This is a genomic window from Halomonas sp. LMYGS-3, from assembly GCF_059509875.1.
In genome coordinates this window covers 168,341-261,839 of sequence record NZ_JCAKFQ010000005.1, presented here as the reverse complement: position 1 = coordinate 261,839, position 93,499 = coordinate 168,341, and the positions used below count along the sequence as shown (strand labels likewise).

At 68.0% G+C, this 93,499-nt stretch carries 89 protein-coding genes and 1 tRNA gene (1 of these 90 only partly in view); 47 read left to right on the top strand and 43 right to left on the bottom strand.

What is annotated here, in order from left to right:
• Positions 1-427 precede the first annotated feature (427 nt).
• Positions 428-622 carry a hypothetical protein gene (locus AC5W54_RS07255; RefSeq protein ID WP_495961395.1) on the top strand — a complete coding sequence of 65 codons (195 nt, stop codon included), beginning with the start codon at positions 428-430 and terminating at the stop codon, positions 620-622.
• A gap of 77 nt (positions 623-699) precedes the next feature.
• Here AC5W54_RS07255 and AC5W54_RS07250 read toward each other — a convergent pair whose 3' ends face one another.
• On the bottom strand, positions 700-1,509 hold the full coding sequence (locus tag AC5W54_RS07250) for a Tim44 domain-containing protein (protein WP_495961394.1): 810 nt from the start codon (positions 1,507-1,509) through the stop codon (positions 700-702).
• A 106-nt stretch (positions 1,510-1,615) separates the two neighbouring features.
• Here AC5W54_RS07250 and AC5W54_RS07245 point away from each other — a divergent pair, with 106 nt between their 5' ends.
• Positions 1,616-2,191 carry an isochorismatase family protein gene (locus tag AC5W54_RS07245; protein WP_495961393.1) on the top strand — a complete coding sequence of 192 codons (576 nt, stop codon included), beginning with the start codon at positions 1,616-1,618 and terminating at the stop codon, positions 2,189-2,191.
• 14 nt (positions 2,192-2,205) lie between these two features.
• Here AC5W54_RS07245 and yaaA read toward each other — a convergent pair whose 3' ends face one another.
• Both yaaA and AC5W54_RS07235 read right to left on the bottom strand, forming a co-directional pair.
• Positions 2,206-2,985 (bottom strand): peroxide stress protein YaaA, encoded by a 780-nt coding sequence (gene yaaA / locus AC5W54_RS07240; protein WP_495961392.1) that lies wholly within the window; start codon positions 2,983-2,985, stop codon positions 2,206-2,208.
• Positions 2,986-3,098: 113 nt separating this feature from the next.
• Positions 3,099-4,130, bottom strand: coding sequence for an NADP(H)-dependent aldo-keto reductase (locus tag AC5W54_RS07235; protein ID WP_495961391.1), 1,032 nt, complete (start codon positions 4,128-4,130; stop codon positions 3,099-3,101).
• Between the two features lie 241 nt (positions 4,131-4,371).
• Here AC5W54_RS07235 and AC5W54_RS07230 point away from each other — a divergent pair, with 241 nt between their 5' ends.
• Positions 4,372-4,887 (top strand): tetratricopeptide repeat protein, encoded by a 516-nt coding sequence (locus tag AC5W54_RS07230; RefSeq protein ID WP_495961390.1) that lies wholly within the window; start codon positions 4,372-4,374, stop codon positions 4,885-4,887.
• A gap of 65 nt (positions 4,888-4,952) precedes the next feature.
• Positions 4,953-5,453, top strand: a complete 501-nt coding sequence (locus AC5W54_RS07225) for a hypothetical protein (RefSeq protein ID WP_495961389.1) — start codon at positions 4,953-4,955, stop codon at positions 5,451-5,453.
• An 11-nt stretch (positions 5,454-5,464) separates the two neighbouring features.
• Here the strand turns inward: AC5W54_RS07225 and AC5W54_RS07220 are convergent, their stop codons facing one another.
• The 9 genes from AC5W54_RS07220 to AC5W54_RS07180 form a co-directional block, all read right to left on the bottom strand.
• Positions 5,465-6,436 carry an NAD(P)H-quinone oxidoreductase gene (locus AC5W54_RS07220; RefSeq protein WP_495961388.1) on the bottom strand — a complete coding sequence of 324 codons (972 nt, stop codon included), beginning with the start codon at positions 6,434-6,436 and terminating at the stop codon, positions 5,465-5,467.
• Positions 6,437-6,468: 32 nt separating this feature from the next.
• Positions 6,469-7,023 (bottom strand): LOG family protein, encoded by a 555-nt coding sequence (locus tag AC5W54_RS07215; protein WP_495961387.1) that lies wholly within the window; start codon positions 7,021-7,023, stop codon positions 6,469-6,471.
• Between the two features lie 136 nt (positions 7,024-7,159).
• Positions 7,160-7,285 (bottom strand): hypothetical protein, encoded by a 126-nt coding sequence (locus tag AC5W54_RS07210; RefSeq protein WP_495961386.1) that lies wholly within the window; start codon positions 7,283-7,285, stop codon positions 7,160-7,162.
• 54 nt (positions 7,286-7,339) lie between these two features.
• Positions 7,340-7,861, bottom strand: a complete 522-nt coding sequence (locus AC5W54_RS07205) for a DUF501 domain-containing protein (protein ID WP_495961385.1) — start codon at positions 7,859-7,861, stop codon at positions 7,340-7,342.
• Complete coding sequence (locus AC5W54_RS07200) at positions 7,833-8,159, bottom strand: hypothetical protein (protein WP_495961384.1); 327 nt, start codon at positions 8,157-8,159, stop codon at positions 7,833-7,835. The genes AC5W54_RS07205 and AC5W54_RS07200 overlap by 29 nt, the downstream gene beginning before the upstream one ends.
• 85 nt (positions 8,160-8,244) lie before the next feature.
• Entirely contained in the window at positions 8,245-8,715 is a 471-nt protein-coding gene (ybaK, locus tag AC5W54_RS07195) for a Cys-tRNA(Pro) deacylase (RefSeq protein ID WP_495961383.1), read from the bottom strand.
• Complete coding sequence (locus AC5W54_RS07190; protein ID WP_495961382.1) at positions 8,712-9,119, bottom strand: acyl-CoA thioesterase; 408 nt, start codon at positions 9,117-9,119, stop codon at positions 8,712-8,714. The genes ybaK and AC5W54_RS07190 overlap by 4 nt, the downstream gene beginning before the upstream one ends.
• 68 nt (positions 9,120-9,187) lie before the next feature.
• Entirely contained in the window at positions 9,188-10,000 is an 813-nt protein-coding gene (locus tag AC5W54_RS07185) for a hypothetical protein (RefSeq protein ID WP_495961381.1), read from the bottom strand.
• A gap of 58 nt (positions 10,001-10,058) precedes the next feature.
• Positions 10,059-10,493 (bottom strand): hypothetical protein, encoded by a 435-nt coding sequence (locus AC5W54_RS07180; RefSeq protein WP_495961402.1) that lies wholly within the window; start codon positions 10,491-10,493, stop codon positions 10,059-10,061.
• A 71-nt stretch (positions 10,494-10,564) separates the two neighbouring features.
• On the opposite strand from AC5W54_RS07180, the gene AC5W54_RS07175 reads away from it, so the two are divergent.
• On the top strand, positions 10,565-11,758 hold the full coding sequence (locus AC5W54_RS07175) for a MalY/PatB family protein (protein WP_495961380.1): 1,194 nt from the start codon (positions 10,565-10,567) through the stop codon (positions 11,756-11,758).
• On the opposite strand, the gene AC5W54_RS07170 is transcribed toward AC5W54_RS07175, so the two are convergent.
• The gene (locus tag AC5W54_RS07170; RefSeq protein ID WP_495961379.1) at positions 11,752-12,687 is read right to left on the bottom strand and encodes a tetratricopeptide repeat protein; all 936 of its coding nucleotides are present in this window, start codon (positions 12,685-12,687) and stop codon (positions 11,752-11,754) included. The two genes, AC5W54_RS07175 and AC5W54_RS07170, sit on opposite strands and share 7 nt — an antisense overlap.
• A gap of 81 nt (positions 12,688-12,768) precedes the next feature.
• Here AC5W54_RS07170 and AC5W54_RS07165 point away from each other — a divergent pair, with 81 nt between their 5' ends.
• Positions 12,769-13,539 (top strand): DUF3750 domain-containing protein, encoded by a 771-nt coding sequence (locus AC5W54_RS07165; protein ID WP_495961378.1) that lies wholly within the window; start codon positions 12,769-12,771, stop codon positions 13,537-13,539.
• A 330-nt stretch (positions 13,540-13,869) separates the two neighbouring features.
• On the opposite strand, the gene AC5W54_RS07160 is transcribed toward AC5W54_RS07165, so the two are convergent.
• Positions 13,870-13,946 (bottom strand) — tRNA-Met (locus AC5W54_RS07160).
• A 193-nt stretch (positions 13,947-14,139) separates the two neighbouring features.
• Here AC5W54_RS07160 and phbB point away from each other — a divergent pair.
• Complete coding sequence (gene phbB, locus AC5W54_RS07155; RefSeq protein ID WP_495961377.1) at positions 14,140-14,886, top strand: acetoacetyl-CoA reductase; 747 nt, start codon at positions 14,140-14,142, stop codon at positions 14,884-14,886.
• A gap of 123 nt (positions 14,887-15,009) precedes the next feature.
• On the opposite strand, the gene AC5W54_RS07150 is transcribed toward phbB, so the two are convergent.
• A complete protein-coding gene (locus tag AC5W54_RS07150) occupies positions 15,010-17,781 on the bottom strand; it encodes a DUF349 domain-containing protein (protein ID WP_495961376.1) in 2,772 nt (923 codons plus the stop codon).
• Between the two features lie 260 nt (positions 17,782-18,041).
• Here AC5W54_RS07150 and minC point away from each other — a divergent pair, with 260 nt between their 5' ends.
• From minC to sbcB, 4 genes are all read left to right on the top strand, one after another.
• Positions 18,042-18,785 (top strand): septum site-determining protein MinC, encoded by a 744-nt coding sequence (minC, locus tag AC5W54_RS07145; protein ID WP_495961375.1) that lies wholly within the window; start codon positions 18,042-18,044, stop codon positions 18,783-18,785.
• Positions 18,786-18,864: 79 nt separating this feature from the next.
• Positions 18,865-19,683 carry a septum site-determining protein MinD gene (gene minD / locus AC5W54_RS07140; RefSeq protein ID WP_495961374.1) on the top strand — a complete coding sequence of 273 codons (819 nt, stop codon included), beginning with the start codon at positions 18,865-18,867 and terminating at the stop codon, positions 19,681-19,683.
• A complete protein-coding gene (gene minE, locus AC5W54_RS07135) occupies positions 19,680-19,931 on the top strand; it encodes a cell division topological specificity factor MinE (RefSeq protein WP_102588074.1) in 252 nt (83 codons plus the stop codon). Before minD ends, minE begins: the two co-directional genes overlap by 4 nt.
• A gap of 76 nt (positions 19,932-20,007) precedes the next feature.
• Positions 20,008-21,498 carry an exodeoxyribonuclease I gene (gene sbcB, locus AC5W54_RS07130; RefSeq protein WP_495961373.1) on the top strand — a complete coding sequence of 497 codons (1,491 nt, stop codon included), beginning with the start codon at positions 20,008-20,010 and terminating at the stop codon, positions 21,496-21,498.
• An 81-nt stretch (positions 21,499-21,579) separates the two neighbouring features.
• On the opposite strand, the gene AC5W54_RS07125 is transcribed toward sbcB, so the two are convergent.
• Positions 21,580-24,474, bottom strand: a complete 2,895-nt coding sequence (locus tag AC5W54_RS07125) for an insulinase family protein (RefSeq protein ID WP_495961372.1) — start codon at positions 24,472-24,474, stop codon at positions 21,580-21,582.
• Between the two features lie 9 nt (positions 24,475-24,483).
• Positions 24,484-25,161, bottom strand: a complete 678-nt coding sequence (locus AC5W54_RS07120) for an SOS response-associated peptidase (protein ID WP_495961371.1) — start codon at positions 25,159-25,161, stop codon at positions 24,484-24,486.
• Positions 25,162-25,344: 183 nt separating this feature from the next.
• Between AC5W54_RS07120 and AC5W54_RS07115 the strand changes: the two genes are divergently transcribed.
• Together AC5W54_RS07115 and AC5W54_RS07110 are read left to right on the top strand one after the other, a co-directional pair.
• Positions 25,345-25,962 (top strand): TetR/AcrR family transcriptional regulator, encoded by a 618-nt coding sequence (locus AC5W54_RS07115; RefSeq protein WP_495961370.1) that lies wholly within the window; start codon positions 25,345-25,347, stop codon positions 25,960-25,962.
• A 53-nt stretch (positions 25,963-26,015) separates the two neighbouring features.
• Entirely contained in the window at positions 26,016-26,681 is a 666-nt protein-coding gene (locus tag AC5W54_RS07110; protein WP_495961369.1) for a 1-acyl-sn-glycerol-3-phosphate acyltransferase, read from the top strand.
• A gap of 27 nt (positions 26,682-26,708) precedes the next feature.
• Here the strand turns inward: AC5W54_RS07110 and AC5W54_RS07105 are convergent, their stop codons facing one another.
• On the bottom strand, positions 26,709-27,992 hold the full coding sequence (locus AC5W54_RS07105) for an HlyC/CorC family transporter (protein WP_495961368.1): 1,284 nt from the start codon (positions 27,990-27,992) through the stop codon (positions 26,709-26,711).
• An 81-nt stretch (positions 27,993-28,073) separates the two neighbouring features.
• Positions 28,074-28,874 (bottom strand): cytochrome C assembly family protein, encoded by an 801-nt coding sequence (locus AC5W54_RS07100; RefSeq protein ID WP_495961367.1) that lies wholly within the window; start codon positions 28,872-28,874, stop codon positions 28,074-28,076.
• Between the two features lie 180 nt (positions 28,875-29,054).
• Here AC5W54_RS07100 and ffh point away from each other — a divergent pair, with 180 nt between their 5' ends.
• The 10 genes from ffh to AC5W54_RS07050 all read left to right on the top strand — a co-directional run bounded on the left by ffh (position 29,055) and on the right by AC5W54_RS07050 (position 39,755).
• A complete protein-coding gene (gene ffh / locus AC5W54_RS07095; protein WP_495961366.1) occupies positions 29,055-30,455 on the top strand; it encodes a signal recognition particle protein in 1,401 nt (466 codons plus the stop codon).
• 253 nt (positions 30,456-30,708) lie between these two features.
• Entirely contained in the window at positions 30,709-30,957 is a 249-nt protein-coding gene (rpsP, locus tag AC5W54_RS07090) for a 30S ribosomal protein S16 (RefSeq protein WP_495961365.1), read from the top strand.
• A gap of 43 nt (positions 30,958-31,000) precedes the next feature.
• On the top strand, positions 31,001-31,549 hold the full coding sequence (gene rimM, locus AC5W54_RS07085; RefSeq protein WP_495961364.1) for a ribosome maturation factor RimM: 549 nt from the start codon (positions 31,001-31,003) through the stop codon (positions 31,547-31,549).
• A 47-nt stretch (positions 31,550-31,596) separates the two neighbouring features.
• Positions 31,597-32,358: a tRNA (guanosine(37)-N1)-methyltransferase TrmD gene (gene trmD / locus AC5W54_RS07080; protein WP_495961363.1), complete on the top strand. Its 762-nt coding sequence runs from the start codon at positions 31,597-31,599 to the stop codon at positions 32,356-32,358.
• Between the two features lie 159 nt (positions 32,359-32,517).
• Positions 32,518-32,874: a 50S ribosomal protein L19 gene (rplS, locus tag AC5W54_RS07075; RefSeq protein WP_023005502.1), complete on the top strand. Its 357-nt coding sequence runs from the start codon at positions 32,518-32,520 to the stop codon at positions 32,872-32,874.
• Between the two features lie 111 nt (positions 32,875-32,985).
• On the top strand, positions 32,986-33,888 hold the full coding sequence (xerD, locus tag AC5W54_RS07070; RefSeq protein ID WP_495961362.1) for a site-specific tyrosine recombinase XerD: 903 nt from the start codon (positions 32,986-32,988) through the stop codon (positions 33,886-33,888).
• Between the two features lie 3 nt (positions 33,889-33,891).
• The gene (locus tag AC5W54_RS07065) at positions 33,892-34,632 is read left to right on the top strand and encodes a DsbC family protein (protein WP_495961361.1); all 741 of its coding nucleotides are present in this window, start codon (positions 33,892-33,894) and stop codon (positions 34,630-34,632) included.
• 91 nt (positions 34,633-34,723) lie between these two features.
• Positions 34,724-36,040 carry a homoserine dehydrogenase gene (locus AC5W54_RS07060; RefSeq protein WP_495961360.1) on the top strand — a complete coding sequence of 439 codons (1,317 nt, stop codon included), beginning with the start codon at positions 34,724-34,726 and terminating at the stop codon, positions 36,038-36,040.
• A 241-nt stretch (positions 36,041-36,281) separates the two neighbouring features.
• The gene (gene thrC, locus AC5W54_RS07055) at positions 36,282-37,670 is read left to right on the top strand and encodes a threonine synthase (RefSeq protein WP_495961359.1); all 1,389 of its coding nucleotides are present in this window, start codon (positions 36,282-36,284) and stop codon (positions 37,668-37,670) included.
• A gap of 291 nt (positions 37,671-37,961) precedes the next feature.
• Positions 37,962-39,755, top strand: a complete 1,794-nt coding sequence (locus tag AC5W54_RS07050) for a single-stranded-DNA-specific exonuclease RecJ (RefSeq protein ID WP_495961401.1) — start codon at positions 37,962-37,964, stop codon at positions 39,753-39,755.
• 55 nt (positions 39,756-39,810) lie between these two features.
• On the opposite strand, the gene AC5W54_RS07045 is transcribed toward AC5W54_RS07050, so the two are convergent.
• A complete protein-coding gene (locus tag AC5W54_RS07045) occupies positions 39,811-40,230 on the bottom strand; it encodes a VOC family protein (RefSeq protein ID WP_495961358.1) in 420 nt (139 codons plus the stop codon).
• 369 nt (positions 40,231-40,599) lie between these two features.
• Here AC5W54_RS07045 and AC5W54_RS07040 point away from each other — a divergent pair, with 369 nt between their 5' ends.
• From AC5W54_RS07040 to rimI, 8 genes are all read left to right on the top strand, one after another.
• Positions 40,600-41,940: an OmpP1/FadL family transporter gene (locus AC5W54_RS07040; protein WP_495961357.1), complete on the top strand. Its 1,341-nt coding sequence runs from the start codon at positions 40,600-40,602 to the stop codon at positions 41,938-41,940.
• Positions 41,941-42,159: 219 nt separating this feature from the next.
• Positions 42,160-43,258, top strand: a protein-coding gene (prfB, locus tag AC5W54_RS07035; protein ID WP_495961356.1) for a peptide chain release factor 2 whose coding sequence is annotated in 2 segments (ribosomal slippage) — positions 42,160-42,234 and positions 42,236-43,258 — 1,098 coding nt in all. Because the reading frame shifts where the segments join, the coding sequence is not laid out codon by codon here.
• A 91-nt stretch (positions 43,259-43,349) separates the two neighbouring features.
• The gene (gene lysS / locus AC5W54_RS07030) at positions 43,350-44,903 is read left to right on the top strand and encodes a lysine--tRNA ligase (RefSeq protein WP_495961355.1); all 1,554 of its coding nucleotides are present in this window, start codon (positions 43,350-43,352) and stop codon (positions 44,901-44,903) included.
• A gap of 60 nt (positions 44,904-44,963) precedes the next feature.
• Positions 44,964-45,350 carry a hypothetical protein gene (locus AC5W54_RS07025; protein WP_495961354.1) on the top strand — a complete coding sequence of 129 codons (387 nt, stop codon included), beginning with the start codon at positions 44,964-44,966 and terminating at the stop codon, positions 45,348-45,350.
• Positions 45,351-45,419: 69 nt separating this feature from the next.
• A complete protein-coding gene (locus AC5W54_RS07020; protein ID WP_495961353.1) occupies positions 45,420-46,844 on the top strand; it encodes an MFS transporter in 1,425 nt (474 codons plus the stop codon).
• Between the two features lie 41 nt (positions 46,845-46,885).
• Positions 46,886-47,197 carry a BolA family protein gene (locus AC5W54_RS07015; RefSeq protein ID WP_495961352.1) on the top strand — a complete coding sequence of 104 codons (312 nt, stop codon included), beginning with the start codon at positions 46,886-46,888 and terminating at the stop codon, positions 47,195-47,197.
• Complete coding sequence (locus AC5W54_RS07010) at positions 47,194-48,048, top strand: hypothetical protein (protein WP_495961351.1); 855 nt, start codon at positions 47,194-47,196, stop codon at positions 48,046-48,048. The genes AC5W54_RS07015 and AC5W54_RS07010 overlap by 4 nt, the downstream gene beginning before the upstream one ends.
• Positions 48,026-48,481, top strand: a complete 456-nt coding sequence (gene rimI, locus AC5W54_RS07005; protein WP_495961350.1) for a ribosomal protein S18-alanine N-acetyltransferase — start codon at positions 48,026-48,028, stop codon at positions 48,479-48,481. The genes AC5W54_RS07010 and rimI overlap by 23 nt, the downstream gene beginning before the upstream one ends.
• Before the next feature lie 10 nt (positions 48,482-48,491).
• On the opposite strand, the gene AC5W54_RS07000 is transcribed toward rimI, so the two are convergent.
• Together AC5W54_RS07000 and rsmD are read right to left on the bottom strand one after the other, a co-directional pair.
• Complete coding sequence (locus AC5W54_RS07000; protein WP_495961349.1) at positions 48,492-48,680, bottom strand: cell division protein ZapB; 189 nt, start codon at positions 48,678-48,680, stop codon at positions 48,492-48,494.
• 112 nt (positions 48,681-48,792) lie between these two features.
• Positions 48,793-49,446 (bottom strand): 16S rRNA (guanine(966)-N(2))-methyltransferase RsmD, encoded by a 654-nt coding sequence (gene rsmD / locus AC5W54_RS06995; protein ID WP_495961348.1) that lies wholly within the window; start codon positions 49,444-49,446, stop codon positions 48,793-48,795.
• Between the two features lie 90 nt (positions 49,447-49,536).
• On the opposite strand from rsmD, the gene ftsY reads away from it, so the two are divergent.
• The 4 genes from ftsY to rpoH all read left to right on the top strand — a co-directional run bounded on the left by ftsY (position 49,537) and on the right by rpoH (position 53,577).
• A complete protein-coding gene (ftsY, locus tag AC5W54_RS06990; protein ID WP_495961347.1) occupies positions 49,537-50,817 on the top strand; it encodes a signal recognition particle-docking protein FtsY in 1,281 nt (426 codons plus the stop codon).
• The gene (ftsE, locus tag AC5W54_RS06985) at positions 50,814-51,482 is read left to right on the top strand and encodes a cell division ATP-binding protein FtsE (protein WP_495961346.1); all 669 of its coding nucleotides are present in this window, start codon (positions 50,814-50,816) and stop codon (positions 51,480-51,482) included. Before ftsY ends, ftsE begins: the two co-directional genes overlap by 4 nt.
• Positions 51,479-52,456: a permease-like cell division protein FtsX gene (gene ftsX, locus AC5W54_RS06980; RefSeq protein WP_495961345.1), complete on the top strand. Its 978-nt coding sequence runs from the start codon at positions 51,479-51,481 to the stop codon at positions 52,454-52,456. Before ftsE ends, ftsX begins: the two co-directional genes overlap by 4 nt.
• Before the next feature lie 254 nt (positions 52,457-52,710).
• Positions 52,711-53,577 carry an RNA polymerase sigma factor RpoH gene (gene rpoH, locus AC5W54_RS06975; protein ID WP_495961344.1) on the top strand — a complete coding sequence of 289 codons (867 nt, stop codon included), beginning with the start codon at positions 52,711-52,713 and terminating at the stop codon, positions 53,575-53,577.
• A gap of 67 nt (positions 53,578-53,644) precedes the next feature.
• Here rpoH and slmA read toward each other — a convergent pair whose 3' ends face one another.
• The 5 genes from slmA to coaBC all read right to left on the bottom strand — a co-directional run bounded on the left by slmA (position 53,645) and on the right by coaBC (position 58,562).
• Positions 53,645-54,262 carry a nucleoid occlusion factor SlmA gene (gene slmA, locus AC5W54_RS06970; protein ID WP_495961343.1) on the bottom strand — a complete coding sequence of 206 codons (618 nt, stop codon included), beginning with the start codon at positions 54,260-54,262 and terminating at the stop codon, positions 53,645-53,647.
• Between the two features lie 80 nt (positions 54,263-54,342).
• Positions 54,343-55,260 carry an acetylglutamate kinase gene (gene argB / locus AC5W54_RS06965; protein ID WP_495961342.1) on the bottom strand — a complete coding sequence of 306 codons (918 nt, stop codon included), beginning with the start codon at positions 55,258-55,260 and terminating at the stop codon, positions 54,343-54,345.
• A gap of 69 nt (positions 55,261-55,329) precedes the next feature.
• Positions 55,330-56,727 carry a phosphomannomutase/phosphoglucomutase gene (locus AC5W54_RS06960; protein ID WP_495961341.1) on the bottom strand — a complete coding sequence of 466 codons (1,398 nt, stop codon included), beginning with the start codon at positions 56,725-56,727 and terminating at the stop codon, positions 55,330-55,332.
• Positions 56,728-56,758: 31 nt separating this feature from the next.
• Complete coding sequence (dut, locus tag AC5W54_RS06955) at positions 56,759-57,229, bottom strand: dUTP diphosphatase (RefSeq protein ID WP_495961340.1); 471 nt, start codon at positions 57,227-57,229, stop codon at positions 56,759-56,761.
• 25 nt (positions 57,230-57,254) lie between these two features.
• Positions 57,255-58,562 carry a bifunctional phosphopantothenoylcysteine decarboxylase/phosphopantothenate--cysteine ligase CoaBC gene (gene coaBC / locus AC5W54_RS06950; RefSeq protein ID WP_495961339.1) on the bottom strand — a complete coding sequence of 436 codons (1,308 nt, stop codon included), beginning with the start codon at positions 58,560-58,562 and terminating at the stop codon, positions 57,255-57,257.
• 133 nt (positions 58,563-58,695) lie between these two features.
• On the opposite strand from coaBC, the gene radC reads away from it, so the two are divergent.
• From radC to AC5W54_RS06900, 10 genes are all read left to right on the top strand, one after another.
• The gene (gene radC, locus AC5W54_RS06945; RefSeq protein WP_495961338.1) at positions 58,696-59,370 is read left to right on the top strand and encodes a RadC family protein; all 675 of its coding nucleotides are present in this window, start codon (positions 58,696-58,698) and stop codon (positions 59,368-59,370) included.
• A gap of 155 nt (positions 59,371-59,525) precedes the next feature.
• On the top strand, positions 59,526-59,762 hold the full coding sequence (gene rpmB / locus AC5W54_RS06940) for a 50S ribosomal protein L28 (RefSeq protein ID WP_110282923.1): 237 nt from the start codon (positions 59,526-59,528) through the stop codon (positions 59,760-59,762).
• A 43-nt stretch (positions 59,763-59,805) separates the two neighbouring features.
• Positions 59,806-59,961 (top strand): 50S ribosomal protein L33, encoded by a 156-nt coding sequence (gene rpmG / locus AC5W54_RS06935; protein ID WP_102630031.1) that lies wholly within the window; start codon positions 59,806-59,808, stop codon positions 59,959-59,961.
• Between the two features lie 111 nt (positions 59,962-60,072).
• On the top strand, positions 60,073-60,921 hold the full coding sequence (gene mutM, locus AC5W54_RS06930; protein WP_495961337.1) for a bifunctional DNA-formamidopyrimidine glycosylase/DNA-(apurinic or apyrimidinic site) lyase: 849 nt from the start codon (positions 60,073-60,075) through the stop codon (positions 60,919-60,921).
• Positions 60,922-60,957: 36 nt separating this feature from the next.
• Complete coding sequence (locus AC5W54_RS06925) at positions 60,958-62,151, top strand: class I SAM-dependent rRNA methyltransferase (RefSeq protein WP_495961336.1); 1,194 nt, start codon at positions 60,958-60,960, stop codon at positions 62,149-62,151.
• Positions 62,152-62,163: 12 nt separating this feature from the next.
• Positions 62,164-62,487, top strand: coding sequence for a putative signal transducing protein (locus AC5W54_RS06920; protein ID WP_495961335.1), 324 nt, complete (start codon positions 62,164-62,166; stop codon positions 62,485-62,487).
• 196 nt (positions 62,488-62,683) lie between these two features.
• A complete protein-coding gene (ald, locus tag AC5W54_RS06915; RefSeq protein WP_495961334.1) occupies positions 62,684-63,799 on the top strand; it encodes an alanine dehydrogenase in 1,116 nt (371 codons plus the stop codon).
• 238 nt (positions 63,800-64,037) lie between these two features.
• Positions 64,038-65,051, top strand: coding sequence for a tryptophan--tRNA ligase (locus AC5W54_RS06910; RefSeq protein WP_495961333.1), 1,014 nt, complete (start codon positions 64,038-64,040; stop codon positions 65,049-65,051).
• Positions 65,052-65,227: 176 nt separating this feature from the next.
• Positions 65,228-66,436: a YeeE/YedE family protein gene (locus tag AC5W54_RS06905; protein ID WP_495961332.1), complete on the top strand. Its 1,209-nt coding sequence runs from the start codon at positions 65,228-65,230 to the stop codon at positions 66,434-66,436.
• 137 nt (positions 66,437-66,573) lie between these two features.
• A complete protein-coding gene (locus AC5W54_RS06900) occupies positions 66,574-68,253 on the top strand; it encodes an NAD-dependent malic enzyme (RefSeq protein ID WP_495961331.1) in 1,680 nt (559 codons plus the stop codon).
• 66 nt (positions 68,254-68,319) lie between these two features.
• On the opposite strand, the gene acnA is transcribed toward AC5W54_RS06900, so the two are convergent.
• Entirely contained in the window at positions 68,320-71,064 is a 2,745-nt protein-coding gene (gene acnA / locus AC5W54_RS06895; protein ID WP_495961330.1) for an aconitate hydratase AcnA, read from the bottom strand.
• 177 nt (positions 71,065-71,241) lie between these two features.
• Between acnA and AC5W54_RS06890 the strand changes: the two genes are divergently transcribed.
• Both AC5W54_RS06890 and trxB read left to right on the top strand, forming a co-directional pair.
• Complete coding sequence (locus AC5W54_RS06890) at positions 71,242-71,448, top strand: zinc ribbon domain-containing protein (RefSeq protein WP_495961329.1); 207 nt, start codon at positions 71,242-71,244, stop codon at positions 71,446-71,448.
• 152 nt (positions 71,449-71,600) lie between these two features.
• Positions 71,601-72,551 carry a thioredoxin-disulfide reductase gene (gene trxB, locus AC5W54_RS06885; RefSeq protein WP_495961328.1) on the top strand — a complete coding sequence of 317 codons (951 nt, stop codon included), beginning with the start codon at positions 71,601-71,603 and terminating at the stop codon, positions 72,549-72,551.
• A gap of 108 nt (positions 72,552-72,659) precedes the next feature.
• Here trxB and AC5W54_RS06880 read toward each other — a convergent pair whose 3' ends face one another.
• The 15 genes from AC5W54_RS06880 to AC5W54_RS06810 all read right to left on the bottom strand — a co-directional run.
• Positions 72,660-73,205, bottom strand: a complete 546-nt coding sequence (locus AC5W54_RS06880; protein ID WP_495961327.1) for a hypothetical protein — start codon at positions 73,203-73,205, stop codon at positions 72,660-72,662.
• A 15-nt stretch (positions 73,206-73,220) separates the two neighbouring features.
• Positions 73,221-76,574 (bottom strand): DUF6519 domain-containing protein, encoded by a 3,354-nt coding sequence (locus AC5W54_RS06875; RefSeq protein WP_495961326.1) that lies wholly within the window; start codon positions 76,572-76,574, stop codon positions 73,221-73,223.
• Positions 76,575-76,613: 39 nt separating this feature from the next.
• On the bottom strand, positions 76,614-78,767 hold the full coding sequence (locus AC5W54_RS06870) for a hypothetical protein (protein WP_495961325.1): 2,154 nt from the start codon (positions 78,765-78,767) through the stop codon (positions 76,614-76,616).
• Complete coding sequence (locus AC5W54_RS06865) at positions 78,764-81,586, bottom strand: baseplate J/gp47 family protein (RefSeq protein WP_495961324.1); 2,823 nt, start codon at positions 81,584-81,586, stop codon at positions 78,764-78,766. The genes AC5W54_RS06870 and AC5W54_RS06865 overlap by 4 nt, the downstream gene beginning before the upstream one ends.
• The gene (locus AC5W54_RS06860) at positions 81,583-84,105 is read right to left on the bottom strand and encodes a putative baseplate assembly protein (protein ID WP_495961323.1); all 2,523 of its coding nucleotides are present in this window, start codon (positions 84,103-84,105) and stop codon (positions 81,583-81,585) included. The genes AC5W54_RS06865 and AC5W54_RS06860 overlap by 4 nt, the downstream gene beginning before the upstream one ends.
• On the bottom strand, positions 84,102-84,464 hold the full coding sequence (locus AC5W54_RS06855) for a GPW/gp25 family protein (RefSeq protein WP_495961322.1): 363 nt from the start codon (positions 84,462-84,464) through the stop codon (positions 84,102-84,104). Before AC5W54_RS06855 ends, AC5W54_RS06860 begins: the two co-directional genes overlap by 4 nt.
• Before the next feature lie 4 nt (positions 84,465-84,468).
• Positions 84,469-84,789, bottom strand: coding sequence for a hypothetical protein (locus AC5W54_RS06850; protein WP_495961321.1), 321 nt, complete (start codon positions 84,787-84,789; stop codon positions 84,469-84,471).
• A 15-nt stretch (positions 84,790-84,804) separates the two neighbouring features.
• Positions 84,805-85,314 carry a phage baseplate assembly protein V gene (locus AC5W54_RS06845; RefSeq protein ID WP_495961320.1) on the bottom strand — a complete coding sequence of 170 codons (510 nt, stop codon included), beginning with the start codon at positions 85,312-85,314 and terminating at the stop codon, positions 84,805-84,807.
• Positions 85,311-86,438: a hypothetical protein gene (locus AC5W54_RS06840; protein ID WP_495961319.1), complete on the bottom strand. Its 1,128-nt coding sequence runs from the start codon at positions 86,436-86,438 to the stop codon at positions 85,311-85,313. Before AC5W54_RS06840 ends, AC5W54_RS06845 begins: the two co-directional genes overlap by 4 nt.
• On the bottom strand, positions 86,435-86,797 hold the full coding sequence (locus tag AC5W54_RS06835; RefSeq protein WP_495961318.1) for a hypothetical protein: 363 nt from the start codon (positions 86,795-86,797) through the stop codon (positions 86,435-86,437). The genes AC5W54_RS06840 and AC5W54_RS06835 overlap by 4 nt, the downstream gene beginning before the upstream one ends.
• Positions 86,794-87,450 carry a hypothetical protein gene (locus AC5W54_RS06830; RefSeq protein WP_495961317.1) on the bottom strand — a complete coding sequence of 219 codons (657 nt, stop codon included), beginning with the start codon at positions 87,448-87,450 and terminating at the stop codon, positions 86,794-86,796. The genes AC5W54_RS06835 and AC5W54_RS06830 overlap by 4 nt, the downstream gene beginning before the upstream one ends.
• 21 nt (positions 87,451-87,471) lie before the next feature.
• A complete protein-coding gene (locus tag AC5W54_RS06825) occupies positions 87,472-89,598 on the bottom strand; it encodes an eCIS core domain-containing protein (RefSeq protein WP_495961316.1) in 2,127 nt (708 codons plus the stop codon).
• A 94-nt stretch (positions 89,599-89,692) separates the two neighbouring features.
• Positions 89,693-91,423 carry an eCIS core domain-containing protein gene (locus tag AC5W54_RS06820; RefSeq protein WP_495961315.1) on the bottom strand — a complete coding sequence of 577 codons (1,731 nt, stop codon included), beginning with the start codon at positions 91,421-91,423 and terminating at the stop codon, positions 89,693-89,695.
• Entirely contained in the window at positions 91,420-91,680 is a 261-nt protein-coding gene (locus AC5W54_RS06815; RefSeq protein ID WP_495961314.1) for a hypothetical protein, read from the bottom strand. Before AC5W54_RS06815 ends, AC5W54_RS06820 begins: the two co-directional genes overlap by 4 nt.
• A protein-coding gene (locus tag AC5W54_RS06810) for an ATP-binding protein (RefSeq protein WP_495961313.1) crosses the window boundary here: on the bottom strand, positions 91,677-93,499 show its 3' portion. 85 nt of this gene lie beyond the right edge of the window; only the last 1,823 of its 1,908 coding nucleotides appear in the window; its start codon lies off the right edge, out of view; it ends in the stop codon at positions 91,677-91,679. The genes AC5W54_RS06815 and AC5W54_RS06810 overlap by 4 nt, the downstream gene beginning before the upstream one ends.

Below are 93,499 nucleotides of genomic sequence, written 5' to 3'. Positions count from 1 at the left end.
AGTGAAACCGCTCAGCGCCGATGGTAGTGTGGGGTCTCCCCATGCGAGAGTAGGTCATCGTCAGGCACCTTTTCAGAAACCCCGGCCATTGGTCGGGGTTTCGTCGTTCAGGGGTCTCCCACGGACCCGTTTGTCGGGAACAAACGGGAACCGCTTCAGCGGGCCCGAAGGGCGAGTCTCAGAATGAGACGAGTAGAGTAGCGGAGCGCCGCCCGAGTCATCGTCAGGCACCTCTTCAGAGAAAACCCCGGGCATTCAGTGTTCGGGGTTTTTGCGTTTCCGATCGATGAGTTTTGGGTTGTCGCGTGTCAGTTACATAGTGTTTCAGGAGGTAGTGGTCATGCCTCTTCAATTCGGCTAGGGTCTTCAAGGGATTGCCCATATGACAAGACATTAGTGGATATAACGCTCTCAGGAGGAGACGACCATGAAGACCGATATGCTCAAGAGGTTTGGCCTGGTACTGCTGATCGCCATGATGGCCGGGGGACTGGTGGCCTGTCAGGATGACCCGGGCCCGGCCGAGGAAGCCGGCCAGAACATCGATGAGGCAATGGAAGATGCCGGGGAGAGCGTCGAGGAGATGGGCGAAGAGATCCAGGATTCCGCCGAGGGGAATTGACCACGGGGCGTCGTCAGGAATCGATGCAGGAGGCCGGGCGATCACCCGGCCTCATGTCGTTCGGTCGGGGCAAACCCTCAGTCGTTCTGCTCGATGCCCTGCACGTACCAGGGAGCGCCGTCGCGCAGCTCGCGGACCAGGTGCCAGGTCTCGTTGAACTCGTTATGCTCCCCGTTCTCGTCGAGGATGCCATGGAAGATTACCGTGGCCTCGGCCCGCTGTCCCTCCTCGCATATGGCGCCCAGCTCGGCGAACAGGCGTATGACCTCGGTGCGGTTGTTGGCCGGGTGGTCGGTGCGCTCGGCACGCAGCAGGTTGTAGAGCTCGGGTGTCACGTACTCCTGGATGCCGGCGAAATCGTTATTGTCCCAGGCGCGTTGCAGGGTCATGAAGTGCTCCTTGGCACCGGCAAGGAAGCGTTCGCGGTCGAACCATTCGGGCTCACCGGCAAAGGGCGCGCCACTGCCCTGGAAGGCAGTGTCGGTCTGGAAGGCCTGGGGTTGCACGCGAGGTGCCGGCTGGCCGACTTGGCCGGCAGCCACGGCGGGGCGACGGCGCGCCAGCAGACGAAACAGCAGGAAAGCCATACCGGCGACCAGCAGGATATCCATCAGGCGCAGTTCGTCGAAGGCGCCACCGAAGAACAGTGCGGCGAGCAGCCCGCCGGCGAGCAGGCCGCCGAGCATACCGGGCATGCGCGAGCCGGCTGCCTGGGCGGACCCCGGCCGTGTGGGTGCCGCCTGGCTGGGGGCAGCAGCAGGGCGCTCCACGGTGCGGGACTGGGTGCCGAAGCTCTTGCCGCCGCCGAGGCGACGGGCGTCGGCGTGTTCCACGGCGAGGCCGAAGCCCAGTACACCGACCACCAGCATGACGAGAAGATGGCGCATTCAGAGGTCTCCATTCAGGGATGTGTGCAGCAGGGTAAGCTTCAGGTCGAGCCATTCTAGCGGCTATGCTGGTCGCTCACGACAACAATGATGCGGGAGAGCGTCGATGCGCCTGATACGTGAACAGAGTCTGATGCTGATCGTCGACCTGCAGGCCGGGCTGTTGCCGGTCATCGAACATGGCGATCAGGCGGTAACGGAAGCCGCCTGGCTGGGCGGGCTGGCCACATCGCTGGCCGTTCCGGTGTGGGTCACCGAGCAATACCCCCAAGGGCTCGGCGGTAGCGAGCCACGGCTACTGGCGGCGCTCCCGGACCATCGGCGGTGGCAGAAGGTCCACTTCGGCGCCCATGAGGAGCCGGAGTTTGCCGCGGCGCTCGGCGAGAGCGGGAAGCGGCAGGTAGTGCTGTGCGGTGCCGAGGCCCATATCTGCGTGATGCAGACAGGTCTCGGCCTGCTGGAAGCGGGCTATGAGGTCTACTGGCTGGTGGAGGCCACGGCGAGTCGCCGTGCCGACGAGGCACACCTGGCGCGGGAGCGCATGGTGCAGGCCGGTGCCGTGGCGGTGAGTGCCGACATGGTGGCCTACGAGTGGCTGCAGCGCTGCGACGACGAGCGCTTCAAGCAGACCCACCGGCACTTCCTCAAGGGTCGCTCGGCGCGCCCGCTAGTCTTTGCGTAGGCCGGTGCGCCGCGTCAGGCGGCGCCTTCCTCGCGGGTGAAGACCAGGGTATCGCCGTGGGACATGGCGGCGCTGAAACGATAGCCGGCGACGTCGAACCCCTTGAGTCCTTCCGGATCGTCCAGGCGTTGGCGGATCATCCAGGCGGCCATCAGGCCGCGTGCCTTCTTGGCGTAGAAGCTGATGATCTTGAACTGGCCGTTCTTCTCGTCCTTGAACACCGGGGTGATCACCCTGGCCGAGAGACGCTTGGGGTCGATCGCCTTGAAGTATTCATTGGAGGCCAGGTTGACGAGCACCGGGCTGCCGCTGGCGGCCACGGCCTTGTCCAGCTCCGCGGTCAGGGGCTCCTTCCAGAAGGCGTAGAGATCCTTGCCGGCGGGGTTGCCGAGGCGGGTGCCCATCTCCAGGCGATAGGGCTGGATCAGGTCGAGGGGGCGCAGCAGGCCGTAGAGCCCGGAAAGGATGCGCAGGTGATCCTGGGCGAAGGCATTGTCGTCGTCGCCAAAGGTGTCGGCTTCCAGGCCGATGTAGACGTCGCCTTTGAAGGCCTGGACGGCGGGTTTGGCGTTATCGGGGGTGAAGGGTGTGTGCCACTCCTCGAAGCGCGCCACGTTGAGTCCGGCGAGCTTGTCGCTGATGCCCATGAGCTCGCTGAGCCGCTGCGGGGAGTAATCACGCAGGATCTCGATCAGTTCGCGGCTGCGATCGAGGAAGTCCGGTTCGGTATGCAGGGCCGTGGTGGCCGGTGTCTCGAAGTCCAGCGACTTGGCGGGCGAGATCACACTCAGCATGGGGGCGCTCCTGTACCTGGGGATGGGGCCTGTCGGCGATGCCCCGAGTATACCAAGCCGCCCGCCTGCCGTGGGCTATCGCCTCGATAGCCCGCCGCATTGTCTCGACGGGGTCAGGGCGCGGGGTTAGGCAGGCGTCGATGCACCTCCTCGATGGCGTCCAGTACGCCTTGCTCGAGCCTGAGCGCTTCGCTCGCCAGGTCGTCTTCCAACTGCTCCATGGTGGTGGCGCCGATGATGTTGCTGGTAAGAAAGCTGCGCGAATTGACGAACGCCAGGGCCATCTGCGCCGGGTCGAGGTCGTAGCTCCGGGCGATCTCGACGTAGGCCCGGGTCGCCTCTTTGGCGAGCGGGTTGGTGTAGCGCTGGAAGCGTTCGAAGAGGGTGAGGCGGGCGCCTGCGGGTCGAGCGCCGTCGAGGTACTTGCCGGAGAGCATGCCGAAGGCCAGCGGCGAGTAGGCCAGCAGCCCCACGTTTTCGCGATGGGCGATCTCGGCCAGGCCCACCTCGAAGGTGCGGTTGAGCAGGTTATAGGGGTTCTGGATGCTCGCGACTCGTGGCAGGCCGAGGGTCTCGGCGAGGTGCAGGGCACGCATGACCCCCCAGGGCGTGTCGTTGGACAGTCCGATGGCGCGGACCTTGCCGGCGTCCACCAACTCCTTGAGCGCCGAGAGCGTTTCCTCGAGAGGCGTGCTGTCCTCCTCCTCGTCGTGCTCGTAGCCGAGCCGTCCGAAGAAGTTGGCGCGACGATCCGGCCAGTGCAGCTGGTAGAGGTCGACGTAGTCGGTCTGCAGGCGGGAGAGGCTCTCGTCGATGGCCTGCCGGAGGTGCTCGCGGGTCAGGCGCGGCCCGCCACGCACATGCTCCAGGCCCGGGCCGGTGGCCTTGGTGGCGAGGATGATGTCGTCGCGGGAGCTGCGGCGCTTCAGCCAGCTGCCGATGTAGGCTTCCGTGCGCCCCTGGGTCTCTGCCTTCGGCGGCACCGGATACATCTCGGCCGTGTCGATGAAGTTGATACCGAAGGCCACGGCCCGGTCGAGCTGCTCGTGGGCGTCGGCCTCGCTGTTCTGCTCGCCGAAGGTCATGGTGCCCAGGCAGAGTCGGCTGACCTCGATGCCGGTGTCGCCAAGCGGTCGCGTCTGCATCCGTCATTCCCCTTGCAAGGCTCTTGTGTCTTGGAAACGTCTGGTCCGGAATCGGCATGGTAGCGGCAGGGCGACCAAGGCAGCAAATGCAGGGGGTTGAGTCGCCGCCGGGGCGGGCGTATGCTTGCGGCCCGTTGCCCCGGCGGAGACCGCAGGGCAGTCGTCACCGTATGCGAATGACGCCGCACACAGGGTAGTGGGCGATGTCGTCTTCGGCACCACAGGACCAGGGTTGCTTGCCATGCCTCAGGCATCATCACTGTTCACCCGGCTCGAATACCGTCTGGCGGAGCAGCTGTTCCATACACGCTGGCTGCCTCGTTCGCCGCGTACCCAGAAGCTGACCATGCACCTCTTCCAGCGCTGCGCCGATGCCGGCCACCCGGCGGCGCTGTCGCTCTACGGGCACATGCTCTTCCATCGCGGCGTCAGCCCCCAGGACAAGGCGCGAGGCGCCCGCTACGTGCTCGAGGCGGCCCATGCCGGGGATACCCGCGCCCAATACCAGGCCGGACAGATTCATGAGCACGGGTGTGCCCTTTACCCGCGCCGTGATGATCACGCCGTGACCTGGTACGCCCGCGCCGGCGAGGCCGGCCACCCCCTGGCCGCCGGCCGCCTGGCCAAGGCCTACCGTCAGGGCGAACTCGGCCTGCCGGTGGATGCCGAGCGCGCCGATTACTGGCAGCGGCTGGCCGATCGCCAGGCGGGCTTCACCGACCCGCTGGACAGCACGGAAGCCCAGACGCGACACTAGGTCATTCGCGGGCCTCCACGGCCCTTGCCATCGACCCGGTGCCTACCTCGAGGATCCGCCTTCCCGTGACGCTACCGACACTGCTGGATATCGAAGCGTCCGGTTTCGGGCGTGGCAGTTACCCCATCGAGGTCGGCCTGGCCCGTTCCGATGGCAGCACCTGCGCCTTCCTCGTGCAGCCCCTGCCGGAGTGGACCCACTGGGATCCCAAGGCGGAGCTGCTGCACGGGATCAGTCGTGGCCGGCTGGAGCGCGAGGGGTACCCGGTGCGTCAGGTGGCGTGCTGGCTCAACGACGAACTGGTCGAGGTGGGGCTCGCCTACAGCGACAGCTGGGGTTACGACAATACCTGGCTATCGCTGCTCTTCCACCATGCCGGCATGTTGCCGGCGTTTCGTCTCGAGGCGCTGCGCATGCTGCTCAGCGACGAGCAATTGCGGCTGTGGAAGACCACCAAGGAAGCCCTGGTGCGCGAGCTGGGTATCCATCGCCACCGCGCCGGCGACGACGCCCGCCTGCTGCAGCTCACCTACCAGCGGACCCGCGAGCTCGCCGATGAGGCCTGAATCGGCCCTCCCTACCTCTCGCCGCTGACCGACAGCAGTACCTTGCCGATATTGGCATCCCGCTTCACGTGTTCGTGGGCCGCTTCGGCCTCGGTGATGGGCCAGGTGCGGTCGATCAGCGGCTCGAGTTCGCCGCTGGCCAGCCTCGGCCAGACCTGGGTCTGCAGGGCAGCCAGGATGGCGCCCTTGGCCGCCGGCGGCTTGGCGCGCAGGGTCGAGCCGATCAGCCGCTGGCGCTTCATCAGCATCCGTCCCAGGTCCAGCTCGGCGCTCCGCCCGCCCATCAGCCCGATCAGCACCAGGCGGCCATCGGCGTTGAGTACCCGTTGGTTGTCGGCGAGATAGCTCGCGCCTACCGGGTCGAGGATCAAGTCGGCGCCGCCCCAGGCCTTCACCGCCTCGGCGAAACTGCCGTCGTGGCGGTTCCAGCCCGCTTCGGCGCCCAGGGCGCGGCACGCCGCGAGTTTCTCTTCGCTGCCCACGGTGACGAAGCAGGGATGGCCGAAGGCCCGACACAGCTGGATGGCGGCCGTACCCACGCCGCTGGCGCCGGCATGCAGCAGCACCCGTTCCCCTGCCGCCAGGGCCCCCTCCATGAACAGGTTGAGCCAGGCGGTGGCGTAGACCTCGGGCAGCGCCGCGGCTTGGCACAGGTCGAAGCCCTCGGGAAGCGGCAGCAGCTGGCGGGCGTCGACCACCACTTCCTCGGCGTAGCCGCCCCCCGCGAGCAGCGCACAGACCCTGTCGCCCACCCGCAGGCCCTCGACGCCGGGGCCGGCCTCGGTCACGATGCCGCTGACCTCGAGCCCGAGGGTCTCGCTCGCCCCGGGCGGGGGCGGATAGTGCCCGGCGCGCTGCATCAGGTCGGCGCGGTTGACCCCGGCCCAGGCCACGCGGAGGCGTACCTGGCGACTCTCCAGCGGGCCCGGTCCGGTGACCTCCTGCCAGCGCAGGCGTTCTCCGTCGAGGGTGATGGCGTGCATGGCGTTGGCTCCTTGGGGCATGAATGGGAGTCTCAGGCGATGGCCGCCAGTTGCGCCTCCAGGGCGTCGAGCAGGGCGGCGGGTTCGGTAGCATCGATCAGCTCGGCCCGGGTGCGGCCGTTGAGGAAACCGTGCTCCACGGTGCTGTCGAGAAAGGCCAGCAGCGGGGAATAGAAGCCACCGGTGTCGAGCACACCGATCGGCTTGTCGTGCAGGCCCAGGTAGTGCCAGGTCCAGGCTTCGAAGAACTCCTCCAGGGTGCCGATGCCGCCGGGCAGCACGATGAAGGCGTCGGCATGGGCGGCCATGCTCGCCTTGCGCTCGTGCATGTTGCGCACCCGGATCAGCTCGCTGAGGGCATGGTGGGCCTGCTCGCGCTCCACCAGGTGGTCGGGCATCACGCCGATCGCGGTACCCCCTCCGGCCATGACGGCATCGGCCAGGGCACCCATCAGGCCGATGCGTGCCCCGCCGTAGACCAGGGTGTGGCCGCGACGGGCGAGTTCGCCGCCCAGTTGCCGGGTGGCCTCGAGGAATTGCGGGTCACGGCCGTCGCGTGAGCCCAGGTAGACGCAGAATCTCGACATGCTCTTCTCCTTGGCAAGGTGTCCATCCTAGCGCCGCGGCGGTGGTCTCGGAAGCCCGTGCCCTGTTCCCGTCTCCCCGAATGCGCGAAGGGCGCCGACATGGCGCCCTTCGCAAGGTGATGGCCGGCAGTTCGGTTCAGCGCGAGCCACGGACCGCGTCGTGCTTCATGGCCTGGCGCAGCAGCGAGATGCCCACGCCGGTGATCACCACCATACTGGCGATCAGGGCGAGGCTGGCAATCACATGGGTATCGACGTACATGCAGGGGTTCCTTCTCTGGGGAGTGGTTCTTCGGGTTGATGGGAACGGGGGGGCTCAGGACAGGCAGTCGGCGACCCCGTACTCGGCATCCAGCCACTGGCCGATGACGTTGTCGCCGCACAGGTGGTGGGCATACTGGGTATGCAGGCAACGCACCTGGTCCCAGTTGCCGATGCCGCCGATGCCACGCTCGCGGAGCACGCCGTCGTAGCCCCGGCGGATGACGTCGGCCTCCTGCGCCTCGCTCATGAAGCGCCAGCGCGCCGTGACGTAGTCGCGATGGCTACGGTGGTAGGCGGCGAGGAAGTCGGGGTCGTCCTGCAGCCGGGTCTCGAGCCGCTTGATCACACCGGCGGCCTCGATATGCGAGAGCTCGACCTTGAGGCGCTCGGAACTGAGCCAGTAGAGGGTCGGGAAGGGCTTGCCGTCGACGATGGGGGCCATGCGCAGCACCAGTGGGGTGCCGTCGCCATCGGTGGCCGCAACGGCCTCGATGCCCCGCGGGGCGCGGCCCAGCTGCTCGGCGATGATGGCCAGCTGGCGCTCGTCAGGAGTCTGGTCGGTGCGGATCACCATCGTCGGGGTCCCGTACAAACTTGTTCGAACGGCCGACGGCCAGGAAGAAGGCGCGGGTGAGCTGCTCGGGCGTCGGCACATAGTGCCACTGCCGCTCGCAGTACTCGCCCGCCCTGGCCATCAGCACGTCATGGAGGCGATTGAACGGCGCATCATAATCGTAAGGATCGGCGCCGAACAAGCGGATGTGCGGGTAGTCGGCGAAACGCTCCATGAAGAAGCGGATCAGGTCCGCCTCCACGGCGCGGTGGCGGGCGACGTTGTCGGGGTCCAGCCAGAGGTCGTAGCGGATGGCCATGACCGGCTCCTGTCGTGGGGGTATCCCGGCCCTTGCCGGGGTGTATCCATGGGACAGCGCAGGGCTCGATTCGGCTCGCCGGCGTTCAGGCCCTGGCGAGCGCGACCAGGCGTGCTCCGGTGAGGCGCATCAGGTCCCGCGGGGCCAGGCGAATCTCCAGCCCGCGGCGTCCACCGCTGACATGGATCGCCGCGAACCCGTCGGCGCTGGCGTCGAGGAAGGTGGGCAGACGCTTCTTCTGTCCCAGCGGGCTGATGCCACCGAGTACGTAGCCGGTGGCGCGCTCGGCTGCTGATGCCTCGGCCAGGACCGCCTTGCGGGCGCCGGCCACCCTCGCCAGGGCCTTGAGGTCGAGCTGGCCCGAGACCGGCACGATGGCCACCACCAGACGGCCGTCGTCGAGGCGGGCGAGCAGGGTCTTGAACACCTCGTCGGGCGACAGACCGAGGGCGCGGGCGGCCTCTTCGCCGTAGGCCGGCGTACGTGGATCGTGTTCGTAGCTGGCAAGGGTGAAGGTCGCTCCGGCCTTCTCCAGCGCCTTGACCGCCGGCGTCATGCGTCCGCTGGCTCCTCCTGCAGGTGGGCCTCCAGTGAATCGCGCAGCTCGCCCTCGATGGGGATGGCGCGCTTGGCCTGGTGATCGAAGTGTACCATCACCGTATGGCCCAGGTTGGTCAACTGACCGTTCTGCTGCGCCTCCTGGCTCACCGTGAAGGAGCTGTTGCCGAGCCGCGAGACGTAGGTGCGGATCTCGATTTCGCTGCCGTACTGAAGCTCGGCCCGGTAGTCGACCTCCATCCTCGCCATGATCAGTCGCCACTTGCGCGGGTCCAGGTCCGGGGTGAAGAGCCGGAAGAGGTCGTTGCGGGCCAGCTCGAACCAGGCCGGCAACCGGGTGTTGTTGACGTGGCCCAGGGCATCGGTGTCGTAGAAGGCGGGCTCGATGGTGCGCACGAACATCGGGAGTTCCTCGTCGGGTGAGCGTGGTCGGATTCGATAGGACAGCTTTATCCCTAGCAAGCGCTCGGTCAAGTCTTCGTGGCGAGCCGTGCGGCCCACCAGGCCTGCAGGCGGGTCCAGCCGAGCAGCCACAGGGTGGCGACCAGGAAACCGGACAGGGTACCCAACGCCAGCCCCAGGGTGTCGTAGGTCAGCGAGACGCACAGGGCGTAGGCGAGCAGGGAGCCGAGCCCGGCCGGATAGTGCTTGATCACCGTGGCCACCGGGGCGGGGCCGTGGGCCAGGTGGAGAATCACCAGAAAGGGGTACATGGTGATCGGGAAGGCCGCCATCACGCCGGCCCAGGCCGCCGGCAGCACATGGGCCAAGCCGGTAATGGCGAAGATGAGCGTGGCGGCGAGCAGGGCACGCAGTGCCAGGGCCGGCCAGGCGACCGTGCCGCGGGCTACGACCCGGGTGTCTGGCACCCGGCGGTAGAGGCGGAGGAAGACGACGATGGCCACCAGGGTGGTCAGGGTGCCGGTGAGCCGGGTGAATGCGACCTGGGTCAGCAGCAGGCTGGTGAGGAGGAAGGCGGCCAGGCCCCCGGCGGTACCGGCGAGCACGCCGAGGGCGCCGTCACGGCGGCCACACAGCAGGTAGCCGCCGCCCAGCGCGAGGGTGGCCGTGAAGCCCGCGAGGGTATGCACGGCACTCTCGGCGGCGAAGGCTGGTGAGAGTTCCAGGCCGATGAAGAACAGCGCGATGGCGGTACCCAGGGGATAGCCCGCGAGCAGCCCGGCGACGCGGGGGCTGACGCGCACGGCGATGGCGCCGAGCCCGAGCACCATGGCGATGGAGACCAGCAGCTTGGCCAGCTGCCAGCTCAGAGGGACATCCATGGGGGCGTTCCTTGTTCCAGTGAGGGCGTCGACGCCGGGCAGGCCGTCATGACGCCGATCAGACCAGGCGTAGGCCCTGCCGGTCGGTCCATGCCGCCTTGAGGGCGGTGCCCAGGGGGTCGCGCAGATGCTCGGGCAGGGCGCGTTCGGCGGTCTCGAAACTGTCGAAGTCGCGGTTGCGCAACCAGCAGTAGGCCCAGGCGCAGGCCTCGTCGTCGCTCTCGGGCATCGGCCGCGCCGGCATCTGCACCAGCAGAAAGGTGGCGGTGCGTGCCGCCCACAGCGGAATGGCGTCGCCGGCATCGGGCGCGCTCCAGGCGATCAGGGTGGCACCCGACGGGGTCGCCTCGGGTTCGCCGAGCTTGGCTACCCGTGCGGTCTCGGCAAGAATCAGCGCCAGGCGATCCGTGTCGGCCTGGCCCAAACGCAGCCACTGGCCGAGCAGTGCCGGCAATCCGCGTCGTACCTTGGCATAGAAGCCGCTTTGCGGCATGGTCTCGTTCATCTGATGGTGGTCCCGACTTGGCTGTCCTGACTGGGGCGTTGCGACTGGGGAGAGTACGCATGGACTATGATTTTGCCACGCCCGTGGAGCGCCGCCACCCACGGGGTGGGGACTGGCCCTCGCAGAAGTGGCATCGCTACGGCGACGAGGTGCTGCCGCTGTGGGTCGCCGACATGGATTTCGTCTCGCCGCCGGCGGTGATCGGGGCGCTGCGCGCCCGGGTCGACCACGGCGTCTACGGCTACGGCCTGGTGCCCGACTCGCTGCGCCACACCCTCTGCGACTGGAGTGCCGAGCACTACGGCTGGACGATCGAGCCCGAGTGGCAGCTGTGGTTGCCCGGCGTGGTGCCGGCCCTGCACCTGGCGAGCCTGGCGCTGACCCAGCCGGGCGAGGGGGTGCTCACGCTGACACCGATCTACCCGCCGTTTCTCAAGGTGGCCGAGCGCACCGGCCGACTGCCCCAGCGGGCGGCGCTGCGCGCCCCCGTCTCGCCGGGGGAGCCCTGGCGCCTCGATCTCGAGGCGCTGGAGGCGGCCATCACCCCCGAGACACGGCTGCTGCTCTGGTGCCAGCCCCATAACCCCACCGGGCGGGTCTGGAGCCACGCGGAGCTGGCGGGGCTCGCCGCCCTGGTCGAGCGCCACGACCTGCTGGTGGTTTCCGACGAACTGCACTGCGACCTGCTGCTCGACGAGGGCGCTCGCCACCGTCCGCTGGCGGCGGCCTTCCCCGAGCTCGCCTCGCGAACCCTGACGCTGTGGGCGCCGTCGAAGACCTTCAACCTGGCGGGCCTCACCACCGCCTGCGCGGTGATTCCCGATGCCGGCCTGCGGCAGCGATTCGCCGCCATGGTGCGCGGCCTGCAGCCGGATGGCAACGTGCTGGGGCTGGTGGCCGCCGAAGCCGCCTACGCCCACGGCGACCCCTGGCGGCAGGCCCTGCTCGAGGTGCTGCGCGGCCATCGCCGCGCCCTGGTGGAGCGGGTGGCGCAGTGGCCCGGCGTGCTCATGAGCCCACCGGAGTCGACCTACCTGGCCTGGCTCGATCTGCGTCAGGCACCGGCCCTGGAGGGTGCCGGGTCCCCCCGGCAGGTGCTTCTCGAACGGGCAGGCGTGGCGCTCTCGGAGGGGGCGGACTTCGGCTGGCCGGGTTTCGCGCGGCTCAACTTCGGCACCACCGCCTCCCAACTGGAGGCGGCGCTGGATCGCCTGGACGCCGTGCTGCGCCCCGGGGCCGGAGGCGCTCAGTAGAGCAGGGCAAACAGCTTGCGGCGATAGGTCACCGTCAGGGGGTGGTTGGCGCCGAGGGCATCGAAGACCCGGAGCAGGGTCTTGCGCGCGGCGTCGTCGCCGTAGGCACGATCGGCTTTCATCAGTGCCAGCAGCGACTCCAGGCCGGCCTCGTAGTCGCCATCGGCCACACGGCGCAGGGCGCGCTTGAAGCGGGCCTCGCTGTCGTCTCGGTCGCCCAGGGCGGCCAACTCCTTGGCCGAGGGAGCCTCCTCGCCGAACTCGATGCTGGCGCGCACCCCGCGGGCCGGGGCGGCGTCACGCTCCTCCGGCGGCAGGTTGTCGAGCAACCCTCTGGCATCCTCCGCCTTGCCCTCGGCCACCAGGGCGCGGGCCAGTTCCACCTGATAGGGGTAGTGCTGGGGGTTCTGCTGCACCAGCTGTTCGTAAAGTGCCCGGGCACTGGCGGCATCGCCGGCGGCGAGCGCCTCGGCGGCCTGCTCCTCGGGGCTGGGCGGGGCATCCTCTGGTGCCGGAAGGTAGCGACCGAGCCATTCGCGGACCTGTTTCTCGGGCAGCGCGCCCTGGAAGTGGTCGACCAGCCCGCCCTGGCTGATCAGCTTGACGTCCGGCACCGAACGCACCCCGAGCTGGGCGGCGATCTCCTGATTCTCGTCGATGTTCAGCTTGGCGAGGATGAAGGTGCCCTGGTACTCGCGGGCCAGTTTCTCGAGGACCGGTGTCAGGTTCTTGCACGGCTCGCACCAGGGGGCCCAGCAGTCGAGCAGCACCGGGACCTGCATGGAGAATTCGAGCAACTGCTGGATGTTCTCGCGGTCGACGTCGATGATCACCTCGGCATCCGGGTGGCCCCGATTCGGAGTGGGGCTGTCGCCGGGCGGGGTCTCGACGGCGAGCGGCTCGCCGGTGCGGGGGTCGACGATGGACATGGTCAGTGGCCTTGGGTCAGAGTGAATTTACTCCGGAGATGCGGGTGACGGGTCGGGACTTCAAGGGGGGGGGCGCCTGCGATGAGACGAGTGCTGCACCTGGGGAGCGGTCTGGGGCTGGTGCTGGCACTGCTGCTGGCGGGTCCGCTGTGGATGCTGGCCACCGAGCGGGTCGACGGTGGTGGCCACTGGAGAATGGCGGATCGGGAGCCCGCGGGGCTGGCGCCGACGGCGCTGGAAGCCCCCGAGGCGGTGGTGCAGGTCTATGCGGCGCGCGCCTTCGGCTGGCGCGGTGCCTTCGGCGTGCACACCTGGGTCGCCACGCGGGAGGTCGGTGCCGAGGCCTACCGCATGCATCACGTGCTGAGCTGGCGCCGCCCCGCCCTGGTGTCGCAGTCGACCGCCACCCCCGATCGCGCCTGGTATGGCAATGCCCCGGAACTGCTGGCCGATTATCGCGGTGAGGCGGCCGCGGCGATGATCGCCGATATCGAGGCGGCCGTGGCGTCCTATCCGGCACCGTCGAGCTATCGTGCCTGGCCGGGCCCCAACAGCAACAGCTTCACGGCCTGGGTGGCCCGCGAGGTGCCGGGGCTCGAGGTGGTGTTCCCGGTGACCGCGGTGGGCAAGGACTACCTGCTCGACGGCTGGCTGGCGCCCGCCCCCGGAGGCCGGGGAGTGACCACCGCCTGGGGCGGAGTGTTCGGCGTGACCCTGGGGCGCGACGAGGGCATCGAGCTGACCCTGCTGGGGCTCTCGCTGGGCGTCGACGTGAGGCGCCCGGCGCTCAAGCTCCCGGGCGTCGGCCGGCTGGGCATGGCGCCCGTCATCAAGGGGAGGGGGGAGGGGTAGCGGGGGCCGCTGACCTTGAAACGCGAGGGAACCGACGACGGTCGTCGGTCCAACGAAAAAAGCCGACTCCCGTAGGAATCGGCCTTTTCGGATATTTGGTAGCGGGGGCCGGGTTGGGCGCGGCGACCTTCCCGGGGTGATGGAGGGCTGAGCCCGACGAGCTACCAGGCTTGTTCCAGCCATGCATGAAAAAGGCCAGAACCGGTTGGTTCTGGCCTTTCTCGATATTTGGTAGCGGGGGCCGCTGACCTTGAAACGAGAGGGAACCGACGACGGTCGTCGGTCCAACGAAAAAGCCGACTCCCGTAGGAATCGGCCTTTTCGGATATTTGGTAGCGGGGGCCGGATTTGAACCGACGACCTTCGGGTTATGAGCCCGACGAGCTACCAGACTGCTCCACCCCGCATCGACTGGGGCGTATTTTACATCTTTTTTGATGGGCGTCAAGGGGCTGATTTCAAACGCTCGTCCGGGGTGCCGCTCGTGGTCCATACTGCCGATGATCGCCACGCAGAGGGTGATCGGCAAGACAACACTGGCCCGGGCCGGCCAGCCGGTCGCGGGCAGATAACGTGTCATGAATATCAGGGAGGTAGTCAATGACCACTCAAGCACCCGTCGCCTGGGTCACCGGCGGTACCGGCGGTATCGGCACCGCAATCTGCCGTTCGCTGGCCGCCGAGGGTTTCACGGTAGTAGCCGGATATCACAACCCGGACAAGGCCAAGGCCTGGCTCGAGACCCAGAAGGCCGACGGCTACGAGAATATCGCACTGTCCGGCATCGACCTCACCGACTACGATTCCTGCATGGCCGGGATACAGGAGATTCGCGAAACCCATGGTCCCGTCAGTGTGCTGGTCAATTGTGCCGGCATCACCCGGGACGGCACCCTGAAGAAGATGACCGCCGAGCAGTGGCGCGAGGTCATCGACACCAACCTCAACAGTGTCTTCAACACCTGCCGTAGCGTGATCGAGGACATGCTGGAGGAGGGCTACGGCCGGATCATCAACATCTCCTCCATCAATGGCCGGAAAGGGCAGTTTGGCCAGGTCAACTACGCCGCCGCCAAGGCGGGCATGCACGGCCTGACCATGTCGTTGGCGCAGGAGACCGCCACCAAGGGGATCACCGTGAACACGGTGTCACCCGGCTACATCGCCACCGACATGATCATGAAGATTCCCGAGAAGGTACGCGAAGCGATTCGCGAGACGATCCCCGTCAAGCGCTACGGGACGCCCGAGGAGATCGGCCGTCTGGTCGCCTTCCTCGCCCACAAGGACTCCGGCTTCATCACCGGGGCCAACATCGACATCAACGGCGGCCAGTTCATGGGCTGATCCCCCGAACGTCGTGCTCGACACCCGCGGCCGGAGACCCCGGCGGCGGGCAGAAGCGGCAAGCAGATAGCGCGGGGCCAAGGCCTCGCGCTTTCGCGTTCGTGGCCTCGGCAGGGCAAGGGGTCAGGGGGGCGGCAGGCGGGTCAGGCTCTCCAGCATGCGGTCGAATTCGCCGACCTCCCGGGCCCAGACAGCCGGGGAGACCGGTCCGGTGGCCAGCAGATCGCGCAGCACGCCGTGAAGCTCCTCCGCCCGGGACGGGTCTCGTCCCAGGTTCTCGTTGAGCCGCTCGACCTGGATCGCCAGGCGCAGCGGGTCGTCGCGGTGGCTGACCTGGCCGACCGCAAGCAGCGAGAGGTGCACCCTCAGGCGGGCGAGTCGCTCCTCTATCTCCGCGAGGTCGCCGGGCTGTCGGCGCGCCGCATTGCGCTGGACATGGGCCAGGCGCATGTCCTCGGGTAGCGTCATGTCCGCCGGCGGGTCGACGTCCCGATACGCTTCCCCGGCCAGGCTGGCGGCATCGGCCTCCAGGTGGGACGCCAGGAGTGGCTGGACGTCGCGCCAGCGGTTCACCTCCTCGAGCACCGCCAGGCGCGCCAGGCGCTCGCGACGCGCCCGGACGATGCCCGACCAGCGCCGGCGCATGCCTTCGGTGCGGCGCCCGGAGGGGAGCGGCTCCAGGGCGGCAGCTTCCTGGATGGCGCGCTCCAGTACCTGGTCATCGCGGCTGTCGGCCGGGTGCCAGGCATCGAGGCGATCGATCAGCGTCTGCATCGCGTCCAGGCGCTCCCGGGCCCGTTGGGCGCGGTCGTCGCGTTCGGCCTCGCGGCTGGCGAAGATGCCGTCACAGAGGCTGCGGAACTCTCGCCACAGGGCCTGTTCTTCCCCTCTCGGGGCACGACCCAGTGCTCGCCAGCGCCGTTGCAGCGTCTTGGCCTGTTCGGCGCGCTGGCTGGCGGGCTGGTCGCTTTCGAGCAGGCCCCGGGCCTGGTCGATCAATTGACGCTTGGCCACGGCGATCTCCTCGGCGCGGCGGTCGATCAGCGCCTGGAGCTCATGACGAATGCGGCCGAAGCGGCGCCCGATGGCCTCGGCCTGATCGCGCGGGACAGGGGAGTGGTGGCGCCACTGCTCTCGCGCCTTGTCGCGAATCTGGCGCAGGGCATCCGGGTCGGCCTCGCTGGCGGGCTGGGCGAGCAGCGTCTCGAGTTGCTCGCAGAGAGCCACGCGGGCCTCCAGGTTGCGTGCTCGCTCGGCATCGAGGCGTTTGCGCCAGGGCGCCAGGCGCTCGTGGATGCGGTCCGAGGCGGCGCGGAAGCTGGCGGACTGCTGGCGATTGGCGGCGGCGTCACCCAGCGCCTTCCACTCCTTGACCAGTTGACGATGGCGGCGATCGAGCTCGGCATCGGTCAGCGACGTCTCCTCGGCCAGGGCGTCGATGGCGTGGCATAGCTGGTCACGCTTGGGGCCGGCGACGAAGCCGCGCCAGTCGCGCAACTCGGCGAGCCGGGCCGCGAGGCGCTTGAGGGTCGCCAGTTGGGGCCGGATGCGGGCCTCGGGCAGGCGGTCGGTCTGTTGGCGCAGGCGTTGATGGAGACGGCTGGCGCCCTTGAAGGCGCCGCTCTCGAGCAGGCGCTCGAGCTGTGCTAGGTCGTCGGCAAAGCGGGTCAGGCGGCTCTCCAGGTCGTCGTCAGGGGCGCTGGCGAGGCGGTGGCGAGCCCGCTCCAGCAGCGGAGCGGGGGCCAGGCCCTCGGGCCAGCCGCTGGCTTCCACCAGGGCGGCCAGGCGCTCGTCGTCGCCATCGGCGAGGGCCTGATGGATAGCCTCGGCCCGCTCATCGAGTCTGACCCAGGCCTGGGCGATGCGCTCGTAGCCGGCCAGCGCCGCATCATAGCGTCGTCGCAGGGCCTCGTCGGCCAGGTGCTGGTCGGAGAGGGTCTGCCAGCGGTTGGCCAGCAACTGCTTCTGGGCGCGCAGGCTGGCGACGTCCTGCTCGGTGATACGCTCGCTGCGGGTGAGGGCATCGAGGCTCTCTTCCAGCGCCTCCACCAGGGCCTCGCGGTTCTGGTCGGCATCCTCGCGGCGCTGGTGGTCGGCCTTCTGGGAGAGCTGCCAGGCCTCGTGGTCACCGATCACCTTGCGGCAGCGCAGGCAGGCATCCTGGTAGCGCTGCTCCTGGCCGCTATCGGGCAGGTCATCCAGTGCATTCCACTCGCGTACCAGGTGACGGAAGCGGCCGGCATAGAGCGGCTCCCAGGTGGCCTTGGCCTGCCGCTCCAGCGTCTCGAGCAGTGCCTCGCGGCGCGCACGGGCGGCGGTCAGCGAGGCGGCGTCGGCCCGCAGGCGGTTGAGGCGCTCGCGGGCCAGGCGCATCACCTGGCGGTCGCGACGGGCCGATTGGGCCAGTCTGGCCAGGCCCGTCTCGCTGGTCACCCGGGTCGCGGCGGCGTGGCGCACGGCGGCGATGCCATTGTCGCAGGCCTGGCGAATCAGGGCGTCCTCGTCCTCCAGGCGCGCCAGGGCCGCCAGGCGCAGTTGCTGGTTGTCGCCCTGGAGGGCGATTTCCTCCAGCAGGTCGGGGGTCTCGAGGCGTTCGGTCAGGGCGATGCGGGTCGCCAGCTCGAGTGCCCCCTGGCGTCCGGTCAGCAGAGCGACGAGGCGAGCACGCAGTTCGGGGGAGGGGGCGTCGTCGAGCAGGGCCAGCAGGCGCTCGGGAACGTCGAGACGCGTCAGGGCAGCCTGACGAACCTCGGGGTCGGTGTCCCGGGCCAGCCGTTCGAGGGCCTGGCACTGGTCGGGGTGCGACGGGTCGAGGCGGGCCGTGGCCTGGCGGCGAACCCCGGGGTCGGGATGTTGCCAGCGAGGAGCAAAGAGGCGACGAAAGAGTCCAGACATTGACCTTCCTGACGTGAGAGCGCCGGAGTTGGAGAGGCGCCCAAGACTTGTTGTTGGCATCGGCAGCGGCGTGTGGCCGCGAGATGGATGTATCTAAGCATGCGTCGCGCCTGCGGAAAAGCCCGTCGGGCATGCCGGGTGTGGCCGACTGGAGACACTGACAACCGGTGGTCGCTGAGCTTATGATCAGTTGCAGGGGGCGAGTCACTCGCTTAGCTTTGACTGGGTACCCCGACCATCACCCGACGTGGAGTCCGGCAATGAGTCTCAAAGTGGACAGGGACAGCATGGCGTTCACCTTCAAGGGAGGCATGCTGCCGATGACGGTCATGGAGCTGGCCAGTGCCGATCCCGAGCGCATCCGGGAACAGCTCGCCGGCAAGCTCAGTCAGTCTCCGGCCTTCTTTCAGCATACCCCCGTCGTGCTCAACGTCGAGAAACTCGACGAGCCACACCTGGCCCTGGAGCGCATCTGCGCGGTCTGCCGGGCCCACAAGCTGCTGCCCGTGGCGGTGCGCGGCGGCCCCGATCCGGTCAAGCAGTCGGCCTGGGCGCTGGGGTTGGGCTGGTTCCCGCCCCAGGAGGCGAGTCGGCCCCGCCCGCTGGAGAGCGTGGCCACCGGCGAGCCGGAGGCGAGCGAGACGGTCGAGCAGGGGGCCCTGCCGGGAGTGGCCAGCGGCGGCCGCATCTACCGCGGCACGGTACGGTCCGGTCAGCAGGTCACGGCGCCGGATGGCGATCTGGTGGTGATCGGCGCCGTCAACGCCGGTGCCGAGGTGCTCGCCGCCGGTAGCGTTCACGTCTACGGTGCCCTGCGCGGCAGGGCCCTGGCGGGCATCCATGGCGACCTCCGGGCCGGTATCTTCTGTCGCGAATTGCACGCCGAGCTGCTCTCGGTGGCCGGCAACTACAAGCGACTCGAGGACATCGATCCTCGCCTGCTCGGCACGTCTGTCCAGGTGTGCCTGAGCGACAATCAGCTGGGCATCACGTCGCTGGCCTGATCCCGCTCCGCGGGCCCGGCCGGCGGCGTTTCGCCGTCTCTAGATTCCTTATCTGACCATGACTGACAGGATGCGTAACTTGGCCAAGATCATCGTTGTGACCTCCGGCAAGGGGGGGGTCGGCAAGACAACAAGTGCGGCAGCCATTGCCACTGGCCTGGCGCTGCGGGGCAACAAGACCGTGGTCATCGACTTCGATGTCGGGCTGCGTAACCTCGACCTGATCATGGGGTGCGAGCGTCGCGTGGTCTACGACCTGGTCAATGTCATCCAGGGCGAGGCGGGGCTCAGCCAGGCACTGATCCGCGACAAGCGAGTCGACAACCTGCATATCCTGCCGGCCTCCCAGACCCGCGACAAGGATGCCCTGACCCTCGAGGGTGTCGAGAAGGTGCTCGAGACGCTGGGCAAGGATTTCGACTACATCCTCTGCGACTCCCCGGCAGGCATCGAGCGTGGCGCCCAACTGGCGATGTACTTCGCCGACGAGGCCGTGGTGGTGACCAACCCGGAGGTCTCCTCGGTGCGCGACTCCGACCGCATCCTGGGGTTGCTGGCGTCCAAGACGCGGCGGGCCGAGCGTGGCGAGGAGCCGATCCGTGAGCACCTGCTGATCACCCGCTACAATCCCTCGCGCGTCGACCTGGGGGACATGCTCAATCTCGAGGATATCCGCGAGATCCTGGCGATCGACCTGCTCGGGCTGATTCCCGAGTCCGAGGCGGTGTTGCGGGCGTCGAACCAGGGGGTGCCGGTCACCCACGATGCCGACAGCGATGCCGGCCAGGCCTATGCCGATACCGTGGCCCGCCTGCTCGGCGAGGAGGTCCCGCTGCGCTTCCACGAGTTCCAGAAGAAGGGCCTGTTGAGCCGAATGTTTGGAGGAGGTCGCCGGTGAAGTTGCTCGAGTTCCTGAAGAGAGAGCGCAAGAAGTCCGCGTCGGTCGCCAAGGAGCGGTTGCAGATCATCGTCGCCCACCAGCGCAGCCAGCGCGGCCAGCCGGATTACATGCCGATGCTGGAGAAGGAGCTGCTGGAGGTGATCCGCCGCTATGTCCAGGTCGACGACGATGCCATCAACATCAGTCTCGACAGCGAGGACAATTGCTCGGTACTGGAACTGAACGTCACCCTGCCCCGGGCGTGAGCCTCTTGGCTGAGAGGCGTACGCGGCTGTGCTAGGCTGGTGGCTTTCACGCCTGCACCGTTGGAGAGAGCTGCTCATGGCGCCGCCTCATGCCGCCCCGCTGACCTTCCTGTGGCACGACTACGAGACCTTCGGTGCCGACCCGCGCCGCGACCGCCCCTCCCAGTTCGCGGCCATCCGCACCGATGCCGAGTTCAACGAGATCGGCGAGCCCGTGGAGTGGTTCTGCAAGCCGGCCGATGACTTCCTGCCCCATCCCCAGGCCTGCCTGATCACCGGCATCACGCCTCAGCAGGCCAGTCGCCGCGGCCTGCCCGAGGCCGAGTTCGCCGGCCGTATCGAGGCCCTGATGAGCGAGCCGGGCACCTGTGCCCTGGGCTACAACAGCCTGCGCTTCGATGACGAGGTGAGTCGCCACCTCTTCTACCGTAACCTGCTCGATCCCTATGCCCGGGAGTGGCAGAACGGCAACTCCCGCTGGGACCTGATTGACGTGGTGCGGGCCTTCCATGCCCTGCGGCCGGCCGGCATCGAATGGCCGGTGCGCGACGACGGAGCCCCCAGCTTCAAGCTCGAGGCGCTCACCGCCGCCAACGGCATCGAGCACGTCGGCGCCCACGATGCCCTGGCCGACGTGCGCGCCACCATCGCCCTGGCACGACTGCTGAAGTCGCGTAATCCGAAGCTCTTCGACTACCTGCTGCGACTGCGCAGCAAGCGCGAGGTGGCAAAGCTGCTCGACGTGCCGGGGCGCAAGCCGCTGCTGCACATCTCGCGACGCTATCCGGCGAGCCGCGCCTGCAGTGCCCTGGTGATGCCGCTGGCCGAACACCCGAGCAACCCCAACGGGGTGATCGTCTACGACCTGTCCATGGATCCCGCCCCGCTGTTCGACCTCAGTGCCGAGCAGATCCGACAGCGGGTCTTCGTCAGCAATGACGACCTGGCCGAGGGCGCCGAGCGCATCCCGCTCAAGGTGATCCATATCAACAAGAGCCCGGTGCTCTTCCCGGCCAGCGCCCTGAAGGACGTGGAAGGCCCCAACCAGGGCGACTACGGCGAGATCGTCGCCCGCCTGGGGCTGGACCTGGCCGCCTGCCGCGAGCACTGGAAACACTTGTCTGCCCGACCCGAGGTCGCCGCCCGGGTCGCCGAGGTGTTCGCCGCGCCGCCCCCGGAGGGGCCCCGGGACCCCGACCTGATGCTCTATGCCGGCGGTTTCTTCTCGCCCTCGGATCGCCAGCAGATGCAGCGGGTGCGCGACACCGACCCCTGGGACCTGGTCGGGGCACGGTTCGCCTTCCAGGATCCGCGACTCGAGGAGATGCTGTTCCGCTACCGGGCGCGCAGCTATCCGGAGACCCTCGAGAGCGAGGAGCAGGCTCAGTGGGAGGCGTTCCGCTGGGCACGCATGAACGACGCCGCGCTCTCCAGCCTGACGCTCAAGGATTTCGCCCGGGAAATCGAACGGCTCAACCGGGAGGCGTTGAGCGACCGCGACCGACAGATCCTGGAGGAACTGGTGATGCATGTGGAGGCCATCATGCCGCCACAGGCTTTCGACTGAAGGCAGCAGCGACTGGGGCGTGCGAGCAGGACGCGAGAAGCGCCCGGCCGACAGGCCGGGCGCTTCTCGTTGGTGGGCGGGTCAGTCGTCGGCTTCCGGCATCGGCGTCAGGTGGCGGGTCAGTTCGGCCACGTCGCTGGGCTCGTCGCCCGGGTCGAAGGTGACGTTGGCCACGGCGGCCTCGCGCAGCCGCGACCAGGCCTCGCGCAGGTCGTCGGCCGACACGGCCAGGGCCCGGGCGGCGAGTCGCTCGCGGCGATCGAACTCGGTGTCGCCGAAGGACATCGCCTGCCACAGCCGGTTGGCGCGACTCGAGAGGCTGGTATCGCGTTGCACCAGGCTGTCGTGCACGGCCTGGCGATAGGGCGTCAGGTCATCGTCGTCGAGGGCATCGAGCCGCCCCTCGAAGTCGTCGAGGAAGGCGTCGATGCGCGCCTGGATCGTTGCGCTCTCGGTGTCCGGCGACTGCACCAGCAGGCCGATGCCCGGCGCATCCATCAGTGGCGAGTAGCCGGCACTGACCACATAGCCGAGTTGTTCCTCGGTGCGCAGCCGCTGGTAGAAGGGGGTGTCGATCAACCGGCCCAGCACCGCCAGGCGCGCCTGGCTCTCCAGCGAGCGGTCCGGTCCCTGCAGGTAGCGCAGCACCAGTGATTCCTGGCGGGTGGTGAGCGGGATCAGGGCCGGCAGGTCGGAGTCGGCCCGCAGTGGCACCAGGTCGGGAATCTGCTCCTCGGTCAGGCGGGGCGAGAGGGCGTCGGCCATCAGCCGGGCCTCGCGGGTCGCCAGCTCGACATCCAGGTTGCCCACTGCCATGGCCTCGAGGCGCAGCGCGGTGAGGAAGGCCTCACGGTAGTCGCGCAGGTCGTCGACTTCGAGCTCGCGGCTCGCCTCGAGTAGCGCCTCGGTGGGCCACTGGGGGCGCACCAGGGCTTCGGCGAGGGTACGGTGGGCCTGGCGGTGGAGCGCCGCCTGAGGGGCATTGCGCCACTCCCGTTGCAGCCGGTAGCGCACTCGCTCGAAGGTCGCGGTATCGATCTCGCCGTCCTGGAGCTGTGCCAGCACGCGGTGCATCAGCTGGTCCTGGCGGTCGCGCCAGCCGGAGAACGACAGGGTGATGCCGCGGGCATGGGCGTAGGCCTCGAAGTGCTGGCCGGCGAGCCGGGCCGGGTAGAAGGCCTCGTTGAGGCTGTCGTCGAGCCAGCCGGCCAGCACCCGAGCCAGGGCGGCGTCTCGGGGGCCCGCCGAGGCCGCCGGGTGCTGCAGGCTGAAGCGCCACTCCACCGTGGGCGTATCGAAGGTGGCGTCGCTCATGTGCCACAGGGTGAAGCCCGGCTCGTCGACCACCAGGCGCGGGCGGTCGTGCTGCTCCTCGAGCAGCGTCAGGTCCTCGGCGATATAGGGGTTGGGCTCGGGCAGGGCGAGGCCGACCAGGGGACGGGCATCGGCCGGTTCGTCATCGATCTCGCGCCAGGGGGCGTCGAACCAGGGCGAGACCTGCTCGCCCTCCACATCCGGGGCGCTGTAGAGGCGCAGCAGGTTGTCGCGACGCAGGGCGTCCAGGTAGACCTGGGTCCGCTCGCGGTCGAAGCCGTCCATGCGGTAGGGGGCGTACTGCACGTCCTCCACCGGGAAGCGAGTCAGGTTCATGGCCAGCCGCATGGCGTTGTTGAGCGGTGAGCCGTGCTGCTGGAAGCGGAACTGCTGTTCGGCCAGCCGGGCCTGCTCGTCGTAGCGCCAGGCCTCGAGGCGCGACTCGCGGATCTGCTCGACGGCGGCGAACAGGGTCGCTTCGATCTCGTCGAGCCGCTCGGCCCCGGCAGGGGTCAGGCTGATGCCCACGCTGAACAGCGCGTGGCGGCCGTCGCCGCGGGAGACGCCGGCGGAGAGGCCGTCGGCCCAGCCCGCCTCGCGCAGGACGGCGAGCAGGCTGCCGTCGCCCTCGTGGCCCAGCAGGTGCGCCAGAAGGTCGGCGGGCTTGTGACGGTACTCCTGGATCGGGTCGGGTATCGGGAACAGGAAGCGCAGCTGACGGCTGTCGCGTACCGACTGTATCTCGACGCGTCGCGGCAGGCTGCCCTCCGTGACCAACGGCGTCTCGATCACCGGGCGGGACACCCCATGGTCGGGAATCTCGGCGAAACGTTCGGCCACCAGCGCCTCCAGCTCGTCCAGCGGCTGGGGGGCGATCACTGCCAGGTGCATGACGTTGGCATCGTAGTAGCGCTGGTAGAAGTCGATCACCCTCTCGCGCAGGGACGGTTCGCCATCGGGTGAGGTGGTCAGGGTGTCACGGCTGCCCACGGCGAAGCCGGTGGTGGGGTTCTCCGGGTTGAGTAGCTGGTTGAGCACGTCGTTCTCGCGGCGGCCGTCGTCGCGGATGCGTGCCATGTACTCGGAATGGACGATGTTGCGCTCGCTCTCGAGTCGGTCGGCGTTGAACAGCGGTGCCACGAAGAAGCGGCTGAAGCGGTCCAGGGCACCGGGTAGTGCCTCGGGTTCGATGTCGAAGAAGTAGTTGGTGTCCTGGGGAGCGGTGAAGGCGTTGTGGCTGCCGCCGTGGCGCGTGATGTAGCCCTGATAGGCGTCCGGCGCGGGGAAGGCGTCGGTGCCCAGGAACAGCATGTGCTCGAGGAAGTGGGCCAGGCCCGCCAGGTCCTCCGGGTCCTGGGCGCTGCCCACGCCGACGTTCATCGAGGCGGCGGCCTTGTCGGCCTCGGGATCGCTGACCAGCAGGGTGGTGAGGCCGTTTTCCAGGATCAGCACGCGATAATCGCGGGCGTCGTGAGGGCTGGTCAGGGGCGTGGTGACCTCGGCGACGGCCTCCGTCTCGGCGATGGGTTCCTGGGCCTCGATCGGGGCGAAGGGAAGGGTGAGCAGCAGGGCGCCGGCCAGGGCCAGCAGGCCGAGCGGGCGAATCGGTCGCCGGATGCCGGCATGTCTTGCGGCAATGGCGCTGAGGGCGGCGATGGTCATCGTCTCTCCTTAAACGGGGTTCCGGCGCAGCATGGGGCCGGTAGGGTAGGCGCAGGCCGGATCCTGATGCGCGGGATCATTGACTCGTCTTGATACCGGAAAGGCGCCCAACAGTTCCATGGGGGCGGTCGTCAGCAGCGCTTTTGTCGCCTCGAGCGGCGTGCCGGGCTCGAGCCAGCGGTGGCCGTCGCGGGGGGCGATCACGCCGGGCAGGCGGTCGGTGAGAGGCGCGAGCAGGGCATTGGCGGGCACGGTGATCAGTGCCAGCGAGTCCGTGTGCTCGACCAGGCTGGTGTGGAAACGGCACCAGAGTCCCGCCAGCAACAGCGGCCCGCGGTCGACCCGGGTCACCAGGAAGGGTTGCTTGGCGCGGGGTTGCGACTTCCACACGTAGATCCCGCTGACCGGCACCAGGCAGCGGCGGACGTGGAAGGCCTCGCGGAACATCGGGCGCGCCTCCAGCGACTCCGCCCGGGCACAGTGGGGGGCGCGGTCGAGCACCTCGAGCCAGGGTGGTGTCAGGCCCCAGAACAGCCGGGAGAGGCGCGGCCGGCCGGCCTCGAGGCGGATCGCCGAGAGCGGCCGCCGGGGGGCCAGGTTGGGGCTGGTCACCAGGGGGGCGTCGACCTCCAGGCCGGGCAGCAGGCGTCCGAGGTCGAGAGAGGCGATGTGCAGTCGGCCGGCCATGGGCACTCCGCGGGTGATGGAGCGACAGGGTACCCAAGTCGAACGAGCGAGAAAAGCGCCGATCCGGCCGCGATTCCGCCCGGGGCTTGCGTTTGACCCATGGATCGATAAGCTGTCGAAAACAGTGTTCGATCTGCGCTATCCTAGGTAGGCATCGTCCGCCACCATCTTGCGAGGAAATCGATGGCCCGTCCCAGACAGCACGCGCCCGAGGCGCTCCATGCCCAGGTCATGGCGGCATGTGATGCCTGGCTGCAGGAGAACCCTGCGCATACGCTGTCGCTGCGTGCCCTGGCGCGTGAGGTCGGTTGTGCTCCCAGTACCCTGCTCAAGCTCTACGGCAGCTTCGGCAACCTGCTCCAGCACGTCAACATCGAGACCCTGGCACGGCTGCGTGCCGTGATCGAACCGCTGACCGAGAGCGCCTCCCCGGAGCAGCGCCTCAGGGCCCTGGCCAGGGCCTACTGGCAGTTCGCCCAGCGCGACGCCTACCGCTGGCAGCTGCTCTTCGACTATCCCCTGGCCCAGGAGGGCGAGCTCGATCAGCGCCAGAGCGACATGATCGAGGCGCTGTTCCTGCGCGTCGAGGCCACCCTCCGGGAGTATCAGCCGGCCCTGGACGACCTGGAGGCACGCCGGCTGGGGCGCACCCTGTGGGGCAGTGTTCATGGCCTGGTGCAACTCGGCCTCAACGAGCGCCTCGGTTACTGGCAGGGGCAGCAGCTGGAGGTCGGCGAGCTGCTCGATCAGCTGCTCCACACCACCCTCGCCGGCCTGAAGCACAGACCCGACGTGACGTGACGATCCTGTTGTGGCTATTGGTCGCCGGTGTCCTGCTGACGGGGAGCTGGTGGATGCTCCGGAAGCCGAGGCCGCTCATTCGGCGGCTGGTCTTCCTGGTGGTCTTCCTGCTCTATCGCCTGCGCCTGCGCGGCCAGGGTCACATTCCCGCCCGCGGTCCCGCGGTGGTGGTCTGCAACCATGTCAGCTTCATGGACGCCATGGTGATCGGTGGCGCCAGCCGTCGGCCGCTGCGCTTCCTGATGGACAAGCCGATCTACGATTCGCCGTGGCTCAACTGGCTGTTCCGGCTGGTGGGTGCCATTCCCGTGGAGTCGGAGCGGCGCGACCCGGGCAATATCCGCCGGGCCCTGGAGGAGGTCAGCCGGGCCCTGGCCGAAGGCGAGGTGGTGATGCTGTTTCCCGAGGGACGGCTGACCCCGGACGGCGAGGTGCAGCCCTTCCGGCGCGGCCTGGAGCTCATCCTGGCGCGGGATCCGGTGCCGGTGATTCCCGCCGGGCTGTCCGGGCTGTGGGGTTCCTGGACCTCGCACCATGGCGGCAAGGCGCTGACCAAGCCACCGCGGCGCTTCCGGGCCAGGGTGGCGCTCTACTTCGGCGAGCCCCTGGCGCCCCACGAGGCGAGTCGGCCGCGGGTCGAGGCGCGGGTGCGCCTGCTCAAGGCGCAGGCCGACCAGTGGGCCGAGCGGCGCTCGAACGAGGCCGTGGCGCGACGCTGATGGCTGCGCCGACTTTTCGGACACGGCTCAGCGCTGCCTGGCGGGGCGGCGTGGCGGCGTCCAGCAGCGGGCGGCGGTGATCAGGTTGTCGCGTACCTCGAGGATCTCCATCCTCACGCTGCCGATCTGCAGGCAGGCGGGCCCGTCGGGGAAGGCCTCCAGGTGCTCGAGGATCAGGCCGTTGAGCGTCTTCGGGCCGTCGGTGGGCAGCTGCCAGCCCAGCGCCTTGTTGATATCGCGGATGTTGGCGGTGCCGTCGATCACGTGGCTACCGTCGTCCTGCAGGTGGATCTCCTGATCCAGGCCCGCCACGTCGGTGGTGAACTCGCCGACGATCTCCTCGAGGATATCCTCGAGGGTCACCAGCCCCTCCACGTCGCCGTACTCGTCGACCACGATACCGATCCGGCGCTTCTGCTTCTGGAAGTTGAGCAACTGGGTATGCAGCGGGGTGGACTCGGGAATGAAGTAGGGCTCCCGGGCCTCCTGCACGATGGCGGCCTTGGTCACCTCGTCGCGGGAGAGGAAGCGCGCCGCGTTGCGCAGGTGCAGCATGCCGATGATGTTGTTGATGTCGCCCTTGTAGACCGGCACCCGGGTGTGCTGGCTGGTGCGGATCCGGGTCAGGATCTCCTCCAGGTCGTCGTCGAGGTCGATGCCCATCACCTCGTGACGCGGGACCATGATGTCGTTCACGGTGACGTTCTCGAGGTCGAGGATCGACAGCAGCATCGCCTGGTGGCGATGGGGGATCAGGGTGCCGGCCTCGTGCACCACGGTGCGCAGCTCGTCGCGGGTCAGGTTGTCGGCGCTGCCGTCGATGTTCTTCACGCCGAGCAGGCGCAGCAGGCCGTTGGAGATGACGTTGACCAGCCACACCAGCGGATAGAGCAGCTTGAGCAGCGGTTCCAGGACCAGCGAGGCGGGGTAGGCGATGCGCTCGGGTTTCACGGCAGCATAGGTCTTGGGGGTGACCTCGGCGAAGATGAGGATCACGATGGTCAGCACCAGGGGGGCAACGGCGGGGCCGGTGACCTCACCGAAGAAATGGATGGCCAGTACCGTGGCGATGGCGGCAGCCAGGTTGTTGACCAGGTTGTTGCCGATCAGGATCACGCCGATCAGGCGGTCGGGTCGCGAGAGCAGTCGGACCACCCGCAGGGCGCGTGACTCGCCGCTGTTGGCCTGGTGGCTCAGGCGGTAGCGGTTGATCGACATCATGCCGGTCTCGGAGCTGGAGAAGAAGGCGGATAGGCAGATGAGCAGGAACAGCAGGCCGAACAGCAATCCCAGTGGGAAGTCGTCGCTCAAGTCGAAGCATCCTCAATGGCGTATCAGGCTCGAGTTGTAGGGACTCGCCCCGGCAGTGTCAAGGCGTTCGGGGGCGCCGGCTCAGCCGCGGCTCAGCACGACCTCGAGCACGAACTTGCTGCCGAAATAGGCCAGCAGCAGCACGGTGCAGCCGCCCAGGGTCCAGCGTACCGCGCGCATGCCCCGCCAGCCCAGCCGATGGTGGCTGAACAGCAGCACCGAGAAGATCACCCAGGCCGCCAGCGAGAGAATGGTCTTGTGGGCCAGGTGCTGGGCGAACATGTTCTCGACGAACAGGAAGCCGCTGGCGATCGACAGGGTCAGCAGGGCCAGGCCGGCCCAGATCAGCTCGAAGAGGATCCGCTCCATGGTGGTCAGCGGCGGCAGGGCCTGGACGACGCCACGGGTGTGGTGGTGGCGCAGCGCCTGGTTCTGCACGCCGAGCAGCACCGCCTGAACGGCGGCGATGGCCAGCACGGCGAAGGCCAGCACCGAGCTCAGGGCGTGCAGGGCGATGCCCGGCGTCAGGCCGCCCGTGCGCTCGGGGCTGGGCAGGCCCGTCGCCAGCAGCAGCACCGCGCCGGCTAGCGGGAAGAGTCCCACGGCGGCGTTGAGCACCGGCTTGAAGAAGCTGACCACGATCAGCAACAGCACCACCACGGCGCCGGCCACGATGGCGCTGGTGGAGAGCCCGGGCAGCACTGCCTGGCCCTGGCCGAAGAGCCCGGCGGCCAGCGGCAGGTGGCAGAGCAGCCCCAGCATGCCCAGGCCGCGTACCAGCGCGGGACGCGGTGGGACCCGTCGCATCAGGGTCAGCGCCTGCCAGGAGGCGGCGGCGACGTAGAGGATGAAGGCCAGGATGGCCAGGGGCAGCGCCTGCATCGATTGCTTTCCATGCGCCTTCGCGAGCGCCTGATGGTGATTGAACAGCGTGCCGCTACTATACCCAATCCCCCGGGTTGCGCACAGACCGTGCCGCTTGCCGGCGTCCCGCATGGAGACTCGCGGTCACAGGGCGTATAATCGTTGTCCATATTCGGGCCGTCGCCACTGGAGAGGCCAATGTTCCAGAATCTCAGCGAGCGTCTGTCGCAGACGCTCAAGTCGATCAAGGGTCAGGCGCGCCTGACCGAAGAGAACGTCAAGGACACCCTGCGCGAGGTGCGCCGCGCGCTGCTCGAGGCCGACGTCGCGCTGCCGGTGGTCAAGGCGTTCATCGAGCGGGTGCGCGAGCGTGCCGTGGGGCAGGAGGTGTCGCAGAGCCTCTCGCCGGGCCAGCAGTTCGTCAAGATCGTCCAGCAGGAGCTGGAGGCGGTCATGGGCGAGGTCAACGAGGGGCTCGCGCTCAAGGGCTCCCCCGCGGTGGTGCTGATGGCGGGCCTGCAGGGGGCGGGCAAGACCACTTCCGTGGCCAAGCTGGCGCGTTATCTCAAGGAGCGCGAGAAGAAGAAGGTGCTGGTGGTCTCGGCGGACGTCTACCGTCCCGCGGCCATCGACCAGCTCGAGACCCTGGCCGCCGAGGTGGGGGTCGACTTCTTCCCCTCGCGCAGCGACCAGCAGCCGGTGGCCATCGCCGAGGCGGCGATCAAGCATGCCAAGATCCAGTTCCATGACGTGGTGCTCGTCGATACCGCCGGCCGCCTGGCCATCGACGAGGCGATGATGGCCGAGATCCAGGCGCTGCATAAGGCCGTGGCGCCCCAGGAGACGCTGTTCGTGGTCGACGCCATGACCGGCCAGGATGCCGCCAACACCGCCAAGGCCTTTGCCGATGCCCTGCCGCTGACCGGGGTGATCCTGACCAAGGCCGACGGTGACGCGCGCGGCGGGGCGGCGCTTTCGGTGCGTCATGTCACCGGCAAGCCGATCCGGTTCATGGGGGTGGGCGAGAAGGTCGATGCCCTCGAGCCGTTCCACCCGGATCGTGTCGCCTCGCGCATCCTCGGCATGGGCGACGTGCTGTCGCTGATCGAGGAAGCCGAGCGCACCGTCGACAAGAAGAAGGCCGAGAAACTGGCCAAGAAGGTCAAGAAGGGCCAGGGGTTCGACCTCGAGGACTTTCGCGACCAACTGCAGCAGCTCAAGAAGATGGGCGGCATGGGCGGCCTGCTCGGCAAGCTGCCCGGCATGGGCCAGATGGCCGAGATGGCCCAGGGGCCCGGTCCCGAGAAGGAACTCGGCAAGCTCGAGGCGCTGATCAACTCCATGACTCCCCAGGAGCGCCGCCGCCCGGAGATCATCAACGGCTCGCGCAAGCGGCGTATCGCCGCCGGTGCCGGCCTGCAGGTGCCCGACCTCAACCGCCTGCTCAAGCAGCACAAGCAGATGCAGAAGATGATGAAGAAGGCGGGCAAGAAGGGCGGCATGCAGAACATGATGCGTGGCATGTCCGGCATGATGGGCGGCGGCGGCCCCGGTGGTCCGGGGGGCATGGGTGGGCCCGGCGGCTTCCCCTGGCGCTGAGCCCCGGCCGGTGCGGGAAAAAGGTTCCCAAGCGGGGCTGTTTTCCGTAGAATGCTGCCTCTTCACTGGCAGGACCGCGATAGTTCGCGGCCGCCGTCGTGACCGAATGCCCGAAGCCGGGCCTGCGGCCCGCTTCCCGAGCAGCCGTGTTTGGAACGGACAACGTTCCGAGAAGCAATGTTGAAGGCCCGTGGCTCACATGCCGCGGCCCAGCAGCGTCAACCGTAACCTCAACCGAAGGACAGACTACGCCATGGTTACCATTCGTCTGGCACGTGGTGGCGCCAAGAAGCGTCCCTTCTACCACCTGACCGTATCCGATTCACGCAACGCCCGCGATGGCCGCTTCATCGAGCGCCTGGGCTTCTTCAACCCGATCGCCCGCGGTCAGGAAGAGCGTCTGCGCATCGACCTGGATCGCATCGCTCACTGGCAGGGCCAGGGTGCGCAGCTCTCCGACCGTGTCGCCGAGCTGGTCAAGGAAGCACGCAAGCAGGCCTGAGGGGCCTGACTTGTGTGCCTGAAGTGCCGTCACGGGGTCGTCGATGAGCGAAAACGCGCAAGCGCAGCCGAGCGACGATCATGTGGTGCTGGGCAAGCTGACCAGCCCCTATGGTGTGAAGGGCTGGCTCAAGGTGTATTCGTACACCGGCCCGATGGAAGGCATCCTCGACTATGCCGAGTGGGTGCTGCGGCATGGTGGTCGACTCGAGCGCCGGCGGTTGCTCCAGGGGCGCCGGCACGGCAAGGGCCTGGTGGCCCTGCTCGAAGGCGTCGATGGTCGTGAGGCGGCCGAGGCGCTGGCCGGTGCCGAGATCCTGCTGCCCAAGGCGGAACTGCCCGAGCTCCCCGACGATGACTACTACTGGTATCAGCTGGAGGGGTTGAAGGTGGTGACCCGCGAGGGCGTGGTCCTGGGGCACGTCGCCTACCTGTTCGAGACCGGTGCCAACGACGTCATGGTCGTGAAGGGGCGGGACGCCGAGGCCATCGACGATCGCGAGCGGCTGCTGCCCTTCCTGCCCGATGAGGTGGTGCTGGACGTGGACCTCGAGGCCGGCGTGATGCGCGTCGACTGGGACCCCGAATTTTGAGTCCCGGCTCGGACTCGAAGTCCCCCGGCGCGGGGAGTGAGCAGGGCATGTGGATCGGCGTCGTGTCGCTGTTTCCCGAGATGTTCGAGGCGATCACCCGCCACGGCGTCACCGGGAGGGCGGTGGAGAAGGGGCGCATCGCGCTGGAGTTCTGGAACCCCCGCGACTACGCCACCGACCGCCACCGCACCGTGGATGACCGCCCCTACGGCGGTGGCCCCGGCATGCTGATGAAGGTCGACACCCTGCGCGCGGCGATCTATGCCGCCCGCGAGCGGGCCGAACGGACCACCGGTCAGCGCCCCAGGGTGATCTACCTGTCGCCCCAGGGGCGCCGGCTCGATCAGGCCGGTGTGCAGGAACTGGCCTCGGGCCCCCCCCTGGTGGTGGTGGCCGGGCGCTATGAAGGCATCGATGAGCGTGTGGTGGAGAGCGACATCGATGAGGAGTGGTCGATCGGTGACTATGTGCTCAGCGGCGGCGAGCTGCCGGCCATGGTGCTGATCGATGCCGCGGCCAGGCTGATGCCCGGGGTTCTGGGCCATCAGGATTCCGCGGTCGAGGACTCCTTCAACGACGGGCTGCTGGACTGCCCGCACTATACCCGCCCCGAGGAGATCGACGGGCGGCGAGTGCCGGAGGTCCTGCTCAGCGGCCATCACGGTGCCATCCGGCGCTGGCGGCTGAAGCAGTCCCTGGGGCGCACCTGGCTGCGTCGCCCCGACCTGCTCGAGGGCAGGGAGTTGAGCGCCGAGCAGCAGCGGCTGCTCGCGGAGTTCATCGAGGAATACGCTCTGTCCACCAGGTAGGTCAGGGCGGAGGTGCGGGACGCGACGAGCCCCTGGGGCCGTGTGGACCCGTGTCACCCATCATCTCCCGCGCTCTCGAGCCTCGGCTCGGGCGCCGGGATCACGATTCGCCGGCAACGAACCGGATCCGGCGGATCACGTTATCGAGGAGTTAGTGTCATGAGCAGCAAGAACAAGGTGATCCAGGCGCTCGAAGCCGAGCAGATGAGCAAGGAAGTCCCGGCCTTCGCCCCGGGTGACACCGTGGTCGTGCAGGTCAAGGTCAAGGAAGGCAACCGCGAGCGTCTGCAGGCCTTCGAAGGCGTGGTCATCGGCAAGCGCAACCGCGGCCTGAACTCCGCCTTCACCGTGCGCAAGATCTCCCACGGTGTCGGCGTCGAGCGGACCTTCCAGACCTACAGCCCGCTGGTCGACTCCATCAGCGTCAAGCGCCGCGGCGACGTGCGCCAGGCCAAGCTGTACTACCTCCGCGAGCGCAGCGGCAAGTCCGCCCGCATCAAGGAAAAGCTGGCCTGAGCTGCCGGCTTGCGGTGCCGGGGCTCGCGCCCCGCACCGACCGCGAAACCCCGTCACCGCTGTCGCGGGGCGGGGTTTTCGTTGTAGGGGACGGCACATACGGGAGGTTGGATGCCGACGGGCGCTGACGCGAACACACTGATCGATGCCTTCCTCGACGGCCTCTGGCTCGAGCAGGGGGCGAGCGATAACACCCTGGACGCCTATCGGCGCGACCTCGCCGCCTGGGCGCTCCGGCTCGAGGCCCGGGGCGAGTCGCTGCTGGCCCCGGGGGGGCAGGCGCTCTCGACCTGGCTCGACGAGCGCCGCGAGGCCGGTTACCAGCTGCGCAGCAACGCCCGCCTGCTGTCGAGCCTGCGACGCTTCTACCGCTGGGGGCTGGGCGCAGGCATGATCGAGGCGGACCCGCTGGCCGAGGTGCGGCTGCCCCGGGTGCGCCCGGCGCTGCCCGACACCCTCGAGGAGGACGAGGTCGAGCGGCTGCTGGCGGCCCCCGATGTGACCACCGGCCTGGGGCTGCGCGACCGGACGATGCTCGAGGTGCTCTATGGTGCCGGCCTGCGGGTCTCGGAACTGGTGGGCCTGACCACCGATGCCGTGAACCTGCGCCAGGGCGTGGTGCGGGTGCGCGGCAAGGGCGACAAGGATCGCCTGGTGCCGCTGGGTGAGGAGGCGGTGGTCTGGCTCGAGCGCTATCTGCACACCGCCCGCGGGGCGCTGATGGCCGATGCCACCCGGCCGGCGCTGTTTCCCGGGCGCGGCGATCGGGCGATGACCCGCCAGACCTTCTGGCATCGCCTCAAGCGTCACGCGCTCGCCGCCGGTATCGACCGGCCGCTCTCGCCGCATACCCTGCGCCATGCCTTCGCCACCCATCTGTTGAATCATGGGGCCAACTTGCGTGTCGTACAGCTGCTGCTCGGTCACAGCGACCTCTCGACCACGCAGATCTATACCCATGTGGCGCAGGCGCGACTGGAAGCCCTGCACGCCGACCATCATCCGCGAGGCTGAATCATGAGAACACGCTCCCAGACACTCCTTGGCGGCCTGCTGGCCGCGATCCTGGCCGGCTCGCCGCTCGCCCTGGCCGACCCAACCGTCGAGTTGGCCGAGCGCCTGGCGGTGAACGGCCAGCCGATGCCGGTGGAGAGCGTCCGCGAGACGCCGATGGCGGGACTCTACGAGGTGCGCCTGGAGACCGGCGAGAGCTTCTACAGTGATGCCGAGGGGCGTCATTTTCTGGTGGGGGACCTCTACGAGAACGCCGGCCAGGGGTTGGTCAACCTGACCGAGCAGGGGCGCAATGCCGAGCGCGCCGCGCGCCTGGCGCGGGTCCCCGACGCGGAACGGGTGATCTTCCGCGGCGCCGGCGAGAGCCGTGCCACGCTCACGGTGTTCACCGATACCACCTGTCCCTACTGCCGCCAGCTCCACGAGGAGGTACCGCGGCTCAATGAGTGGGGCATCGAGGTACACTACCTGGCCTTTCCGCGGGCCGGCATGAATGGCGAGGGGGCGCGGGTGATGCGTCAGGTCTGGTGCGCCGACAGCCCGACCGAGGCGATGAGCGCGGCCAAGCGAGAGGAGCGCCTCTCGGGTGCCGCCGACTGCGACAATCCGGTCGAGTCACAGTATCATCTGGGCATGGAGCTCGGCGTCCAGGGGACGCCGGCCATCGTCCTGCCCGATGGCCGCCTGGTGCCCGGCTACGTGCCGGCGGAGCGCCTGGCCGCCATGCTGGGCCTGGAGGACTGACCGGGTCCGCGACGCTACCGCCACGGGCGGCCCGACGCAGGCCGCTCGACTCACGCTGCGACACTTGCATGACAATCAGAGGGGAAAGACATTGAAACCGGTGAGAGTGGGAATCTGTGGACTGGGGACCGTCGGTGGCGGAACCTTCAACGTGCTGACGCGCAATGCCGACGAGATCGCTCGCCGCGCGGGGCGTCCCATCGTCATCGAGCAGGTCGCCTTCCGTACCCCCAACCCCGGGTGTGACATCACCGGCATCAAGACCACCTCCGACGTCTTCGAGGTGGCCACCAACCCCGATATCGATGTGCTGGTCGAGCTGATCGGCGGCTACGAAGTGGCCCGTGAGCTGGTGCTCACCGCCATCGACAACGGCAAGCACGTGGTCACCGCCAACAAGGCGCTGATCGCCGTGCACGGCAACGAGATCTTCACCGCGGCCCACGAGAAGGGCGTGATCGTCGCCTTCGAGGCCGCCGTGGCCGGCGGCATCCCGGTGATCAAGTCACTGCGCGAGGGCCTGGGCGCCAACCGCATCGAGTGGGTGGCCGGCATCATCAACGGCACCGGCAACTATATCCTCACCCACATGCGTGACGAGGGGCGGGCCTTCGAGGACGTGCTGGCCGAGGCCCAGGCGCTGGGCTATGCCGAGGCCGACCCGACCTTCGACGTCGAGGGCATCGACGCCGCCCACAAGCTGACCATCCTCGCCTCCATCGCCTACGGCGTGCCGCTGCAGTTCGAGAAGGCCTACACCGAGGGCATCTCGCGGGTCACCGCCGAGGACGTCGAGCAGGCCGACAACCTGGGTTACACCATCAAGCACCTGGGCATCTCCAAGCGTACCGATGCCGGGCTCGAGTTGCGCGTGCACCCGACCCTGATCCCCAAGGAGCGCCTGCTGGCCAACGTGCACGGCGTCAAGAACGCCATCGCCATCATGGGCGACGCCGTGGGTCCGACCCTCTACTACGGCGCCGGAGCGGGCGCCGAGCCCACGGCGTCTGCCGTGGTGGCCGATCTGCTCGATGTCGCCCGCGACATCGCCACCGACCACCACTACCGGGTGCCCTACCTGGCCTTCAGCGGCATCGGCGACGGCGACGATGGCATGCCGATGATGCCCATGGAGGACATCGTCACCGCCTACTACCTGCGCCTGCTGGCGGTGGACCGCCCGGGGGTGCTGGCACGGGTGGCGACCATCCTCGCCGAGCAGGGCATCTCCATCGAGGCGCTGATCCAGAAGGAGGCCACCGAGGGCGAACTGGTGCCGATCATCCTGCTGACCCATCGCACCCGCGAGAAGCACATGAACGAGGCGATCCGCCACATCGAGTCGCTGGCCGACATCGCCGGCCCGGTGACGCGCATTCGCGTGGAAAGCCTGGACGAGCAGGAATAACCCGGGCTTCTCCCGGAGCTGTAAGCCGTAAGCTGGAAGCTGGAAGAGCAAACCAGCGGAAACTGGAGAGCTTGTAGCTGCCTATGGGTTGTTGCCGCTACCTGTAGCGAGGGGCGCCGGGCCAAGCCGAAGAGGAGGTCCTAAGCCAGGGATGGCATCGGTAGCGCCCAGGGATGGGTTCACAGCGCCTCCTCGCAGGCTTGTCGCCGGATCAGCCCCGAGCGAGCAAAGGAACCGAACGATGCGCTATATCAGTACCCGCGGGCTGGCGCCCGCGCTCTCCTTCGAGGAGGTCGTGCTCACCGGCATGGCCAGCGACGGCGGCCTCTACGTGCCGGAAACCGTCCCGTCGCTCTCGCACGACGACCTGGCCGCCATGGCCGGGCTCTCCTACGCCGAGATCGCCTTTCGGGTGATGAAGCCCTACGTCAACGGCGAGATCGACGACGAGACCTTCCGTGGCATCGTGACGGAGGCGTACGCTACCTTCAGCCACGACGCGGTGGTGCCGCTCAACCAGCTCGACGCCAACCACTTCCTGCTCGAGCTGTTCCACGGCCCGACCCTGGCCTTCAAGGACGTGGCCCTGCAGTTGCTCGGTCGCATCCTCGACCACTTCCTGGCCAAGCGCGGCGAGCGCGCGGTGATCATGGGCGCCACCTCCGGCGATACCGGCTCCGCCGCCATCGAGGGCTGCCGCCACTGCGACAACCTGGACATCTTCATCCTCCACCCGCACAACCGGGTCTCCGAGGTGCAGCGCCGCCAGATGACCTCGGTGCTCGCCGACAACGTCTTCAACATCGCCATCGAGGGCAACTTCGACGACGCCCAGGCGATGGTCAAGGCGAGCTTCGCCGACCAGGCATTCCTGAACGGTACCCGGCTGGTGGCGGTGAACTCCATCAACTGGGCGCGCATCATGGCCCAGGTCGTCTACTACGTGGCCGCCGGCGTGGCGCTGGGGACGCCGCATCGCCAGGTCAGCTTCTGCGTGCCGTCGGCCAACTTCGGCAACGTCTTCGCCGGCTACATGGCGTACCGCATGGGCCTGCCGGTCAAGCAGTTCATCATCGCCACCAACGCCAACGACATCCTGCACCGGACACTCGCCGACAACGATTTCTCGAAGAAGGAGCTCGTCGCGACCCTGGCCCCCTCCATGGACATCGTGGTGTCGTCCAACTTCGAGCGGCTGCTGTTCGAGGCCTATGAGCGCGACGGCGACGCCGTGCGCGCCCTGCTCGAACGCTTCCAGGTCGAGCCGGCGGCGCTCGCCGAGGCGCCGCTCTCGCGGCTGCGTGAGCGCTTCGCCAGCCACAGCGTGGATGACGCCACCATCCTCGAGGTGATCCGCGAGGCGCACCATCGCACCCAGGAGATCCTCGACCCGCATACCGCCACCGGCTACCGTGCCGCCGAGCGGGTGCGGGCCGATGCCGCGACGCCGATGATCACCCTGGCCACCGCCCATCCGGCCAAGTTCGCCGAGGCGGTGGTCAAGGCCGGCTTCCCGGGGGTGCCGTTGCCGCCGCACATGGACGACCTGCTCGAGCGCGAGGAGCGTTACACCGTGCTGCCCGCCGAGCTGGCGGCGGTGCAGAAGTTCGTGGCCGAAAATCGGCGCTAGAGCTGAAAGCTAGAAGCCGGAAGCCGGAGCCGAGAAGCGCGAGAGGTAGCGAGGGGCGCCGGGGACAGGCTGTAGAGGGGGTCTTTTTCCAGGGAAGGAAAAAGTAGCGTACAGGGAGGTATTTACAGCGCCCCCTCGTAGGCCTGTCGCCGGATCAGCCCCGAGCGGGCATCTGGCACCAGCGGCATCGAGACGGTTCTGTGCCTGTCCCCGGCGCCCTTCGCTCGGCACGGTGGTCTTCTATCACTTCGCGCTCATAGATTAGAACCAGAGGAGTCGGGCTTGGACGCCGTGACGGACCCCAACGACCTGCACGCGCGGCTGCGGCCGCGCATCCAGCCGCGCCCCCGCGATGTCGCCCTCTACGCCCGGGCCCAGCGCGAGGGGCTCTCCGAGCTGCAGGCGCGGATTCTTGCCGGGCGCCTGAAGGGCTTTGACGGTGAACTGGCGCCGCTGGTCTCGCCCAGCCTGCGCCACCTGGCGCATCCCGAGCGGCTGGCGGATGCCCGCCGCGCCGCCGAGCGCATCGCCCGGGCGGTGGTGGACGGCGAGCATATTGGCATCCTCACCGACTACGACGTCGACGGCATCACCTCCCATGTGGTGATCCGGCGTACCCTGGTCGAGCTGTTCGGGGTGCCGGAGGCCAGGCTGCACAGCCTGATCGGTCACCGCATTCACGACGGCTACGGTATCAGCCTGCCGCTGGTCGAACGCACCCTCTCGCTCGCCCCGCGGCCGAGCCTGGTGATCACCGCCGACTGCGGCAGCAGCGACGAGCCGCGCATCGCCCGGCTCAAGGCGGCCGGCATCGAGGTGGTGGTCAGCGACCACCACGCCCTGCCGGTGGAGGGGCCGCCGCCCTCGGCCTATGCCACCGTCAACCCGACCCGCGACGACTGCGACTACCCCGATACGACCATCGCCGGCTGCATGGTGGCCTGGCTCGTCATGTCACTGGCGCGGCAGGTGCTGATCGAGTGGGGCGTGCTGCCGGAGGCCACGCCCAAGCTGTCGCCCTGGCTCTCCTACGTGGCGCTGGGCACCGTGGCCGACTGCGTGTCGCTGGGGGGCAGCGCCGCCAACCGCGCCGTGGTCAGCCACGGCCTGACCCTGATCAACCGCATGGATGCCGCCTGCTGGCGGGCCATGGCGGCCAGGCTGGGCGACGACAGCGTGCCCTTCGATGCCGAGACCCTGGCCTTCCAGATGGGGCCGCGGATCAACGCCCGCTCGCGACTCGACGACCCCTATGCAGCGCTGCACTTTATGCTCGCCGAGCAGGACCATGTGGCTCAGCGCTACCTCGAGGTGCTCGATCAGGACAACCAGTCGCGCAAGGCGATCGAGGCGGAGATGACCGCGCAGGCCAGGGCCCTGGCCATGGCGCCGCTGACCGCCGACGAGCCGGCCATCGTGGTATTTCTCGAGAGTGGTCATCCGGGGGTGCAGGGGATCGTCGCCTCGCGGCTGGTGCAGGGCTTCGGCAGGGCGGCCCTGGTGCTGACACCGGCCGCGGCGCCCGGCATGCTCACCGGTTCCGGACGCTCCATCGAGGGGCTGCACCTGCGCGATGCCCTGCAGCGCTCCTTCGCGCTGGCCCCGCAGGCGCTGCCGCGTTTCGGCGGCCACCGCGGCGCCGCCGGTGTCGGCGTGCCGGCGGACCGGCTGGGAGAGTTCCGCGCGGCCTTCCTGCAGGCGGTGCACGAACAGCTCGGCGACACCGAGCTCTATCCCCGTGTCTTCACCGACGGCGAGCTAGCCGCGCACCAGTTGAGTCTCGCCACCCTCGACGAGCTCGAGGTGCTGGGGCCCTACGGGCGGGAGTTCGATGCGCCGCTGTTCGAGGGCGAGTTCCTGGTCGAGGCCCTGCGTCCGGTCGGGGCCGACGGCAATCACCTGATGCTCGAGCTCTCGGCCGGTGCCGTCGCGACCCGGGCGATCTGGTTCCGGGCGCTGACGCCTGGCGAGTTGCCGGCCTTCGGCGTCGGCGACCGGCTGCGCTGCGCCTACAAGCTCAACCGCAACCGCTGGCGGGGGCGGGAGTCGCTGCAGCTGATGATCGAGCACGCCGAACCTGTCTAAGGATCCTCGTGGACCCGCAGGGAGCGCCGGCTTTCGCCGTGACTCCGCGAGAGTTTCAGTAGGTCGGCCAGACGCCGGGCGTAGCCAGCTCCACCAGGTGGCCGTCGGGGTCGCGAAAGTAGACGCTCTCGCCGCCTCTGGGCCAGTGAGTGCGCCCCTCGATGGTCACACCATGGTCGTGGAGCTGCGCTTCCCAGGTCTCGAGTTCGCGGGCGGCGATGGCGAAGGCCAGATGCACTCGGCCGGCGCCGTCATGGGGGGGGATGGTGCCCATGCCGTTCGGCAGCACCACGGTTTCGAGCGTCTCGCCCCGCAGGAACAGCAGTAGCACCGAGCCGGCGCCGGCATCGTAGGCGGTGAAGCGATGGTCGGCATTGAAGGGCTCGAGCCCCATCACCCCCTCGAAGAAGGCCCTGGCGCGGTCCATGTTCTCCACGTAGAGCGCGGTTTCCAGTACGCCGTTGAGCTTGGGCATGGTCACCTCCCGGCGATAGCTTCCTTGCCTTCAGCCTAGCAGCTGGTCGTATCGGCGCCGGACAGCTGCATCCCGGACTTCGCCGCTGGATAGGGGGCTCGCCCAAGGGCAGAGCCACTGGGAGACCCGCGGGACGCCCCCGGAAGATGCTTCCCGGAGCTCGGTCGCGATGTGTTGGCTAACTCAATGAAAGTTCATGGCTTCAAACGCCTGTGCGACTAAAGTATTAGGAATTATGAGATTAAAACAAACGTTTGCCCTTGAACCTTGGCGTGCAATGGGCGACAACGTGAGCAGCACACCGGCACCCTGGCGAGGGTGCGTCATACAACCAACTCCAGCACGAATCTGGAAAAGGACGTCGAGACCATGCACAACAAGTTCAACAAGCTCTCCATCGCCGTGGCCATCGCCTCGGTGGGCCTGATTTCCAGCCAGGTGTTCGCTTCCGGCTTCCAGGTTCGTGAGCAGAGCGCCAAGACCCTGGCCAACGCCCTGTCCAACGCCGCTGCCGGCGCCGAGGATGCCAGCTTCATGGCCTACAACCCGGCGGCCATCGGCAATATCGACGGCAGCCAGGTGGTCGGCGGCGTGGCCTATATCGATGCCAGTTTCGAGCTTCGTGATGCCAATGCCAGCAGTACGAATGGGCTGGTCGACTATGACCGTGGCGGTTCGCGTCAGGGGGGCGAGACAGCCTGGGTGCCTAGCTTCGCCGCCAAGACCCAGCTCAATGACCGCTTCGACCTGGGCCTGGCCATCTATGCCCCCTATGGCCTTTCCACCCAGTATGACGAAGACTGGATCGGCCGCTATCACGCCATCGAGACCGAGCTGACCACCGTCGACTTCCAGCCGACCCTGAACTATCGGGCCAGCGAGCGGCTGAACCTGGCCATTGGCCTGCGTGCTCAATACGCCGATGCGACCCTGTCGAATGCCATCGACTTCGGGTCGGCGGCAGCCATGATGGGCAACCCGTTCGCCACTCCCGGCCAGAACGATATCATCGGGGAGGTGACCGGTGATGACTGGGGCTATGGCTATACGGTCGGAGCACTGTTCCAGGTCACCGACAAGACCCGTCTGGGTATCGGTTACCGCTCCGAAATCGATCTGACGCTCGAGGGCGACCTGAACGTGAAGGGGACCGATCCCGTGTCGGATGGCGCCGTTGCGGCGGGGGCGGTGACGGGAACGGCTGGTACGGCGGACTTGACCACCCCGGCGAACCTGAACCTGGGGGTCTATCATCAGCTCACCGATCGGCTGGCGCTGATGGCCAACGCCGAATGGACCGAGTGGAGCAGCTTCAAGGAGTTGGTGGTGGAGTTCGAGGACGGCAGGGATCCCAGCCGCACCGAGGAGAACTGGAACAACACCTGGGCGGTGTCCGTGGGCGCCAACTATGCGCTGAACGAACGGTGGCTGCTGCGCGCCGGCCTGGGCTACGACGAGACGCCGATCCCCGGCAAGGAGTACCGCACGCCGCGGGTGCCGGATTCCGATCGTACCTGGGCCACGCTGGGCGCCACCTGGATGCCGAATCCCAACCTTGGCGTCACCGCCGGTTACATGCGCGTCTTCGGAGACGACGTCGGGATGGTGCAGGACGGTACCAAGGAGGAGAACCAGAGTCGCGGCAATCTCTCCGGCACCTATGAGGTTTCGGCGGATGTCTTCGCGCTCTCGGTGGACTACCGCTTCTGACGCGCCCGCTGTCCCCCTCTTGTCATTGCGGTGCACGAGGCCCGGCTCCGGCCGGGCCTCGTGCGTCTGTCGGCGGGAAGCGGCGTGGTCGCGGGATGGATGCGACGCGGCGGGACTTTCGCTACAATAAGCGCCTTTTCCGTGCCGCCGGCGATTCTGGCCCATCCGTCAGTGCCGTGGCGGTCGTTTTGTCACCGCAGGTTCAGGCGAGACGCCCCTATGCTGGAAACGAACCCCATCCACCACCTCATCAAGGACCTGTCCGAGCGGACAGACGTCCTGAGGGGGTACCTTTGACTATGCCGAACGCAAGGATCGGCTAGAGGAAGTCACCCGCGAGCTGGAAGACCCGGACGTCTGGAACGACCCCGACTATGCCCAGAAGCTGGGCAAGGAGAGGGCGTCGCTGGAGGCGATCGTGGCCACCATCGACGAACTCGACCAGGGCCTGGCCGATGGCCGCGACCTGCTGGAGCTCGCCGAGATGGAAGAGGACGAGGAGACCGTGGCCGAGGTCCAGAAGGAGCTCGACGGGCTCAAGGCCAGCCTCGAGACGCTCGAGTTCCGGCGCATGTTCGCAGGCCCGATGGACGAGAACAACGCCTACCTGGACATCCAGGCCGGCTCCGGCGGTACCGAGGCCCAGGACTGGGCCAACATGCTGCTGCGCATGTACCTGCGCTGGGCCGAGCATCACGGCTTCAAGACCGAGATCATCGAGGTCTCCGCCGGCGAGGTGGCGGGCATCAAGTCGGCCACCGTGCATGTCCAGGGGGACTACGCCTTCGGCTGGCTGCGCACCGAGACCGGCGTGCACCGCCTGGTGCGCAAGAGCCCCTTCGACTCCGGCGGTCGCCGCCACACCTCCTTCGCCTCGGTGTTCCTCTCGCCGGAAGTCGATGACAGCTTCGAGGTCGAGATCAACCCGGCGGACCTGCGTACCGATACCTACCGTTCCAGCGGCGCCGGCGGCCAGCACGTCAACACCACCGACTCGGCGGTGCGGATCACCCATGAGCCGACCGGTATCGTGGTGGCCTGTCAGAGCCAGCGCAGCCAGCATGCCAACCGCGACTTCGCCATGAAGCAGCTCAAGGCGAAGTTGTGGGAACACGAGATGCAGAAGCGCAATGCCGCCAAGCAGGAAGCCGAGGACTCCAAGGCGGATATCGGCTGGGGGAGCCAGATCCGCTCCTACGTGCTCGATGACCAGCGCATCAAGGACCTGCGTACCGGCGTGCAGACCAGTAACTGCGACAAGGTGCTCGACGGCGATCTCGATCAGTTTATCGAAGCCAGCTTGAAGCAAGGGTTGTAGCTTCGAGCCACGGGCCGCGAGCGACAGTCAGCCCGCTTGCGCTCGTAGCTCGTGGCTTGCCGCCCGTAGCCAATTCTTTACAGGTAACGACATGGCCGACCACGACGCCCCATCGAATAGCCCCCAGAACGACGACAATCGCCTGATCGCCGAGCGTCGCGCCAAGCTGGCCGCGCGCCGCCGGCTGGCCGCGGAGCGCGGCGAGAGCGCCTTTCCCAACGACTTCCGCCGCGACAGCCTGGCCGCCGAGCTGATCGATGAACTGGGCGAAAAGGCGAAGGAGGAACTCGAGGCCCTGGGCCGTCAGGCCGGCGTGGCCGGTCGCATCATGCGCAAGCGCGGCCCCTTCATCGTCATCCAGGACGTCTCGGGCCAGATCCAGCTCTACGTCGACAAGAAGGGGCTGCCGGCGGAGGTGCTGGAGGACATCCAGGGCTGGGACATCGGCGACATCGTGGCCGGCCGCGGGCCGGTGCACAAGTCGGGCAAGGGCGACCTCTATGTGCTGATGGTCGAGGCGAAGCTGCTCACCAAGAGCCTGCGCCCGCTGCCCGACAAGTTCCACGGCCTCACCGACATGGAGGCGCGCTATCGTCAGCGCTATGTCGACCTGATCATGAACGCCGAGTCGCGCCGGACCTTCGAGGTGCGTGCCGCGGTGATCAGCGCCATGCGGCGCTTCTTCGAGGCGCGCCGCTTCATGGAGGTCGAGACCCCCATGCTGCAGCCGATCCCCGGTGGCGCGGCGGCGCGCCCCTTCGTCACCCACCACAATGCGCTGGACCTCGACATGTACCTGCGCATCGCGCCCGAGCTCTACCTGAAGCGCCTGGTGGTGGGGGGCTTCGAGCGGGTCTTCGAGATCAACCGCAACTTCCGCAACGAGGGGCTCTCCACCCGGCACAACCCCGAGTTCACCATGATCGAGTTCTATCAGGCCCATGCCGACTACCATGACCTGATGGACCTCACCGAGGAGATGCTGCGCACCGTCGCCCGGCAGGTGCTCGGCACCACCACCGTGGTCAATACCGTGCGCAATGCCGAGGGCGAGGTGCTGGAGACTTTCGAGTACGATTTCGGCGCGCCCATCAAGCGGCTCAGCGTGTTCGACGCGATTCTCGAGTTCAATCCGGATATCCAGGCCGAGGCGTTGGCCGACGAATCGGCCGCGCGCCAGATCGCCGAACGCCTGGACATCGACGTCAAGGATGGCTGGGGGCTGGGCAAGGTACAGATCGAGATCTTCGAGAAGACCGTCGAGCATCGCCTGCAGGCGCCGACCTTCGTCACCGAGTATCCCACCGAGGTGAGCCCGCTGGCGCGGCGCAAGGACAGCGAGCCCTTCGTCACCGAGCGCTTCGAGTTCTTCGTCGGCGGGCGCGAGATCGCCAACGGCTTCTCGGAGCTCAACGACGCCGAGGACCAGGCCGAGCGCTTCCGGGCCCAGGCGGCGGAGAAGGAGGCCGGCGACCTCGAGGCGATGTACTACGACGCCGACTACGTGCGGGCCCTCGAATATGGCCTGCCGCCCACCGCGGGCGAGGGCATCGGCATCGACCGGCTGGTGATGCTGTTCACCGACAGCGCCTCGATCCGCGATGTGCTGCTGTTCCCGGCCATGCGGCCCGAGGCGCCGGAATAGTTGGTAAGGGGCGCCGCGAGCGCCCATAATGGTCACCGTTTCGACGTCGAGGAGACCACGATGAAACTGCTCAACCGCTCCGCCCTGAGCGTCAGGCCGACCCGGCATTTCGTGGAATGGATCAATGCGCTGGAACCCACGGTGGGGGACGACGACCTGACCCTGGCCGACGTCGAACGTGAAAGCACCGTCTACCTGATTCCCGAGATGGACACGCCCGAGGCCCTCGAGGCCTTCGTGCGTGAGCGTTACCTCGAGATCCTTGAAACCGAGTTGCGCGCCTGGGAGGAGGACGAGCGGCAGTGGCCCGAGAGCCTCGACTGGGCGCTGTTCCAGCGCTTCCTGCAGGTCGAGCACAGCTACCTCACCATCGACCTGGACGACGAGGCGGCCCTCGAGATCTCCGAGGTCGACGACTCCTTGCTGCTGGAAACGGATCAAGACTGACGGCGCGCTCAGCGTTGCAGTTTCTTCGAGAACCGGCTTCGGCCGGTTTCCTCGTCATGGATACCCGATATGAGTCGACTCTTCGCGACACGGCCCGGCGACGATGGCCTGCCGGGCCCCGAGCGGCGTCTGGCGGTACTGGCGCTGGTGCTCGGGACCCTGATGGCGGTGGTGGATATCACCATGATCAACCTGGCGCTGCCCTCGATCGCCCGAGACCTGGGGATCTCCGCGTCGCGCGCCGTCTGGGTGACCAACCTCTTCCAGATCGTCTGCGCCGCCTTCCTGCTGGTCTTCGCCTCCGTCAGCGAACTGGTCAGCCGACGCCGGCTCTATGTCGCCGGACTGGCTCTCTTCGTGCTGGCTTCGCTGGGGGCGGCCCTGTCGCGTAGCCTCGAGCCACTGCTGGTGTTCCGGGCGCTGCAGGGGCTGGGGGCGGCGGCCACGCTCTCCATCGGGCCTTCGCTCTATCGCTCGATCTTCCCCTCCCGGTTGCTGGGCAGTGCCCTGGGGCTCTCCGCCCTGGTGGTGGCTGGTGGCTATGCCGCGGGCCCGACCGTCGGCGGCCTCATGCTTTCGGTGGCGAGCTGGCCCTGGTTGTTCGCCCTGCACGTGCCGCTGGGGCTCTGTGCCCTGGTGCTGGCGTGGCGGGCCCTGCCGCGGGAGCCGCGTCGCCGGGGCGGTTTCGATGGGCGCGGGGCGCTGCTGTCGGTCACCATGCTGGGCAGCTTCTTCCTCGCCATGGACGGGGTCGGCCATGGCACCCCCGCCTGGCAGGTCCTCGCCTGGCTGGCGACGAGCCTGGTCGCCGGCACCCTCTTCCTGCGTCGGCAGCGCCGCGCCAGCCATCCGCTGCTGCCGCCGTCGCTGTTCCGGCAGCGCCGCTTCTCGCTGGCGGTCTCGGCCTCGGGGCTGGCCTTCATCGGCCAGGGGCTCGCCTTCGTCGCGCTCTCCTTCCTCTATCAGCAGGAGATGGGTTTCTCACCGCTGGAGACCGCCTGGCTGTTCACCCCCTGGCCACTGGCGATCATGCTGGTGGGGCCGCTGGCCGGCCGGCTCGCCGACCGGGCCAATCCGAGCCTGCTCGCCAGCGCCGGGCTGGTCCTGCTGCTGCTCGGGCTGGTCTCGCTGGCGCTGCTCGATGCCGGCGCCGGGGTGAGCGACGGCCTGTGGCGGACGGGGCTGTGCGGGGTCGGCTTCGGCCTGTTCCAGCCACCCAACAATCGCGAGATGATGGCGAGCGTGCCACGCGAGCACAGCACCAGCGCCTCGGGAGTGATGAGCACCACCCGCACCGTGGGGCAGTCGCTGGGGGTGGCGCTGGTCGGCGCCTTCCTCGCCGCCGGCGCCCCGGTGCAGGCCACGCTGTGGGTGGGCGCTGCGGCCTGCCTGCTGGCGTTCGGCGCCAGCCTCGCCCGGGTCTCGTCGGCCGGCGCCGCCCGGGCCGAGCGCCACCGCGTCTCCCCGGAAGCGTCGTCGTCGTCGCCCGACTGAGAGAGTACAATGGTCCCATCATTCGCCATCGAGGAGCCGCAATGCGCACCCAGGCCATCATCGAAGACAAGCTGCAGGCCCTCGAGCCCACCTTTCTCACGGTGGAGAACGAGAGCCACATGCACAACGTGCCGGCCGATTCCGAGACCCACTTCAAGGTCACCCTGGTGTCCAGCCGTTTCCAGGGGCTGATGCCGGTCAAGCGCCACCAGCAGATCTATGCCCTGCTCGCCGACGAACTCTCCGGCCCGGTTCACGCCCTGGCGCTGCACCTCTACACGCCCGAGGAGTGGCAGGCCCGCGGCGAGGACCGCCCGGCCTCGCCCAACTGCCGGGGCGGCAGCGGGTCGTGACTCCCGAGCCGCAGCGCCGGCAGTACCTGGAGGCCATGGGGCTGACGTCCTGGGAGGCTCGCTATCGGCTGCCCAATGCCCGGCCCACTCCCGCCTGCGAGTGGCAGCGTCCCGAACCGGCGCCCAGCGAGGCCCCGGGCGAACGCCTGCATGCTCTGCTCGACGAGGCGGCACGCGAGACGCCAGCGCGCCCGGCACCCGAGCCACCGGCCCGCGAGCGTGGGCAGCGCCCGGCGGGGCCCGGCAAGGCTCGGGCCCTGCTGGGGGGCGGCGTCCCTCCTGACGCGACGGCGACGCCGGCCGGGGCGGAGGCGCCCGAGCGTCCGGTGGCACCGGCCGAGGCGCTGCGTTTCACCCTGCAGGTGGCCTGCCTCGATGGCCGCTGGCTGCTGCTGCTGCCCCGGGGCGACAGGCCCGACGCGATCCGGCAGCGGCTGCTGGCCAACCTGCTGCAGGCCGCCGGGGTGCTGCCCGAGCGCGCTCCCGACTTCGAGACCTTCCACTGGCCCCAGATGGAGGGGCTGCCGGTGGAGGCGCCGCTGGAGGAAGCGCGCCAGGGACTGCAGGCCTTCCTCGAGGGGCGTCGCCGTCGTGGCTGGGCCCCCGAGCGCCTGCTGGTCTTCGGTCACGACGCCACCCTGGCCTCGGTGCTGACCATCGAGAGCGAGCACTGCACCCTGCTCGACCTGCCTGCCTGGCAGGGGCCGGGCCTGGACGAGCTGATCGACGGCGCCGAGGCGAAGCGGGCGCTGTGGCCGCGCCTCGCCGGCTGGCGCGAGGCCTGGCATGGCGGCAGCGAGGGCGAGGATGGCGGCAGCGAGGGCGAGGATGGCGCGACGACTGACCGCTGATGACGTGGAGGCCCTGGTCGCACTGGAGACCCTGGCCCAGCCGCATCCCTGGTCCCGGTCCATGCTGGCCGAGGCGTTGGCCAGGGCCGATGTCCGGGGCTTCGGTATCGAGGCGGAAGACGGGCTGGTGGGGCACGCGATCGTGGCGAAGCTGCCCTTCGAGGCCGAACTGCAGGCGATCGTGGTGTCACCGGTGCGGCGCCGGCGAGGGGTGGCCAGTCTGCTGCTGTGGGAGGTGATCGAGCAGGCCCGGCGGTGGGAGAGTGAGCGGCTGCTGCTGGAGGTCAGGGCGGGGAACGAGGGGGCCATTGCCCTCTATCGGCGAGCCGGCTTCGCCGAGGACGGTCGCCGGCGCGGCTACTACCCGCCCCGGGAGGCCGGGGAAGGGCGGGAGGACGCGCTGCTGATGTCGCTCCCGCTCGACCGGCGGTGAGCCGTGGGGCTCAGCTGCCGGTGTCGACGTCGTCGAACTTGCCCAGCAGGTCGCTGAGCCGGCGCTCCCACTCCTCGCGTTCCTGCTTCAGGCGGGAATTTTCCTCGCGCAGCTCCTCGGCTTCCATCTTGAGCAGTTCAAGTGCCTCGACGGCGCTGGCGACCTTCTGCTCGAGCCGGTTGAAGAGTTCGATGCTCATCCTGTTCTCCTGACAATGTCCTTGCGGGTTCGGGCGCTCGCCCGAGCATCTGCCGGTCTGGCTGGCCCGGGGTGGGTTCGGTCAGCGCGCAGCGTAACGCCGTGACTGGGGCTCAGCAAGCGTCGCCATCCGGCGACCCGGTGTCGCCCCGGCCGTGGCGGCGATAGAGGCGCCCGGTGCTGTCACCGGCGCGCACCTGCCGATGGAGTGTCCAGTTGGCCGGCACGCGGGGCGATAGTTCCGACTCGGTCTCCAGGTAGATGAGGGCGTCCTCGGTCAGCCAGCCATCCTCCAGTGCCGCGCAGCAGGGCACGGCCAGGCCCTGGCGGAAGGGCGGGTCGAGGAAGACCAGCGAAAAGGGCGTGGGCTCGCCCGCGAGGAAGGCCGCGGCGTCGGCGGTCACCACCCGGGCTCGGGCGTCGGCGCCGAGGGTCGCCAGGTTGTCGGCCAGGGCGTCGGCCACCCGGCCGTCACGCTCGACGAAGCAGGCCCGGCGAGCGCCTCGGGAGAGCGCCTCGAGCCCCAGCGCCCCGGTGCCGGCGCAGAGGTCCAGCACCCGGGCGCCCGGGGTGGCCGTCGTCAGCCAGTTGAACAGGGTCTCGCGCACTCGGTCGGGGGTGGGGCGCAGCCCGGGGCTGTCGAGCACCGGCAGCAGCCGGCGCCGAAAGGCGCCGCCGATGATGCGCAGTCGGCCACCCCTCGCCTGACGAGGGGTGGCGTCGGTGCCGCGCTGGCGGCGGCGGGGGCGTGGGGTGCGTCGGGCCATGGCCGGGATTGTACCCGCGGCCTTATCCACAGTCATGGTGCGGGGTGGTAGGATGTGGCGATTCGTTCACCCGTGAGGCTGAATCATTTCATGTTCGGTTTTTTCAAGCGAAAGCAGCAGGACAAGCCCGGGAAGCCGGAAGCACCGGAGAAAGAACGCCTGACCGAGGAGGAGGCTCCCCCGGAGGCCGACGAGGCGGATGTCGGTGAAGGCGACGCGCCACCCCGGCAGGAGGGTGTTGACCTCGACGAGGCCACTGCCCCATCCGAGCCCGCGGTGCCGGTAGTCGAATCCGAGCCGCCACGCGAGGCCACGCCGCCGGCCGATGGCCCGGCAGAGGAGGCCGTGGAACCCCCGGTGACGCCCGAGCCCGCCGAGGAGGCGCCGCGTGCCGCGCTGCAGGAAAAGCCCGGTCAGGCGGGCCAGCAGGAGAAGAAGGGCTGGTTCGCCCGTATCCGGTCGGGGCTCGGCAAGACCCGCGCCAACCTCTCCGACGGCCTTGCCGGGCTCTTCCTCGGCAAGAAGCAGATCGACGACGAGCTGATGGAGGACCTCGAGACTCAGCTGCTGATGGCGGACGTGGGCATCGAGGCGACCACCGAGATCATCGATCGTCTCACCGAGCGGGTCTCGCGCAAGGAGCTCAAGGACCCCGAAGCGCTCTTCCGCGCGCTTCAGGAGGAGCTCGCCGCCATGCTCGAGACGGTCACCAGGCCCCTCGAGTTGCCGCCGAAGGGAGAGGGGCCCTTCGTCATCCTGGTGGTGGGCGTCAACGGGGTCGGCAAGACCACCACCATCGGCAAGCTGACTCAGCGCTTCCAGCGCGAGGGCCGCAGCGTGATGCTGGCCGCCGGTGACACCTTCCGGGCCGCCGCCGTGGAGCAGCTCAAGGTCTGGGGCGAGCGCAACGATGTACCGGTGATCGCCCAGCATACCGGCGCCGATAGCGCCTCGGTGATCTACGATGCCGTCGCCGCGGCCAAGGCGCGCGGTGTCGACGTGCTGATCGCCGATACCGCCGGACGTCTGCACAACAAGGCCCATCTGATGGAGGAGCTGAAGAAGGTCCACCGGGTGATGGGCAAGCTCGACACCACGGCCCCCCACGAGGTGATGCTGGTACTCGACGCCGGCACCGGCCAGAACGCGTTGTCCCAGGCCAGTACCTTCAACGAGGCGGTGCCGATCACCGGCGTGACCCTGACCAAGCTCGACGGTACCGCCAAGGGCGGCATCATCTTCGCCCTGGCCAAGCAACTCGGCACACCGATCCGCTTCATCGGTGTCGGCGAGTCGCTCGACGACCTGCGACCCTTCGTGGCGAGTGAGTTCGTCGACGCCCTCTTCGACCGAGATGCCGCCTCCGCATGATCGCCTTCGAGCATGTCGGCAAGCGTTACGGCGGGCGCTTCGAGGCGCTCGCCAACATCGACTTTCGCGTGCGGCGTGGCGAGATGGTCTTTCTCACCGGCCACTCCGGGGCCGGCAAGAGCTCGCTGCTGCGCCTGGTCATGCGGCTCGAGCGGCCCACCCGTGGTCGGGTGCTGATCGCCGGCCACGACATCGACCGGCTGCATCACAGCCAGGTGCCCTTCTACCGTCGCCAGATCGGTGTGGTCTTCCAGGACCACCAGCTGCTCTTCGACCGCTCCATCTACCACAACGTGGCGTTGCCGCTGGATATCCAGGGCGTCGAGCCCCGTGAAGGTGCGCGACGGGTGCGAGCGGCGCTGGACAAGGTGGGGTTGCTGCACCGCGAGAAATCGCTGCCGATCGAGCTCTCCAGCGGCGAGCAGCAGCGCGTCGGCATCGCCCGGGCGGTGGTCAACAAGCCGGCGCTACTGCTCGCCGACGAGCCCACCGGCAACCTCGATCCTCAGCTCTCCGCCGACATCATGGCACTGTTCGAGGACTTCAACCGCATCGGCACCACGGTGATGATCGCCAGCCACGACCTGGCGCTGATCGCCCGCCTGCGCCATCGGGTACTGCGTCTGCGCGACGGGCGCCTGGTGGCCGACGAGGAAGCCGCATGAGCCACCGTCCGGCCGAGCCGTCACCCCGTGGTGCCCGCACCCACCGCACCCGCTCCTCGAGCCGCCTGCGTGGCTGGGCGCGCCACCATCGTGCCATGTGCCTGGACAGCGCCCGGCGGCTGATGCGGGCGCCCGTCGGTAGCCTGTTGACCATGCTGGCCATCGCCATCGCCCTGGTCTTGCCCGCCGCGCTATGGTTGACCCTGGACAGCGCTCGGCTGCTCGATGCCGAACTGGAGGAGAGCGCGACCCTCACCGTCTACCTCGAGGCTCGCGTGGCCGAGGCCCAGGCGGTGCGCATCGACGAGGCCCTGGCCGCCCACGAAGGCGTATCGCGCACCCGGCTGATCACCGCCGCCGAGGGCATGGCCGAGTTCCAGCAGGCCCTGGGGCTCGCTGATGCCCTGGGTCGGCTCGAGGAGAATCCGCTGCCGGCCAGCGTGGTGGTGACCCCCGCCGACCCGGCCCCCGAAGCGGTGCGAGTGCTGGCCGCACGCCTGGAGGCGATCGCCGGGGTCGACGAGGTGCGCCTCGACCTGGCCTGGATAGAGCGGCTGCGCCACCTGGCCGAGCTGGGGCGGCGGGTGGCCCTGGCGCTGGCGGTGCTGTTCGGCCTGGGGGTGCTGCTGGTCGTGGGCAATACCATCCGGCTCGCGGTGGAGAGCCGGCGTCAGGAGATCGAGGTGGTGACCCTGATCGGTGCCACCCATGCCTTCGTGCGCCGCCCCTTCCTCTACAGCGGCGCCTGGTATGGCCTGGGGGGCGGGCTACTCGCCGGGGGGTTGCTGACGCTCGGCAGCGGCTGGCTCGCGGCCCCGGTCTCGGCGCTGGCGGCGAGCTACGGCGCCAGCTTCAGCCTGCCCCGGTTGGGGCTCTCCGGCTCGGCAATCCTGCTCATTTGTAGTACACTGCTGGGCTGGTTGGGCGCCTGGATCGCGGTGAGCCGGCATCTCGCGGAGGTCCGGCCGCGATAGAGAGCGGAGGCTCGGCCGCGAAGAGCGGAGGCTCGGCCGCGAAGAGCGGAGGCTCGGCCGCGCCATTCGCGGGACATGGAAAGCGGCGCCGCCATGGATCAGTTGCTGTGCGTCCGGTCCGGCCGTATATTCAACCTGGATCAGTCGAATCGACGGAACATTTTCCGGCCATTGTCATCAAAGACGGCGATCCCCGACATCACACTCGACACTTGGGCCAGGTATCTGGGCTTAGACAAGGAGACACACTGCACATGAGCACCAGTCTTCTGCCGGTGGGCCACCTTTCCCCGGGACATGACCTCAACGGCTACATTCAGGCGGTCAACGGCATCCCGATGCTCACCGCCGACGAGGAGCGTGAGCTGGCCTTCCGCCTGCACGACGAGGGCGACCTCGAGGCCGCGCGTCGCCTGGTGCTGTCGCACCTGCGCTTCGTGGTGCACATCGCCCGCAGCTACTCCGGCTACGGTCTGCCCCAGGCCGACCTGATCCAGGAGGGCAACGTCGGGCTGATGAAGGCGGTCAAGCGCTTCGACCCCAACCAGGGCGTGCGACTGGTCTCCTTCGCCGTGCACTGGATCAAGGCCGAGATCCACGAATTCGTGCTGCGCAACTGGCGCATCGTCAAGATCGCCACCACCAAGGCCCAGCGCAAGCTGTTCTTCAACCTGCGCAGTGCCAAGAAGCGCCTCGCCTGGCTGAACAATGACGAGGTCGACGCCATCGCCAAGGACCTCGACGTCAAGCCCGAGGTGGTGCGCGAGATGGAGGGCCGCCTGTCGGCGCATGATGCCGGCTTCGATGCCGCGCCCGGCGACGACGAGGAATCCGCCTGGCAGGCCCCCGTCCACTTCCTCGACGATGCCACCGCCGACCCGGCCACCCAGCTCGAGGACAGCGACTGGGAAGGCGACGCCACCCGTCGCCTGCGGCTTGCCCTGGAGGAGCTCGACGAGCGCTCCCGCGACATCCTGCAGCGCCGCTGGCTCTCCGAGCACAAGGCCACGCTGCACGATCTGGCCGACGTCTACGGGGTCTCCGCCGAGCGCATCCGCCAGCTCGAGAAGAACGCGATGCAGAAGATTCGCCTGCAGCTCGGCGATACCCTCGCGGCCTGAGCGCGCTGCGTTACGGCGACAGCGAAGAAGCCCCGGCACTGCCGGGGCTTCTTGCGTCCGGGGCGGGTCAGGCCTTGGCCAGCTGAGGCGCCTCCCGGAGCAGCTGCGCCGAGAGCAGCGTCCACTGGTCGTCCCAGTGCTCGGTGGGGCGGCGGCGGAAGTCGCTGCGCACGTACTGGGAGATGCGCCCCTCGGCCTGGGCCAGCAGCAGGTTGGCCGCCGCCGAGACCGGCAGTGAGGGGCGGCGTCCCTCGCGCAGCTCGGCCTCGCGCAGGATCTGCTTGAGCTGGGTCTCGAGCCGCTCGAACAGCTGATGGATGCGCAGCCGCAGGCGGGCGGTTTCGCCGGTCAGGGCGTCGCCGCCCAGCAGCCGCGAGAGGCCCGGGTTCTTCTCGGCGAAGCCCAGCAGCAGGGTGAGGACCTGGCCGCAGCGCGGGATGGCGTGGGGCTCCTGGTCGAGGATGCGGCTGATGCGCTCGAACAGGGACGCCTCGATGAACTCGATGAGCCCCTCGAACATGCGCGCCTTGCTGGGGAAATGGCGATAGAGGGCGGCCTCCGAGACGCCGACCTGGCGCGCCAGGGCGGCCACGGTGATGCGCTTGCCGCTGTCTTCCTCCAGCATCAGCGCGAGGGCCTGGAGGATCTGCTCGCGGCGACTGGGGGTGGGGGTTTCCTGCGTCATATCGGTCTTTTCTTTTATGTGGTCGAACCATCCTAATCGCGGCTCCGCGGCAGCGCAAAGGTCGCCGCGGGGCCGGTGGTTCAGCCGGCAGGGCCTTCGCCGGCGTCGTCGGTGATCAGGGTGCCGACCCCGGCGTTGGTGAAGATCTCCAGCAGGGTGGCGTGGGGCACCCGGCCGTCGATGATGTGGGCGCTGCGCACGCCGCCCTTCACCGCCTCCAGGGCGCAGCGGATCTTGGGCAGCATGCCGCCGTGGATGGTGCCGTCACTGATCAGGGCGTCCACCTGGGCGGTGGTCAGCCCGGTGAGCACCTCGCCCTCGGCGTTCATCAGCCCGGCCACGTTGGTCAGCAGCATCAGTTTCTCGGCCGACAGCGCCTCGGCCACCTTGCCGGCCACCAGGTCGGCATTGATGTTGTAGCTGTGCCCCTCGGTGTCGACGCCGATGGGGGCGATCACCGGGATGAAGTCACGCTCGGCGAGCATCTCGATCAGGTCGGTGGAGATGTGCTCGACCTCGCCCACGTGGCCGATGTCGATGATCTCCGGGGCGGTCATCTCCGGCGTCTGGTGCTCCACCTTGAGCTGACGGGCGCGGATCTGGGCGCCGTCCTTGCCGGTCAGGCCGATCGCCTTGCCGCCGCACTGGTTGATCAGGTTGACGATGCCCTTGTTGACCAGGCCGCCGAGCACCATCTCGACCACGTCCATGGTCTCGGCGTCGGTGACGCGCATGCCGTTGACGAAGCGCGACTCGATTTTGAGCTTCTTGAGCAGGTCGCCGATCTGCGGCCCGCCGCCGTGGACCACCACCGGATTGATGCCCACCTCCTTCATCAGCACCATGTTGCGGGCGAAGGAGTCAATCAGGGTGTCCTCGGTCATGGCGTTGCCGCCGTACTTCACCACCACGGTCTTGCCGGAGAAGCGCTGGATGTAGGGCAGCGCCTCGGAGAGCACCTCCACCACCAGGCGCGGGTCACGGGTCTTGTCGGTCATTCGGGCTCCCTTCTCGTGTCTCGTGGAGTCGCGCCTAGGCGGCGCGTCTCCCGTGGGTCGTGATGCTGCCTAGAGCGCCACCTCCAGTTCCGGGGCCACCTGGGCGAGGGCCCCGGCGAAGCGGGTACGGATGCGCTCGAGCGCCGCCTCGCTCTTGCCCTCGAAGCGCAGCACCAGCACCGGCGTGGTGTTGGAGGCGCGGCACAAGCCCCAGCCGTCGGGGTAGTCGACGCGGATGCCGTCGAGTGTGGTCTTGACGCCCTCGTCGCCGAAGTCGCCCTCCCGGGCCAGGCGCGCCACCAGGTCGAACTTGGCCTCGTCGGTGACGGTGACGTTGATCTCCGGGGTGCTCAGGTCCTGGGGGAAGCGGGCGAAGAAGGCGTCGGCATCGTCGGCCTGCTTCGAGAGGATCTCCAGCAGGCGGGCGGCGCCGTAGAGGCCGTCGTCGAAGCCGTACCAGCGCTCCTGGAAGAAGATGTGGCCGCTCATCTCGCCGGCGAGCGCCGCACCGGTCTCCTTCATGCGCGCCTTGATCAGCGAGTGGCCGGTGCGCCACATCTCCGGGGTGCCGCCGGCCTCCTCGATCACCCGGGTGAGGTTGCCGGTGCACTTGACGTCGAAGATCACTCGGGCACCGGCGTTGCGCGAGAGCATGTCCTCGGCGAAGGCCATCAACAGGTGATCGGGGTAGATCAGCTGGCCGCTCGGGGTGATCACGCCGAGGCGGTCGCCGTCGCCGTCGAAGGCCAGGCCGATGTCGGCGCCGGTTTCCTGTACGGCGCGGATCAGGTCCTGAAGGTTCTCGGGCTTGCCCGGGTCCGGGTGATGGTTGGGGAAGGTGCCGTCGATCTCGGCGAACAGCGGGATCGTCTCGGCGCCGAGTCGCTCGATCAACTGCGGGCCCAGCTCGCCGGCCACGCCGTTTCCGCAGTCGACCACCGCCTTGAGCGGCCGCTCCAGCGTCACGTCGCCGAGGATGCGCTCCAGGTAGGCGGCCCGCACGTCGGCCTGGCGCACGCTGCCCTGGCCCTCGGCCAGATCGCCGGACGCGATGCGCCGGTACAGCGCCGTGATGGCCTCGCCGGAGAGGGTCTCGCCGCCGAGCACGATCTTGAAGCCGTTGTAGTCCGGCGGGTTGTGGCTGCCGGTGACCATTACCCCAGAGGCGGTCCCCTCGAGCACGTGGGTGGCGAAGTAGAGGACCGGCGTGGGCACCATGCCGATATCGATGACGTCGCGGCCGCTCGCGGTCAGGCCGCGGGTCAGGGCGGCGAGCAGGCGCGGCCCGGAGAGGCGCCCGTCGCGGGCGACGACCACGGTGGATTCGCCGCGGGCGGCGGCCTCGCTGCCGATCGCGCGGCCGATCAGCTCGACGCTTGCCTCGGTGAGGGTGTCATCGACGATGCCGCGAATGTCGTAGGCGCGGAAAATCGACGCGGGTACGGCCTGTCTGGTTTCTTGGGTCATCTGATCAATCCCTCGTTGGAGCCCGAACGGCTCAGTGTCTTCCCGAGCTGCCGAAGCCGCCCTCGCCCCGTTCGCTGGCGGCGAAATCGTCGACGACCTGCAGCTCGGCCTGCACCACGGGAACAAGCACGTACTGTGCCAGACGCTCGAAGGGCTCGAGCACGAAGGGCGCCGAGCCGCGGTTCCACACCGAGATCATCAGCTCGCCCTGGTAGTCGGAGTCGATCAGCCCCACCAGGTTGCCGAGCACGATGCCGTGCTTGTGGCCGAGCCCCGAGCGAGGGAGGATCATGCCGGCGAGCCCTGGGTCGCCGATGTGGATGGCGAGCCCGGTGCGCACCAGTTCGCACTGGCCCGGCGCCAGGGTCAGGGGCGCGTCGAGCAGGGCACGCAGGTCCATGCCGGCGGCACCCTCGGTGGCGTAGTGGGGCAGGTAATCGCTCAGGCGCGGGTCGAGCAGCTTGACGGCCAGGCGTGGCTTGGGGGCGGCGGAGTCGGGCATCGGGAGTCCTTGCGGCATCGGGGGGTCAGGCGTCGCGGCGGGCCTGCAGGCAGGCCAGCGCTCGGCGGATCACGGCCATGGCGAGCCGCGACTTGGGCTGGGGAGCGAGGCTGTCCTGGCCCAGGGTGTCGCCATCTCGCCACAGCAACAGGGCGGCATTGTCGTCGGCGCCGAAGCCGAGGCCCGCCCGGGAGACGTCGTTGGCGACGATCATGTCCAACCGCTTGCGGGTCAGCTTGTCCCGGGCATAGGTCTCGAGGTCGCGGGTCTCGGCGGCGAAGCCGACCACCAGCGGGCGCGGGGCGTTCGAGGGGCGGCGGGCCGCCACCTCGGCGATGATGTCGGGGTTCTTCACCAGGGTGAGGGTCAGGTCATCCTTGCCCTCGCGCTTCTTGATCTTGTGCTTGGCCGGCGCCTCGACGCGGTAGTCGGCCACGGCGGCGCAGCCGATGAAGATGTCGCTGTCGGGGGCGAGCCGCTGGGCGGCATCGTGCATCTCGAGCGCCGTCTCCACATCGAGACGCTCGACCCCCTCGGGGGTGGGCAGGGTCACCGGGCCACTGATCAGGCGCACCGTCGCGCCGAGGCCCGCGGCGGCGGCGGCCAGGGCGTAGCCCATCTTGCCCGAGCTGTGGTTGGAGAGGTAGCGCACCGGGTCGAGCGGCTCCCGGGTGGGGCCGGCGGTGATGGTGATGGTCAGGCCGTCGGCCTCGCCTGCGGCCGGCGCGGCTTCGGGTGCCATGGCCGGCGCGGCTTCGGGCGCCATGGACAGCAACTCGGCGATGATCGCCTCGGGTTCCAGCATGCGTCCCGGGCCCACGTCGCCGCAGGCCTGGTCGCCACTGGCCGGTCCCAGCAGGTGCCAGCCGTCCGCCTCGAGACGGGCCGCATTGCGGCCCGTCGCCGGGTGGCGCCACATCGCCTGGTTCATGGCCGGGGCCATCACCTTCTCGGCATCGCTCGCCAGGCACAGGGTGGTCAGCAGGTCGTCCGCCATGCCCAGCGCCAGGCGCGCCATCAGGTCGGCGGTGGCCGGGGCGACGAGGATGAGCTCGGCCCAGCGGGCGAGCTCGATATGGCCCATGCCGGCCTCGGCTTCCGGGTCGAGCAGCGAGGTACGCACCGGTTCGCCACTCAGCGCCTGCAGGGTCAGCGGCGTGATGAAGGCCATGGCGCCCTCGGTCATGACCACGCGCACCTCGGCGCCGGCCTGCTTGAGCAGGCGGGTGAGCTGGGCGCTCTTGTAGGCGGCGATGCCGGCGCTGATGCCGAGCAGGATGCGTCGGCCGGCGATCCGGCGGCCAGTGACCAGGGTGCCTGACGGCGTTGACATGGACGAAATCCGAGCTGATATCCAGTCGCCTACCTTACCACCGGCGGGGTGCCTTGCGTAGCCGCGGCGGCGTCGCCGAGCGGCTACACTGACCTGTGACGCAAGGGAGACGATGGCCCGCAGGGAGGCGAGAATGGCGATCCGTGACTGGCCGGAGGGCGAGCGCCCCCGGGAGAAACTGCTGGCGCTGGGGCCCGGGGCCCTCTCCGACGCCGAGCTGTTGGCGATCTTCCTCCGCGTCGGGGTGCGGGGGCGCTCGGCGGTGGACCTGGCCCGCGACCTGCTGGGCGCCTTCGGTGGCCTCCGGCCGCTGCTCGAGGCCGACCGCGGGCGCTTCTGCGCCGAGCACGGCCTGGGCATGGCCAAGTTCGTGCAGCTGCAGGCGACCCTCGAGCTCTCGCGGCGGCACCTGGCCAGCCAGTTGGCCCGGGGCGATGCCCTAACCTCGCCGTCGCTGGTGCGGGCGTACCTCGCCGCGCAGCTGCGCCACCTGGGCCACGAGGAGTTCGCCGCGCTCTTCCTCGACAGCCAGCACCGGGTGATCCGCTTCGAGTCGCTGTTTCGCGGCACCCTGGACAGCGCCTCGGTCTATCCCCGGGAGGTGGCCCGCCGGGCGCTGGAGCTCGGCGCCGGCGCCATGATCTTCGCCCACAACCACCCGTCCGGTGTCGCCGAGCCCAGCGATGCCGACCGGCGCATCACCGAACGGCTGCGCGAGGCGCTTTCGCTGTTCGAGATCCGTGTGCTGGACCATTTCGTGGTGGGCGACGGTGAGGTGGTATCCTTTGCCGAGCGCGGTTGGTTATAATGCGGGGCATCGCTTGCCCGCGCGGCGGCACTCTGGTATAAAGTGCAGCCTTTGAATTCCCTTGGGTCAAATGACAACGGGGTCGTTCCCGGTTTGCCCGACAGGTTTTGAACACTCAGGTACTGAACTACCTGGCCAAGCGGTTGGAGGCTCCCATGTCCAAAGTATGTCAGGTTACCGGCAAGCGCCCGGTGACTGGTAACAACGTTTCACACTCCCAGCGCAAGACCCGCCGTCGTTTCTTGCCGAACCTGCACAGCCACCGTTTCTGGGTGGAGTCCGAGAAGCGCTTCGTCAGGCTGCGCGTCTCCTCCAAGGGCATGCGCATCATCGACAAGAAGGGCATCGAGGCGGTGCTCGGCGACATCCGCAAGCGCGGCGAAGCCGTCTAAGCGATCCGCTTTCTAGCGATTCATTCAAGGGGAGCAAGCAGTCATGCGTGACAAGATCAAGCTGGTGTCCAGCGCCGGTACCGGCCACTACTACACCACCGACAAGAACAAGCGGAACACCCCGGACAAGCTCGAGTTCAAGAAGTACGACCCGGTGGTCCGCCAGCACGTGATGTACAAGGAAGCCAAGATCAAGTAAGCCTTGGTCGTCTTCCGCAGGTGTTCAAGCCTGTCTGCCTGAACCCGGCTACACCAGCCGGGTTCAGGCGTTTGTGGTGGCCACCCGCGGTCGAGCGGAGCGAGAGACCCGATGCCCGAACTGCCCGAAGTCGAGACCACCCGCCGCGGTATCGCCCCCCATGTGGAGGGGCGCGAGATCACCGAGGTGATCGTGCGCCAGCCACGCCTGCGCGTGCCGGTGCCGGCGGACCTCGTCGAGCGCCTGGTCGGGGCGCGTATCGGGGGGCTGGCCCGCCGCGCCAAGTACCTGCTGGTGCCGTTCTCCTCGCCCACCCCGCGGGGGGCGGACGGGGAGGGGGCGGGGACCCTGCTCTGGCATCTGGGCATGTCAGGTAGCCTGCGTATCGCCCGGCTCGGCGAGCTGCCGAAGAAGCACGACCACCTCGACCTGGTGCTCGACGACGGGGCCATCCTGCGTTACCACGACCCACGCCGCTTCGGCTTCGTCGACTGGTTGGTCGGCACCGCCGAGAGCGATCCGCGCCTGGCTCGCCTGGGGCCGGAGCCGCTCTCCGACGCCTTCGACGGCGAGCGGTTGTTCACCCGCTCCCGCGGGCGGCGCCTGGCGGTGAAGCCCTTCCTGATGGACAGTGCCGTGGTGGTGGGGGTGGGCAACATCTATGCCGCCGAGGCGCTGTTCCTGGCCGGTATCGACCCACGCCGCGCCGCCGGCCGCATCTCCCGGGAACGCTATGATCGGCTGGCAGGGGCGGTACGTGAGGTGCTGGCCGCGGCCATCACCCAGGGCGGGACCACCCTGCGCGATTTCGTCGGTGGCACCGGTGAGCCCGGCTACTTCAAGCAGTGCCTCAACGTCTATGGCCGCGACGGCGAGTCCTGTCGGCGCTGCGGCGCCGAGCTGCGCCTGGTAACCCTGGGGCAGCGCGCCAGTGTCTTCTGTGCCGCCTGCCAGCATTGAGTCCCTTTCCCGACTTTCCATACGACGAGATATGCCATGACCCTCCCTTCCCTGCGCCTGAAGAAGAATGCCGACCGCCGCCTGAAGGCCGGCCACCTGTGGCTCTACTCCAACGAGATCGACACCGAGGCGACCCCGCTGAAGACCCTGGAGGCCGGCGAGCAGGTGGTGGTGGAGGCGGCGAACGGAAAGGCCGTGGGCGTGGCCTACGTCAATCCTCACTCGTTGATCAGTGCCCGACTGGTCTCCCGAGACCCGACGCAGGGGCTCGACCGCTCGCTGCTGGTGCACCGCCTGAACCAGGCGCTGGCGCTGCGCGAACGGCTCTTTGCCAGGCCCTTCTATCGCCTGGTGCACGGCGAGGGTGACCTGCTGCCGGGGCTGGTCATCGACCGCTACGACGAGGTGCTCGTCGTGCAGCTCAACACTGCCGGCATGCAGGCAGTGGCCGCCGAGCTGCTCGACGCCCTGGACAAGGTGCTCTCGCCGGCCGTGGTGGTGCTGCGCAACGACACCAGCGGCCGACGCCAGGAGGGGCTCGAGTCCGGCGTCGAGGTGGTCAAGGGCGAGCTGCCCGAGCGCGTGCTGCTGGAGGAGAACGGCGTGCACTTCGCGGCTCCGGTGCTCGACGGCCAGAAGACCGGCTGGTTCTACGACCACCGGGTCAACCGCGCCTGGCTCAATGGCCTGGTGGCCGGCAAGCGGGTGCTCGACCTGTTCAGCTACGTGGGTGGCTGGGGCATCCAGGCCGCGGCCCATGGTGCCAGCGAGGTGCTCTGCGTGGACGCCTCCGGCACGGCCCTGGCGCGGGTCGCCGAGAACGCCGCCCTCAACGGCCTGCACGAGCGAGTGGCGGTGGGCGAGGGCGACGCCTTCGAGGCCCTGGCCGCGCTCAAGGCCGACGGCGAGCAGTTCGACGTGGTGATCCTCGATCCGCCCGCCTTCATCAAGAAGCGCAAGGACATCCCGGCCGGCGAGCGTGCCTACGGCAAGCTCAACCGCGAGGCGATGCGGTTGCTGGGGCGTGACGGGCTGCTGCTGTCGGCCTCGTGCTCCATGCACCTGGCGCCGGAGCGGTTGGTCGACGTGGTGCGTGGCGCGGTGCGCCACCAGGACCGCCAGGGCCAGATCCTCTTCCAGGGGCACCAGGGGCCGGATCATCCGGTGCATCCGGCGATTCCCGAGACGTCCTACCTCAAGGCCCTGGGCGTTCGTGTGTTCCGGGATTGATCGGGAGGTCGTGTGACGGCACCTCGCTACGTACGCGTCTTTGCCCACTCCAATGCGCTGCTGGTCAGTCATCTGCACAATGTGCTGGACGCGGCGGGGATCCCCGCCGAGCTGCGCAACATGACCCTGGGCGGCGGCGCCGGGGAGCTGCCGCTGGGGGAGTGCGAGCCCGAGGTGTGGGTGGCGCCCCATAACCGCGAGCGCGCCGAGGCGCTGATCCGCGACTCCCTGGAAGGGGGTAGCGAGCGCCCCGACTGGACCTGTCCGAGGTGCGGGGAAACCCTGGAGGGGGTCTTCGATACCTGCTGGAACTGTGGCGCCCACCGCTCGGGCTGAGTGCCTGCCTCGTCTGACGCAGGGCCGGAAGTGGCCGTAGGGATTTCTGCTAGCCAGCCTTTTGACACGATGATTTTTTGCTGAATGCCATCGATTTGCGAGTTTTTATTGAACTTGTGCGTGGATTCTTCGTGGATGCTCTGTCTGTGCTGTAATGAAGAGGACATTACCCAACAAGAGCATGCAGGTGGAGCCCATGAAGATCGCCGTGCCGAAGGAGATCAAGAACCACGAGTATCGCGTCGCGCTGACTCCCACCGGGGCCCGGGAGCTGGTCGCTCGCGGGCACCAGGTCACTGTGCAGGCCGGAGCCGGTGAGGGGGCGGGCTTCCCGGACAGCGACTACGAGGCCGCCGGGGCACGGCTGGAAGCGGCGGTGTCGGCGGTGTGGTCCGGTGCCGAGCTGATCCTCAAGGTCAAGGAGCCCCAGGCCGAGGAGGTGGCCCGCCTGACGGCTGGCCAGACACTGTTCACCTACCTGCACCTGGCCGCGGAAGAGACACTGACCCGCGGCCTGATGGCGAGCGGGGCCACCTGCATCGCCTACGAGACCGTCACCGACCGCCAGGGCGGTCTACCACTGCTGGCGCCGATGAGCACCGTGGCGGGCCGCATGGCAGTGCAGGCCGGCGCCCACAGCCTGGAGAAGGCCCAGGGCGGTTCCGGCGTGCTGCTGCCCGGCGTGCCCGGCGTGGCACCCGGCAAGGTCGCGGTGATCGGTGGCGGCGTGGTGGGCGAGAACGCCGCCCGCATGGCGCTGGGCCTGGGCGCCGAGGTCACGGTACTCGACAAGTCGATCCCGCGGCTCGAGACCCTGGACGATCGCTACCAGGGGCGCATGAAGACGGTCTTCTCCACCGCCGACGCCATCGACGAGGCGGTGCGCGAGTCCGACCTGATCATCGGGGCCGTGTTGATACCCGGGGCCGCCGCGCCCAAGCTGATCACCCGCGCCATGCTCGCCGACATGAAACCGGGGGGTGTGCTGGTCGACGTGGCCATCGACCAGGGCGGTTGCTTCGAGACCAGCCGGGCCACCACCCACGCCGAGCCGACCTATGTCGTCGACGGCATCGTTCACTACTGCGTGGCCAACATGCCCGGGGCGGTGGCACGCACCTCGACCCAGGCGCTGACCAACGCCACCATGCCGTTCGTCATGGCGCTGGCCGACAAGGGCTGGAAGCAGGCACTGGCCGACGACCCGCACTTCGCGGCCGGGCTCAACGTCCACGACGGCCGGATCACCTACGCCGCGGTGGCCGAGGCCTTCGGCCTGGAGAGCGTCGAACCCGCTACCCTGGTGAAGTAAGGCAAGGCGTCGAGACACATCCGTCAGCGTGAGCGGCGCAGGGGACAGGCCAGAGTGGAGGTCATTCTTCAGGGAAGAAGAATGTAGCGCCCAGGGAGGGGTTCACAGCGCCTCCACGTCGGCCTGTCGCCGGGCAAGCCGCGAGAATACCGCTTGCCGCATGCCCCGGTCGCCTTGACCGGGGCGGCGCGGTAAGATGGGCGGCATTTGCCACCGATCAGTGACACAGTCCGACTCCATGACCAAGACACGCGTTCTCACCGGCATCACCACCACCGGCACCCCGCACCTGGGCAACTACGTGGGGGCCATCAAGCCCGCTATCGCGGCGAGCCAGGACCCGAGTGTCCAGTCCTACTACTTTCTCGCCGACCTGCATGCCCTGATCAAGTGTCAGGATCCCAAGCGGGTGCAGGAGTCGCGCCTGGAGATCGCCGCCACCTGGCTGGCGCTGGGGCTGGATACCGACAACGCCATCTTCTACCGCCAGTCGGACGTCTACGAGATCACCGAGCTGACCTGGATGCTCTCCTGCGTCTGCGCCAAGGGACTGATGAACCGCGCCCACGCCTACAAGGCGGCGGTGGCCGAGAACGAGGCCGCCGGCAACCAGGACCCCGATAAGGGCATCACCATGGGGCTGTTCGGCTACCCGGTGCTGATGGCCGCCGATATCCTGATGTTCAACGCCCACAAGGTGCCGGTGGGCCGCGACCAGGTCCAGCACATCGAGATGGCCAGGGACATCGCCGGGCGCTTCAACCACCTCTTCCGGGGCGACTTCTTCACCCTGCCCGAGGCGGTGGTGGACGACCGGGTGGCGGTGCTCAACGGCCTCGACGGACGCAAGATGTCCAAGAGCTACAACAACACCATCCCGCTGTTCGTCTCCGAGAAGAAGCTGCTGAAGCTGGTGCGCAAGATCAAGACCAACTCGCTGGAGCCCGGCGAGCCCAAGGACCCGGACACCTGCACCCTGTTCCAGATCTACTCGGCCTTCGCAAGTACCGAGGAGGCCGCCGCCCTGCGTCGCGACTACGAGAATGGCATCGGCTGGGGGGAGGCCAAGAACCGCCTCTTCGAATACCTGAACGAGCAGCTGCGCGAGCCGCGCGAGCGCTACCAGGCGCTGATGGAGGATCCCGGACATATCGAACGGGTCCTGCAGAAGGGCGCCGAGCGGGCCCGCGCCGAGGCCGCCCCCTTCATGGACCGCCTGCGCGAGGCGGTCGGGCTGGGGCGCTTCGTGTGACGCCGTGATGTCGGCAACGCTACCAGGGGCGCCATCGGCGCCCCTTGGCGTGGCTGGCCTCCCATATTCTCCCTTCGAATGTGTTTCAGCGGTTTGATGCTTTCACGTTCTCTTCCCGAGTCGTTAGCATGCTTCTCATCAACTCCTGTTCCTGACGGCATCGAGGAAGCCACGCCATGAGCGAACTCGTCCCCACAGAACGCCAGCGCCTTTCCGTCCCCGCCGTGGCCGCCGGTGCCCTGCTGCTGGGTGCCCTGGCCGTGGGCAGTGCCTTCGGCGGCCGCATCGGCCTGCTGATGGTGGTGGGCGGGGCGCTGGGCATGGTGCTCTACCACGCCGCCTTCGGCTTCACCGCCTCCTGGCGGGTCTTCATCACCGAGCGCCGCGGGCGCGGGCTGCGCGCCCAGATGGTGATGCTGGCCATCGCCGTGCTGCTGTTCTTCCCCGCCCTGGGTGCCGGTACGCTGTTCGGGCAGAGCGTCTCGGGCTTCGTGGCGCCGATCGGCGTCTCGGTGGTGGTCGGTGCCTTCCTCTTCGGCGTCGGCATGCAACTCGGCAGCGGCTGCGCCTCGGGGACCCTGTACACCGCCGGCGGCGGCAACGCCCGCATGCTGATCACCCTGCTGTTCTTCATCGTCGGCTCGCTGATCGGCAGCGCCCACTTCGCCTGGTGGCAGAGCCTGCCGGCCTTGCGGCCGACCTCGCTGGTCACCGAGTTCGGTGCCGGTGGCGGCATCGCCATCAGCCTGGTGCTGTTTGCCGCCATCGCGGCGCTGACCGTGCTGCTCGAGAAGCGCCGCCATGGCCGACTGGAGCGGGTGCCGAGGATCGATGCCGGCAACCGGCGCTGGCTCATCGGCCCCTGGCCGCTGCTCGCCGGTGCCGTGGCGCTGGCGCTGCTCAACTTCGCCACCCTGGCCCTGGCCGGGCGCCCCTGGGGCATTACCTCGGCCTTCGCGCTGTGGGGCGCCAAGGGCTACGAGTTCCTGGGTGGTGACGTCTCCGCCTGGGGCTACTGGCAGGCGCCGGGCAATGCCGCGGCGCTTCGGGCCAGCGTCTGGAGCGACATCACCACGGTGATGAACGTCGGCATCCTGCTCGGCGCCCTGATGGCGGCGTCGCTCGCCGGTCGCTTCGCCCCCAACTTTCGCATCCCGTCGAAGTCGCTGCTGGCGGCGGTGATCGGCGGCCTGATGCTGGGCTATGGCGCGCGGTTGGCCTTCGGCTGCAACATCGGCGCCTACTTCAGCGGCATTGCCTCGGGCAGTCTGCACGGCTGGGTATGGCTGGTGGCGGGGTTTGCCGGCAACATGCTGGGCGTGAAGCTGCGCCCGCTCTTCTTCGAGGGCGACGTGGGGCGACGGCCGGTGGTCAAGGGCAACTGATCGCGCCCCCGGCGAGGAGGAACGTGCCCCGACCGCCTCGGTCGGGGCACCGTCGTTTCGGGCATGGTAGAGTTGTCGCCAAGGCGCCGGCGAGAGCGCCCATGGCCCGCTTTCCAGTCAACGCACCGAGGCGAGAGATGACCAACGAATTCAAGCGCCCCCTCTACATTCCCTATGCCGGTCCCCCGCTGCTCGAGATGCCGCTGCTCAACAAGGGGAGCGCCTTCACCCGCGAAGAGCGCCTCGAGTTCAACCTGATCGGCCTGCTGCCGCAGAACGTGGAATCCATCGAGGAGCAGGCGGAACGGGCCTACCGGCAGTATCGCCAGTGCCAGAACGATCTGGATCGCCATATCTACCTGCGCGCCATCCAGGATGACAACGAGACGCTCTATTTCCGCCTGGTCTCGGAGCACCTCGAGGAGATGCTGCCGATCATCTACACGCCCACGGTGGGCAAGGCCTGCGAGGAGTTCTCCAACATCTATCGCAACCACCGCGGTCTCTTCATCTCCTATCCGGACCGCGACCGCATGGACGACATCCTGCGCAGCGCCACCAAGGACAAGGTGAAGGTGATCGTGGTCACCGACGGCGAGCGTATCCTCGGCCTCGGCGACCAGGGCATCGGCGGCATGGGCATTCCCATCGGCAAGCTGTCGCTCTACACCGCCTGCGGCGGCATCAGCCCCGCCTATACCCTGCCGATCATGCTCGACGTGGGCACCAACAACCGCGCCCTGCTCGACGATCCGATGTACATGGGGTGGCGCCACAAGCGCATCGAGCAGGAGGAGTACGATGCCTTCATGGCCGAGTTCATCGCCGCGGTGAAGCGGCGCTGGCCGAACGTGCTGCTGCAGTTCGAGGACTTCGCCCAGGCCAACGCCATGCCGCTGCTGGAGCGCTATCGCAACCGGCTGTGCTGCTTCAACGACGATATCCAGGGGACCGCCTCGGTCTGCGTGGGGACGCTGATGGCGGCCTGCCAGGCCCGCGACGAGGGGGTCGGGCAGCAACGGGTGGTGTTCGTCGGCGGCGGCTCGGCGGGTTGCGGCATCGCCGAACAGATCGTGGTGGCGATGCAGGCCGAGGGGCTGACCGAGAAGGAGGCGCGCCAACGCATCTACATGGTCGACAGGGACGGACTGGTGACCTCCGACATGGGCGGGTTGTGGGACTTCCAGCGGCGCCTCGCCAAGGATCCTGCCTTGTTGAATGGGTGGCACGGCCGCGACCTGCTGGAAGTGGTCACCCAGGTGCGTCCAACGATGCTGATCGGGGTCTGTGGCCAGCCCGGCATCTTCACCGAAGAAGTGATCCGCGCCATGCATGCCGCCTGCTCCCGCCCCCTGGTGATGCCGCTCTCCAACCCCACCTCCCGGGCCGAGGCGACGCCCGAGGACGTGCTCGCCTGGACCGATGGCCAGGCGCTGGTGGCCACCGGTAGCCCCTTCGCCCCGGTGGTGCTCGACGGCGCCACCTACCCCATCGCCCAGTGCAACAACGCCTACATCTTCCCCGGCATCGGTCTGGGCGTGGTCGCCAGCGGGGCCAAGCGGGTCACCGACGCCATGCTGATGTCCGCCTCCCGCGCACTGGCTCGCGAAGCCCCGCTGGTCAAGAACGGCGAGGGAGCGCTCCTGCCGGCGCTCTCCCAGATCCGTGAGCTCTCCAAGGCCATCGCCTTCGACGTCGCCGCCCAGGCCCAGCACGAAGGCGTGGCGCCCAAGACCGACGGCATCAAGCTGCGTGCCGCCATCGAGCGCAACAGCTGGAACCCGGAATACCGCCGCTACCGCCGCCGCTCGTTCTAGACCCCGCCGCGGCGGGGCCTTTCGCATCAGTGGTGGAGGATCGGGGGCGCGCTCATGCCGTCCTGGTCAGGCCGCACCGATCATCTTGCGCAGCACATAGTGCAGGATGCCGCCGTGGCGGTAGTACTCCAGTTCGTTGGCGGTGTCGATGCGGCACAGCGCCTCGAACGTCTTCTCGCCCTTGTCGCTGGCGATGGTCACCTTGACCCGGCCGCCCGGGGTGAGCTCGGCAAGCCCCTCGATGGAGACCTGCTCGTCGCCGGTCAGGCCCAGGGTCTTGCGGCTCTCGCCCTCGGGGAACTGCAGCGGCACCACGCCCATGCCGATCAGGTTGGAGCGGTGGATGCGCTCGTAGGACTCGGCGAGCACGGCGCGCACGCCGAGCAGCCGGGTGCCCTTGGCCGCCCAGTCGCGGGAGGAGCCGGTGCCGTACTCCTTGCCGGCGATCACGACGAGCGGCGTGCCTTCCTGCTGGTATTTCATGGCCGCGTCGTAGATGGCCATCTGTTCGCCGCTGGGCACATGGCGGGTCTCGCCGCCGACCACGCCGTCGAGCATCTCGTTTCTGATGCGCACGTTGGCGAAGGTGCCGCGCATCATCACCTCGTGGTTGCCGCGACGCGAGCCGTAGGAGTTGAAGTCGACCGGCTTGATGCCGCGCTCCTGCAGGTAGCGTCCGGCGGGGCTGTCGGGCTTGATCGAGCCGGCCGGGGAGATGTGGTCGGTGGTCACCGAGTCGCCCAGTAGGGCCAGTATCCGGGCGTCCCTGACGTCCTCGATGGCCTCGGGGGTCCGGCCCATGCCCTCGAAGAAGGGCGGATGCTGGATGTAGGTGGAGTCCGTCGACCACGCGTAGACCTGGCTCTCGGGGACCTCGAGCGCCTGCCAGGTCTCGTCACCGTCGAACACCTCGGCATACTCCTTGCGGAACATCTCGGTCCTGACCTTCTCCACGGCCTCGGCGATCTCCGCCTGGCTGGGCCAGATGTCCCTGAGGTAGACCCGCTGGCCGTGGCGGTCGACGCCCAGCGGGTCCCGGGTCAGGTCGAGCTGGACATTGCCGGCCAGGGCGTAGGCCACCACCAGCGGCGGCGAGGCGAGCCAGTTGGTCTTGACCAGGGGGTGGATGCGCCCCTCGAAGTTGCGGTTACCGGAAAGCACCGACGCCACGGTGAGGTCGCCATCCTCGATGGCCTGCTCGATGGCCTCGTGCAGCGGGCCGGAGTTGCCGATGCAGGTGGTGCAACCGTAGCCCACCAGCTGGAAGCCCAGGGCATCGAGGTCGTCGTTGACGCCGCCGGCCTCCAGGTACTTGGTCACCACCTTGGAGCCCGGGGCCAGGGAGGTCTTGACCCAGGGCTTGGTCCGCAGGCCCCTGGCCAGGGCATTTCTGGCCAGCAGGCCGGCGGCCATCATCACGCTGGGGTTGGAGGTGTTGGTGCAGGAGGTGATGGCGGCGATCACCACGGCGCCGGGGTTGAGCTTGAAGGCCTCGCCGGCGAGCTCGACATCCTGGCTGTCGTGGTGCACGTAGCTGTCATGCACGCCGACGGCGGTCTGGCCGCCCTCGGAGAAGAGGCGGCCCTTCTCGGTCTCGGACAGCTTGTCGCCGTCGGTGTCCATCAGCCTGGCGAAGGTCGCCTTCATGTCCTTGAGCGCCACCCGGTCCTGGGGCCGCTTGGGCCCGGCCAGGCTCGCCTCCACCTCGTCCATGTCCAGGTGCAGGGTGTCGCTGAAGATCGGCTCATGGCCGGGCTCGCGCCACAGCCCCTGGGCCTTGCAGTAGGCCTCGACCAGCGCCACCTGGGCGTCGTCGCGGCCGGTCAGGCGCATGTAGGTCAGCGTCTCCTCGTCCACCGGGAAGAAGCCGCAGGTGGCGCCGTACTCGGGCGCCATGTTGGCGATGGTGGCGCGGTCGGCCAGCGGCAGATCGGCCAGGCCGTCGCCGTAGAACTCGACGAACTTGCCCACCACGCCCTTCTTGCGCAGCATCTCGGTCACCGTCAGTACCAGGTCGGTGGCGGTGATGCCCTCGCGCAGCTTGCCGGTGAGCTTGAAGCCGATCACCTCGGGGATCAGCATCGACACCGGCTGGCCGAGCATGGCCGCCTCGGCCTCGATACCGCCGACGCCCCAGCCGAGCACGCCCAGGCCGTTGATCATGGTGGTATGGGAGTCGGTGCCCACCAGGGTGTCGGGGTAGGCGAGGGTCTTGCCGTCCTCCTCCCGGGGCCAGACGGTCTTGCCCAGGTACTCCAGGTTGACCTGGTGACAGATGCCGGTGCCCGGCGGTACCACCCGGAAGTTGTCGAAGGCCTGCTGGCCCCAGCGCAGGAACTCGTAGCGCTCGCGGTTGCGCTCCATCTCGATGGCGACGTTGTCGCGGAAGGCAGTGGCATTGCCGAACTTGTCGACCATCACCGAGTGATCGATGACCAGGTCCACCGGAGAGAGCGGGTTGATGCGATCCGGGCTCTCGCCCAGCGCCTCCACCGCGGCGCGCATGGCGGCAAGATCCACCACCCCCGGCACGCCGGTGAAGTCTTGCATCAGCACCCGGGCCGGGCGGTAGCCGATCTCGCGGTCGGAGCGGGCCTCTTGCTGCCAGTCGACCAGGGCCTGCATGTCGTCGCGGGAGACGCTCGGCTCACCGGCGAAGCGCAACTGGTTCTCGAGCAGGATCTTCAGCGTCATCGGCAGCCGATCGATGTCGCCCAGCGCCTCGGCGGCCTTCGGCAGGCTATGGTAATGGTAGGTGGTGCCACCTGCCTCGAGCGTCTGCAGGGTATCCGGTGTGGACTCGGTGCTCATGCTGTCCTCCTTTCGCGGGAGGGTGAACGAACCCCCCTGGTACCTTGGAACACACATGGTCATGATAGGCGCCACTTTCAATCACTGCCCGTGGACGAGGGAGGGGCCGGTACGCCCTGGCTTGAAAAGCGGTGGCCGGCCCCCATCAACCATTCGACGAGTGCACGGAGGAAGACCATGCACGAGGAGCAACTCGATCGTTATCCGGTGCACTGCCCCTACTGCGACACGCCCTTCGAGCTGCTGGTGGACCGGTCCGAGGGCAGCCAGGAGACCTGGGAGGACTGTCCTCGCTGCTGCGCCCCGATCCAGCTGCGCATCGAGGTGTCTGTGGACGGCGAGCTGGAAAGCGTGATCCTGGGGCGCGACGACGACGTGCTGTGACCGGGTGTCGCCCCAGGCGACCGAGGGCGGCTCCCGGCGGTTTCGGCTGCTACAATGGGCCTTCGTCGCCGTGTCCAGCCGGCATGAACCGGGACATCAGTGGGGGAGCAGAGGCTTCCTGCACGACCCATGAACGATGAGTGAGGTTATCCATGAGCGAAGCGCGTCACGAACGCCTGATCATTCTCGGCTCCGGCCCGGCCGGTTACTCCGCGGCCGTCTATGCGGCCCGTGCCAACCTCAAGCCGCTGCTGATCACCGGCATGCAGGCCGGTGGCCAGCTGACCACCACCACCGACGTGGACAACTGGCCGGGCGACGACATCGGCGTCCAGGGCCCGGAGCTGATGGAGCGCATGAAGCGACATGCCGAGCGCTTCGACACCGAGGTGCTCTTCGACCATATCCACGAGGTGGAGCTTCGGGGACGTCCCTTCACCCTCAAGGGCGACAACGGCACCTACACCTGCGATGCCCTGATCATCGCCACCGGGGCCAGTGCCCGCTACCTGGGCCTGCCCTCCGAACAGCAGTTCATGGGCCAGGGTGTCTCGGCCTGCGCCACCTGCGATGGCTTCTTCTACCGCAACCAGGAGGTCGTGGTGGTGGGCGGCGGCAACACCGCCGTGGAGGAGGCGCTCTATCTCGCCAACATCGCCTCCAAGGTGACCCTGGTGCACCGTCGCGACGCCCTGCGCGCCGAGAAGATCCTCCAGGACAAGCTGTTCGAGAAGGCCGAGAACGGCAACATCGAGCTGGTGTGGAACCACACCCTCGACGAGGTGCTGGGCGACAACACCGGCGTGACCGGCGTGCGCCTCAAGTCCACGCAGGACGGCAGCACCAAGGAGCTGGCGGCACCGGGGGTGTTCATCGCCATCGGTCACACCCCCAACACCGGCATCTTCGAGGGGCAGCTGGAGATGGCCGGTGGCTACATCCGGGTGCAGTCGGGCCTCGAAGGCAACGCCACCGCCACCAGCGTGCCGGGCGTGTTCGCTGCCGGTGACGTCATGGACCACGTCTATCGCCAGGCCGTGACCTCGGCCGGCAGCGGCTGCATGGCGGCGCTCGACGCCGAACGCTATCTGGACGAGCTGTAACGGGCGCCTCTCCCCCCTCTTCAAGACGCTCGGCGGCGCTGGGCCTCGAGGTCGGCAGCGCCTGCTCGGGCACCGCCTCGAGCGTCTGTCGCCGCGCCTCGCTCGCCTTCAGGGCGGACCGGTCCTGCGGGTCAGCTCGTCAAGCGCCTTTACGCCTTCGAGTGCCGCAGAAACGGCATTCCGGAAGACCTTGCTTTTCGCCTCGAGCTGTTCGTCTTCTCGAGCGAGACGGTCCTTGGTCCTGGAGAGGAGTTTGGTACTCTCGGGGAGGGCAGCGCGGGCCTCGGTAACGAAATGGGCGTTGTCGAGGTGTTTCAATGCCTTCTGGCGAGTCTCGGAAGCGCGACTGAAGCTGTCTTCGATCCGGCTGCCGAGGGCCTGAAGGCGCAGCGCTGTCTCGCCCATCGGGCCCTTGCCGTCAGCGTCGGCGGTGCTGACGTCTTCAGTAGGCGTCAACCCGCTTATCGGGGGCACGACAATGTGTCTGCCGGCACGGAAACCCTCCGCACTGGAAAGTCGCGGGTTGGCTGCAATCAGGGCGGCCTCGGCGCGGCGCTGGAGATCGGTGCGGCCGCGGCCCTCGATCTTGTAAAGACGGCGGGCCAGCGTGGCGATGGTGCGTTCGCGGCCGAGAGTGGCGATTTTGGTCGGCATGACCCTTCCCTCCGGTCAAGCATTCAAGTTGAGCGCCGCGAAAGGCGCGGGCAGGCCACCGGGATGGACGATGATCGCGGCGGAGGTGATATTGCCGATGGGCGTGGCGGCGCCCCCGCGGCCCGTGACGATGTGCATCGAAACCTCGCCGTTGAAGTGCGTCAGGTTGTTGCTCGGCGCCGATACTCTCGGCGCCCCGAGCAATACCAGCTCGCGCAAGCCCACCTCGCTTTGCAGGTGACAGATATTGTTGGCGAAAGAGAGCCCGGTAGCACCGGGGACGACCATGGTCACCATTGCGCCGAGGAGGTTCCGCGCGGACCGCGCCTGGTTGCCGATGCACGTCATCTGAGAGGGTGATGCGGGAAGGGCAACCGCGAAGTGCCCGGCGGATGCCGTCCAGGTCTCTTCCGCAACGTTGAAATAGACCAGCTCGGTGGCCTCGAAGATGGGTATCGCCGCGGTGAAGCCATTCGCGGGCGTGCCCAGGTCGTTGGCGCCAAAATCGTCAAGTGGCTCGCCGACCTGGATGGCTCGCCAGTCGACCCGTTCCTCACCCCGTTGGAGATCGCCGATAACGCGGTTCGAGCCGATGTGCAAGCCGAGAAAAGGCTGCCGGGCGAGGATCCCGACCGATGCGCTTTCCGGCAGGTTGCCACCGATTTCCGACACGACGTTGGACGATATGTCCACACTGCCGACACCCTGGACGCCGATGCCGACGTAGTGCTGGCCGGAGAACCCCGCCTCCCCCACGCGCCGGATCGAGTTGCCGATCACCTGGCCGGATTCGACCGAGGTCAGCGCGATGCCGGTGGCGGCATCCAGGCTCGTATTGAGTCCGATCCGTTCGATCGAGTTGTTATCGATGGTGAGGTGACGGATGGTGGCGTCGGGACGGGTGGCGATACCCGCCTCCGCGCTGTCGCGAATGATGTTGCGCTTGATGAACAGGGTGTCGTGTGCACCGGCGATGCGGATACCCGCGCCGCACTCGAAGATGGTGTTGCCGATAATCTGGGCGTCGGTCAGCGTTTCGGGCAGGATGCTCGGGGCGAGGAAGATGCCGTCGCTGTCCCCCTCGTTGCCGCCGGATATCTCGCAATCCTGCACCCGTGTGGTGCCGGCCGAAACAGTCACGGCGGTGCGGTTGGTGACGACCGTGCTGCCGTCGATCGACAGGGATGCCGCAGGGAGTTCGGCCCAGTTGATGCGGATGCCGCCACCGGTCGAAAAGACCAGGTTGCGCGACAGCCTGGCAGCGGCGATATTCATTGCCGCACGGTCGATGCGCACGGCGTCGCGACCGCCGAACAGAATGCAGTCGAGTGCGCGCAACTCGGCAAAGGCGACGAATTGCAGGTCGTCGTCCTCATCGAGTCCGTAGGAGGAGCGCGAACCGAGGGCGTGAGGTGCGATGGAGACGCATTCCGCGACTTTGGTACCGATCTGGACGCCATCGAGTGCGATGCCGAAGTCGAAGCGATCTTCCGGAGTTGGCGACGCCACAAGCACGGCCAGCCGGCGCAACGCCAGAAGCGAGGTGTTGACCGCCGCGACCCCGTGCACCGGCAGCGAAGCGCCGTCGTCGCCGGTTGCCGGGGCGGCGAGAAGGGTGAAATCCTCGAGTTCGATATCGGTGCAGGTTTCGACCCGCAGGGCCCCGCCCGCGCCCTGGTACACGAGCATGGTGCCGAGTCCCTGGCCGACCATGCGGATGGCGTTGCGGTTGGACAGGCGCAGCGGCTGGCGCAGTGCATAGGTGCCGGCCTCGAGGCACACGGTGCCACCCGCCGCGCCGATCTGGCCGATGGCGTCCTGAATGGTCAGCTCACCGGAAGTGTGCCCCGCGGCGGTGACGCATACGGTGCAGGCACAGCCTTCGCCTGTCTCGAACCGGGGGGGCCAGAAGAGGCGGCAGTCGACCACGGAGGCCGCCCCGTCCTCCTGGCGCAAGATGGCGAGGCGGCTGTAGTGGCGTTGTACATCGTCCGGAGGCGCTCCGTGGAGGGGGTCGATCTGGGTACCCGCGGTGCGCGCGGCAAACCGCCAGTGGTCCATCTCGCGGTAGCCGCCGGGTCCCGCGGCGGTAGAGAAGGAGGCCGTGATCCCGCTTTCCAGTATGACGGCGCGGTCGTCGGGTGGCACCGGGATCAGCCCGTTGGCGTCCTCGGTGTCGAGGTCGATCCACACGCTGCCGTCGTCCAGCCGAATGACGCCCTGCTGGTCCCAGCGGATAAGTCGGGTATGCCTGGTGGCCACCGTGTCACCGTCCATGCCCGACGGCAGCAGGTCGGCCTCGATGGTGTCTTCGAACTCGATCTCCCGGGTCTCTGGATCGACATCGGCCACACGCAGTATCTGGCCCGAATGGTGGTTCAACTCGCGGTGATCATCGGTGATCTCTACCCAGTCGCCCGGGCGGAAGCGCAGTACCTGGTCGCGGCCGATGCGGCCGACGGTGACACTCTCCGTGTCCTCGGCGATCGACACCACCGACGCGCGGACCGAGGCGTTCTCGCGGCTGAACTTGAAGTGCGCGTCTCCCTGGGACGGCGGGTTGCCATCGTCATCCGGTTCACCGGTGGCGTGGATCTCGATCCGGTAAAACTGGTTCTCGATACCGGAATAGCCTTCGGTCGGTGGTACCAGGCAGGGGTCTTCCGGGTCCTCGATGTCGATGGTGCCTGTGGTCAGGCGTGCGGTGGAGGGAGCGATCTCGTCGAGCCAGCCGGCGAGTTCATCGTCGGGCGTGGCGCAGGTGGCGGTGTCGCTGATGTCCCGCAGAACGCGGACCTGCCACGCGGTCTGCCATCGCGTCGTTGTGTCGAGCCCGTCGAGGGCGGGCTCCAGCAGGCCGGTAACTTCGGTGGGGGTAATCTCCCGCTGCCAGCTCACGACATAGACGAGGTGGGTGCCGTCCTGGGGCAATTCCTCGGGGGTGGGCCAGTAGGGTTGGTCGAAGTAATCGATAAAATCGCCTGCGGGTGGTGCGATCATCTCGTCGAGTACGCCTTCGGGGCCGCCTGATCCGGGGCGCGCGCGGTCGAAGACGGGAGCGGGCAGGGAGGCGTCACCGTCATCGAAATTGGCCGAGCCGTGGCACTCCAGGAGCTTGCCGTACTGGTAGAAGCGGCCACGGCCAATTTCGAGGCCGGTATCCGTCAGGCGGATTTCGAAGCCGAGCGGCGTTTCCCGCGGGACCACGGCGCGACCGATGGTATCCACCGTTCCCGCGCGGATGCGGCGCTCGAACATTTCCACCAGTTCGTTCCAGTCGCTGTCGAGCACCGCGCGGCCCTGCTGCAGGAATACCCCGGCATAGTCCCGCAGGGCATCGAAACTGTCTCTGCTGTAGTCACCGCTCATGGAAGTTTCCTCCTTTCCAAGCTGATACGTCGCAGAAATTTATGTTTCGTAGAAGATCCCCGCCTCCAGGCCGAAACGCAGGTACTCCTCCAGCCGGATACGCAGGTTGGCCTCGCGTTGTGGCACGGCGAGGAGATGATGGACGCCCATTTCGCCCTCGTCCGACGCGCCGGTGCGGATCGCCAGTGGGCTGGCGAGGCGCAGCCGGGCATAGGCGGGATGACTGGCACGCTGCGCCTCGAAGCCCGGACGCATTCGGCGCAGGATGCGGGCGCGGATGAGTGCCCTTTCCGCGGCGGTGATGGGCCCGTTGGCTTCGGCTTCCGCCGTGGCCACCGCCTGGTCGATGGCGAGTTGCGGCTGGCAGCGATAGCGGCGCGGGGTCACCGAGGCATGCGGTACAAAACTGAAGCGCATGCAGCCCTGCTGCCGCCGCAGGGCGCGAACGGGTGCGCTGCCGTCGGCGGTTCGCGCGTGCAGTATGGCGTTGGAAACCAGCGGAAAGCTGCGCGCGAACACGCGGCCGATGATGGTGCTGGTGGCAATCGTCAGCGCGCCGGCGGGATCGCCCTCGCCGGAGGGGCCGGCGATGGCGAGCCCCTCGGCGCTGTTGCGGGCCGGCAGTGCGGCGGCGTCGACGATGCTGTCGCGGATATCCGCATTGGTGGATGCGTGCATGCGGATCGGGCCGCAGATGGCGCGGTCGATGGTGAGTTCGAGGCCGCTGGTGGTGACCACCAGACTGGTGGCACCCGGGTTCTGGGGATCGCCATCGGCAGTGAAGGCGAGACCGGGAATCAGGGTGAGGTGGCGCAGGGTCACGGACTTGGGCGATGCGCCGTCCCCAGTGGGCAGAATCTCGATGGGGAAGCCCTCGATGACCAGGCCGTTGAGCACAATCCGTGATTCGGCGCCGCCGGTGATCTGTATGGCGGCGGGCGGGCGCAGTATGGGGCGTACGTTGTTGGCCGCGCGCAGGACCAGCTCGGTGCCGGGCTCGGCCGCGATGGCGAGGCTCTCGGCGAACACATCCGAGGTGGTGATCTCGACGATTCCGCCACCGGGCGCTACGGCGTCGATGGCGCTCTGAAGACTCGGGTGATCGGGGCCGGGATAGCGGATCAACGTCTGCCCGGGATGGCGCTTCAGGGTGGACGCGCGATTGTACTGGCCGCCGCCGATGCGGACGGGGAAGCCGATGTGAAAACTGGTGCGCACCTCTCCCGGCTCTTCGTCGGGAAAAGCGATGCGGCCCAGCGCGGGATCGACGCGCACCGGGGCGTTGTTTCCGGGAGTCGCGTCGTGGGGCGAGTGGTTCCAGCCCGGCCCGTCGTCGGAGAGGTCGCAGGCCTGGATATGCGCCAAGGGTACTGGCTGATCATCGACAAAGATCTCGAAGGCGCGGCCGGGGCCGTACCAGAGGGAGGGCTCGGCGTGCAGCGCGCGGCGGGAGATATCGCCGGGCACATGCTCGGGGCGGGAGATCGAGGTGATGCTCTGCTCCGGCTGGGGCAGGTTCACCAGCTGGCGCGGCGCGCCCAGCGGGTCGAAGAGGTAGCGGCGGCCGTCCACCTCAGTCGCCGGCACGCGGAGGTGGGGCATGGGTATCAGACGCCAGAGGAAGAGGCCGATATGGGCGAAATTGTGTTGGCCACCGATGCTTCTGCGCGACCGGGTCTGCTGGATCGAACGGACATCCACCGTGTGCGAGACGGTGTCGAAGGCGCGACCCAGCGGCTCCAGTGCCAGCGGATCGCGCAGCTCGGACGCCAGGTGGTGGGCCGGCCGCAGCTGGTTCATATGCTGGCAGGTGGCGGTGGTCTGGAAGAACTCCACCACGTGGGCGGGCCAGCCGGTGACATCGCGGGCCAGGGCCTCCAGCACCGCGGCGGTGCCTTTGCGGCGGCGGTAGCCGATGGTGTTGGCGACTTCGGCGCGGTTGCTGATGTCGGCGCCCTCGAAGTCGTAGAGCCCCCGGTAGCCGATGGTGCCGCCGATATAGGGCGAAGCCCAGTCGGCGCAGGTTTCGATAAACAGGTTGTCGAGGAGCTGTTCGATATTCTCCTCGAGCGCCGCGCCCTCGCGGGCGAGGACCGCGACCAGCGCCCTGAGCGGCTCACCTTCATCGGCGTCGCGCAGTCGGTGGACGGCGGGCAGCAGGCGGTAGAGGGCGTCGGGGGTGATCCGGTTCATGCCATCACCTCCAGCTTGTCCAGCGGGCCCGGGGCCAGGGTGAGTATCTCGGCCGGCAGCAGCGTGCCGTCCGCGCCCAGGCGCGCGCCCTGGGAAATCAGGCGCGCATGGGCGATCGGCAACGTCTGCGGGCTGCTGGTGCGGTACAGCAGGTCGATGTCGACCGCCTTCAGCCCCTCCACCTTGTGCGCGGCGGCGGCGACTTCGGAGAGACTCAGCACCTCGCCGAAACCGCGGCTGGCGAAGGAGAATGCCCGGCGCAGCCGCTGTTCGGTGGCGGCGAGCACGCTGTCGCTGTCGTAGGCGCTGTCCACCGCGACCTTGAGCCCCAGCCGGAAACTGGCCGGTTGGTAGGAAAGCAGATCCACGCCCACCAGTGGGTCGCCGAGCTCGCGCAGCGCGGCGAGCAGATTGCTGAAGGTGGCGGAGCCGGGCGCAATTCCCGCGCCGCCCTCGCCGGCGATGGTGACGAGAATGCGCCTGGTCTCGCCCTGCCAGACCCAGCGGGCCTCGGCCCTGGCGATGCCGGGAAAGCCGAGCGCGAAATCGCGGTAGTCGGTGAGCGAGACCACCCGGCCCAGGGTGAGCGTAAACACGGGCGCGTTGATGCGGGCCTCTTCGGCGGCTTCGGGGTCGGCGCCGCCGGCTGCGGGCAGCGGGTTGTCGGTCGCCTTGAGCCCGAGCGGCCGGTCGAGCGGCAGCTTCAACTGCCCGGCGCGCAGGTTGCCGTCGCGCCCCAGGCCGCGCGAGTGCTCGGCGACGATATTGTCGCGGCCGGCGGGAGGGCGGGCGCCGGAGATGCCGTCGCCGAATTCGATCACCGTCTCGCCGTCGTCCGTGAGCGAGGTCTTGTAGACCCGGGCGGTTGCGCCGCGCCGGTAGAGGTCGGGGACTTCCCGCCACTCCACGCCGTCGATACGCAGCCGCAAGGTGCTTTCGACACCGGTCTCGGTGGGAGCCAGGCGGTGGGTGACGGGTGCCTGCTTGAGCTGGAATTTTTGGAAAGGTGAGGAAGGGGTGCCGCCACCGAGTATCTCGGTGGCCGCCTCGCCGTGGGCGGCGCGGGCGACATTGGCGTGGATGCGCAGGCTGGTGCGGTCGAAGGCGGCGCCGAGCGGTTCCGCCAGTTCCAGGCGGGAGTGGCTGGCGTCCACGGCGACGATCCGCTCCAGGGTGGCGGCGAGCGCGATGGCTTCCGAATCCTCGGGTGCGGCAACCGGCTCGAGTGCCGTGGGCGGCTCGACGGCGGTACCGATAAAACCGGTTGCATCCCGCAGGCGAAAACGTAGATCGGCCCCTTGGGGGGTGGGGGCGTCCATCAGCGTGACGATCGCGCCTCTGGTGACGCCGCGGAGGGCACCGTCGTCCGCTGTCAGGCCGACAACCTGAGCCGTCACCCGCAAGTGCGCCCGGTGGCCGCGGAGGATCAGTCTGCGTCCCTCCGGCAGGTCGTCCACGGCCTGCTCGAGTTCGATCCTGTCGCCCGCGACCCATTCGTCGAGCGGAGTCTCGGCGAGCGCTATCTCGACGCTCCCGCCGTATACCGCGACGCGCCGGTAATGTGCCGCGAACGCGGCTATCTGAGCGGACTTGTCCAGGGTCAGGCGGGTCGCGCGGCCGCCTATCGCATATCTCGCCTCGGCGTCGGCCTTGGCATCCTCTATCCGGTACAGCTCTTCAAGGCCGGAGCGGAGTGAGAGCAGTGTCCAGCTGTGGGGGACGAACGGCGTGTAGATCGTATCGAGCGTGATCCCTGTGCCCGCGGCAAGCGTGAAGTGCCAGTCGCCCGGGTGTTCGGGGGTACCGCGAATGACTGACGGCGATGGTTCGGGGATCGGTTCCCCTGGCTCGAGGATCGGAAATTCCTCGCTGATAAAGCCGAAGCTTTCCCGAATTTCCTCTGACAGAACCCGGGGATGGGGCGCGTTGTAGCCGAACAGTGAGGCCCGTTCGCGCAGCTGGTAGAGCGTCAGGCCGGGGGTCGGTTGATTCCCCGCAGTCGCCACGCTGTCGAGAGCCGTGTCCCAGGTGATGCGGGTACGCTGGCCGTCGGCGGCGGTTTCCACCGAGGTGATGTGGCGGAAATCCCACAGCGTGGAATTGACGTCGAAGCCTGCGAAATCCTGGTCACTCCTTTCGCGGGAGATGAAAACAACGGCGTCGCCGACCTGCAGCGACGGAGTGCCCTCGGCCCAGGCGGAGTGGTCGCCGTTGCCGGGCAGAATCGGGCGAGTCAGGCGCGGGCGCAGTGTGTTCCAGGCGACCCGGGTTTCGAGGTCGGCGAGGGTCTCGAACACCTGGGGCGTTTCGTCCGGCCCCGGCTGGCTCTGCACGCGGGTACCGGCGGGCACCAGCAGATCGGAGACATCGGGGGCGGCGCCGGGTGGGTCCTCCATCACGATGACGAGATCGGTTTCGGCGGCCGCGCCGGGGTGCAGGCGGTAGCCGATCAGCCGGGCGAGTTCGCCCACCGACAGCCGCTCCGTGGCCGTGCCCATGTAGGCTTCGTTGGCGAGGCGCTCCTGGTAGAAAGTCAGTACATCGCAGACCGACGCCCAGGCATCGATCAGCGCGATGGAGAAGTCGTCGTCCTCGCGGGTGCGCAGATCGGCAAGCGCCGGGTGCGCGGCGGACGCGAGGTTCGTGAGCATGGACGCCTTGAAGCTGGCGTGGTCGCCGGCACGGAAGGCGATGGCCGACAGGTTTGGGCGGTTTTCCGTCGGCTGTAGCGTGGCCAGGGCGGTACCGTCGCAGCAGCCACAGGTGGAGGTTGTCACGCCGGCATCCGGGTGCCCGATGCGGATGGGTGCGCCGCTCATTTTCCGCCTCCCATTTCGATTTCCAGGGTGCCGTGCTCGGGGTAGGTCGGGTCGTTGTCGAGCCGGGCTATCTCCAGCCGCCCGAACGTCAATACGCCATCTTCCAGCGCCTCGGTACGGGTACTGCCCCGTCGGCGGAAGTGTCGAGCCTCTACCGAGGCGACGCCCTCGACCGCCATCGTTCGGGCGTAGATCGCACTGAGATAGACGGGGCTGCCGAAGGTCAGCCTGTCCGGGTGGAAGAAGCCCGTGCTGCCGTCCGGATTACGGCTTGCGCCGAGCGCGCGCAACAGGTCCTGCCGCACCTGTGAGCGGAAGTGGTCACGGTGTGCGCACACGAAAAGGCCGATTTCGAGCGCGATAAACCGCGGCGCGTCTATCTCCAGGTCGTAGCCCGCCATGCGCACGGCGTTCAGTTGCTCGCGCAGTTCCGCCTTGAATTCCGGTGTCACGGGGCGGTTGCCGAAACGGTCAACGGTGACGAAGACGGTGTGGCCGTGGCCATTCCAGCGGAAGGTCGCCGCGGCGCGCTGGACGTCGCGATGGCGTCGAGCCATCTCGGCGTAGTCCTCCGGTGTCACCGCGCGTTGCTGGTGGCGGTAGGCGAAGGGGGCGGCCTGGCGGACATCTTCCATGGATTCCGGGTCCAGGCCGCCGCTGGCGGGGATGGGATTGCGAACCGCGGTGATCTCGGAAAAACCGCTGATAACGTGGGAGATGGCCCCGGCGCCGACATTGCCGCGGCGGCCATTGCCGACGCGGTAGCTGGCGACAAAGGGAGTACCGGCTGTTGGGCGGCGGCCATTGCGGTTGTCGCCGAAACGCAGCAAGGCGGTCCCATCGGCTTCGCTCTCCACGACAAAATGGGTGTGTTCGGGCAGCGACTGGAGCAGGTCGGGCCGGGCCTGCCACTCCTCCTGCACGGGCGCTTCGCCCGAGTACAGGACGACCTTGGGCCGGCGGCTCATGAGGCCCGGGTGGGTGGCGGCGAAGGCGGACGGTGCAGACTCGTCGAAAGGGGCGACTTGCGATACCGGACCCTCGGTGAGACGCGGGCGATAGCGCGGCGGCACGGCGCGCGGTTCGGGGTGATCGCAGGGGCCGCCGCCGGCCTCCGGCACCAACTGTAGATGTGGCTGCGGCACGGCGCCCAACGCCTCGTCCACGATGGTCTGGCCGTGATCGGCGAGCAGCACATTGCCGAGCGCATGCGAAACCTGGCGCTGGAGCCCGCCGCCGACGGCTTCGTCGAGCTCGGAGGAAAGACAGAAGGGGAAGGGCAGCGCGTCCTCCTCGGCCCAGCGGATCTCGGTGATTGGCGCGCCTTCGAGAACGTCGGTCTCGCCCGCCTGTACGGCGGTCAGACGCACCGCGTGGCGGATGGCCGGGTCCGCGTCGGCGGCGCGGCCGGTGCGCGGGCCGAGGCGCTCCTCGAAGATCAGCACATCGCCGGGGGCGAGACTGGGATAGTCGCCGGCGAGGGTGGCGCGGGTCGCCCCCTGGGGCAGGCAGCATTCCGCGTCGGACCATTCGTGGAAGGGCATGGCGTTTTCGACGACGGACAGGGTCTTGTCGTGCAGCGATTCGAAGACGAGCGGGGAGAGGCGCAGCGCGTCGCGCGTCTCGTCGCTGCCATGGATCACCGGATCGAAACCGGTCACGCGGGTCAGGAACTGCGTGCCCCGGGGAAGGAGCAGGCCATCGGCACCCGTCTGCAGCTGGATCCAGGCGCGCGCATTGGCCCCGTCGTGCATCCGGTAGTCCACCAGCCGGGCGTGACGGCGCACCGAGGAGCGGCGGCGGGCGGTGGCGAGATAGGCTTCGGTAGCCACCGCGTCCTGGGCATAGGAGAGGCGGTCGGCGGTGTAGGCCAGCGCCTCGACCAGGGTGATGCCCAGGTCCGCCGCGCTGCGCTCGCGCCAGTCGGGCATGAGCTGGGCCATGCGGTCCAGCATCAGGCGGCGGAAGCTCTGGTAGTCCTTGGCCAGGTAGGAGAGCGCGGGCTGCTCGATCGGCGCCTCGGGGCAGGCATGCAGCGGAGCACAGTCGAAATCGGTGGGGCATTCGACCTTGAAGGAGAAGTCGATCTCGGAGAGCACTGGGTCGATCCCCGGTGGTGGAACCAGAGCGCCGGGCGAGACGACGAGGCGGAGCCGGTAGCCCGCGTGGTCGCCCGCGGACGACGTGCGCAGCACCAGCACCTGTTCGGGGGCGGGGAGGGTGACGAGGTAGGTGATCAATCCCGGCTCGGCCAGGGCGGCGTCCGGCGCGTCGGCACGAGTGACCCATTCGAGTTCGACGTCAGTGATGCGCTCGCCGCCGCTGAGCTCGAAGTTCCCGAGCGCCAGCGCCGGCGCGGCGGCGAGGAAGCGCAGCAGCAGGGTGTGCTGCGCCGGCGTGTCGCCGGGGGATTCGCGGTCGAGTACCTCGAGAAAATCGATGCCGTTGATCGCCATACCGTCGGCGATCGCCTGCAGCACACGCTCGCGGCGCCGAGGATCACAGCAGTGATGGATCATGGGCCACCTCCTACCTGGAAGCTGGCGGAACTTACTGCGCCGCTGCGCAGGATCTGGTAGGCGATGGTGAGATGGATGGCGGCATCCACCGCCTCGGCGGTGATGTCTCCCACCACGATGCGCTGGCCGAGATGCTGCTGCAGTGCGCCGCGGATCATGAACTCGGTGGTTGCCGCCTGCTCAGTGCTGGCGGGGGCGAAGAGCAATTGATGGATGCCGGCGCCGAAGTCGGGGCGATTCACCCGCTCGCCGGGGTTGGTAAACAGGATCTGCTCGATCAGGTCGCGGATGTGCTCCTCCTCGGAGGTTTCCGAGGTGCGCTCGCGGCCGTCGAAGTGGTAGGGGAAGTCGATCTGCATGGCCTCAGGTCCCGATGACGCGCGTCTGGGCCTGCACCGGGATAAGCGGTGTCCCGGTCGGGGCGCAGATGCTGACAGAGGATTGCAGTACCGCGGGCTGGCCCTCGATCAGTACCCGGGACGCTGCCACCACGTAGCTTGCACTGACGCAGGGGCCGTTGCCGCCGGGGGGAACGAAGCCACAACCGGCGACGGTCCAGGGCGAGGCCTGGGCGACGGCGGGCTGGCCGGAGACGAGCACCCGGGTCGATGGCGTGGTCGGCAGGGCCTGCCCGCCGTGGGAGCAGGTTACGGTGGCACCGAGGTGCAGGATGGGGCCTGTCATGGTGTAGTCTCCCGTTCAAATGACGGTCAGCGCGCCGTTGTTCACGGTGACGGTCGGTCCCGTCATGACGATCGAGGCGCCGCGTCCGTTCTGGATGTAGATGCCGGTGTCGTTGACGATCAGCGACGCACCGGCCGCCGTCTTCAACACGATCCCCCCGGAGGGGCCGGGCAGGTCGGTGACGGTGATGCCGTTCTGCAGCAGCGTCTGAATCGTCATGGCACTGACCCCCGGCGGGGTAAGCTGGTGAAGCGCCGGGACCTCCGCGGCGGAACCGTAATAGCAGCCGGTCCAGATCGGTGAGTCGGGGTCGCCCTGCTCGAACTCGACCCAGACACCGGCGCCGATGGGCGGCACACCGAGTGCGCCGGTCTGGACGCCCGATACCGGGAAACAGGGCATGCACCAGCTTGTCAGTGCCACCGCCGAGACATCCGGCACGATGGCCTGGATGCGGCCCGTCAGCATCGGGTCCACGTTGTTGACCACCGTGCCGCGATATTTGCCGTAGTAGTGTTCCGTCATGCCGGCACCGATGTACGGGCCGGAAGCAGCCCGCTCCTCTTGAGGGTGAACGATTGCCTGTAGCTGCCGCGACCGAGGTCGTGGGTGACGCTATCGACATAGTGCACGCCGTCGAACGCCCTCCCCGCCCCACGCACGCCGACCAGGTTGCGCGCCCGTAAAATTCGGCCGTAGCGCAATACGTCGATGCTGCCTCTGCCGCTGACGGCGTCGCTGTGCTGCGCCGCGTGGGCGAAACCGCGCGCCAGTGCCTCCATGGGGTTGAGGCGTGCGGTGTCCTGCAGCCGCGCAATTTTCGGCGGGATCGGTGGCACCAGGCCCAGCGGCGGCTGGAAGGGGATCGACGAGGGGATGGGCACCGGGATCGGCGCCTTGGTTTGGGGGTTCTGAATATAGACCACGGGAATTTCTACCCCCTCCTTGTCGAAACTGAAGCTCATCTCCTCGGTGTTGGTGGAAAAGCCACTGTCGACGGTAAGGGCGGGCTGGACGTCGCCGATGCGGATCTCGGGACCCCAGTAAGCGATGGACGTGGCCGGCGCCGGCCCCGGTTTCATGAAGAAGGTGTAACCCGCTTGCTCCGCCAGCGTGCGGAGGTAAGCGAGGTCGGTACCTTGATGGCGTGGTATCTTCTCGGTCGGGAGCGGCGGGCCTTCGAGGCTGGGAATGACCTGCGGGATCACACCCAGCCAGGCGTATTTGGCGAGTACCAGTGCCACCCGCGCGGCGGGCGGCATGGCCGGGTAGGGAATGCCGGAGAAATCGATCTCGTCCATCGTCGCGGTCAGGTCCTTGCCCTTGACCGAAAGGGTACTCGGCGCACCGCCAGCGCCCGGGTTGAGATCAGTTCGGGTCACCACGCCGTTGATGAGTGCCGTCGCTCTGCCGTTGAGGGTTGCCACCAGGGCCACACGCAGGATGGGCAGTGCCGAACCGCCAGCGAGCAGAAACAGGGTGTTGAGCGGCGAGTCCTTGTCCAGTGCGAAGACCAGCTCGAAGCCCGACTGCACCGCGCCGGCGTTCTCCTCGATCTTCACGGACTGCAGCGCTTCGATCACTGCGCGCGGCGCGGCTGCCGGCACCCCCGGGCCAAACAGCAGGGACAGGTCGATGCCCTTGATCACGATTCCTCCTCCGGGGTCGGCACACCCTCGGGTAACGTGAGGCGCAGTTCATGGCCGGGCACTTCCAACTCCTCGGCCCAGATGGCCCGGTTGGCATCGCAGTGCATCCAGAAGGCCTCTGCGTTGCCGATGGTCTCGGCAGCGATCTGGTCCAGCCGTTCGCTCTCGGCCACCATGCGGTAGCCCAGGGTCGCGAACCTTTCGGGAGCGGGCACAAACCGGCGGGCCAGATAGGGGAGTTGCCGTCCGTCGGGGGCGGTGAAGGTGCGGGTCGGTACGCCGTGGTAACGGCTGTCGGCCGGGAAATCGGTGGCTTCTACGATGCCCGCCTCGTACATGGCCTGGATAGGGTTCTTCATGCAAGCCTCCCCGCGCCCAGGGCGTCGAGCGTGCCGCCGGCGAACTTGGCGGAGAGCTGCTCCTTGGATTGCAGGTAGGCCATGAACAGCCCGCTGCCGCGGTGGCTGAAGCCGAGGTCGTCCACCGACAGCACCCGCAGCGACAGCGACACCTTGGCGCGGATGGGGTTGAGATTGTGGTCGAAAAACTCCTCGGTGATCTGCAGCGAATCCAGCCGCACCGGCACTATGCGGCGCGCGCTCCAGACAAACAGCGCCAGCGGTGTTTCTGCCGGCGTGATCTCGAAGGATCCGGCCGCCGCTTGGGCATTCTGTCGTTCCAGTTGTGCCGAGGTCGGGTAGACCATGGTTTCCAGTGCCGAGAGTGCGGGGAAGATACCCGACTCGGTGATGATGGTGTTCTGCGCGGGAAACTCGAGCTGATCCGTTGCGTCGATTTCGGCTTCCAGGGTGATCGTCTCCTTGGCCGGCCCGGTCAGGCGCAACGGCTGAGAGCGGTTGGCGCCGTCCTCGATCGCCTGGGCTTCCAACTGCCTGGAGAGGGTCTCGGGGGCATATTGCAGCGTGATGATGCGCTCGACGGAGCCGTTGTCGGACGAGATCAGCACCAGGCCGGCGCGGATGAGTTTGGGAGAGTTCGGGAAACCAGTCATATCAGTGATATCTCATTCATCTCAGATGTCATCCGCTGAACGGAAGAGTTCTCGGTTGAAGTTCTCACGTGGCCGGATTAGCGACCGGGGGTCGCGGCCGAGGCGGATGATCTCACGTAGTCGCTCTGCTTCGGCTTGAAGGGCCGCGATGCTGCGCCCGCCGGTATGGCGCAGGATTTCGCGCTCGTAGACTCCCTGGGTCTCAAAAACGAAAGCAAGATCCTCATCAAGGATCGTGCCTTCTTCGGTGCCGAGTGGATCCGACCGGCCGGGAGTCTCACGATCAGGTTCGTTGCGATGACCGGTGACCGGGCCCGCTTCGGATGAACGATCTGTGATCGACAAATAGCGATCGATCAGGCCGAACAAATGGAGTGTTTCGTGGCCAAGAATCCCCGGACGGGCGATGTGCGATGGCGGGATGCTGATCAATCCGCCGTCGCAATCGATCTCCGTGACCGAGGTTGGCACGCCTTCCACCGTCTCGTCGAAGGTGCATCCGGGATAGGTGACCGGATCAAGATCGGTTGGCCGGACCGTTAAAAGCCAGAACCGCCAGTCACGTGGGGCATCATGCGCCACGGCCGCGATTTCGGGCTGCATCACGAGCTCTCGCCCGCCGAACGTTTCCCCGGAAATGCGCTGGTCCCATATTTGCGCAATACCGGTCCTAAGTGATTCCGCGAGTTCGTCGGAGCGGTTCTCCATAGACGGGTCCTCGAAGCGGATATGGAAGCGCACGCGAAAGACGAGCCTGTTTGCCATTACCATGATTTCCAAGGGTTCACGGTTCATCCGCTCTGTCGCCGCGCGCTCTTCGCGTTCACGCAATCCCATCACGGTGCCTGGATCAGAGGCAGTGCGGTCTAGAATGCGACGCTCCTGAAGGCTCCGCTGCCGATCGAGATCGATGGCCAGAGCGTCAGCCAACAAGCCCTCGACGAGCTCGAGTCGGCGGCGTGCCATCTCAACTGTCATGCGCTCGAATGGTGTTCGTCGCGGGCGAGGTGACACTTGGCCGCCCTCGAGCGCAGTGCGACCACCTTCGAACCGCTGCTGAAAAAAATTGCTGAGCTCGTGTTGCTCGGCTCCGTGGAAATCTGAATCGAGCGATTGGACACTCAAACCGCCCATCGTAAACATCTCCCTAAGCTGTGTCGCATCTGCTGTTTCCAGCAGAAACAGAATGGCTCTCTCGTCGTCGTTTCCGGTAAAGCCAGATTGCATTTCTCGGATAAGGAGGGCACGCAATACACCATTATCTTCGTGGCCAAATAGATTGCCGCCATTGCGCAGGCGGTTTACCAGCGCGCGAGCCTTGTTATCCGAATCGGTGAAGTCTTCTATTTGGTTCGTGTCGACAATACGGTCAAGATAGTTGCGCAGCTCCTCGCTGTCGAAATTGTCACCGCGGAATAGTCCGGCGATCTCCTCGAAAAACGTGCGTCGCTGGATAGGCGCATGTATTGGATTTCCGCTCTGCTGAATCGTGTGAGTCAACTCGTGTGCGATCAGACGGCGACCCTCAGTATTGCCGGGGTTATACTGGTTCGGCGCGAAAGCAATGCTCGAGCCGAGGGTATAGGCACGAGCACCTATTGCCTGGGCAGCGGCACTGGCCCGAGCGTCGTCGTGCAGTCGAACGGTTGAGAGGTCGTGACCGAAACGGGGCTCAAAATAGGTCCGCTCGGCCGAAGAAAGCGGACGACCTCCGCTATTGAGTGCAGTGGCGGCTTCAGCTGCAGCAGAGGCTTTTTGGACCTTCCGGGACATTCGGGGAGAAATGGACGGTTTGGGCTGTATCTCTTCCTCGTCTTTTTCTTCATCAACAATTTCCTGTTGCACCATTGGTGTTACGGAGAGAGGTCGCTCCAATGCCCGTGGGCGCTCTGAAAGCACTTGATCGGCAACTCGGTCCGCCTCCTGTTCCCAACGGTCGTCGGGAGAGTTGATGTGAAGCTTAGGCTGTAGGCCCAGTTGCTCCTCGGTGGCACAGTTGGAGCATTTGCCGGAAATGCCCGCCGCTGCACCGCAGGTGCAGGCGCGCTGAATCCAGGTTGTCGGCCCCGGTGCTTCGGTTCGCCGTGGCGGTATGCTGGTATGCTCCACGCTGGCCGGGGAGGCCGAGGCTTTGGCGGCAGCACTCATGATCCGATCTCTCGTATGAAATTGGCAAAGGTTATCGCCTTGTTCGCCGTATCTGACGGAATTGGTGCTCGCGCCCTGGTTATTATGGCCTGTGTCATGACGAGCCCCCCCGGATCAGAAACATCTCGACGCGGCGGTTCATGGCGCGGCTAATGGCGTCCTCCTCGATGACTGTCGGTACCGCCTCGCCGAAATGTGGCGGACGGTCGGCGTCGATCATGCGGTTCCAGGGCACGCCCTCGCGCCGTGCCATCCGGTAAAAGGCGACCGAGCGCCGGCGCGACAGCCGGCGGTTGACGTCCGCGCTGCCGGGGCTGGACGCGTGGCCGACAAAACGCAGCTTGCGTTCCGGGGCTGGGTCGAGCTGCGCCGTTTTGATTTCCTGGAAGGCGGTGACGTGTTCGGCTTTCGGTTGCGCTTCATCGAAGCCCAGGTTCAGGAACCGGTAATGCGCACCCGGGCGCACTGTCTGGAAGAGCCCCGGTGCGGTTAGTGAGGCAGTGCGCTGTTCGGCTTCGGTGTCGGATTCACTGATCCCGGTCTGGGCCGAGAAGGCGTCGCGGGCCTCGGCACTGCGTGTCTCAAGCCGCCACACCTCGCCGAGGAAAAAAGCACGTGCGATACCATCCTCCGATACGTGCGGGGCAATCTGGTTGTCTATCTTGTCGACGCGGTCCTGATAAGACGTGCGACCGGTGAGCTCAGCAGTTGTCATGACCTTGCGCGCCAGCCATTCGGTCAAGCCTTCGTTGTACAGTCGGGGATCCGTTGTGCTATTCACCCAGGCGCGATAGCTCGGGTGAGAATAAAAATGCGTCAGTTCGTGAACCAGCACCGGCCGTCGTCCGGCGGCGCTGACACCTCGATGTACAAAAATTTCGCGGGAACTGCCCGAACCGCGCTGGAAACCCGACTGGCGACTGGCAAGTGTGTGGAGTTCCGTGTCGATATCGGCGTCTGCCAGGATATCGTCGAGCATGGCGACGAACCGCGGGTCCGAATCGTCGATGTCGAACTGGGCGATATCGGTCCACCCGCGCAGCTTGTTCGCCAGCCACTGGCGCAGAAAGTCCTGGTCGCTGGTGATTCCGGGGCCGAGGACGTCGACCGCGTTTCTGAGATCGGCCTCCGAGACTGAACGGGTGATCTGCGGGTAGCGGGCGCGGATCCGCTGGTCGATAGCGATGGCATCGGTCTCGAGTGCGGATTCGGTGGTCCGCGTGGTGATCTGCCCGCCAACACTGGCGGGATTCTGACGCACGAGTTGTTGGACGGCGCGCTTTGCCTGTTGGTGAATGAACACGGCCGTGCCAGCGTGGTCGGGGTCCGGGTCCTGCCAGGGCTGCAGGCTTCCGCCCCCGGGGGCCCGGATAAACACGCTCTCGTGTACTTCTGCGAGGCGCCCCGGATCGGTGAGGTCGAATTGGAGTCGGGGCGCGTGTCCGCGTTCGACAGGTCCGCCGGACTGCGCCGCGTCGGCGGCCGATTTTTCGGTGGGGTCGCGGTGCGGCGCTATCGGCACGTCACCACTGGGTGGCTCGGCCATATCCTGCTGCAGTGCATGGGCGGCCTCGTGGATGAGCGTGGGGCCGGCGGCGCGGCGCGACAGCGCGATATGCCGTCCCAGTGCAAACCCCCGTGCACCCATCTGCTCGGTCGCTCGGTCGACCTCATGGCCCTCGTGGATGCGGAGCGCGCTCAGGTCGCCGCCGAGGTGCGTTTCCAGGACTTGGCGTTCCGCCCCGAGGCTGCGGCCAGGGGCGGCCAGCGTCGCAGAGACCGCGGCGCTGAGGGAATCGTTATTGCATGCCTGGTGCGACCTCATCGGCTCAGGGCTCCCACGGTTGCTCGCGCCACCGCTTGACCGAGTCCCCTCTCGCCGGGGCTACGGGCCTTGATGGAGCCGCCGTCGAGTCGCGGAATCCAGCCCCCGTTGCGCAGGCCCGCAACGACATCGGGCTTACTCAGCTGGCTCTGCAGTTCGTTCGCGATCGCCGCCGAGAGAGCGGAGCGGGACAGCCCCGTGCCGGTGACGGTAACTTGGTCGATATGCAGCGTGATGCGGGCCCGTGGACGGCTCATCGGAAGGCCTCCTGTTCCGTAGCGGTAAAGGTTTTGTCGAGCTTGGCGAATTCCCGTCGGGCAGCCCGATGGATATGTGTCATCTGCACCGGTTCCGGTACGGCCGCGGCCAGGTAGGTGGCGTTGAGCGCGACGGAGCGGATGGAGCCACCGGAAATGCTCAGGCGCGCAAGCGCCTGCGGGTCCAGCCCCTGGCTGGGCGTCGCGTCGGGAAAGATGCGTTTCCAGATCTCCGCGCGGGCCGCCGCGTCCGGAAAGGGGAAGTTCACGATATAGCGCAGCCGCCGCAGGAAGGCGGTGTCGAGAGCGGACTTCTGGTTGGTGGTCAGGATGGCGAGGCCGCGGTAGGCCTCCATTTTCTGCAGCAGGTAGCTCACCTCGACATTGGCGTAGCGGTCGTGGCTGTCCTTGACCTCAGAGCGCTTGCCGAACAGGGCGTCGGCCTCGTCGAACAGCAGGATGGCGCCGCCGTTCTCGGCAGCGGCAAAGATGCGGGCGAGGTTCTTTTCCGTTTCGCCGATGTACTTGCTGACCACCTGGCTCAGGTCGATCCGGTACAAATCCAGGGACAACACCCCGGCTATCACCTCGGCCGCCAGTGTCTTGCCGGTGCCCGAGGGGCCGGCAAAGAGCGCTGTCGCCCCCAGCCCCCTGGGACTGTGGGCGGCCCAGCCCCAGCGATGGTTGACACACCAGGCATCGCGCAGCTGGCCGGCGAGGTCCTGCAACACCTGCAACTGGCCGGGTGGCAGGACGAGATCGTTCCAGCTCGCGCTGCTTTCTATCCGCTCGGCCAGCCCATCCAGTGTCCGGCGGCCTTGGGCGCGAGCGGCACTCCACAGTGTCGGTGCCAGCGCTTCCGGGGGCGTCTCGGGATTGGCGGCTAGCGCCGTGGCCGCCGCGATCGCGGGTGCATCGAGGGTAAAGTGCGTGGCCAAACGATCGAGATCCGTGCCGAGAGCGTCGGCCCTGGTGCCCAGGGTGTCGCGCCAGATTTCCCGGCGCTCCTCGGGGCCGGGAGGGCGAAGCTCGAGTCTCAACCTGGGAGCGCGATCGGGCAGGGGGGGATCCACGGCGGAGAGGATGGTCGGGCCGGTGATCTGGTCGGTGAGAGTTGCCGCGGCCGCGCTGTTGTCCGCCTCGGTCTCGATCAATGTTACCGCGCTGGACAGTGCCATTTCGCGGTCGAGCAAGACGGCAAGGGCGGAACGTTGTGCCCAGTCGGCCGGGATATCGGCGGCGCGGAGGCGGTAGAGCTGCACCCCGAGTTCCGCCGCCGCCGCGGCGGCAAGCGCCCGCTTTGACAGTGGGTCGGGGCCGCCGAGGAGGATGACCGGCAGCCGCACCGTTGCCCGCCATGCCGCGGTTATCGCGCGGACCAGCTGGTGTCCTGGCAGGCCGATGGCCGGTTCGGCGACGGTGCGCTGCAACAGCCCCTCCAGCCTGGCGTCGAGATACGTCGTGCCGAGCAGTGCGTGCAGGATGCGCTCGTCGAGCTGCAGCCGTCGCTGGTGCAGCGGCCCCTGGCCCACCAGCTCGACGATCCGCCAGAAGCGCAGCGGTGCCTCCGGACACAGCAGCTCCCACACCGGCGGGCCGAACAACTGCCTGGCCAGCGCGAGGTCAAGGTGGCCGCTGCCGTTGCAAGCGGTGATCGACTCGCCGATCGCCGGATCGGTCTCATAGCCTGCTGCCAGGCTGATCAGCGCTAGCTCCGTATCGTTCAGGTTGAAGGTCCGGGCGATGGTCGGCAGCGCCGAGGCTTCGGGAATGACAACCGGGGGCAGCGGCTTGCCTTCGGCCAGCGCCCGCAGCCGTG

Coding starts and splice junctions, on each gene's coding strand:
- yaaA (WP_495961392.1), bottom strand. CDS start 2,985: ATGCTGAGTGTGATCTCGCCCGCCAAGTCGCTGGACTTCGAGACACCG.
- minC (WP_495961375.1), top strand. CDS start 18,042: ATGAGTCTCAAAGTGGACAGGGACAGCATGGCGTTCACCTTCAAGGGA.
- AC5W54_RS07110 (WP_495961369.1), top strand. CDS start 26,016: ATGCTCCGGAAGCCGAGGCCGCTCATTCGGCGGCTGGTCTTCCTGGTG.
- ftsY (WP_495961347.1), top strand. CDS start 49,537: ATGTTCGGTTTTTTCAAGCGAAAGCAGCAGGACAAGCCCGGGAAGCCG.
- AC5W54_RS06905 (WP_495961332.1), top strand. CDS start 65,228: ATGAGCGAACTCGTCCCCACAGAACGCCAGCGCCTTTCCGTCCCCGCC.
- AC5W54_RS06830 (WP_495961317.1), bottom strand. CDS start 87,450: ATGACTGGTTTCCCGAACTCTCCCAAACTCATCCGCGCCGGCCTGGTG.
- AC5W54_RS07230 (WP_495961390.1), top strand. CDS start 4,372: ATGCCTCAGGCATCATCACTGTTCACCCGGCTCGAATACCGTCTGGCG.
- radC (WP_495961338.1), top strand. CDS start 58,696: ATGGCGATCCGTGACTGGCCGGAGGGCGAGCGCCCCCGGGAGAAACTG.
- AC5W54_RS06910 (WP_495961333.1), top strand. CDS start 64,038: ATGACCAAGACACGCGTTCTCACCGGCATCACCACCACCGGCACCCCG.
- argB (WP_495961342.1), bottom strand. CDS start 55,260: ATGACCGACAAGACCCGTGACCCGCGCCTGGTGGTGGAGGTGCTCTCC.
- AC5W54_RS07200 (WP_495961384.1), bottom strand. CDS start 8,159: ATGGCCATCCGCTACGACCTCTGGCTGGACCCCGACAACGTCGCCCGC.
- dut (WP_495961340.1), bottom strand. CDS start 57,229: ATGCCCGACTCCGCCGCCCCCAAGCCACGCCTGGCCGTCAAGCTGCTC.
- slmA (WP_495961343.1), bottom strand. CDS start 54,262: ATGACGCAGGAAACCCCCACCCCCAGTCGCCGCGAGCAGATCCTCCAG.
- AC5W54_RS06925 (WP_495961336.1), top strand. CDS start 60,958: ATGACCCTCCCTTCCCTGCGCCTGAAGAAGAATGCCGACCGCCGCCTG.
- coaBC (WP_495961339.1), bottom strand. CDS start 58,562: ATGTCAACGCCGTCAGGCACCCTGGTCACTGGCCGCCGGATCGCCGGC.
- trxB (WP_495961328.1), top strand. CDS start 71,601: ATGAGCGAAGCGCGTCACGAACGCCTGATCATTCTCGGCTCCGGCCCG.
- AC5W54_RS07150 (WP_495961376.1), bottom strand. CDS start 17,781: ATGTCTGGACTCTTTCGTCGCCTCTTTGCTCCTCGCTGGCAACATCCC.
- AC5W54_RS07045 (WP_495961358.1), bottom strand. CDS start 40,230: ATGCCCAAGCTCAACGGCGTACTGGAAACCGCGCTCTACGTGGAGAAC.
- AC5W54_RS07165 (WP_495961378.1), top strand. CDS start 12,769: ATGAGACGAGTGCTGCACCTGGGGAGCGGTCTGGGGCTGGTGCTGGCA.
- AC5W54_RS06960 (WP_495961341.1), bottom strand. CDS start 56,727: ATGACCCAAGAAACCAGACAGGCCGTACCCGCGTCGATTTTCCGCGCC.
- phbB (WP_495961377.1), top strand. CDS start 14,140: ATGACCACTCAAGCACCCGTCGCCTGGGTCACCGGCGGTACCGGCGGT.
- rplS (WP_023005502.1), top strand. CDS start 32,518: ATGAGCAGCAAGAACAAGGTGATCCAGGCGCTCGAAGCCGAGCAGATG.
- AC5W54_RS07255 (WP_495961395.1), top strand. CDS start 428: ATGAAGACCGATATGCTCAAGAGGTTTGGCCTGGTACTGCTGATCGCC.
- thrC (WP_495961359.1), top strand. CDS start 36,282: ATGCGCTATATCAGTACCCGCGGGCTGGCGCCCGCGCTCTCCTTCGAG.
- acnA (WP_495961330.1), bottom strand. CDS start 71,064: ATGAGCACCGAGTCCACACCGGATACCCTGCAGACGCTCGAGGCAGGT.
- AC5W54_RS06890 (WP_495961329.1), top strand. CDS start 71,242: ATGCACGAGGAGCAACTCGATCGTTATCCGGTGCACTGCCCCTACTGC.
- ybaK (WP_495961383.1), bottom strand. CDS start 8,715: ATGACGCCGGCGGTCAAGGCGCTGGAGAAGGCCGGAGCGACCTTCACC.
- AC5W54_RS06900 (WP_495961331.1), top strand. CDS start 66,574: ATGACCAACGAATTCAAGCGCCCCCTCTACATTCCCTATGCCGGTCCC.
- AC5W54_RS06855 (WP_495961322.1), bottom strand. CDS start 84,464: ATGCAGATCGACTTCCCCTACCACTTCGACGGCCGCGAGCGCACCTCG.
- AC5W54_RS07175 (WP_495961380.1), top strand. CDS start 10,565: ATGGACTATGATTTTGCCACGCCCGTGGAGCGCCGCCACCCACGGGGT.
- AC5W54_RS07235 (WP_495961391.1), bottom strand. CDS start 4,130: ATGCAGACGCGACCGCTTGGCGACACCGGCATCGAGGTCAGCCGACTC.
- rpoH (WP_495961344.1), top strand. CDS start 52,711: ATGAGCACCAGTCTTCTGCCGGTGGGCCACCTTTCCCCGGGACATGAC.
- AC5W54_RS07015 (WP_495961352.1), top strand. CDS start 46,886: ATGCGCACCCAGGCCATCATCGAAGACAAGCTGCAGGCCCTCGAGCCC.
- AC5W54_RS07170 (WP_495961379.1), bottom strand. CDS start 12,687: ATGTCCATCGTCGACCCCCGCACCGGCGAGCCGCTCGCCGTCGAGACC.
- mutM (WP_495961337.1), top strand. CDS start 60,073: ATGCCCGAACTGCCCGAAGTCGAGACCACCCGCCGCGGTATCGCCCCC.
- AC5W54_RS07210 (WP_495961386.1), bottom strand. CDS start 7,285: ATGTACGTCGATACCCATGTGATTGCCAGCCTCGCCCTGATCGCCAGT.
- AC5W54_RS07115 (WP_495961370.1), top strand. CDS start 25,345: ATGGCCCGTCCCAGACAGCACGCGCCCGAGGCGCTCCATGCCCAGGTC.
- AC5W54_RS06835 (WP_495961318.1), bottom strand. CDS start 86,797: ATGAAGAACCCTATCCAGGCCATGTACGAGGCGGGCATCGTAGAAGCC.
- sbcB (WP_495961373.1), top strand. CDS start 20,008: ATGGCGCCGCCTCATGCCGCCCCGCTGACCTTCCTGTGGCACGACTAC.
- trmD (WP_495961363.1), top strand. CDS start 31,597: ATGTGGATCGGCGTCGTGTCGCTGTTTCCCGAGATGTTCGAGGCGATC.
- AC5W54_RS06880 (WP_495961327.1), bottom strand. CDS start 73,205: ATGCCGACCAAAATCGCCACTCTCGGCCGCGAACGCACCATCGCCACG.
- AC5W54_RS07125 (WP_495961372.1), bottom strand. CDS start 24,474: ATGACCATCGCCGCCCTCAGCGCCATTGCCGCAAGACATGCCGGCATC.
- xerD (WP_495961362.1), top strand. CDS start 32,986: ATGCCGACGGGCGCTGACGCGAACACACTGATCGATGCCTTCCTCGAC.
- AC5W54_RS06825 (WP_495961316.1), bottom strand. CDS start 89,598: ATGAGTGCTGCCGCCAAAGCCTCGGCCTCCCCGGCCAGCGTGGAGCAT.
- AC5W54_RS07100 (WP_495961367.1), bottom strand. CDS start 28,874: ATGCAGGCGCTGCCCCTGGCCATCCTGGCCTTCATCCTCTACGTCGCC.
- AC5W54_RS07205 (WP_495961385.1), bottom strand. CDS start 7,861: ATGGTGATCCGCACCGACCAGACTCCTGACGAGCGCCAGCTGGCCATC.
- AC5W54_RS06865 (WP_495961324.1), bottom strand. CDS start 81,586: ATGAGCGGCGCACCCATCCGCATCGGGCACCCGGATGCCGGCGTGACA.
- rpmB (WP_110282923.1), top strand. CDS start 59,526: ATGTCCAAAGTATGTCAGGTTACCGGCAAGCGCCCGGTGACTGGTAAC.
- AC5W54_RS07065 (WP_495961361.1), top strand. CDS start 33,892: ATGAGAACACGCTCCCAGACACTCCTTGGCGGCCTGCTGGCCGCGATC.
- ftsE (WP_495961346.1), top strand. CDS start 50,814: ATGATCGCCTTCGAGCATGTCGGCAAGCGTTACGGCGGGCGCTTCGAG.
- AC5W54_RS07220 (WP_495961388.1), bottom strand. CDS start 6,436: ATGCACGCCATCACCCTCGACGGAGAACGCCTGCGCTGGCAGGAGGTC.
- AC5W54_RS07185 (WP_495961381.1), bottom strand. CDS start 10,000: ATGGATGTCCCTCTGAGCTGGCAGCTGGCCAAGCTGCTGGTCTCCATC.
- AC5W54_RS06850 (WP_495961321.1), bottom strand. CDS start 84,789: ATGACAGGCCCCATCCTGCACCTCGGTGCCACCGTAACCTGCTCCCAC.
- AC5W54_RS07025 (WP_495961354.1), top strand. CDS start 44,964: ATGAAACTGCTCAACCGCTCCGCCCTGAGCGTCAGGCCGACCCGGCAT.
- AC5W54_RS07020 (WP_495961353.1), top strand. CDS start 45,420: ATGAGTCGACTCTTCGCGACACGGCCCGGCGACGATGGCCTGCCGGGC.
- rsmD (WP_495961348.1), bottom strand. CDS start 49,446: ATGGCCCGACGCACCCCACGCCCCCGCCGCCGCCAGCGCGGCACCGAC.
- AC5W54_RS06870 (WP_495961325.1), bottom strand. CDS start 78,767: ATGAACCGGATCACCCCCGACGCCCTCTACCGCCTGCTGCCCGCCGTC.
- AC5W54_RS07190 (WP_495961382.1), bottom strand. CDS start 9,119: ATGTTCGTGCGCACCATCGAGCCCGCCTTCTACGACACCGATGCCCTG.
- AC5W54_RS06845 (WP_495961320.1), bottom strand. CDS start 85,314: ATGACGGAACACTACTACGGCAAATATCGCGGCACGGTGGTCAACAAC.
- AC5W54_RS06875 (WP_495961326.1), bottom strand. CDS start 76,574: ATGAGCGGTGACTACAGCAGAGACAGTTTCGATGCCCTGCGGGACTAT.
- AC5W54_RS07180 (WP_495961402.1), bottom strand. CDS start 10,493: ATGCCGCAAAGCGGCTTCTATGCCAAGGTACGACGCGGATTGCCGGCA.
- rimI (WP_495961350.1), top strand. CDS start 48,026: ATGGCGCGACGACTGACCGCTGATGACGTGGAGGCCCTGGTCGCACTG.
- AC5W54_RS06815 (WP_495961314.1), bottom strand. CDS start 91,680: ATGAGCCGTCCACGGGCCCGCATCACGCTGCATATCGACCAAGTTACC.
- AC5W54_RS07040 (WP_495961357.1), top strand. CDS start 40,600: ATGCACAACAAGTTCAACAAGCTCTCCATCGCCGTGGCCATCGCCTCG.
- AC5W54_RS06820 (WP_495961315.1), bottom strand. CDS start 91,423: ATGAGGTCGCACCAGGCATGCAATAACGATTCCCTCAGCGCCGCGGTC.
- ftsX (WP_495961345.1), top strand. CDS start 51,479: ATGAGCCACCGTCCGGCCGAGCCGTCACCCCGTGGTGCCCGCACCCAC.
- AC5W54_RS07000 (WP_495961349.1), bottom strand. CDS start 48,680: ATGAGCATCGAACTCTTCAACCGGCTCGAGCAGAAGGTCGCCAGCGCC.
- rpsP (WP_495961365.1), top strand. CDS start 30,709: ATGGTTACCATTCGTCTGGCACGTGGTGGCGCCAAGAAGCGTCCCTTC.
- AC5W54_RS07245 (WP_495961393.1), top strand. CDS start 1,616: ATGCGCCTGATACGTGAACAGAGTCTGATGCTGATCGTCGACCTGCAG.
- AC5W54_RS07250 (WP_495961394.1), bottom strand. CDS start 1,509: ATGCGCCATCTTCTCGTCATGCTGGTGGTCGGTGTACTGGGCTTCGGC.
- AC5W54_RS07120 (WP_495961371.1), bottom strand. CDS start 25,161: ATGGCCGGCCGACTGCACATCGCCTCTCTCGACCTCGGACGCCTGCTG.
- lysS (WP_495961355.1), top strand. CDS start 43,350: ATGGCCGACCACGACGCCCCATCGAATAGCCCCCAGAACGACGACAAT.
- rimM (WP_495961364.1), top strand. CDS start 31,001: ATGAGCGAAAACGCGCAAGCGCAGCCGAGCGACGATCATGTGGTGCTG.
- rpmG (WP_102630031.1), top strand. CDS start 59,806: ATGCGTGACAAGATCAAGCTGGTGTCCAGCGCCGGTACCGGCCACTAC.
- ald (WP_495961334.1), top strand. CDS start 62,684: ATGAAGATCGCCGTGCCGAAGGAGATCAAGAACCACGAGTATCGCGTC.
- AC5W54_RS06860 (WP_495961323.1), bottom strand. CDS start 84,105: ATGATCCATCACTGCTGTGATCCTCGGCGCCGCGAGCGTGTGCTGCAG.
- AC5W54_RS07215 (WP_495961387.1), bottom strand. CDS start 7,023: ATGTCGAGATTCTGCGTCTACCTGGGCTCACGCGACGGCCGTGACCCG.
- ffh (WP_495961366.1), top strand. CDS start 29,055: ATGTTCCAGAATCTCAGCGAGCGTCTGTCGCAGACGCTCAAGTCGATC.